101 protein-coding genes, 1 tRNA gene and 1 other RNA gene (1 of these 103 only partly in view) are annotated in these 114,087 nt (G+C 71.3%); 53 read left to right on the top strand and 50 right to left on the bottom strand.

Annotated elements, in window-relative coordinates; all coding sequences use genetic code 11:
• The 5 genes from IEQ44_RS11460 to IEQ44_RS11440 form a co-directional block, all read left to right on the top strand.
• Nucleotides 1-280 carry the 3' end of an AMP-binding protein gene (locus IEQ44_RS11460; RefSeq protein ID WP_193638594.1) on the top strand. The gene continues 1,304 nt to the left of window position 1, outside the view, so only the last 280 of its 1,584 coding nucleotides appear in the window; the start codon falls outside the window, past its left edge; its stop codon occupies nt 278-280.
• A 40-nt stretch (nt 281-320) separates the two neighbouring features.
• Entirely contained in the window at nt 321-791 is a 471-nt protein-coding gene (locus tag IEQ44_RS11455) for a peroxiredoxin (protein WP_193638593.1), read from the top strand.
• 186 nt (nt 792-977) lie between these two features.
• Nucleotides 978-1,049: transfer RNA gene (locus tag IEQ44_RS11450), tRNA-Val, on the top strand.
• Nucleotides 1,050-1,168: 119 nt separating this feature from the next.
• Entirely contained in the window at nt 1,169-1,459 is a 291-nt protein-coding gene (locus tag IEQ44_RS11445) for a hypothetical protein (protein ID WP_193638592.1), read from the top strand.
• Nucleotides 1,460-1,461: 2 nt separating this feature from the next.
• Nucleotides 1,462-2,319: a serine/threonine-protein kinase gene (locus IEQ44_RS11440; protein ID WP_193638591.1), complete on the top strand. Its 858-nt coding sequence runs from the start codon at nt 1,462-1,464 to the stop codon at nt 2,317-2,319.
• A 45-nt stretch (nt 2,320-2,364) separates the two neighbouring features.
• On the opposite strand, the gene IEQ44_RS11435 is transcribed toward IEQ44_RS11440, so the two are convergent.
• From IEQ44_RS11435 to IEQ44_RS11425, 3 genes are read right to left on the bottom strand one after another with little or no spacing between them, the layout of a single operon-like run.
• A complete protein-coding gene (locus tag IEQ44_RS11435) occupies nt 2,365-3,033 on the bottom strand; it encodes a response regulator transcription factor (RefSeq protein ID WP_193638590.1) in 669 nt (222 codons plus the stop codon).
• A complete protein-coding gene (locus IEQ44_RS11430; protein ID WP_193638589.1) occupies nt 3,018-4,517 on the bottom strand; it encodes a sensor histidine kinase in 1,500 nt (499 codons plus the stop codon). Before IEQ44_RS11430 ends, IEQ44_RS11435 begins: the two co-directional genes overlap by 16 nt.
• Nucleotides 4,518-4,519: 2 nt before the next feature.
• On the bottom strand, nt 4,520-4,816 hold the full coding sequence (locus IEQ44_RS11425; protein ID WP_193638588.1) for a hypothetical protein: 297 nt from the start codon (nt 4,814-4,816) through the stop codon (nt 4,520-4,522).
• A gap of 97 nt (nt 4,817-4,913) precedes the next feature.
• Here IEQ44_RS11425 and IEQ44_RS11420 point away from each other — a divergent pair, with 97 nt between their 5' ends.
• Nucleotides 4,914-6,038, top strand: a complete 1,125-nt coding sequence (locus tag IEQ44_RS11420; protein WP_193638587.1) for a Nif3-like dinuclear metal center hexameric protein — start codon at nt 4,914-4,916, stop codon at nt 6,036-6,038.
• A gap of 51 nt (nt 6,039-6,089) precedes the next feature.
• Nucleotides 6,090-6,809, top strand: coding sequence for a zinc ribbon domain-containing protein (locus tag IEQ44_RS11415; protein WP_227487334.1), 720 nt, complete (start codon nt 6,090-6,092; stop codon nt 6,807-6,809).
• A gap of 53 nt (nt 6,810-6,862) precedes the next feature.
• Here the strand turns inward: IEQ44_RS11415 and yaaA are convergent, their stop codons facing one another.
• Complete coding sequence (gene yaaA, locus IEQ44_RS11410; protein WP_193638586.1) at nt 6,863-7,642, bottom strand: peroxide stress protein YaaA; 780 nt, start codon at nt 7,640-7,642, stop codon at nt 6,863-6,865.
• Between the two features lie 124 nt (nt 7,643-7,766).
• Between yaaA and IEQ44_RS11405 the strand changes: the two genes are divergently transcribed.
• The 4 genes from IEQ44_RS11405 to IEQ44_RS11390 all read left to right on the top strand — a co-directional run bounded on the left by IEQ44_RS11405 (nt 7,767) and on the right by IEQ44_RS11390 (nt 11,516).
• Nucleotides 7,767-8,336, top strand: a complete 570-nt coding sequence (locus IEQ44_RS11405) for an NADPH-dependent FMN reductase (protein ID WP_193638585.1) — start codon at nt 7,767-7,769, stop codon at nt 8,334-8,336.
• A gap of 73 nt (nt 8,337-8,409) precedes the next feature.
• Nucleotides 8,410-9,858: an RNB domain-containing ribonuclease gene (locus IEQ44_RS11400; RefSeq protein ID WP_193638584.1), complete on the top strand. Its 1,449-nt coding sequence runs from the start codon at nt 8,410-8,412 to the stop codon at nt 9,856-9,858.
• Nucleotides 9,859-9,922: 64 nt separating this feature from the next.
• Nucleotides 9,923-10,945 carry an NAD(P)-dependent alcohol dehydrogenase gene (locus IEQ44_RS11395; protein ID WP_193638583.1) on the top strand — a complete coding sequence of 341 codons (1,023 nt, stop codon included), beginning with the start codon at nt 9,923-9,925 and terminating at the stop codon, nt 10,943-10,945.
• A gap of 94 nt (nt 10,946-11,039) precedes the next feature.
• A complete protein-coding gene (locus IEQ44_RS11390; protein WP_193638582.1) occupies nt 11,040-11,516 on the top strand; it encodes a hypothetical protein in 477 nt (158 codons plus the stop codon).
• Here IEQ44_RS11390 and arfB read toward each other — a convergent pair whose 3' ends face one another.
• Nucleotides 11,517-11,918 carry an alternative ribosome rescue aminoacyl-tRNA hydrolase ArfB gene (gene arfB / locus IEQ44_RS11385; RefSeq protein ID WP_193638581.1) on the bottom strand — a complete coding sequence of 134 codons (402 nt, stop codon included), beginning with the start codon at nt 11,916-11,918 and terminating at the stop codon, nt 11,517-11,519. It abuts the gene before it with no gap.
• A 201-nt stretch (nt 11,919-12,119) separates the two neighbouring features.
• On the opposite strand from arfB, the gene IEQ44_RS11380 reads away from it, so the two are divergent.
• Together IEQ44_RS11380 and IEQ44_RS11375 are read left to right on the top strand one after the other, a co-directional pair.
• Complete coding sequence (locus IEQ44_RS11380; RefSeq protein WP_193638580.1) at nt 12,120-12,716, top strand: malonic semialdehyde reductase; 597 nt, start codon at nt 12,120-12,122, stop codon at nt 12,714-12,716.
• Nucleotides 12,717-12,777: 61 nt separating this feature from the next.
• Complete coding sequence (locus IEQ44_RS11375; protein ID WP_193638579.1) at nt 12,778-13,014, top strand: DUF3099 domain-containing protein; 237 nt, start codon at nt 12,778-12,780, stop codon at nt 13,012-13,014.
• A gap of 22 nt (nt 13,015-13,036) precedes the next feature.
• On the opposite strand, the gene IEQ44_RS11370 is transcribed toward IEQ44_RS11375, so the two are convergent.
• Complete coding sequence (locus IEQ44_RS11370; RefSeq protein ID WP_227487333.1) at nt 13,037-13,654, bottom strand: zinc metalloprotease; 618 nt, start codon at nt 13,652-13,654, stop codon at nt 13,037-13,039.
• A gap of 175 nt (nt 13,655-13,829) precedes the next feature.
• Here IEQ44_RS11370 and IEQ44_RS11365 point away from each other — a divergent pair, with 175 nt between their 5' ends.
• A complete protein-coding gene (locus tag IEQ44_RS11365; RefSeq protein ID WP_193638577.1) occupies nt 13,830-14,267 on the top strand; it encodes an Hsp20/alpha crystallin family protein in 438 nt (145 codons plus the stop codon).
• 106 nt (nt 14,268-14,373) lie between these two features.
• Nucleotides 14,374-14,706 (top strand): hypothetical protein, encoded by a 333-nt coding sequence (locus IEQ44_RS11360; RefSeq protein ID WP_193638576.1) that lies wholly within the window; start codon nt 14,374-14,376, stop codon nt 14,704-14,706.
• 19 nt (nt 14,707-14,725) lie between these two features.
• On the opposite strand, the gene IEQ44_RS11355 is transcribed toward IEQ44_RS11360, so the two are convergent.
• The gene (locus tag IEQ44_RS11355; protein WP_193638575.1) at nt 14,726-15,457 is read right to left on the bottom strand and encodes a dienelactone hydrolase family protein; all 732 of its coding nucleotides are present in this window, start codon (nt 15,455-15,457) and stop codon (nt 14,726-14,728) included.
• Between the two features lie 83 nt (nt 15,458-15,540).
• Entirely contained in the window at nt 15,541-15,675 is a 135-nt protein-coding gene (locus IEQ44_RS17705) for a hypothetical protein (RefSeq protein WP_264674470.1), read from the bottom strand.
• Between the two features lie 183 nt (nt 15,676-15,858).
• On the opposite strand from IEQ44_RS17705, the gene IEQ44_RS11350 reads away from it, so the two are divergent.
• From IEQ44_RS11350 to hrpB, 3 genes are all read left to right on the top strand, one after another.
• The gene (locus tag IEQ44_RS11350; RefSeq protein WP_193638574.1) at nt 15,859-16,071 is read left to right on the top strand and encodes a hypothetical protein; all 213 of its coding nucleotides are present in this window, start codon (nt 15,859-15,861) and stop codon (nt 16,069-16,071) included.
• 271 nt (nt 16,072-16,342) lie between these two features.
• The gene (locus tag IEQ44_RS11345; RefSeq protein ID WP_193638573.1) at nt 16,343-17,224 is read left to right on the top strand and encodes a nuclease-related domain-containing protein; all 882 of its coding nucleotides are present in this window, start codon (nt 16,343-16,345) and stop codon (nt 17,222-17,224) included.
• Between the two features lie 104 nt (nt 17,225-17,328).
• Entirely contained in the window at nt 17,329-19,857 is a 2,529-nt protein-coding gene (gene hrpB, locus IEQ44_RS11340; protein WP_438861849.1) for an ATP-dependent helicase HrpB, read from the top strand.
• A 13-nt stretch (nt 19,858-19,870) separates the two neighbouring features.
• On the opposite strand, the gene IEQ44_RS11335 is transcribed toward hrpB, so the two are convergent.
• Nucleotides 19,871-21,031 carry a sterol desaturase family protein gene (locus IEQ44_RS11335; RefSeq protein ID WP_193638572.1) on the bottom strand — a complete coding sequence of 387 codons (1,161 nt, stop codon included), beginning with the start codon at nt 21,029-21,031 and terminating at the stop codon, nt 19,871-19,873.
• Between the two features lie 172 nt (nt 21,032-21,203).
• Nucleotides 21,204-21,592: RNase P RNA component class A (rnpB, locus tag IEQ44_RS11330), an RNA gene on the bottom strand.
• Between the two features lie 202 nt (nt 21,593-21,794).
• Between rnpB and IEQ44_RS11325 the strand changes: the two genes are divergently transcribed.
• The 4 genes from IEQ44_RS11325 to IEQ44_RS11310 are packed head-to-tail and all read left to right on the top strand — an operon-like array spanning nt 21,795 to nt 26,375.
• Nucleotides 21,795-22,910 (top strand): polyprenyl synthetase family protein, encoded by a 1,116-nt coding sequence (locus tag IEQ44_RS11325; protein WP_193638571.1) that lies wholly within the window; start codon nt 21,795-21,797, stop codon nt 22,908-22,910.
• Nucleotides 22,907-23,812, top strand: a complete 906-nt coding sequence (locus IEQ44_RS11320; protein WP_193638570.1) for a phytoene/squalene synthase family protein — start codon at nt 22,907-22,909, stop codon at nt 23,810-23,812. Before IEQ44_RS11325 ends, IEQ44_RS11320 begins: the two co-directional genes overlap by 4 nt.
• Nucleotides 23,809-25,449 carry a phytoene desaturase family protein gene (crtI, locus tag IEQ44_RS11315; protein WP_193638569.1) on the top strand — a complete coding sequence of 547 codons (1,641 nt, stop codon included), beginning with the start codon at nt 23,809-23,811 and terminating at the stop codon, nt 25,447-25,449. Before IEQ44_RS11320 ends, crtI (IEQ44_RS11315) begins: the two co-directional genes overlap by 4 nt.
• Nucleotides 25,446-26,375 carry a prenyltransferase gene (locus IEQ44_RS11310; protein ID WP_193638568.1) on the top strand — a complete coding sequence of 310 codons (930 nt, stop codon included), beginning with the start codon at nt 25,446-25,448 and terminating at the stop codon, nt 26,373-26,375. The genes crtI (IEQ44_RS11315) and IEQ44_RS11310 overlap by 4 nt, the downstream gene beginning before the upstream one ends.
• 92 nt (nt 26,376-26,467) lie before the next feature.
• Here IEQ44_RS11310 and IEQ44_RS11305 read toward each other — a convergent pair whose 3' ends face one another.
• Complete coding sequence (locus IEQ44_RS11305) at nt 26,468-26,671, bottom strand: cold-shock protein (RefSeq protein WP_193638567.1); 204 nt, start codon at nt 26,669-26,671, stop codon at nt 26,468-26,470.
• A gap of 258 nt (nt 26,672-26,929) precedes the next feature.
• Nucleotides 26,930-27,778, bottom strand: coding sequence for a type I methionyl aminopeptidase (gene map / locus IEQ44_RS11300; protein ID WP_193638566.1), 849 nt, complete (start codon nt 27,776-27,778; stop codon nt 26,930-26,932).
• Nucleotides 27,779-27,802: 24 nt separating this feature from the next.
• Here map and IEQ44_RS11295 point away from each other — a divergent pair, with 24 nt between their 5' ends.
• Nucleotides 27,803-28,030, top strand: coding sequence for a hypothetical protein (locus tag IEQ44_RS11295; protein ID WP_193638565.1), 228 nt, complete (start codon nt 27,803-27,805; stop codon nt 28,028-28,030).
• A 13-nt stretch (nt 28,031-28,043) separates the two neighbouring features.
• Here the strand turns inward: IEQ44_RS11295 and panB are convergent, their stop codons facing one another.
• Nucleotides 28,044-28,889 (bottom strand): 3-methyl-2-oxobutanoate hydroxymethyltransferase, encoded by an 846-nt coding sequence (gene panB, locus IEQ44_RS11290; RefSeq protein WP_193638564.1) that lies wholly within the window; start codon nt 28,887-28,889, stop codon nt 28,044-28,046.
• Between the two features lie 138 nt (nt 28,890-29,027).
• On the opposite strand from panB, the gene IEQ44_RS11285 reads away from it, so the two are divergent.
• The 4 genes from IEQ44_RS11285 to IEQ44_RS11270 are packed head-to-tail and all read left to right on the top strand — an operon-like array spanning nt 29,028 to nt 36,367.
• Nucleotides 29,028-31,079 (top strand): NAD(+) synthase, encoded by a 2,052-nt coding sequence (locus IEQ44_RS11285; protein WP_193638563.1) that lies wholly within the window; start codon nt 29,028-29,030, stop codon nt 31,077-31,079.
• A 58-nt stretch (nt 31,080-31,137) separates the two neighbouring features.
• Nucleotides 31,138-32,475, top strand: a complete 1,338-nt coding sequence (gene glnA / locus IEQ44_RS11280) for a type I glutamate--ammonia ligase (RefSeq protein WP_193638562.1) — start codon at nt 31,138-31,140, stop codon at nt 32,473-32,475.
• Between the two features lies 1 nt (nt 32,476).
• The gene (locus tag IEQ44_RS11275; protein WP_193638561.1) at nt 32,477-33,391 is read left to right on the top strand and encodes an MFS transporter; all 915 of its coding nucleotides are present in this window, start codon (nt 32,477-32,479) and stop codon (nt 33,389-33,391) included.
• Between the two features lie 3 nt (nt 33,392-33,394).
• Nucleotides 33,395-36,367 (top strand): bifunctional [glutamine synthetase] adenylyltransferase/[glutamine synthetase]-adenylyl-L-tyrosine phosphorylase, encoded by a 2,973-nt coding sequence (locus IEQ44_RS11270; protein WP_193638560.1) that lies wholly within the window; start codon nt 33,395-33,397, stop codon nt 36,365-36,367.
• 72 nt (nt 36,368-36,439) lie between these two features.
• On the opposite strand, the gene IEQ44_RS11265 is transcribed toward IEQ44_RS11270, so the two are convergent.
• Nucleotides 36,440-37,660, bottom strand: a complete 1,221-nt coding sequence (locus IEQ44_RS11265; protein ID WP_193638559.1) for a TerC family protein — start codon at nt 37,658-37,660, stop codon at nt 36,440-36,442.
• A 272-nt stretch (nt 37,661-37,932) separates the two neighbouring features.
• Here IEQ44_RS11265 and IEQ44_RS11260 point away from each other — a divergent pair, with 272 nt between their 5' ends.
• A complete protein-coding gene (locus tag IEQ44_RS11260) occupies nt 37,933-39,168 on the top strand; it encodes a lipase family protein (RefSeq protein ID WP_319804630.1) in 1,236 nt (411 codons plus the stop codon).
• A 34-nt stretch (nt 39,169-39,202) separates the two neighbouring features.
• Here IEQ44_RS11260 and IEQ44_RS11255 read toward each other — a convergent pair whose 3' ends face one another.
• A complete protein-coding gene (locus IEQ44_RS11255) occupies nt 39,203-39,865 on the bottom strand; it encodes a TetR/AcrR family transcriptional regulator (protein ID WP_193638557.1) in 663 nt (220 codons plus the stop codon).
• Between the two features lie 39 nt (nt 39,866-39,904).
• Entirely contained in the window at nt 39,905-40,897 is a 993-nt protein-coding gene (locus tag IEQ44_RS11250) for a 5'-3' exonuclease (protein ID WP_193638556.1), read from the bottom strand.
• A gap of 130 nt (nt 40,898-41,027) precedes the next feature.
• Between IEQ44_RS11250 and IEQ44_RS11245 the strand changes: the two genes are divergently transcribed.
• The 4 genes from IEQ44_RS11245 to IEQ44_RS11230 are packed head-to-tail and all read left to right on the top strand — an operon-like array spanning nt 41,028 to nt 48,275.
• Nucleotides 41,028-42,554 carry a DUF3375 domain-containing protein gene (locus IEQ44_RS11245; protein WP_193638555.1) on the top strand — a complete coding sequence of 509 codons (1,527 nt, stop codon included), beginning with the start codon at nt 41,028-41,030 and terminating at the stop codon, nt 42,552-42,554.
• A complete protein-coding gene (locus IEQ44_RS11240; RefSeq protein ID WP_319804629.1) occupies nt 42,551-43,324 on the top strand; it encodes a DUF4194 domain-containing protein in 774 nt (257 codons plus the stop codon). The genes IEQ44_RS11245 and IEQ44_RS11240 overlap by 4 nt, the downstream gene beginning before the upstream one ends.
• Nucleotides 43,321-46,776: an ATP-binding protein gene (locus tag IEQ44_RS11235; protein ID WP_193638554.1), complete on the top strand. Its 3,456-nt coding sequence runs from the start codon at nt 43,321-43,323 to the stop codon at nt 46,774-46,776. Before IEQ44_RS11240 ends, IEQ44_RS11235 begins: the two co-directional genes overlap by 4 nt.
• Nucleotides 46,777-46,793: 17 nt before the next feature.
• Nucleotides 46,794-48,275, top strand: coding sequence for a flavin-containing monooxygenase (locus IEQ44_RS11230; RefSeq protein WP_193638553.1), 1,482 nt, complete (start codon nt 46,794-46,796; stop codon nt 48,273-48,275).
• Here the strand turns inward: IEQ44_RS11230 and IEQ44_RS11225 are convergent.
• The 3 genes from IEQ44_RS11225 to IEQ44_RS16995 form a co-directional block, all read right to left on the bottom strand.
• The gene (locus IEQ44_RS11225) at nt 48,206-49,006 is read right to left on the bottom strand and encodes a sulfurtransferase (RefSeq protein WP_319804628.1); all 801 of its coding nucleotides are present in this window, start codon (nt 49,004-49,006) and stop codon (nt 48,206-48,208) included. The genes IEQ44_RS11230 and IEQ44_RS11225 overlap by 70 nt on opposite strands.
• A 37-nt stretch (nt 49,007-49,043) precedes the next feature.
• The gene (locus IEQ44_RS11220) at nt 49,044-49,622 is read right to left on the bottom strand and encodes a C40 family peptidase (protein WP_319804627.1); all 579 of its coding nucleotides are present in this window, start codon (nt 49,620-49,622) and stop codon (nt 49,044-49,046) included.
• A 302-nt stretch (nt 49,623-49,924) separates the two neighbouring features.
• On the bottom strand, nt 49,925-50,116 hold the full coding sequence (locus IEQ44_RS16995) for a hypothetical protein (protein ID WP_227487362.1): 192 nt from the start codon (nt 50,114-50,116) through the stop codon (nt 49,925-49,927).
• Between the two features lie 84 nt (nt 50,117-50,200).
• Between IEQ44_RS16995 and IEQ44_RS11215 the strand changes: the two genes are divergently transcribed.
• Nucleotides 50,201-51,277 carry an asparaginase gene (locus IEQ44_RS11215; protein WP_319804626.1) on the top strand — a complete coding sequence of 359 codons (1,077 nt, stop codon included), beginning with the start codon at nt 50,201-50,203 and terminating at the stop codon, nt 51,275-51,277.
• 2 nt (nt 51,278-51,279) lie between these two features.
• On the opposite strand, the gene IEQ44_RS11210 is transcribed toward IEQ44_RS11215, so the two are convergent.
• A complete protein-coding gene (locus IEQ44_RS11210) occupies nt 51,280-51,747 on the bottom strand; it encodes a DUF421 domain-containing protein (protein WP_193638551.1) in 468 nt (155 codons plus the stop codon).
• Nucleotides 51,732-52,256 (bottom strand): hypothetical protein, encoded by a 525-nt coding sequence (locus tag IEQ44_RS11205; protein ID WP_193638550.1) that lies wholly within the window; start codon nt 52,254-52,256, stop codon nt 51,732-51,734. Before IEQ44_RS11205 ends, IEQ44_RS11210 begins: the two co-directional genes overlap by 16 nt.
• A 94-nt stretch (nt 52,257-52,350) precedes the next feature.
• Between IEQ44_RS11205 and IEQ44_RS11200 the strand changes: the two genes are divergently transcribed.
• The 7 genes from IEQ44_RS11200 to IEQ44_RS11170 all read left to right on the top strand — a co-directional run bounded on the left by IEQ44_RS11200 (nt 52,351) and on the right by IEQ44_RS11170 (nt 57,762).
• Nucleotides 52,351-52,950, top strand: coding sequence for a phosphoribosylanthranilate isomerase (locus IEQ44_RS11200; RefSeq protein ID WP_319804625.1), 600 nt, complete (start codon nt 52,351-52,353; stop codon nt 52,948-52,950).
• 123 nt (nt 52,951-53,073) lie between these two features.
• On the top strand, nt 53,074-53,637 hold the full coding sequence (idi, locus tag IEQ44_RS11195; protein WP_193638548.1) for an isopentenyl-diphosphate Delta-isomerase: 564 nt from the start codon (nt 53,074-53,076) through the stop codon (nt 53,635-53,637).
• Nucleotides 53,638-53,642: 5 nt separating this feature from the next.
• Nucleotides 53,643-54,545 carry a phytoene/squalene synthase family protein gene (locus tag IEQ44_RS11190; protein WP_193638547.1) on the top strand — a complete coding sequence of 301 codons (903 nt, stop codon included), beginning with the start codon at nt 53,643-53,645 and terminating at the stop codon, nt 54,543-54,545.
• Between the two features lie 37 nt (nt 54,546-54,582).
• Entirely contained in the window at nt 54,583-56,208 is a 1,626-nt protein-coding gene (gene crtI / locus IEQ44_RS11185) for a phytoene desaturase family protein (RefSeq protein WP_193638546.1), read from the top strand.
• Nucleotides 56,205-56,546: a lycopene cyclase domain-containing protein gene (locus tag IEQ44_RS11180; RefSeq protein ID WP_193638545.1), complete on the top strand. Its 342-nt coding sequence runs from the start codon at nt 56,205-56,207 to the stop codon at nt 56,544-56,546. Before crtI (IEQ44_RS11185) ends, IEQ44_RS11180 begins: the two co-directional genes overlap by 4 nt.
• Nucleotides 56,543-56,857 (top strand): lycopene cyclase domain-containing protein, encoded by a 315-nt coding sequence (locus IEQ44_RS11175; RefSeq protein ID WP_193638544.1) that lies wholly within the window; start codon nt 56,543-56,545, stop codon nt 56,855-56,857. The genes IEQ44_RS11180 and IEQ44_RS11175 overlap by 4 nt, the downstream gene beginning before the upstream one ends.
• Entirely contained in the window at nt 56,854-57,762 is a 909-nt protein-coding gene (locus tag IEQ44_RS11170) for a prenyltransferase (RefSeq protein WP_193638543.1), read from the top strand. The genes IEQ44_RS11175 and IEQ44_RS11170 overlap by 4 nt, the downstream gene beginning before the upstream one ends.
• Here the strand turns inward: IEQ44_RS11170 and IEQ44_RS11165 are convergent.
• From IEQ44_RS11165 to IEQ44_RS11140, 6 genes are all read right to left on the bottom strand, one after another.
• On the bottom strand, nt 57,755-58,483 hold the full coding sequence (locus IEQ44_RS11165; protein ID WP_193638542.1) for a glycosyltransferase family 2 protein: 729 nt from the start codon (nt 58,481-58,483) through the stop codon (nt 57,755-57,757). The two genes, IEQ44_RS11170 and IEQ44_RS11165, sit on opposite strands and share 8 nt — an antisense overlap.
• Before the next feature lie 4 nt (nt 58,484-58,487).
• Entirely contained in the window at nt 58,488-59,030 is a 543-nt protein-coding gene (locus IEQ44_RS11160; protein WP_193638541.1) for a DUF2238 domain-containing protein, read from the bottom strand.
• Nucleotides 59,021-59,650 (bottom strand): DNA-3-methyladenine glycosylase, encoded by a 630-nt coding sequence (locus IEQ44_RS11155; RefSeq protein ID WP_193638610.1) that lies wholly within the window; start codon nt 59,648-59,650, stop codon nt 59,021-59,023. Before IEQ44_RS11155 ends, IEQ44_RS11160 begins: the two co-directional genes overlap by 10 nt.
• Nucleotides 59,651-59,724: 74 nt before the next feature.
• Nucleotides 59,725-59,895 carry a hypothetical protein gene (locus IEQ44_RS11150; RefSeq protein ID WP_193638540.1) on the bottom strand — a complete coding sequence of 57 codons (171 nt, stop codon included), beginning with the start codon at nt 59,893-59,895 and terminating at the stop codon, nt 59,725-59,727.
• Between the two features lie 37 nt (nt 59,896-59,932).
• A complete protein-coding gene (locus IEQ44_RS11145; RefSeq protein ID WP_193638539.1) occupies nt 59,933-60,130 on the bottom strand; it encodes a hypothetical protein in 198 nt (65 codons plus the stop codon).
• A 15-nt stretch (nt 60,131-60,145) separates the two neighbouring features.
• Entirely contained in the window at nt 60,146-60,673 is a 528-nt protein-coding gene (locus IEQ44_RS11140; protein WP_193638538.1) for a Dps family protein, read from the bottom strand.
• Nucleotides 60,674-60,747: 74 nt separating this feature from the next.
• Between IEQ44_RS11140 and IEQ44_RS11135 the strand changes: the two genes are divergently transcribed.
• Nucleotides 60,748-61,107, top strand: a complete 360-nt coding sequence (locus IEQ44_RS11135; RefSeq protein WP_193638537.1) for a hypothetical protein — start codon at nt 60,748-60,750, stop codon at nt 61,105-61,107.
• Between the two features lie 34 nt (nt 61,108-61,141).
• Here IEQ44_RS11135 and IEQ44_RS11130 read toward each other — a convergent pair whose 3' ends face one another.
• Together IEQ44_RS11130 and IEQ44_RS11125 are read right to left on the bottom strand one after the other, a co-directional pair.
• Nucleotides 61,142-61,612, bottom strand: a complete 471-nt coding sequence (locus IEQ44_RS11130) for a DUF6328 family protein (protein WP_193638536.1) — start codon at nt 61,610-61,612, stop codon at nt 61,142-61,144.
• A 71-nt stretch (nt 61,613-61,683) separates the two neighbouring features.
• A complete protein-coding gene (locus tag IEQ44_RS11125; protein WP_227487330.1) occupies nt 61,684-62,463 on the bottom strand; it encodes an isocitrate lyase/PEP mutase family protein in 780 nt (259 codons plus the stop codon).
• Between the two features lie 47 nt (nt 62,464-62,510).
• Between IEQ44_RS11125 and IEQ44_RS11120 the strand changes: the two genes are divergently transcribed.
• On the top strand, nt 62,511-63,017 hold the full coding sequence (locus IEQ44_RS11120) for a DUF3253 domain-containing protein (RefSeq protein ID WP_193638535.1): 507 nt from the start codon (nt 62,511-62,513) through the stop codon (nt 63,015-63,017).
• Between the two features lie 47 nt (nt 63,018-63,064).
• On the opposite strand, the gene IEQ44_RS11115 is transcribed toward IEQ44_RS11120, so the two are convergent.
• The 3 genes from IEQ44_RS11115 to IEQ44_RS11100 are packed head-to-tail and all read right to left on the bottom strand — an operon-like array spanning nt 63,065 to nt 67,314.
• Nucleotides 63,065-63,463, bottom strand: coding sequence for a four-helix bundle copper-binding protein (locus IEQ44_RS11115; protein WP_227487329.1), 399 nt, complete (start codon nt 63,461-63,463; stop codon nt 63,065-63,067).
• Nucleotides 63,464-63,523: 60 nt separating this feature from the next.
• Nucleotides 63,524-65,803 (bottom strand): SDR family NAD(P)-dependent oxidoreductase, encoded by a 2,280-nt coding sequence (locus tag IEQ44_RS16990; RefSeq protein WP_227487328.1) that lies wholly within the window; start codon nt 65,801-65,803, stop codon nt 63,524-63,526.
• Nucleotides 65,800-67,314: a flavin-containing monooxygenase gene (locus tag IEQ44_RS11100; protein WP_319804624.1), complete on the bottom strand. Its 1,515-nt coding sequence runs from the start codon at nt 67,312-67,314 to the stop codon at nt 65,800-65,802. Before IEQ44_RS11100 ends, IEQ44_RS16990 begins: the two co-directional genes overlap by 4 nt.
• 117 nt (nt 67,315-67,431) lie before the next feature.
• Between IEQ44_RS11100 and IEQ44_RS11095 the strand changes: the two genes are divergently transcribed.
• Nucleotides 67,432-68,682: a PucR family transcriptional regulator gene (locus IEQ44_RS11095; RefSeq protein ID WP_319804623.1), complete on the top strand. Its 1,251-nt coding sequence runs from the start codon at nt 67,432-67,434 to the stop codon at nt 68,680-68,682.
• A gap of 3 nt (nt 68,683-68,685) precedes the next feature.
• The gene (locus tag IEQ44_RS11090; protein ID WP_193638531.1) at nt 68,686-69,615 is read left to right on the top strand and encodes an amino acid kinase family protein; all 930 of its coding nucleotides are present in this window, start codon (nt 68,686-68,688) and stop codon (nt 69,613-69,615) included.
• A gap of 13 nt (nt 69,616-69,628) precedes the next feature.
• Here the strand turns inward: IEQ44_RS11090 and IEQ44_RS11085 are convergent, their stop codons facing one another.
• Nucleotides 69,629-71,281 carry a peptide chain release factor 3 gene (locus IEQ44_RS11085; RefSeq protein ID WP_193638530.1) on the bottom strand — a complete coding sequence of 551 codons (1,653 nt, stop codon included), beginning with the start codon at nt 71,279-71,281 and terminating at the stop codon, nt 69,629-69,631.
• Between IEQ44_RS11085 and IEQ44_RS11080 the strand changes: the two genes are divergently transcribed.
• Nucleotides 71,276-71,830 carry a DUF488 domain-containing protein gene (locus IEQ44_RS11080; RefSeq protein ID WP_319804622.1) on the top strand — a complete coding sequence of 185 codons (555 nt, stop codon included), beginning with the start codon at nt 71,276-71,278 and terminating at the stop codon, nt 71,828-71,830. The two genes, IEQ44_RS11085 and IEQ44_RS11080, sit on opposite strands and share 6 nt — an antisense overlap.
• A gap of 24 nt (nt 71,831-71,854) precedes the next feature.
• Here IEQ44_RS11080 and IEQ44_RS11075 read toward each other — a convergent pair whose 3' ends face one another.
• Nucleotides 71,855-73,231 (bottom strand): HNH endonuclease signature motif containing protein, encoded by a 1,377-nt coding sequence (locus IEQ44_RS11075; RefSeq protein WP_193638529.1) that lies wholly within the window; start codon nt 73,229-73,231, stop codon nt 71,855-71,857.
• Between the two features lie 271 nt (nt 73,232-73,502).
• Between IEQ44_RS11075 and IEQ44_RS11070 the strand changes: the two genes are divergently transcribed.
• The 5 genes from IEQ44_RS11070 to IEQ44_RS11050 all read left to right on the top strand — a co-directional run bounded on the left by IEQ44_RS11070 (nt 73,503) and on the right by IEQ44_RS11050 (nt 82,850).
• A complete protein-coding gene (locus IEQ44_RS11070) occupies nt 73,503-75,677 on the top strand; it encodes a glutamine synthetase III family protein (RefSeq protein ID WP_193638528.1) in 2,175 nt (724 codons plus the stop codon).
• 167 nt (nt 75,678-75,844) lie between these two features.
• Nucleotides 75,845-79,327, top strand: coding sequence for a bifunctional proline dehydrogenase/L-glutamate gamma-semialdehyde dehydrogenase (locus IEQ44_RS11065; RefSeq protein WP_193638527.1), 3,483 nt, complete (start codon nt 75,845-75,847; stop codon nt 79,325-79,327).
• 50 nt (nt 79,328-79,377) lie between these two features.
• Nucleotides 79,378-81,309: a heavy metal translocating P-type ATPase gene (locus IEQ44_RS11060; protein WP_319804621.1), complete on the top strand. Its 1,932-nt coding sequence runs from the start codon at nt 79,378-79,380 to the stop codon at nt 81,307-81,309.
• A 47-nt stretch (nt 81,310-81,356) separates the two neighbouring features.
• On the top strand, nt 81,357-82,346 hold the full coding sequence (locus IEQ44_RS11055; RefSeq protein WP_193638526.1) for a hypothetical protein: 990 nt from the start codon (nt 81,357-81,359) through the stop codon (nt 82,344-82,346).
• Between the two features lie 108 nt (nt 82,347-82,454).
• Nucleotides 82,455-82,850, top strand: coding sequence for a CBS domain-containing protein (locus IEQ44_RS11050; protein ID WP_193638525.1), 396 nt, complete (start codon nt 82,455-82,457; stop codon nt 82,848-82,850).
• Here IEQ44_RS11050 and IEQ44_RS11045 read toward each other — a convergent pair whose 3' ends face one another.
• Both IEQ44_RS11045 and IEQ44_RS11040 read right to left on the bottom strand, forming a co-directional pair.
• On the bottom strand, nt 82,851-84,836 hold the full coding sequence (locus IEQ44_RS11045; RefSeq protein WP_193638524.1) for a heavy metal translocating P-type ATPase: 1,986 nt from the start codon (nt 84,834-84,836) through the stop codon (nt 82,851-82,853). It lies immediately after the preceding gene.
• Nucleotides 84,837-84,928: 92 nt separating this feature from the next.
• A complete protein-coding gene (locus tag IEQ44_RS11040) occupies nt 84,929-85,168 on the bottom strand; it encodes a heavy-metal-associated domain-containing protein (protein WP_193638523.1) in 240 nt (79 codons plus the stop codon).
• Nucleotides 85,169-85,333: 165 nt separating this feature from the next.
• Between IEQ44_RS11040 and IEQ44_RS11035 the strand changes: the two genes are divergently transcribed.
• Nucleotides 85,334-86,113, top strand: a complete 780-nt coding sequence (locus tag IEQ44_RS11035; protein WP_193638522.1) for a Crp/Fnr family transcriptional regulator — start codon at nt 85,334-85,336, stop codon at nt 86,111-86,113.
• Nucleotides 86,114-86,123: 10 nt separating this feature from the next.
• Here the strand turns inward: IEQ44_RS11035 and IEQ44_RS11030 are convergent, their stop codons facing one another.
• The 6 genes from IEQ44_RS11030 to IEQ44_RS11005 all read right to left on the bottom strand — a co-directional run bounded on the left by IEQ44_RS11030 (nt 86,124) and on the right by IEQ44_RS11005 (nt 90,746).
• A complete protein-coding gene (locus IEQ44_RS11030; protein ID WP_193638521.1) occupies nt 86,124-86,927 on the bottom strand; it encodes a hypothetical protein in 804 nt (267 codons plus the stop codon).
• 5 nt (nt 86,928-86,932) lie between these two features.
• Nucleotides 86,933-87,247, bottom strand: a complete 315-nt coding sequence (locus IEQ44_RS11025) for a hypothetical protein (RefSeq protein WP_227487327.1) — start codon at nt 87,245-87,247, stop codon at nt 86,933-86,935.
• On the bottom strand, nt 87,244-88,497 hold the full coding sequence (locus IEQ44_RS11020; RefSeq protein ID WP_227487326.1) for a hypothetical protein: 1,254 nt from the start codon (nt 88,495-88,497) through the stop codon (nt 87,244-87,246). The genes IEQ44_RS11025 and IEQ44_RS11020 overlap by 4 nt, the downstream gene beginning before the upstream one ends.
• Nucleotides 88,498-88,522: 25 nt before the next feature.
• The gene (locus tag IEQ44_RS11015) at nt 88,523-89,743 is read right to left on the bottom strand and encodes an SHOCT domain-containing protein (RefSeq protein ID WP_193638520.1); all 1,221 of its coding nucleotides are present in this window, start codon (nt 89,741-89,743) and stop codon (nt 88,523-88,525) included.
• Between the two features lie 121 nt (nt 89,744-89,864).
• On the bottom strand, nt 89,865-90,542 hold the full coding sequence (locus IEQ44_RS17935) for a ComEA family DNA-binding protein (protein WP_193638519.1): 678 nt from the start codon (nt 90,540-90,542) through the stop codon (nt 89,865-89,867).
• A gap of 9 nt (nt 90,543-90,551) precedes the next feature.
• Nucleotides 90,552-90,746 carry a hypothetical protein gene (locus IEQ44_RS11005; protein ID WP_193638518.1) on the bottom strand — a complete coding sequence of 65 codons (195 nt, stop codon included), beginning with the start codon at nt 90,744-90,746 and terminating at the stop codon, nt 90,552-90,554.
• On the opposite strand from IEQ44_RS11005, the gene IEQ44_RS11000 reads away from it, so the two are divergent.
• Both IEQ44_RS11000 and IEQ44_RS10995 read left to right on the top strand, forming a co-directional pair.
• Nucleotides 90,745-94,146: a lamin tail domain-containing protein gene (locus IEQ44_RS11000; RefSeq protein WP_193638517.1), complete on the top strand. Its 3,402-nt coding sequence runs from the start codon at nt 90,745-90,747 to the stop codon at nt 94,144-94,146. The genes IEQ44_RS11005 and IEQ44_RS11000 overlap by 2 nt on opposite strands.
• A 16-nt stretch (nt 94,147-94,162) precedes the next feature.
• Entirely contained in the window at nt 94,163-94,690 is a 528-nt protein-coding gene (locus IEQ44_RS10995) for a YjbQ family protein (protein WP_319804620.1), read from the top strand.
• Between the two features lie 6 nt (nt 94,691-94,696).
• Here the strand turns inward: IEQ44_RS10995 and IEQ44_RS10990 are convergent, their stop codons facing one another.
• From IEQ44_RS10990 to IEQ44_RS10955, 8 genes are all read right to left on the bottom strand, one after another.
• Complete coding sequence (locus IEQ44_RS10990; RefSeq protein ID WP_193638516.1) at nt 94,697-95,977, bottom strand: ComEC/Rec2 family competence protein; 1,281 nt, start codon at nt 95,975-95,977, stop codon at nt 94,697-94,699.
• Nucleotides 95,974-98,067, bottom strand: a complete 2,094-nt coding sequence (locus IEQ44_RS10985) for a DEAD/DEAH box helicase (RefSeq protein ID WP_193638515.1) — start codon at nt 98,065-98,067, stop codon at nt 95,974-95,976. The genes IEQ44_RS10990 and IEQ44_RS10985 overlap by 4 nt, the downstream gene beginning before the upstream one ends.
• Complete coding sequence (brxD, locus tag IEQ44_RS10980) at nt 98,067-99,380, bottom strand: BREX system ATP-binding protein BrxD (RefSeq protein ID WP_193638514.1); 1,314 nt, start codon at nt 99,378-99,380, stop codon at nt 98,067-98,069. Before brxD ends, IEQ44_RS10985 begins: the two co-directional genes overlap by 1 nt.
• Nucleotides 99,381-99,394: 14 nt before the next feature.
• On the bottom strand, nt 99,395-102,100 hold the full coding sequence (pglZ, locus tag IEQ44_RS10975; RefSeq protein WP_193638513.1) for a BREX-2 system phosphatase PglZ: 2,706 nt from the start codon (nt 102,098-102,100) through the stop codon (nt 99,395-99,397).
• 4 nt (nt 102,101-102,104) lie between these two features.
• Nucleotides 102,105-105,821, bottom strand: coding sequence for a DUF6079 family protein (locus IEQ44_RS10970; RefSeq protein WP_193638512.1), 3,717 nt, complete (start codon nt 105,819-105,821; stop codon nt 102,105-102,107).
• Between the two features lie 16 nt (nt 105,822-105,837).
• Complete coding sequence (gene pglX / locus IEQ44_RS10965; RefSeq protein WP_193638511.1) at nt 105,838-109,443, bottom strand: BREX-2 system adenine-specific DNA-methyltransferase PglX; 3,606 nt, start codon at nt 109,441-109,443, stop codon at nt 105,838-105,840.
• Nucleotides 109,440-113,564, bottom strand: a complete 4,125-nt coding sequence (pglW, locus tag IEQ44_RS10960; protein WP_227487324.1) for a BREX system serine/threonine kinase PglW — start codon at nt 113,562-113,564, stop codon at nt 109,440-109,442. The genes pglX and pglW overlap by 4 nt, the downstream gene beginning before the upstream one ends.
• A gap of 118 nt (nt 113,565-113,682) precedes the next feature.
• Nucleotides 113,683-113,994: a hypothetical protein gene (locus IEQ44_RS10955; RefSeq protein ID WP_193638509.1), complete on the bottom strand. Its 312-nt coding sequence runs from the start codon at nt 113,992-113,994 to the stop codon at nt 113,683-113,685.
• Nucleotides 113,995-114,087 lie beyond the last annotated feature (93 nt).

The raw sequence follows: 114,087 nt of genomic DNA, 5'->3' as shown, positions 1-114,087 counted from the left end.
CGAGAACGTCTTCCCGCGAGAGGTCGAGGACTGCCTGGTGCGCCACGACGCCGTGCTCGAGGCCGCGGCGGTCGGCGTCGAGGACCCCGAGTTCGGCAAGCGGTTGCGTGCCTTCGTGGTCGTCTCCGACCCTGCGGCGGCTGACGAGAAGGTGCTCAAGGACTGGGTCCGCGCCAACCTGGCCCGCTACAAGGTGCCGCGCGAGATCGTCTTCCTCGAGGAGCTCCCGCGCAACGCGACGGGCAAGATCCTCAAGCGCACGCTCGCCGAGCAGCCCTGAGTCCCTCCCGGGAGGGGGCCGGTGCGAGGATGGGCCCATCATGACGGGACTCATCAGTGGCGGACCGGCCCCCGACTTCACCCTGCGCGACCAGTTCGGCCAGGACGTCACCCTCTCCGACTTCCGGGGACGCAAGGCGGTCGCCCTGCTCTTCTACCCGTTCGCGTTCTCGGGCGTCTGCACCGGCGAGATGGCGGGCGTACGCGACCGGCTCGACGAGTTCATGACCTTCGACACCGAGGTGCTCGCCATCTCCTGCGACCCGGTCTACGCCCTCCGGGCCTTCGCGGACTCCGACGGGCTCAACTTCCCGCTGCTCTCCGACTTCTGGCCCCACGGCGAGGTGTCCACGGCGTACGAGGTCTTCGACGAGGCCCACGGTCGGCCGCGACGCTCGTCCTACGTCATCGACAAGCAGGGGCGCGTCCGCTGGAGCGTCCACAACGCCATGCCGCAGGGGCGCGACCTGGACGAGCACCTGCGTCAGCTCCGCGCCGCGGCCGAGGACTGACTGCACTGACGGCGTCGTCAGCGCGTTGGCGGCGTTGGCGGGGCGAAAGTAAAATGTTCACGTTGTTCGGGACATTCCCGGGACGCCGCCACCCGACATGTCCTAGGCTGAAGCCGTTGAACCGCTGGTGACCCGAGACGCCAGCGGTTCAACTCATTTCTGGTCGGCTACGCTGTGGCCCGTCCTGCGTCGGTAGCTCAGCGGTAGAGCACTCGGTTTACACCCGAGCGGTCGGCGGTTCGAAACCGTCCCGACGCACCCCGTGACCTCGATGAGAGGCCTCTCACCGCGTCCTCACGTCCGGCTCATCGCAGGCGCCCAGAGTGGTGGCATCACCACGAGGCCCCGGCCTCCCGCTGCCCCTCGAAGGAGCCCCCATGACCCGCAAGCTCACCGTCCTCGTCGCCCTCACCCTCGCGGGCCTCGTCACCATCGGTGTCGTCTCCGCCCAGGCCGTCGACCTCACCGGCGACGATGCCGCGAAGCGGGACGAGGACACCGCCGAGGTCGTGCTGGTCGACGACGCCGATGACGACGACACCAACGACCGCACCCGCGACGACGTCACCAACGACGACACCCGTGACAACACCCGCGGCGACGTCACCAACGACGACACCCGCGACGACACCCGCGGCGACGTCACCAACGACAACACCCGCGGCTGACCATGGCCCACGGTGACGGCTGGGACCTGGCGTTCGGAGACCACCTCACCCCCGAGCTGACCGTGATGCGGCGGCTCGGGGGCGGGTCGTCCTACGAGGCGTGGCTCGCCTTCGACGAGATCACCTGGTCGCCCGTGGTGGCCAAGGTGCTGCGACCCCACCTCGTCGACGACGCCCGCAGCCTCGCCGCCCTGGAGCGGGAGGCCCTGGCGCTCGCCACGGTCAACCACCCGGTGGTGGTCCGCGGGCTGCGTCACACGGTGGAGGGTCCCCGTCCGCACCTGGTCATGGAGCAGGCCGACGGCCCCCGTCTCTCCACGCTGCTGCGCCGCCACGGCCCCCTGCAGGAGCAGCAGTACCTGCCGCTGGCGCTCGACCTGGCCTCGGTGCTGCACTACCTGCGCCACGTGGGGTGGGTGCACCTCGACGTGAAGCCGAGCAACGTGATCATGGGCGCCCCGGCACGGCTCATCGACCTCTCGGTGGCGCGGCCGGTTGCCGAGGCCGCGGCGCTGCGTACGCCCATCGGCACCGACGCCTACATGGCGCCCGAGCAGTGCGACCCCGAGCGCCTCGGGGGCCCCACCCCCGCCAGCGACGTCTGGGCCTTGGGAGCGACCCTGCACGAGGCGGTCACGGGGGAGCGGGCCTTCTCCGGCACCGCCGACCAGCCGCACCCCCAGCTCGTGCGCCGCGCGCCGGCGCTGGGCCGTCGGGTGCCGGCCGAGGTGCGCGAGGTCGTCGCCTCCACGCTCGACCCCGACCCCGCCGCGCGCCCGTCGCCGTCGGAGGTCTCGGAGACGCTCCAGCCGGTGCTGGAGCGCCAGCCGGCCGCGCGGCTGACCTACAAGGTGCGCTGAGCGCAGCGCCCCACGGCCCGGGCGGACCCTCGACGCCGGAGCCGTTCAGGCGTTGAAGCGGTAGCCCATCCCGCGCACGGTCGTGATCGCGGTGGCGCCGAACTTCTTGCGCAGGTAGCCGACGTAGACGTCGACCACGTTGGAGCCGGGGTCGAAGTCGAGCCCCCAGACGTGGTCGAGCAGCTGCTCGCGCGAGAGGACGTGGCCGGCGTTGAGCATGAAGATCTCGGCCAGCATGAACTCGCGGGCCGACAGGTCCACCTCTCGCCCGGCGACGGTGGCCCGGCGGGTGCGCAGGTCGAGGTGGACCCCGCCGGCGTCGAGGGAGGACTGGGCGTCGGAGGGCGCCGCCTGCCCCTGGCGCAGGCGTACGCGCACCCGGGCGAGCAGCTCGGCGAACCGGAAGGGCTTGGCCATGTAGTCGTCGGCGCCGCCCTCGAGGGCGGCGACGGTGTCGGTCACCGAGTCGCGCGCGGTCAGCACGATCACCGGGACGTTCGACCCCTGGGAGCGCAACTGGTCGAGCACCTCGAAGCCGTCCATGCCGGGCAGCCCGATGTCGAGGACGACCAGGTCGTGCAGGCCGGACAGCGCTTCGTCGAGCCCGCTGGGGCCGTCGGTACGCACCGTGGTGACGTGGCCCTCGGCCGCGAGGCCCTTCGCCACGAACGCGGCGATGCGCTCCTCGTCCTCGACGATCAGGATGCTGGCCACGACATGCCCTCCTGGGGGAGATGGGGAAACTCGACCGCCACCGTGGCTCCGCCGCCGGGGGTGTCGTCGATGACGACGCGCCCGCCGTGGGCCTGCGCGATCGCGTCGACGATCGACAGACCCAGGCCGAATCCTTCGTCACCGGAGCGCACCTCAGCGCGTCCGAACCGTTCGAGCACCACCGTACGTGCCTCGGGCGCGATGCCGTCGCCGGTGTCGCGGACCCAGAGCCGCACGGACCCCTCGGAGACCGAGGATCCCAAGGCGACGACGTCGCCGGGGTCGGTGTGCTTGACGGCGTTGTCCACGAGCTGGAGCAGCGCCTGGGTCAGGCGTTGTGCGTCGGCCTCGACCCGGGAGGTCGCGACCTCGTCGAGCTGCCAGGTGCGGTCGGCGGTGCGTTCGGCCTTGGCCAGCACCGTCGTGGTCAGCTCGTCCAGGTCGACAGGGGCCCGGGTGACGAAGTCGGGCCGGCGGGTCTTCGCCAGCATGATCAGGTCCTCGACGAGCCGGCCCATCCGGTCGACCTCGTCGAGCAGGAGGTCCCGGGTGGCGGCCACGTCGGCGGGGTCGCCGCTGTCGAGCAGCTCGAGGTGGCCGCGCAGGATGGTCAGCGGGGTCCGCAGCTCGTGGCCGGCGTCGTCGAGGAAACGGCGCTGGCCGGTGATCGTCGCCTCCAGCCGCTCGAGCATCGCGTTGACGGTGCGGCTGAGCTCGGTGAGGTCGTCGTTGCCGGTCTCGGGCACGCGGCGGCTCAGGTCGGTGCCGGAGATCTCGCGCGCCGTGTCCGAGAGCTCGCGCAGCGGCGCGAGCAGACGACGACCCTGCCACGCCGCCAGTCCGGTGATCAGCAGCACGGAGAGCAGGGCGACCACGGCGAAGGTGCGCAGCAGGTCGCGCAGGCCCTGACGCTCCTGAGCGAAGTAGGAGGCCACCACGAGCGCCGCGTCGCCCTCGCTGGCCGCCCCCACGACGGGTTGCACGGTGACCAGGACCTCGCCGTGGTCGGCCGTGTCGATGCGTCGGGAGCCACCCGTGGTGAGGAGGCCCTCGACGGCCTCGGAGAACTCCGGCAGGCTGACCAGGCCCGGTCCGGGGGACTGGAGGCTGCGCAGCTCCGGCCCGCCGTTGAACCAGCCCACCAGCATCTCGTGGGGAGCAGCGACGTTGCGCTGCATGTAGGTGCGCAGCAGGGGCTCGGCGCTGGCGAACGGACGGTTGGTCGTCGGGTCGACACCCTCCTGCACGAGCTGGCGCAGCTCGGCAACCTCCTGGTTGGCCTCGTCGACGACGGCAGCGTCGCGCCGGGCGGACTCGACCACCTGGATCACCACGCCGACCGTGACCATGGCCAGGGTGGTGAGCAGGGCGACCGTGAGGGTGAGCCGAGTACGCACCGAGACACCCGACCGGTGGGGTCGAGTGTCGTCAGGGGCGGCGGCCGGCAGGACGCTGGTGCGCTCGACCGCGGGCAGGTCACTCACGCTCAGTCGTCATCGTCATCGTCGTCGTCCCAGTCGTCGTCGTCCTGCTCGACGTAGCGCGGCTCGACGACCTCCGGCTCGTCGTCATCGCCGCCGTCCTGGCCGGGGGACGGCTTCGGCTTCTTCGTCCGCGGAGGCTTCGACGGCTCCGGCGAGGGCGTCGGCTCGGCCGCCTGCTCCAGGATGATGGGCTGGTGGTCCGCGGGCGCAGGGTCGGCGGCCATCACCGTGCCCAGGACGTACGCCGCCAGGGGCAGCGCGAGGGCCAGCGCGAGGGCGACCTGGACGAACCTGCTCATGACGACAGCATCCTGCCCCATCGTGGGAGGTGGGTGAGAGCACGATGAGAGCCCTCTCATGCACGGCCACCCGCTCCGGTCTGGCTAGGCTCGCGCCATGCCCCTGCTCGGTGACGTCGTGAAGCTGCTGCACACCTGGTATCCCCCCGCGACCGCGGAGTCGTGGGACGCGGTCGGTCTGGTGCACGGAGACCCGGCCGCCGAGGTCAACCGGGTGATGTTCGCCGTCGACCCGACCGAGGCGGTGGCTGCCGAGGCCGCGGAGTGGGGCGCCGACCTCCTCGTGGTGCACCACCCCCTCTTCCTCAAGGCCGTGCACGGGTTCGCGGCCACGACCCCCAAGGGCCGCACGCTGCACACCCTGGCGAGTGCCGGGTGCGCGCTGCTGACGGCCCACACCAACGCCGACCAGGCGGTCGGGGGCGTCTCGGAGGCGATGGCCACCGCGCTGGGCCTGCGCGACCTGCGTCCGTTGGTGCCGGCGCCCACCTCCGCGCTCGACAAGATCACGACCTACGTGCCGCAGGCGCAGGCGGAGTCGGTCCGCGCGGCGCTGGCCGAGGCGGGGGCCGGGCACATCGGGGACTACGACTGCTGCTCCTTCTCCACGCCGGGTGAGGGACGTTTCTGCCCCCTGGAGGGCGCCACCCCCACGATCGGGCAGGTGGGCCGCCCCGAGGTGGTCGAGGAGGTGCGCGTCGAGGCGGTGCTGCCGCGGGGCCGGCGGGCCGCCGTCGTGGCTGCGTTGCTGGCCGCCCACCCCTACGAGGAGCCGGCCCACGACGTCGTGGAGGTCGCCGACCCCGGCTCCACCGTGACCGGAACCGGACGCGTCGGCGACGTCGAGCCGACGACGCTGGGCGAGTTCGCGCGTACGGTCGCCGCGGCGCTGCCGACGACCGCCGGGGGAGTACGTGTCGCCGGCGACGCCGACCGTCCGGTGCGGCGGGTCGCGCTCGTCGGCGGGGCCGGCGACTTCCTGCTCGACTCCGTCGCGGGCAGCGACGTCGACGTCTACGTGACCTCCGACCTGCGGCACCACCCGGCCGCGGAGTTCGTCGAGAAGGGCGGCCCGGCGCTGGTGGACGTGGCCCACTGGGCGGCGGAGTGGACGTGGCTGCCCGTCGTCGAACGGCGCCTGGGCGAGGCGCTGGGCGCTACGGTGGAGACCCGCGTGAGCACGCTGCGCACCGATCCGTGGACAATGCTGATGACGGGCTGAACGCCCGCGTCTACCTAGGAGCCTGAGCTGAAAGCCGATCCCACCGACCAGTTGACCCTGCTCGACCTCCAGGAGATCGACTCCAAGGTCGTGCAGCTGCGTCACCGTCGGGCCACCCTGCCCCAGCTGAAGGAGCTCGCGACCCTCGAGGGCGAGCGGTCGGGCATCCTCGACCGCGTACGCGACGCGCGCATCGTCGTCGACGACCTCACCGTCGAGCAGACCAAGGCCGAGGCCGACGTCGAGCAGGTCAGGGTGCGTCGTGTCCGTGACCGCGAGCGCATGGACTCCGGACAGATCTCCAACCCCAAGGACCTCCAGCGCATGACGCACGAGCTGGAGTCGCTGGAGCGCCGCGTGAGCACGCTCGAGGACGCCGAGCTCGAGATCATGGAGAAGCTCGAGGAGGCCCAGGCCGTGCTCACCCGCGCCGAGCAGGAGCTCGCCGGCGTCGACCAGCGCGTCGCCGACCTCGAGGCGGAGCGTGACGCCCAGTGGACCGAGATCGACGCCGAGCTCGAGCAGGTCTCCGCCACCCGTGCCCCCGTGGCCGAGCGCGTGCCCGCCGACCTGCTCGCCCTCTACGAGCGCCTCCGCGAGAGCAAGGGTGGCATGGGCGCGGCCCTGCTCCGGGCCCGTGAGTGCGGCGGCTGCCGACTCACCCTCGACCACTCCGAGCTCGCGCGGGTGAAGGCTGCGCCCGCCGACGAGGTCGTGCGCTGCGAGGAGTGCAGCCGGATCCTGGTGCGCACCTCCGAGTCGGGGCTCTGAGGCCCAGCCCCAGCTCCGGTCCTGAGGCCCGTCCCTGAGACCCGGTCCCGGGCTCAGACCTCGGTGACGACGACGTCGAGCTCGGTGCCGCGCGCCCCGGGCTCGCCGACCTCGACGTGCCACCCGAGGTCGCGCAGCGCCTCGGCGAGGGCTGCCGGCGTCCGTGGCGTGGCCCCGGCCTCGAGGAGCGCCCGGACGATCCGTCCCTTGGTGGCCTTGTTGAAGTGGGAGACCACTTTGCGCTTCCCGGCGTGCTCGTGGAGCACGCGCACGCCGGCCACCCGGCCTGCGTCGGCCGGCGCGGGGCGCCAGAGGTTGGCGTACATGCCCGAACGCAGGTCGACCAGCAGCCCGCCGCCCACGCGCTCGGCCACCGCCTCGCCCAGCACCGGGCGCCACTGGGCGGCCAGCCCGCCCAGGCCGGGCAGGGTGGCGTCTCCGGAGAGCCGGTAGGCGGGAATCCGGTCGGCGGGGGAGAGCAGTCCGAAGAGGGCCGAGGCGACCGCGACCCGGCTCGTCGCCCGTCGCTTCGCGGCGCTCGAAAGGCTCGCGGCGTCGAGCGCGTCGTAGAGCACCCCGGTGTAGACGGCGTCGGCGCGCGCTGTGGGGGCGACGAGCAGGTCGGCGTTGCGCTCCACCAGGTCGAGCTGCTTCGGCCCCAGGCCGAGGGTCTCGGCGGCCTTGGTGGGGTCGTCGCGGCAGAGGTCGACGAGGTGGGAGAGGACGCGCGCGCGGGTCTCGGTCAGGGTGGGGAACGAGAGCGCAGCCAGGTCGAGGGCCTTGCCGCGCCGCGGCGCGGTCTTCCCCTCGCTGGGGGGCAGCAGGATCAGCACCGGGCAAGCCTAGGCGGCGCCGTCCTGGCGCTCTCACCACGCCTCTGCCACGGTGGAGGGGCACGGGACGTACGTCCGTCGCGGCAACAATCAGGCCAGCCAGCCCCCAGACCGAGGAGTCCCCATGAGCACCTACCAGGTCGGCTACTTCGTCGGCAGCCTCTCGTCGACCTCCATCAACCGCACGCTGAGCAAGGCGTTGATGCGGCTCGCGCCCGACGACCTGGAGTTCACCGAGATCCCGATCAAGGACCTGCCGCACTACAGCCCCGACTTCGACTCCGACTACCCGCCCGAGGGCCTGGCGCTCAAGCAGGCCATCGCCGACTCCCAGGCCGTGCTGTTCGTGACCCCGGAGTACAACCGGTCGATCCCCGGCGTGCTCAAGAACGCCATCGACTGGGCCTCGAGGCCTTGGGGACAGAACTCCTTCGACCACGTGCCCGCGGGAGTCATCGGGGCCTCGCCCGGCGGGATCGGCACGGCAGTGGCCCAGCAGGGCCTGCGGGGTGTGCTGAGCTTCTGCAACGCCCGACAGATGACCTCGCCCGAGGCCTACATCCAGTTCAAGCCGGACGTCTTCTCCGACGACGGAGAGGTCTCCGACCCCGAGACCGCCGACTTCCTGCGCACCTACATGCAGGAGTTCCGCGACCACGTCGAGCGCGTGCTCACCGTGCTGCCGCGCCGCTGACGCCGGTTGCGGCGCTCGGGGAGCCGACGCTCGGAGAGCCGACGGGTGTGGACCTGCTGGCTAGGGTGCGCCCATGGCCAGCCCACGCTTCGTCCGACTGCGACCCCGTGAGAGCTTCGCCGGGGAGCAGGCCCTGCGCGACGGGATCGTCGCCATCCAGCGCGAGCTCGAGATCTCCGAGGAGTTCGGGCCCGAGGTGCTGGCGGCGGCCGAGGAGGCGGCTCGTTCTCCCCGGCTGCCCGAGCTCGACCGCACCGACCTGGAGTTCCTGACGATCGACCCTCCGGGCGCCCGCGACCTCGACCAGGCCCTGCACATCGAGCGCAACGCCGAGGGCTACCGGGTCCACTACGCCATCGCCGACGTGGCCGCCTTCGTCGCCCCCGGCGACCCTGTCGACGTCGAGGCCAACAGACGTGGTCAGACGCTCTACGGCGCGGACTCGTCGGTGCCCCTGCACCCACCGCGGATCTCCGCCGACGCCGGGTCGCTGCTGCCCGACGCGGTGCGCCCCAGCTTGCTGTGGACGATCGACCTCGACGCCGCCGGGGAGCGTACGCACGCCCGGGTGGAGCGCGCGCTGGTGCGCTCCCGGGCGCAGTGGACCTACGCCGACGCGCAGGCCGCCCTCGACGACGGCACCGCTGGGGAGACCCTGCGCCTGCTCGCCGAGGTGGGGCCGAGGCGCCTCGCGCTGGAGGCCGCGCGCGGCGGCGTCAGCCTGCCGCTGCCGGAGCAGGAGATCGTGGTCTCCGACCACTCCTGGCACCTCGAGTTCCGCTCGCTGACCCCGGTGGAGGAGTGGAACGCCCAGATCTCCCTGCTGACCGGCATGGCAGCCGCGGCGATGATGGTCGAGGCAAAGGTGGGCCTGCTGCGCACGCTGCCCCCGGCGCAGGAGCGCGACGTCGAGCGGCTGCGCCGGATCGCGCACGGCCTCCGCGTCGACTGGCCGGCGGGGATGGGTTATCCCGAGTTCGTACGCTCCCTCGACCCCGCGCAACCGCGGCACGCGGCGATGGTGGTGGCCTGCACCCGGCTCTTCCGTGGCAGCGGCTACGAGGGGTTTGCCGGCACCCTGCCCGAGCACACCGGACACGCAGCCGTGGCCAGCGACTACGCCCACGTCACGGCTCCGCTGCGGCGGCTGGTCGACCGCTACGCCGGGGAGATCTGCGTGGCTCTCTGTGCCGGGCACGACGTGCCGGGCTGGGTGCTGGACAAGCTGGAGTCGGTGCCCCAGGTGATGCGCGAGACCGGCACCTTGGCCGGGCGCTACGAACGAGCCGTGCTCGACCTCACCGAGGCCGTGCTGCTGCAGGACCGCGTGGGGGAGACCTTCACCGCCACGGTCCTCGAAGTCGACGAGAAGAAGCCCGGACGCGGCGAGATCACCATCCCCGACCCGGCGATCGAGGCCCGGATCGACGGCGAACGTGCCCTCCCGCTCGGCGACGAGGTCACGGTGCGACTCGCCGAGGCCGACGTTGCTGAGCGTCTGGTCAGGTTCGAGTTGGCGTGAGCCTCTTGCGGGGCGCAGGCGCGCCTGTTTGAGTGGCGGCCCCCCCTTCTCATCAGGAGTCGCCATGAAGGCCATCCAGTACACCGCGTTCGGGACGAGGCCCAAGGTCGTCGAGGTCGATCGCCCGAGTCCGGGGCCCGGGCAGGTGCTGCTGCGGATCACCGCCTCGGGCCTGTGCCACTCCGACGAGTTCGTGATGAGCATGCCGGAGGAGGGGTACCCCTACCCGATGCCGATGACCCTGGGCCACGAGCCGGCCGGGATCGTCGAGGAGTTGGGCGAGGGTGCGGTCGGGGTCTCGGTCGGCGACGCCGTCATCGTCTACGGCTGCTGGGGTTGCGGGGTGTGCGAGACGTGCGCCGACGGCAGCGAGAACCTCTGCCTGACCGGCATGGTCTCGCCCGGCCTGGGCGTGGACGGTGCGATGGCCGAGTACATGGTCGTCGACAGCGTCCGCCACCTCGTGCCGATCGGTGACCTCGACCCGGTGCGTGCGGCGTCGCTGACCGATGCGGCGCTGACGCCCTACCAGGCGATCAAGAAGGTGCTCCCACGGTTGGTGGGCGGCTCGACGACGGTGGTGATCGGCGCCGGCGGCCTGGGCCACGTGGCGATCCAGCTGCTGCGCGAGCTCACCCCGACCCGGGTCGTCGCCCTCGACATCGGTCAGGAGAAGCTCGACTTCGCCAAGGAGAACGGCGCCCACGAGGCGCTCACCTCCGACGCCTCCGCTGCCGCCACGATCAAGGAGCTGACCGGTGGTCGTGGCGCCACCGTCGTGCTCGACTTCGTCGGCGCCGACGTGACCGGGGAGCTGGCCGTGGCCTGTGCCGGGGTCGGCTCCGCGATCGTGGTCGTCGGCGCCGGGCTCGGTGGCGTGAAGGTCGGGCTGACCTCCGCCCCCTACGACATCAGCGTGCAGACGTCGCTGTGGGGCCGGCGCAAGGAGCTCCTGGAGCTCGTCGAGATGGCGAAGCGGGGACAGATCAAGATCCACACCACGACCTACTCGATCGACGACGGCGAGAAGGCCTACGACGACATGCACGCCGGCCGGATCACCGGGCGGGCCGTCGTCGTGCCCTGACCGCCGGAGCCCGTGGGCCCCGGGGTGTGAAGGGTCCGTGAGGGTTCGGTGCAGGGCGGCACCGAGGGCGTACGCCCGCCCTAGCGTCGGCGTCATGACCTCACTGCCGCCCCACCCCACCACCGTCGCCGACCACCGGACCGAGCGGCACCGCAGGAGGTGGCGGTGGGCGCTCGTCCTGACCGCCGTCCTCGCGGTGCTGGCGGTCGTGGCCGGGGTGCGCGCCCTGCTGCCGCCGGACCCGGAGGAGTGGTTCGCCGACCACCGCGCCGACTACGACGCGGCGGCCGCGTGGGCGCTGGAGCGGGGCTGCTGCACGAGCTACTACGGATTGCGGCTGCCGGAGTCGCTCCAGCACCTCTCGGAGACCGGCAAGGTGAGCGGGGAGGCGCCCTGGGAGGGCAGCAGCGAGGAGCGCGCGCTCTTCTTCCCGCAGTGGCTCGGGATCCCCGACGACGCCGGCGGCTACTGGTACTCGCCCAGCTCCAGCCCGGCGGGCCTGGACATGTACGGCATGTCCTGCCGGAGCCCCACGTCGCTCGGCGACGGGTGGTGGATGTGTGGGCTGTGATCAGTCCGCACTCGGGCGGCCTCGCAGCCGCTTCGTCTGACCGCGGGCCTTCTTCTGGTCCAGACGCCGGCGCTGGGAGCCCTTCGACGGCTTGGTCGCCACCCGCTTGCGTGGCGGCGGCGCGAGGGCACGCTCGAGGATCGCGGCGAGCCGCTCCTCCGCGGCGCTCCGGTTGCGGGCCTGGGAGCGGTGCTCGGAGGCTGTGACCGTGACCGTCGGCCCGAGACGGTCCAGCAGCCGCTGGCGCAGGTGCTCGGGGAAGGCCTGGGAGCTCGCCACGTCGAAGGTCAGCTGGACCCGGGTGTCGCTGGTGTTGACATGCTGCCCACCCGGCCCGGACGAGCGGGAGAAGCGCCAGGCCAGCTCGGAGTCGGTGACGACGTGACCGCTGACGACGATCACGGCACCGACCGCCGGTGCGCCGCACGAGGAGCCATCGTGAGAGCGTACCGACACTCCGTCGGAAGGCGCCCACGTCAGCCGCGACAACGAGCCTGCGACTCAGCCACCCACCCGGCGCACGGCAGACCCGTCGCGTCGTGCGGTGAGGGACCTCACGTCACGCCCGGGAAGCACGGTGGTCGCCAAGTTGTTTAAACCGCTATGACTGACGCTCTCGTGCTCTCGACCGAAGCCCAGGACCTGCTCTTCCGGGAGGCCCGCACCGCCAACGCCTTCACCGACGAGCCGGTGAGCGACGAGCAGGTCGCCGCCATCTACGACCTGGTGAAGTTCGGTCCCACCGCGATGAACACGCAGCCGCTGCGCGTCGTGCTGGTCCGCAGCGACGACGCCCGTCAGAAGCTGCTCAAGCACATGAGCGGCAACAACCGGGACAAGACCGAGTCGGCCCCGCTCGTGGCGATCCTCGCTGCCGACACCAACTTCCACGAGACCCTCCCGCGGACCTTTCCCCACTTCCCGGGTGCCAAGGACTTCTTCGCCGACGACGTCGCCCGCGAGCACGCGGCGCGCTTCAACGCCGGGCTCCAGATCGGCTACTTCATCGTGGGTGTGCGGGCCGCTGGCCTGGCCGCCGGTCCGATGACCGGGTTCGACGCCGCAGGCGTCGACGCCGACCTCCTGGAGGGCACCGGACTCAAGTCCGTCGTCGTGGTCAACGTCGGCCACCCCGCCGAGAACGCCTGGTTCGACCGCCTGCCGCGCCTCGAGCGCGCCGAGGCCGTCATCACCCTCTGACCCCCTTCTGGCAGACGCGTTTCGCGTGGTCCCGTGAGGTCGGCGGTGGCAGGCTGGAGGGGTGACCCCCGACGACCGACGCTTCCGGGTCAGTGACGTCCGCGAGGCCCAGAGCGACCGGCTGCGACGCCGGCGCCGGTGGTACTTCGCGCTCATGGGCACCTGCGTCGTGCTGGTCGTCCTGGCGTGGAACGTGGTGCGCCTCTGGTCGACCGACGTCGCGGTCTGGATGTCGGTCGTGGCGGCGGTGCTGCCGCCGGTGGCGGTGATCATCGCCAACTGGGGTGAGGACCGCTGACGCACGCGGTCCGGGCCGCCGTTCAGCAGTCGAGGTTGCCGAGCCTGGCCATTCCTTCGCGGTCGCCGGGGCCGTAGGTCCACCGCTGCAACGAGTCCTCGTGCATCAGCTCGTTGGGGTCGTCCACGTGGCCGAGGCCCACGAGGTGACCCAGTTCGTGGTCGACGACGGCCTGGGCCATCGGAAGGTCGGCGGGGCCCAGGGAGTCGAAGTAGTCCCGGTCGAGCGCCACGGTGCCGGTGACGTAGCGCATCTGCCCGGGCTGCCCCCACGAGACACTGCCGGCGAGACCGGCGATGTCGCCCGCCAGCTCCGGCACCTCGTCGAGGGTCGCCCACGCGATCAGCACCGGGCTCCGCCGCGGGCTCACGGTGTCGAAGGAGGGGCGTCGTCCGGTGGTGCCGACCCGCTCGAACCGCAGCCCAGTGGCGGCGCTGACCCGCGCCAGCCCGGTGTCCACCAAGGCGTCGTGCTGAGCCGGCGCGCCGTCCGGGTTGATCTCGACCTCGATCACCCGGCAGGGGTCGTAGCCCACGGGGTCGTCGCTGCCGCGCTGGGTCTGCATGAAGGCGTACGTCCCCACGCCCTCCGCGACGGCCGGAGGTGCGGGGACCGGTCCGTCGGGTGGAGCACGCCCCATTGTGACCCGGCCGCCCGCCCTCGAGCCGGACGACCCGCGCATGCTGCCGTGACCGGCGTACGCACCCTCCCGCGGGCGGCTTGAAAACCGTCGGGGGAGTGCTACAACGGAAATGGAAGTGTTCACAAGGCCCGAGGGTCTGGTGGCCCTCGTGATGAGACGTCAGGAGGACATCATGCTGCTCCGTTCTGCTGATCCGTTCCGTGATCTCGACCGCCTCGCCCAGCAGGTGCTGGGCACCACAAACCGTCCTGTGGTGATGCCCATGGACGCGTGGCGCGAGGGGGAGAGGTTCGTCATCGAGTTCGACCTGCCGGGGGTCTCGAAGGAGTCCATCGACCTGGACGTCGAACGCAACGTCCTCACCATCCGCGCCGAGCGGGTGGCGCGCAACGGTGACTGGGAGCCGTTGGCCACCGAGCGTCCGGTCGGTGCCTTCAGCCGCCAGTTGGTGCTGGGGGACAACCTCGACCTCGACGCGATCGAGGCGTCCTACGCCGACGGCGTGCTGCGGCTCGTCGTGCCGGTCGCGGAGAAGGCCAAGCCGCGCAAGATCCCGATCAGCGTCGAGCAGGACGACGGCGGCGGCGACCGCCGGGAGATCATGGCCTGACGGCACACCGTCACCCGTCGCGGCGGCCGCTCGCGCCTCGTACGCGGGCGGTCGCCGCGATCCTGCTGCCCGTGGCGGCTGGTTGTGCCATGCTCCCCTTGTGTCCTTGCCCTCCTCCCCGGCCCAGCCGACGTCACGGCGGGCCGCGCGTGTGCTGGGGTCGGTGGCTGCCCTGGCACTGATGGCCTACTGGGCGTTCTTCTCGTTCGTCATGCTGATGGTCCGGTGCGGCGACACCTGCTCCAACGACGCTGAGGCCGCGCACTGGCGCTACACCGCGCAGTTCGTCCTGGCGGCCGCATCCTGCCTGGCGGGGGTGGTGGGTGTCGCGCTGGGCTTCGCGCCGCGCTTCCGTCGCGCAGCCCTCGGCTTCGGCGCGGTCGCGCTGGCCGGTGCGCTCGCGTGGGTGCTCTGGGTGATCGGCTTCGGGGCGTTCTGAGGACCGGCGCTCCTGCGCGTCAGGAGCGAAGCTTGTCCGCGAAGAACTCGAGGACGCGCTCGACCCCGGCCTCCTGCCGGTGCTCGGTCAAGGTCGAGTGCTGGCGCCCGGGGAACTCGACGGCGATGAAGTTGTCGCCGAGCTCGCGACGCAGGGTGGCGAACCGGCTCCCGACCGCCATGTCGTCCTCGTAGCGCAGGCCGAGGATCTGGCACCCGCCGTCGACCTTGCGGCGGACCGAGTCGAGGTCCTCGGGGCTGAGCCCGAGGTCCGCGCGTCGGGCGCTGCCCAGCGGGAGCGGCACCGAGGGTTGCGCCACGACGGGCGCGGCGACGGGGGCGTTGGCGAGCATCGCGAGGGCGTACCCACCCGTCAGGCACATGCCGACGGCGCCCACTCCCGGGCCGCCCAGCTCCTCGTGCAGCGAGCGGGCCAGCGACCTCAACCAGAGGGTGACCGGGGCGGTCCGGTGAAGCGCGAAGAGGGTGAACTCCCGGCTCACGCAGACCTGGGCGAAGCTGCGCGCGACCTCGGCGGGCGCGAAGGGGGCGCCCGGGCGTCCGAAGAGCGAGGGCAGGACGACGGTGAACCCGCGACGCACCACGTCTTCGGCGAAGGCGAGCACCCTCGGCGTGATGCCGGGGACCTCGTGGATGACGATGACGCCAGGACCCTCGCCCTTGCGGTAGGTGGGGTGCGTGACGCCGTCATGGACGTGCTCGCCGAGGGTCCACGTGTCGAGGGAGGCCATGTGGTCACCCTAGGGAGGGACGGCGGTGGGCACTAGGGGAGGAGGGCCCGGGAGGCGTGGTCGACCCGGCAGCCGCGATGCAGTCACTCGGTGAGCCGTGACACCCGCGCCCGCTCGGCCCGGTGCTCATCCGCTTCGAGGATCCCGTGTGTCACCGCCTTGCGCACGACGACGTAGAAGACAAAGAGACCCAGAACTCCGAACACCAATTCCAGCATGGAAGGACGGTATACACGCACGGGGACTCCGGTTGGCTAACGGTGAACTGGTTCCCCAGACACCGCACCACTCTCCCGCTTGAGGACGCTGCGACCCGGGTGCACCACTACGGGCGTGAATCTCCGCAGTAGACACGGGGCAAAGGAGCCGCTCGGTCGGCGACTGGCTGCCACCATGTGGCTATGACTGCCAAGAAGGACGCCGCCCCACCTACGTGGGCGTTCGCGTACGCACTGGGCGGCACGGTCCTGCTCGCCATCGCCGGGCTGCTCTTCGCCAACCTTCACGAGTCAACTGAAGTCTTCATGGTGCTCACGGTTGTCTTCGCCGCACCCGGCGCGTTCCTGTTGATCGCGGGTGCCGTCGCGCGCGGCATCGAGATCACCCGCGGCTGAAGCGGCCCCTCGGCGATCGGGCTGCTCCGCGCATCGGTTTCAGTCCGACCTAGTCCGTTCCGCCGCGTGAGGGGGCGGCTTCGTCGGCCTCGCGTCAACGATGGACGAGGGAGCCGGTGACTTTCGCGGTTCCGCCTCGCGCCCGCGACTGCGTACCTGAGGATCGGCTTGGTACCCCGATTCTCTAGGACGCCATGAACCCCCTCTTCGTCTCCGCAGGCACCTCCCACACGGTGAGAGCCCGGATCTCGGTTCTCGCAGGAGCGCGAGCATGACGGTCGAACTCACGCCGTGGAAGCGTTTTGGCCACGACCGTCTCTATGTCACCGTCGATGACCGCAAGGTCGGCTATCGCGACTTGGCCACCGGCAAGGACCACCCCGAAGACCCGGGGGACGGTGCGCTGCTGGCAGCGGCCATTGACGGTGGCCTGGGAGAGACCGGGTCGACCTCTGCTGTCGTCGAACCGAATGTGCCAGTCGCGACTCCGCGACCCGTCGAGGAGACCTGGAGCGATCTCGCGACCAATCTCCCTGGCCAGGCTGCACGCGAGCAGGCGAAGGAGGAGTGGCGAACCCGTCGGGAGGAGAAGCCGGTGCGGGCCGTCCTGGGGCGGCTGTTGAACGTCCACACCGACGAACGAGCGTGGCGTATCGGTGCCGACGGCGAGGAAGCCGTCGGAGCTCAGCTGGAGAAGCTCGCCCGCAAGGACCCGCGGTGGCGCGTGCTGCACGCCGTCCCGGTGGGGGATCGTGGTTCCGACATCGATCACTTGGCCATCGGTCCGGCAGGCGTCTTCACGATCAACACCAAGCACCACCCGAGGGCGAAGATCTGGGTGGGGAAGGACCAGCTCCGAGTCAACGGCCACGTCCAGCCCTACATCCGCAACAGCCGGTTCGAGGCTCGGCGGGCCGCCCAGCTGCTGTCCGCCGCCTGCGGCTTCGACGTCCGCGCCGACGCCCTGCTCGTCTTCTTCGCCGTCGAGGAGATCACCGTCAAGACCGCACCCGGCGAGAAGGAGGGGAGCAGCGTCCACGTGAAGTACCGCAGACAAGCGATGCGGTGGCTGAGGAAGCAGCCCACCGCCCTGACCGACGAGCAGATCGAGAAGATCTACGAGCAGGCCCGGCGCTCCTCCACCTGGACGTGACCCACCAGCCCTGCCTCGGAGGGACGCCCTCGTCCGGTCTCTCCGAGGTCGCGTTCGAGCCGCACCCCGTCCGGCGCTCTCGCCGGGTCGGGCAGACTTCAGGCGTGTCCGACCCGCTGCGCCGCCTGCTCGCGTCACCGCCCGACCTCCCGGTCACCGCGGGCCTGGCCGCGCTCGGTGAGGCGCTGAGTACGCACGGGGTCGCCGTGGTCCACGCCCCTCCCGGCACCGGCAAGACGACCTTGGTGCCTCCCGCGGTCGCCGAGGTGGTCGAGGGGCGTGTCGTCGTCACGCAACCCAGCCGGATCGCGGCCCGCGCGGCGGCGCGTCGCCTGGCGCAGCTCCTGGGTGAGCCGGTGGGGGAGACGGTTGGCTACTCCGTGCGCGGCGACCGGCGCGTCAGCCGACGCACGCGCGTCGAGGTCGTCACGACCGGCCTCCTGCTCCGCCGCATCCAGCAGGACCCCGACCTCGCGGGCGTCGGCGCCGTCGTGCTCGACGAGGTCCACGAACGCCACCTCGACGCCGACCTGACGCTGGCGCTGCTCGTCGACATCCGCACCAATCTGCGCGACGACCTCGCCCTGGTGGCGATGTCGGCCACCATCGAGGCCGAACGGACCGCCGCACTGCTCGCCCACGAGCGCGCCGTGCCACAGGGGGCCAGTGCCCCGGTCATCAGCGTGCCGGGCGCCCTGCACCCGGTCGAGACACTCTGGTGCCCGCTGCCGCCGGGAAAGCGCCGCACCGATGACCGGGGCATCACGCCCGCCTTCCACGACCACGTCGCCGCGACCGTCCGCCGGGCTCTCGCCGAGCATGAGGGCGACGTCCTGGTCTTCGTGCCGGGCGTCGCCGAGGTGGAGGCGACCGTACGCCGCCTGGCCGGCGTGGACGCGGACGTCCACGCCCTGCACGGGCGGTTGCCCGGGGCCGACCAGGACCGTGCGCTCACCGAGGGGCCACGGCGTCGGGTCATCGTCTCGACGGCGGTCGCCGAGTCGTCGCTGACCGTGCCCGGCGTGCGGGTCGTCGTCGACGCCGGCTTCTCCCGCGAGCCACGCACCGACCACCGGCGAGGACTGGCGTCCCTGGTGACGGTCGCGGTGAGCCGGGCGTCGGCCGAGCAGCGGGCCGGCCGCGCCGGACGCCTCGGACCGGGGGTCGTGCTGCGTTGCTGGTCCGAGGCCGAGCACGCCCACCTCGCCGCCCACCCCGAGCCGGAGATCGCCACCGCCGACCTCACCGCCTTCGCGCTGGAGGTGGCCTGCTGGGGCAGCGACGACGTCAGCGACCTGGCGCTGCTCGACCAGCCGCCGGCGCACGCCCTGGCCGCCGCCCGCGAGGTGCTCGTCGAGCTGGGCGCCATCACCGACGACGGTCGGGCGACACCGCGTGGCCGGATGATCGCCGCCGTGCCGACCGACCCGCGGCTCGCGCGTGCCCTGATCGACGGCACGGAGCTCGTCGGCAGCCGGCGCGCCGCCGAGGTGGTGGCGATGCTGAGCGAGGACGTACGCGCGCCGGGCGGTGACCTCGTCGCCGCGCTGCGGTCGCTGCGGTCGGGACACCGGGCGGGCGCGTGGCGCAGCCAGGTCGCCCGTCTGCAGAGTGTGGCGCCGCAGCACGACGCGCGGGGGTCGCTGACCGACGACGTCGCCGTCGGCCTGGTGGTGGCGCTGGCGCACCCGGACCGGATCGCCCGCAAGCGCCCTGGGGCGTCGAACTACCTGATGACGTCAGGCACGGGCGCCGCGTTCGACCCGCGCGACCCCTCGCCGCTGGCGGGGCAGGAGTGGCTCGCGGTCGCCGACGCGGACCGTCGGGCTGGGCAGCGCGAGGCGCGGATCCGGGGTGCGGCGCCACTCACGGAGGACCTGGCGCTGGAGGCTGCGGGACCGTTGTGGACCGAGACCGACGAGGTGACGTGGACCGAGGGTCGGGTGCGGGCGCGGCGACGGACGTTGCTGGGCGCGATCGAGCTCGCCTCGGTGCCGTTGGCCGACCCGCCCGTGGAGGCCGTGACGGCCGCGATCCGGGACGCGCTGACGCGGGAAGGCATCGGCCTGCTCACGTGGTCGGAGTCGGCCACCGCCCTGCGCGCCCGACTCGACTTCCTGCACCGCGCGCTCGGCGACCCGTGGCCGGACGTCAGCGACGCGGCCCTCACGGAGAGGCTCGAGGAGTGGCTGGGGCCGCAGCTGGCCCGGGTCCGCTCGGCCGAGCACCTGCGCCGCATCGACGTCACCGCAGCGCTCCGCGCGCTCCTGCCCTGGCCCGAGGCCGGCAGGCTCGACGAGCTGGCGCCTGAGCGGGTCGAGGTGCCCAGTGGGTCGACCGTGCGGATCGACTACACCTCCGAGCAGCCGGTGCTGGCGGTGCGGCTGCAGGAGGTCTTCGGGTGGACGAACGTGCCGGCGCTCGCCGGCGGGAAGGTCCCGCTGCTGCTCCACCTACTGTCACCCGCTCGCCGACCGGCGGCGGTCACGGCCGACCTCGACTCCTTCTGGGACAACGGCTACCCGGGGGTGCGCGCCGACCTGCGCGGTCGCTACCCCAAGCACGCGTGGCCCGAGGATCCGCGCACGGCGCCGGCCACGCGGCGTACGAACGCAGGCCGGTCCCGCGGGTGAACGTGGAGCAGGTCTAGGCCACGCCCGCCATCGGCTCGGTGTCTGTCGCCGGGGCCAGCTCCGCCCGACGGTCGTGGGCCCATCCCGGGCCGCGCAGCAGGAAGGAGAACCGGTCACGCCACGTCGGGGCGATCGCGACGTCCTTCGCCATGTCGCGCCACTCGTGGGTGGCGATGGTGACCGGGTTGAAGGAGTCAAGGTTCGTGGTGAGGCCGTAGCGCACCCGCTCGTCCTCGGGCTCGAAGGTGCCGAACAGCTTGTCCCAGAGGATGAGGATCGAGCCGTGGTTGATGTCGAGGTACTGGCGCTGGCTGCCGTGGTGGGCGCGGTGGTGGCTCGGGGTGTTGAGGATCTTCTCGAGCCAGCCGATGGAGCGCACCGCCTCGGTGTGAATCCAGAACTGGTAGATGAGGTTGATCGCGCGCGCGTCCTCGATGTACTTCGGCGGGATGCCGGCGAGGGCGAGGAGTCCGTAGGGCACGGTGATGGTCCAGCCCTCGGCGACCGGCTGCCGCAGGGCCGTCGAGAGGTTGTAGCGCTCGCTGCTGTGGTGGACCACGTGCATGGCCCACAACCAGCGCGACTCGTGGGAGAGGCGGTGATTCCAGTAGTAGATGAAGTCCCAGCCGGCGATCGCGAGCAGGTAGGTGGCCGCTCCGCTCCGCATCGAGAAGGGTGAGCGCTGCGCCAGGCGCGTCGCCGAGGCCTCGGTGGCCCACACGGAGGCGGCGGCGACTGCGGTGGAGGCCACGGCGGCGACGGCCGAGGCGGAGGTGAGCAGGCCCAGGGCCTCGGCGCGGGAGCGTACGACCACGGGCGCGGGCTCGTCGTCAGGAAGCGTGCCGGCCTCGGGCAGGACGCCTCCGTGCTCGCGTCGGCGGCGCAGGACGTCGCCCACGGTCGTCACCACTCCGGCTGCGGCGCCGAGGGCGGGAAGGGCCGTGCCGGCCCTGGTCGTGCCGGGGGAGAGGCGGCGCACGATCGGCCCGGTGACGAAGGGGGCGATGAGGCTGCCGACGCCCATCGTCAGGCTGGCGATGGTGTCGTTGAGCTCGTAGTCACCGGGGCGCACCGTGCCGGGCTCCGCAGGGTGGCGGCGCTGCCACCAGAACTCGGCACCCATGGCCCCGACGAAGGCGGGGATGGCCAGAACGGTCAGATCGGGACGCGCCATGCTGGGCCCTCCTGCGGGGTCGGAGACGACTGACCCTACGGTCGACTGGGACGGTCCGCACCACTTTGCCGCCGGAGAATCGTCCAGCTCTTGCGTCATCGGAGGGTTCCGGTCACCTGGTGGCTGCAATCCTCCGATGACGCAAGGGCTGGCGCAGCGTGAGGGGGTGAAGCGAACGGGCCGGCCTGTAAGCCGGGTTCTGTCCCACCGAGGTGGGGGCGACCATCCATCTACGACGCCGGTTGCCCGACGCCTCCTGCGGTCTACCCGTGCACTCGGGCGGGCCGCCCTCGATCGTGCACGCACCACTCGCAAGCGAGTGGCTTCTTGACCTTGCTCCAGGTGGGGTTTACCTAGCTGGTCCGGTCGCCCGGACCACTGGTGGTCTCTTGCACCACCGTTTCACCCTTGCCGCTCCCGGAGGAGTGGCGGTCTGTTCTCTGTGGCACTGTCCCGCGGGTTGCCCCGGGTGGGCGTTACCCACCACCTTGCCCTGTGGAGCCCGGACTTTCCTCGGCACCCTCGGTCTCCCTCGGATGACGCGATCGCCCGGCCGGCCCGTTCGCCCGCCCAGTCTAGGCCGTCGTGGACGAGCCCGGAGACGCCTGGTCGACCCGGACGACCCGGCCTGAGGGTGCACCCGCGGAGAAACCTTGGTCAAACCTTGGTCAAACCTTTGACATACCTTGTACGTCCGCCCTAGTGTCCTCGTCATACCCCGGCGCTGGCCGGCGCTCACCACCCGCTCACCCAAGGAGCCGAGATGTCGTTCAGTCACAGTTGTCCCCGCGGAGTCCAGGACCAGATCGACCAGCTGGTCGCCCCCCGGCGCGGTCTGGGTGGCCTGCCCCTCGACCGTTCGATGCTGGGTATCGCCCTGCGCCTCGGCACCGAAGGGGGCAAGCGCTTCCGTCCCTGGCTGTTCACGGCGACCCACGAGCAGGTGCGGGCGACGCACGGCCGCGGGACCGCCGCTGGCCACCACACCCTGGACCGGGTCGCGGCCGCTCTGGAGCTGCTGCACACGGCCTTCGTCGCCCACGACGACGTCATCGATCACGACGACACCCGTCGTGGGCGCGTCAGCGTGCCCGGCTGGTTCAAGGAGTCGACCACCTCGGCATCGGAGACCTACCCCCGTGCCGGGGGCATCCTGGTCGGTGACCTGGCCCTGGCCGCGGCGGTGCGCGGCATCGCCACGTGTGGTGCCGACGTCAGGACGACCGAGACGCTGCTGGACCTGCTCGACGTCGCCCTGCACGACTCGGCCATCGGTGAGTTCGCGGACGTACGCTTCTCCCTGGGCACCGCCTCCGCGACCCTCGACGACGCCCTCTCGGTGGCGGAGCTGAAGACTGCTGCCTACTCCTTCGTGCTGCCGATGCAGGCCGCCGCGGTGCTGGCGGGGGCTCCGACCTCCGTGGTGGAGAAGGTGGGGGACGTCGGCCGCTCGCTCGGCATCGCCTTCCAGATGCGCGACGACCTCCTCGGCGCCTTCGCTCCGGCCGACGTTGTCGGCAAGGACCCTGACGGCGACCTGCGCGAGGGCAAGCGCACGGTCCTGGTCGTCCACGCCTCCACCACTCCGCAGTGGCGGCGCATCGAGGCTCACCTCGGTGACCCCGACCTCACGCCCGCCCAGGCCGACGAGGTGCGCCGGGCCCTCGTGGAGGCCGGGTCGGTGGCCCACGTGGAGCGGATCATCGCCCGCCACGTGCGCATCGCCCGCCGCCACGCAGAGGAGCTGGGACTCACCGCTGACGTGGTCGACCCGCTCATCGACTCGTGGGGCCTGGACCGCCTCGGGGCCCTCACCGCTCCGAGCCGGGCTGTCACGGATGTCAGCGGCCCCGCTCCGGTCACCGCGGACGTCGCGTGAGCGCCGTCGCCGAGGCCGGTGTCCCCGCGGCCAGGCGTGACGCCCTCCAGCCCCACGAGCTCTACGACGAGGTCGCCGAGGCCGCGGCCGGTGTCGTGATCCGGCGCTACTCCACGTCGTTCGGGCTGGCCTCGCGCCTGCTCGGCCGCGAGGTGCGTACGCACGTGCGCAACGTCTACGCGCTGGTGCGGGTGGCCGACGAGATCGTCGACGCCCCGCGGCCCGACGGCGACGCGGGCGTTCGTGCCCACCTCCTCGACGAGCTGCACGCCGAGGTGGTGCGCGCGGTCGGGGTCGGGCACAGCGCCAACCTGGTCGTGCACGCCTTCGCCCGCACGGCACGTACTGCCGGCATCGGCACCGACCTCATCGGCCCGTTCTTCGAGTCCATGCGGATGGACCTCGAACGGGTGGAGCACGACGCCACCAGCTTCGCCCGCTACGTGCACGGGTCGGCGGAGGTCGTGGGTCTCATGTGCCTGCGGATCTTCCTGCTCGAGTGCCGTGACGCCGACTCCCGCTACCAGCGACTCGCGCCCGGGGCCGCCCGGCTGGGCGCGGCCTTCCAGAAGGTCAACTTCCTGCGAGACCTCGCCACTGACGTCGACGACCTGGGCCGCACCTACTTCCCCGGACTCGACGTGGAGACGTTCGACGTGGCCGCCCGTGACCGCCTGCTCGACGACATCGACGCCGACCTGGCAGTCGCGGCAGTGGCGATCCCGCAGCTGCCCGCCAGCAGCCGTCGCGCCGTGCGCGCGGCCCACTCGCTCTACTCCGAGCTCTCCCGACGCCTGCGCCGCACCTCGCCGGCCTCCATCCGGTCGCACCGCGTCCGGGTGCCGGCCCCCCGCAAGGCGCAGCTGGTCGCGCTCGTGCTCGCCCAGGGGATGGGCAGGTGAGCGCCCGGGGTCGTGTCGTCGTCGTGGGCGGCGGAGTGGCCGGACTTGCCACGTCGGCGCTCCTCGCGGCCGACGGCTGGGAGGTCGAGCTGCTCGAGCAGCGCGAGGAACTGGGCGGGCGGGCCGGTTCCTGGAGCAAGGACGGCTTTCGCTTCGACACCGGCCCCTCGTGGTACCTCATGCCCGAAGTCTTCGACCACTTCTACCGCCTCCTGGGCACGTCGGCCGAGCACGAGCTCGACCTGAGGGTGCTCGATCCCGGTTACCGGGTCTACTTCGAGGGGGAGGCGACCCCGCTCGAGACCCGGGTCCGGCGTACGGACAACCGTGAGGTCTTCGAGCGTGTCGAGCCGGGCGCCGGCGCAGCGCTCGACGCCTACCTCGACCAGGCCGACGAGACCTACCGCCTGGCCGTGGACCACTTCCTCTACACGAGCTTCCAACGCCTCGACGACCTGCTCCACCGCGACGTGCTGCGCCGAGCCCCTCAGCTGGTGACGTTGCTGCTGCGCAGCCTGCGTCGCCACGTGGAGTCCTCCTTCAGCGATCGTCGTCTGCGCCAGGTGCTCGGCTACCCGGCCGTCTTCCTGGGGGGTTCACCGGAGCGGATCCCGGCGCTCTACAGCCTGATGAGCCGGATGGACCTCGACGACGGCGTGCTCTACCCGCAGGGTGGTTTCTCCGCCTTCGTCGACACGCTCGTGGCCCTCGCCGAGGCGCACGGGGTGACCATCCGCACCGGCGCGACGGTGACGTCGGTCGACACCGTGCCCCTGCCGCGTACGCGTCGTTGGTCGCGGCGTCGCGCCGAGGTCTGCGGCGTCGCCTACCGCACGGTCGACGGCACGGAGCACCGCACCCGCGCCGACGTGGTCGTGGGAGCGGCCGACCTGCACTACATGGAGACGCGCCTGCTCCCCAAGGACCTCCAGACCTACCCGGAGTCGTGGTGGCGTCGGCGTGACCCCGGGCCCGGCGCGGTGCTGCTCTACCTCGGCGTCGAGGGCGGCCTGCCCGAGCTGGCGCACCACACGATGTTCTTCACCGAGGACTGGGAGACGAACTTCAACGGTGTCCTGGGCGATGCCCGCGGACGGGGCAAGTACGTGCCCGACCCGGCGTCGTCGTACGTCTGCCGGCCGAGTGCCACCGACCCGTCGGTGGCGCCTGACGGCAGCGAGAACGTCTTCGTGCTGGTCCCGGTGCCGGCCGACGTGGAGCTCGGACGCGGCGGCCTCGACGGTGCCGGCGACCCGGCCGTCGAGAAGGTGGCGGACGCAGCGATCGCCCAGCTGGCCTCGTGGGCCGGTATCCCCGACCTGGCCGAGCGCATCGTGGTGCGCCGCACGGTGGGGCCGGGCGACTTCGCTGCCGACCTGAACGCCTGGTCGGGCACCATGCTCGGCCCCGGCCACCGCCTGTCACAGAGCGCCTTCTTCCGCGCCACCAATGCGTCGCGCCGGGTCGAGGGACTGCTCTACGCCGGCGGCAGCACCATGCCGGGGATCGGTCTGCCCATGTGCCTGATCAGCGCCGAGCTCGTGCTCAAGCGGCTGCGCGGCGACCGCCGTGGTGGGATGGTGACCACCCCGCTGCCCGGGGCCCGCACGCTTGCCGGAGCGGGAGCGGCACGATGAGCGCCGTGGGGGTGCCCGTCGGACTCGACCCCACCCCGGCGACCCGTGCCCTCCGCTCCCTGGCGGCGGTGCTCGGGTCGTCACGCCCGTTGTCGTGGGTCAACACCGCCTTCCCGTTCGGCGCCGCCTACCTGCTGGTCGGGGGAGGGCTCGACGTCGCCTTCTGGGTGGGCGTGCTCTTCTTCCTCGTGCCCTACAACGTGGCGATGTATGGCATCAACGACGTCTTCGACCACGAGTCCGACCTGCGCAACCCGCGCAAGGGCGGCGCTGAGGGCGTGGTGCTCGACCGTGCCGACCACCGCACCACGCTGTGGGCGGCTGCGTTGACGTCGGCGCCCTTCCTGGCCGGGTTGCTGCTCCTCGGCGGTCCCACGTCGGCCCTGGTGCTCGCGGTCAGCGTCGGCGCGGTGGTGGCCTACTCGGCGCCAGGACTGCGCTTCAAGGAGCAGCCCTTCCTCGACTCGATCACCTCGAGCACCCACTTCGTCAGTCCCGCGGTCCTGGGGTTGGTGCTCGCCGCTGACCGTGGGGCGACCGTCGCCTGGGACGGCGCCGTGACGGCCTACCTCGTGGCGTTCTTCCTGTGGGGCATGGGTTCGCACGCCTTCGGGGCCGTGCAGGACGTGCGGGCCGATCGGGAGGGTGGCCTTGCCTCGGTCGGCACCGTGCTGGGGGCGCGCGCGACCGTCTGGTTCGCGCTCCACTGCTACCTCGCCGCTGCCGTGGCCCTGGTGATGCTTCCGGGACGCGACTCCTGGTCGGCCCTGCTCGTGCTGCCGTACGTCCTCAACCTGGTGCCGCACCTCGCCGTCACCGACGCCGCCTGCGAGACGGCGAACGCCGGCTGGCGGCGCTTCCTGGTGCTCAACTTCGTCACCGGCTTCGTCGTCACCCAGTGGATGCTGGTGACCGCCCTCGTGTGACGTCCCGCTGTGCGCCTGGAAGGCGCTCAGAAATACGCCTTGAAATGCGCGAAGGGCGCCGACCGCAGTGCGGTCGGCGCCCTTCGGGTGAATCAGAGAGCGCGGACGTTCTCAGCCTGGGGACCCTTGGGGCCCTGGGCGAGGTCGAACTCGACCTTCTGGTTCTCGTCGAGCGACTTGTAGCCCTGCGTCTGGATCGCGGAGAAGTGGACGAACACGTCCTCGCCGCCACCGTCCTGCGCGATGAAGCCGAAGCCCTTGTCAGCGTTGAACCACTTGACAGTTCCCTGAGCCATGATGTGTTTCCTTTGATTCCGGTGCCGGGAACACCGTGTCCCCGTCGTGCTGAAGACATCCAACTGAGCTGAATTCCAGCGAACCGAAAACCAGGAGTTACGACATACGCCGCGACTACTTCGCGCGGCCAGGACGGCGGACCGTCCCTTCAACGTCAGCGACGCTACGCCATCGGCGGCGAAAACCACAACCGTCGAGCGTCCCGCGTGTCTGGGGCGGCGGCTCTCCCGCGCGCTGACCGCGCGGTGACCTGGGGTTCAGGGGTGGGTCAGGACCTCGGCGCCGTCGGAGGTGACCAGCAGCGTGTGCTCGAACTGGGCGGAACGCTTGCGGTCCTTGGTGACCACGGTCCAGCCGTCGGGCCACATCTCCCACTCGTGCGTCCCGAGATTGAGCATCGGCTCGATGGTGAACGTCATGCCCACCTCGATCGTCTCGGTGTAGAAGGTCTGGTCGTAGTGGGGGATCACCAGGCCGGAGTGGAAGGACGTGCCGATGCCGTGGCCGGTGAAGTCACGGACCACGCCGTAGCCGAAACGCTTGGCGTAGGACTCGATGACCCGGCCGATCACGGTGATGCTCCGACCGGGCTTGACCGCCTTGATGGCTCGGTCGAGCGACTCCTTGGTGCGCTCGACGAGCAGGCGTGACTCCTCGTCGACGTCGCCGGCCAGGTAGGTCGCGTTCGTGTCGCCGTGCACACCGCCGATGAAGGCCGTGATGTCGATGTTGACGATGTCGCCGTCCTCGATCACCCGGGCGTCGGGGATGCCGTGGCAGATGACCTCGTTGACGCTGCTGCACAACGACTTGGGGAAGCCGCGGTAGCCGAGCGTCGAGGGGTAGGCGCCGTGGTCGCAGAGGAACTCGTGGCCGATCCGGTCCAGCTCGTCGGTGGTGACTCCCGGCGCGACGTGGGAGCCCACCAGCTCGCGCGCCTGCGCCGCCAGGCGCCCGGCCACCCGCATCTTCTCGATCGTCTCGGCGTCCTTGACCTCGCGACCCTCGAACTTGGCCGGCGCCGGACGGTCCACGTACTCCGGGCGGGGGATCGACGAGGGCACCGGACGGCGGGGCGAGATGGCGGCAGCGGCTACGGGAGTCACGGGTTCGAGTGTAGTTTCGCGAGCATGAGCCACACGGAGCCGGAGTACTGGTACTGCCTGAAGCACCACGCCGTCGAGCCGCGTGAGGGGTGCAAGAACGCCGACCGGCTGGGCCCCTACCCGTCGTCGGCCGACGCCGCGCGGGCCCTGGAGCGGGTCGAGGAGCGCAACGAGGCCTGGGACAACGACCCGGCCTGGAACGACCCCGACGACGAGGACCCGCGCGGCGACGAGGACGTCGACCGCTCCTGACCTCTCGCGAGGGTCAGAAGGAGTGCTCCTCGCCCGGGAACGTACGGGCCTTGACGTCGTCGCGGTAGGCGCGGGCGCCGTCGAGCAGCACCTGGTGCACGTCGGCGTACTGCTTGACGAAGCGCGCCATCTTGCCGGTGCGCAGCCCGAAGGCGTCCTGCCAGACCAGGACCTGGCCGTCGCAGCCGTTGCCGGCGCCGATGCCGATGGTGGGAATGGTGAGCTCGGTGGAGATCCAGCGGGCGACGTCGGCCGGCACCATCTCCATGACGACCGCGAACGCGCCCGCCTCCTGCACCGCGTGGGCGTCGGCGACCACCCGGTCGGCGGCGTCGCCGCGGCCCTGGACGCGGTAACCGCCCAGGGTGTGCTCGCTCTGCGGGGTGAAGCCGATGTGGGCCACCACCGGAATGCCGCCCTGCACGCACTTCGAGATCACCGGGGCCATCTCGACACCGCCCTCCAGCTTCACGCAGTGGGCGCCGCCCTCCTTCATGAAGCGGACCGCGGTGAGGTAGCCCTGCTCCGGTGAGGCCTGGTAGGACCCGAACGGCAGGTCGCCCACGACCATCGCCCGACGCGCCGACCGGGCGACCGCCCGGGTGAGGGGCAGCAGCTCGTCGACGGTGACGGGCAGCGACGTCTCGTTGCCGAGGACGTTGTTGGAGGCGCTGTCGCCCACCAGCAGCATGTCGATCCCGGCCTCGTCGAAGGTCGCGGCGGTGAACATGTCGTAGGCGGTCAGCATCGTGATCGGCTCCCCGCGCTCCTTCATCTCGCGCAGGTGGTGCGTACGCACCTTGCGGACGGGGGCGGCCGGGGTCGCGCCCGAGCCGTAGGGGGCGGTCTCTTCGGACATGGGCTCTCCTCGTGCATCTCGCGGCTCCCGGATGGAGTCCACGGACACGACCAGCCTAGACGCGGCGCGCCCGGCTGGCGCGCCCTGTGGCGGTGCTCACGCCCGAGCCCGGTCTTGCCCCACCCCTAGACTCGCAGCGTGGACTTCTACTCGGCCTACGCCCACGGCTTCGTCCGCGTCGCTGCCTGCACCGTTCCGGTGTCGGTGGCCGACCCCGAGGCCAACGTCACCACCCTCGTCGAGCAGGTGCGCGCCTGCCACGAGGACGGCGTCGGTGTCGCCGTCTTCCCGGAGCTGGCCGTCAGCGGCTACTCGATCGACGACCTCTTCCTGCAGCAGACCTTGCTCGAAGCCGTGGAGGCCCAGCTGCAGCGGTTGGTCGCCGACACGGCCGACCTCATGCCGGTCGTCGTGGTCGGTGCCCCGTTGCGTCACGGTGGCCGGCTCTACAACTGCGCGGTGGTCCTCCACCGGGGTCGGGTGCTCGGCGTGGCACCGAAGTCGCACGTGCCGACCTACGGCGAGTTCTACGAGCGCCGTCACTTCGCTCCCGGTGACGACCAGCGTGGCGCCTCGATCCGTCTCGGTGGCGCCGAGGTGCCGTTCGGCCCGGACCTGATCTTCGCCGCGACCGACCAGCCGGCCCTGCGGCTGCACGTCGAGATCTGCGAGGACATGTGGGTGCCGGTGCCGCCCAGCGCCGAGGCCGCCCTGGCCGGCGCCACGGTGCTCGCCAACCTGTCGGGCAGTCCGATCACCATCGCCCGTGCCGAGGAGCGCCGCCGCCTCGTCGACGCCGCCAGCGCGCGGTGCTGCGCCGCGTACGTCTACGCGGCCTCGGGCCAGGGGGAGTCGACCACGGACCTGTCGTGGGACGGCCAGACGATGATCTACGAGGTCGGCGAGCTGCTCGCCGAGGGCGAACGTTTCCCGCAGCACGCGGTGCGCACCGTCGCCGACGTGGACGTCGACCGGATCAACCACGAGCGCTTCCGGCTCAACACCTTCGACGACAACCGTCGCGGCACCTCGACCGGTCCCGGCCGCGAGGGGCGCAGCTTCCGCACCGTCGAGTTCACCCTCGACCCGCCGGCAGGCGACATCGGCCTGCGGCGCAAGGTCGACCGCTTCCCGTTCGTGCCCGACGACCCGGCCCGGCTGGCCCTGGACTGCTTCGAGGGCTACAACATCCAGGTCAACGGTCTCGAGAAGCGCATCCAGTCGATCGGGTCGCCCAAGGCGGTGATCGGCGTGAGCGGCGGTCTCGACTCCACCCACGCGCTGGTCGTGATCGCCAAGGCGATGGACCGGCTGGGGCGTCCGCGCAGCGACGTGCTGGCCTACACGATGCCGGGATTCGCCACCGGTGACACCTCCAAGTCGCTGGCGACGCGCCTCGCGCACAGCCTGGGGGTCACCTTCGAGGAGATCGACATCCGTCCGGCCGCGGAGCAGATGCTCGCCGACCTCGGCCACCCCTACTCCCGGGGCGAGAAGGTCTACGACGTCACCTTCGAGAACGTGCAGGCAGGCCTGCGCTACGACTACCTCTTCCGCCTGGCCAACCACAACGGTGGTCTGGTCGTCGGCACCGGCGACCTGTCGGAGCTCGCTCTCGGCTGGTGCACCTACGGGGTGGGCGACCAGATGTCGCACTACAACGTCAACGCCGGGGTGCCCAAGACGCTGGTGCAGCACCTGATCCGGTGGGTCGCCGACTCCGGCGAGTTCGACGAGGAGACCAGCCAGATCCTCCACGAGGTGCTCGACCAGGAGATCACCCCCGAGCTGATCCCCGACGTCGAGGGCGTGAAGCCGCAGGCGACGCAGGACACCGTCGGCCCCTACAACCTGCAGGACTTCACCCTCTTCCACCTGGTGCGCCGAGGCCAGCGGCCCAGCAAGGTCGCCTTCCTGGCCCTGCACGCGTGGCGCGACGCCGAGGTGGGGGAGTGGCCGCCCGGCTACCCCGCCGACGACCGTCCGGCCTACGACCTCGCCCAGGTGCGCTTCTGGCTCGAGGTCTTCATCCGGCGCTTCTTCGCCAACCAGTTCAAGCGCAGCGCGCTGCCCAACGGGCCCAAGGTGAGCGCCGGCGGCACCATGTCGCCGCGCGGCGACTGGCGCATGCCGTCGGACGCGAGCCCCGCTGCCTGGCTCACCGAGATGGAGCGGATCCCGCAGGACTGAGCCCGGCTTTGGGGGGAAGTGCACGTGGCGCGACGCGGCGTGCGCCATAGTTGCTCCCATGGGCAAGCAGGAAGACTTCGTACTCCGCGCTCTCGAGGAGCGTGACGTCCGGTTCGTACGTCTGTGGTTCACCGACGTGCTCGGCTTCCTGAAGTCGGTGGCCATCGCGCCGGCGGAGCTGGAGAGCGCCTTCGGGGAGGGCATCGGGTTCGACGGGTCCGCGATCGAGGGCTTCGCCCGGGTGCAGGAGGCCGACATGCTGGCCAAGCCTGACCCGTCGACGTTCCAGATCCTCCCGTGGCGTGGCGACTCGCCGGCCACGGCGCGGATGTTCTGCGACATCGCGATGCCCGACGGCAGCCCTTCGTACGCCGACCCCCGCCACGTGCTCAAGCGGACCCTCGCCAAGGCGGCCGACAAGGGGTTCAGCTTCTACACCCACCCCGAGATCGAGTTCTACCTCTTCAAGGACACCCCGCAGCGGGGCGTGGAGCCGGTGCCGGTCGACCAGAGCGGATACTTCGACCACACCGCCCAGTCGTCGGGCGCCGACTTCCGCCGCGAGGCGATCACGATGCTGGAGACGATGGGCATCTCGGTGGAGTTCAGCCACCACGAGGCAGGACCGGGCCAGCAGGAGATCGACCTCCGCTACGCCGACGCGCTCACCACAGCCGACAACATCATGACCTTCCGCACGGTGATCCGTGAGGTCGCGCTGGGCCAGGGCGTCTGGGCCTCCTTCATGCCCAAGCCCTTCACCCAGCACCCGGGGTCGGGGATGCACACCCACCTCTCGCTCTTCGAGGGTGACCGCAACGCGTTCTTCGAGGCCGGCTCGCAGTACCAGCTCTCCACCACCGGTCGGCAGTTCATCGCGGGCCTGCTGACCCACGCCGCGGAGATCACCGCGGTCACCAACCAGTGGGTCAACTCCTACAAGCGCCTCATCGGCGGCGGCGAGGCGCCCACCTACATCTCGTGGGGCCACAACAACCGCTCCGCCATGATCCGCGTCCCGATGTACAAGCCCGGCAAGGGGCAATCGACGCGGATCGAGCTCCGCTCGCTCGACGCGGCCTGCAACCCCTACCTCGCCTTCGCGGTGACCCTCGCAGCCGGCATGAAGGGGATCGAGGAGGGCTACGAGCTGCCGCGTGAGGCCGAGGACGACGTCTGGTCGCTGACCGAGCGTGAGCGCCGCAGCCTGGGCATCCAGTCGTTGCCCCGCACGCTCTTCGAGGCCATCAACATCGCCGAGAGCTCCGAGCTCGTGGCCGAGACGCTGGGGGAGCACGTCTTCGACTTCTTCCTCCGCAACAAGCGCGCGGAGTGGGACGACTACCGGGGTCAGGTCTCCGTCTTCGAGCGGGACCAGATGCTGCCGGTGATCTGACATGACACGCTTCGAGAGCACGCAGGGCACGCGCCGCAAGGGGGGCGCGCGCCGCGCCGGGTTCCGCGCCGGGCCGGACGCCGACCCGGGGCAGGGGTACGACCGTGAGCTCGAGGCCGGGCACCACGCCCACGGAGAGCTCGACTCGACTCCCGTGCACCGGGGCCCGGTGCTCGACGAACGCAAGCGTCCCGTCTCGGTGCGGCGCAACAGCAAGCTGGGCCGGGAGGTCCGTGTCGACCCGACCCGGGTCAGCGGCCCCATCCGCGTCGTCCTGGAGCCCATGCTCTGGCTCGCCTTCCTCAGCGGACTGGCCTGGGTGCTGGTCGCCCTCGACCCGGGCGTGCGTGACACCGGCGAGGGGGAGGTGCTCTACGAGCACACGCTGCCGATGGCCATCATCGTCTCGGCGATCCTGCTCATCTCGACCATCAGCGCGTTGATGTGGTTGCCCGTCTCCACCTCGGCGACCCGGGCCCGGACCGCCTTCGCGGGGCTCGGCATGCTCGCCTCGGGCTGGCTCTTCGCAAAGCTTCGCCCCGTCGACACCCAGGACCTGCTGGGCATGTCGTGGCTCTCCATCGGGATCGGGGTCCTGCTCGTCGCGATCTGCGCCGTGCCGTGGCCGACGGCCCGCGCCCTCGTGCCGCGTCGGCCCACCGGCCCCGAGCGCCTCGCCCTCGGGTTCCTGCTGCTGTCGGCGCTGCTGGTGGGGTGGTTGGCGTGGGAGGCCGCCCAGGTCGGCCTGGTCGACATGGACGGAAGCGACCGGAGCGGATGGGACCAGGTGTTCCCGTTGCTCGGCCTCTTCGTCATCCTGCTCGGCAGCGCCCGCTTCCTGCTGCGCCGGCCCGACCGCTCCGAACGCGTCGCGTTGATCCCCCGTGCGGAGCTGCGGCCCGACGACCAGTACTGACCGATGCGCACGCCACCCAGCGCCACATACCTGGTCCGGGTCGGGTTCGAGGACCTCGAGTCAGCCAGGACGGGGGTCGAGGCCCTGGGCGCCGCCCGGGAGACGGTCGTCGGCGCGCTCGGCTTCGTCGCCGATCCCGACCTCGCGCTGCGCACCCTGCACGACCTCGCTGACGCCGTCGACGACCCCGACGCCTTCTGGACGGTGATGGCCGAGGACGCCGCCACCACCGCGCGCCTCGTCCACGTGCTCGGTGCGAGTCGCGCCCTCGGTGAGCACCTCGTGCGGCACCCCGAGCACTGGGTGGCGCTCTGCGACGACGACCTCTCGTGCACCCGTGCCACCGCCTGGGGCATGCGGGCGAGCCTGCTCGAGAGTGTGGGGGCCGACCCGGAGGCGGACCAGCCGGTGGCCACGGCGCCCGACGCCGAGGCGGTGGACGCCCTGCGGGTGCGCTACCGACGGCTCCTGCTGCCCCTCGTCGCGCGCGACCTGTGCCACGGTGAACGGGTCGACGACGTCGCCGCGGAGCTCTCCGACCTGGCGGCCGGCACGCTCGAGGCAGCCCTCGCGGTGGCCCGCGCGCGCGTCGGGGACGAGGCGTCGAGCGCCCGTCTGGCAGTGGTCGCGATGGGCAAGTGCGGCGGCCACGAGCTCAACTACGTCTCCGACGTCGACGTGATCTTCGTGCACGAGGGCGCCGACGGGGTCGACGACCACGACGCCACCCGGGCGGCCACCCAGCTGGCGGCGCAGATGATGCAGGTCTGCTCCGAGCACACCGCAGAGGGCACCATCTGGCCGGTCGACGCCGGCCTGAGGCCCGAGGGCAACCAGGGTCCGTTGGTGCGAACGCTTGCCAGCCACGAGGGCTACTACGAGCGGTGGGCGAAGACCTGGGAGTTCCAGGCGCTGCTGAAGGCCCGCCCGGTCGCCGGTGACCTCGACCTGGGAGCCCGCTTCGTCGAGATGGTGAGGCCGCTGGTCTGGTCGGTGGCCGAGCGCGAGGGCTTCGTCTCCGACGTCCGCGCGATGCGACGGCGGGTGGTCGACCACATCCCGACGAAGGAGGCGCCTCGCCAGCTGAAACTGGGGGCCGGGGGACTGCGCGACGTCGAGTTCGCCGTCCAGCTACTGCAGCTCGTGCACGGTCGGGCCGACGAGTCGGTGCGCGCACCCACGACGCTCAGCGCGTTGGCCACCCTGACCAGGGGCGGCTACGTGGGCCGCGAGGACGGCGAGGCGCTGCACGAGGCGTACGCCTTCCTTCGCTCGCTCGAGCACCGCATTCAGCTGCACCAGCTGCGCCGCACCCACGTCGTGCCCGACGACGACTCCGCGCTCCGCCGCCTCGGGCGTTCCATGGGCTTCTACCGCAACCCGGCGGCGACCCTGGAGAAGGAATGGCACCGACGACGTCGGCTCGTGCGGAGGCTGCACGAGAAGATCTTCTACCGTCCGCTGCTCGAAGCCGTCGCCCGCATCCCTGGACCGGACGCCCGGCTCACTCTTGCCCAGGCCGAGGACCGGCTCAGCGCCCTGGGCTACGCCGACCCGCGCGCCGCGCTGCGTCACCTCGAGGCACTGACGGCGGGCGTCTCCCGCAGCGCGCGGATCCAGCGGACCCTGCTGCCGGTGATGCTGGAGTGGTTCGCCGACTCCCCGGACCCGGACGCCGGCCTCTTTGGCTTTCGACGGATCAGTGAGGCGCTGGGGGACACCCCGTGGTACCTGCGCGCCCTGCGCGACGAGGGTCAGGTCGCGGAGCGACTTGCGCGCCTGCTCTCGACCTCACGCTTCGCCACCGACCTGCTCGAGCGTGAGCCCGAGGGGGTCAAGATCCTCGGTCAGGACCTCACCCCGCTTTCCCAGGAGGCACTCAGCGAGGAGATGATGGCCACCGTGCAGCGGCGCGCCGACGCCGCCGACGCGGTGCGGGGTGTGCGCGGCATCCGCCGGCGTGAGCTCTTTCGCATCGCGGTGGGCGAGCTCTTCGGCGAGACCGACGTGGAGCAGGCCGGGCAGGCGCTCACCTCCATGACCGACGCGACCCTGGAGGCCACCCTCCAGGCCGCCCTGCGCGACCGCGCGCGGGCGGAGGGGTTCGACACGCCTCCGGTGCGGATGGCGCTCATCGCGATGGGTCGCTACGGCGGGTGCGAGCTCTCCTACGCCAGCGATGCCGACGTGATGTTCGTGCACGAGGTGGTGGAGGGCGCCGACGTGCAGACCGCCTCCGCCTTCGCGATGGCGATCGCCAACGACGTACGCAGCCTGCTGGCCGCCCCCGGCTCGGATCCGGTACTGGAGGTTGACGCCGACCTCCGGCCCGAGGGACGCCAGGGACCGCTCACGCGCACGCTGGAGTCCTACGCCGCCTACTACGCGAAGTGGTCGGCGGTCTGGGAGGCGCAGGCGTTGCTGCGAGCCGAAGCGGTCGTGGGTGACGAGGGGCTCAGGCAGCGGTTCACCGCGCTCATCGACCCGTTGCGCTACCCCGCGGAGGGTTTGGCCGGGGACGAGGTCGTGGAGGTGCGGCGGATCAAGGCCCGGGTCGACACCGAGCGGCTGCCCCGGGGAGCCGACCAGCACACGCACTTCAAGCTGGGGCGGGGCGGGCTGACCGACATCGAGTGGACGGTGCAGTTGCTGCAGATGCAGTGGGCGGGGCGGGTGCCGGCCCTGCGCCACCCGGCCACGTTGCCCGCACTGACCGCGGCGGTGGAGGCCGACCTCGTCGCCGAGGAGGACGCGTCCGTACTCGCCGCGGCGTGGCGGTTGGTCAGCCGGATGCGCAACGCCGCGACGTTGGTGCGCGGCAAGGGCGCAGACGCGATGCCCGGCGACCCGGTCGAGCGGGCCTGCATGGCCAGTCTGCTCGGCTACGACGTCGGCGACACCGACCGCATGGTCAACGACTACCTGCGCACCACGCGGCGCGCCCACGCCGTCGTCGACCGCATCTTCTGGGGCTGAGCGGCCGAAGGGTCGAGCCGGCCGCGCCCAGTACGCCCTCAGTACCGGTACGCCCTCAGTACCGGTACGCCCTCAGTGCTGGGTGTGGGTGGGCGGCGGCACCTCGCCGCGGGAGAGCGCCTCGGAGTGGGCGACGCGGGCGCGGTCGATGAGCGTCATGAGCTTCTCGTCCTCGAGCGCGGGAGCCCGGTACTTCTCGTCGAGCTGCATCATCTGCTCGTGCCCGTGGACGAGGGCCTGGTAGAGGCGCTCGCGCTCGACCGGGTCGGCCGTGTGCTGCTCGTCGAGGTAGGCCACGGCGGTGCGGCGCGCGTTGGCCACCACGGAGTGGGCCTTGCCGGCGGGGCTGACCAGCGACGCCAGGACGGTGACGAGCAGGACGCCCAGGATCACGCTCAGGGAGACGCCGATGCTGACCTCGACGACCGGCACGTGCTCGCCGTCGTTGATGAACGGCAGGTTGTTCTCGTGCAGCGCGTGCAGGATGAGCTTGACGCCGATGAACGCGAGGATCGCGGCGAGGCCGTAGGAGAGGTAGATCAGGCGGTCGAGCAGGCCGTCGATGAGGAAGAAGAGCTGGCGCAGGCCCATGAGTGAGAACGCCGTCGCGGTGAACACGATGAAGGTGTTCTGGGTGAGCCCGAAGATCGCGGGGATCGAGTCGAGCGCGAAGAGGATGTCGGTGCCACCGATGGCCACCATCACGAGCAGCATCGGGGTCATGACCCGCTTGCCGTTCTCCATGGTGAAGAGCTTGTCGCCGTCGTAGCGGTCGGAGGTGTGGAAGAGCTTCTTGGCAGCCCGGATGATGAAGTTGTTGGCAGCGTCGTCGTCCTCGTCCTCGCCCTTGAGCAGGTTGCCAGCGGTGAGCAGCAGGATCAGGCCGAAGAGGTAGAAGATCCACGAGAACTCCTTGATCAGCGCCGCGCCCAACAGGATGAAGCCGGTGCGGGCGATGAGGGCGAAGACGATGCCGAAGAGCAGCACCTTCTGCTGGTCCTCGCGAGGCACCCGGAAGCTCGCCATGATGATGAGGAAGACGAAGAGGTTGTCGACGCTCAGAGCCTTCTCGGTGATGTAGCCGGCGAAGTACTCCGAGCCCATCTGGCCGCCGCCGAACCACAGCAAGCCGAGCCCGAAGACGATGGCGATGCCGACGTAGATCGCCGACCAGATCGCTGCCTCGCGCAACGTCGGCACGTGCGCCTGGCGCACGTGGAAGAAGAAGTCGAAGGCGAGCAGTCCGATGATGCCGACGATCGTCAGGCCCCATACGAGAGGGCTCACGTCCATGTACTTCTCCTGGTGATTCGAGTGGCAGTGCGAAGGCGCAACCCGAAGGCGCAGCGCGCGCAGGTGCAACGCAAGGGGGCGGTGCCCGAGGGGGCGGTGACCAGTTTGTCACGCACCCCCGAATGCCCCGCCGGGCGGGAGTCAGGTCGTCCGTCCCAGATTCGGAGAAGCCCGTTGTGCGTGACGTGGCTCACATGCTTCGGTGGACTGGCCGCCTCGGGAGTGGTTTCGTGACGCCGTCCGGGCTCCCGACGCGGGAGGGAGAAGCACCCGTGAGATCACACCTGTCCGCGCGCCCCCGCGCGCGCACCCTGCTGGCCGCCGCCGTGGCGGCCGTCGTCGTCCCGTTCACGACGGTGCCGACGGCCTCGGCCGAGGAGCCCCGTCCGGCCTTCTACGAAGCTCCGGCCACCCTGCCGAGCACCAACGGCGCGGTCATCCGCACCGAGAAGCTCAGCTTCCTGCTCGACCCGGCCGACCTGGCCGCCACCCAGTACGACGCCCACCGCGTCCTCTACCGCAGCACCAACCGCACCGGGAAGGCCATCGCGGTCTCGGGTTCGGTCATCGTGCCCAAGGCCAAGTGGCGCGGCCCGGGCTCTCGGCCGGTCCTCGGCTACGCCCCCGGCACCCAGGGCGTCGGTGACTCCTGTGCCCCGTCGCGCGTCTTCAGCGAGCTCTTCGAGTACGAGAGCATCTTCATGGCGGGCCTGCTCAAGCGTGGCTACGCGATCGCCATGACCGACTATGAGGGTCTCGGCACCGCCGGGATGCACACCTACATGGACCGGCTCTCCCAGGGTCGGGCCCTGATCGACGGAGTCCGTGCGGCGCAGCGCATGCCCAGCACCGGTCTCTCGCCCGCCAGCCCGGTCGGCTTCGTGGGCTACTCCCAGGGGGGTGCCGGCGCCGCCTCCGCCGCCGAGCTCGCCGGCTCCTACGGCAAGGAGCTCAAGGTCAAGGGCACTGCCGCCGGGGCGACACCCGCCGACCTGCGGGCCCTGCCCGGGGCCATCGACGGCAGCCTCTACGCCCTCTTCGGATGGTTCGCGATCGCCGGTCTCACCGCCAGCTACGACATCGACATGACGCCTCAGCTCAACGCCAAGGGGCTTCAGATGTACGAGCAGATCAAGGACGACTGCGTCTTCGACCTCTTCGGCGCGGCCTTCACGAAGTCGGGGGACTACACCGCCGACGGAGCGGACCTGGCCGAGCTGATCACGCGCGAACCCTTCAGGTCGATGATCGCCGACCAGAGGATCGGCACCATCAGGCCCAACGCCCCCGTGCTGGTCTCGCACAGCCTGTTGGACGACGTGGTCCCCCACCGCGTGGGCAAGCAGCTGGCCAAGGACTGGTGCGCCAAGGGTGCCTCGGTCCGGTTCAGCACCAACGCCACCCCGCTGCACGTGGGCGGCATGCTCAACCACGCCGCCGAGATGTACGCCTTCTTCGAGGCGCGGTTCGGCGGGGTGCCGGCCGTCTCGTCCTGCTGGCGTCTCTGAGGCGAGAGCCAGCCGACGGACCCGGCCGGCCGCCCTACGCGGTCGGCCGGGTCGCGCCGGCGCAGAGCAGGCACAGGCGCACGACGCGGGCGACGACCACGTCGTCCGACTCGTCAGCGCGCACCCGCAGCCGGCTGCAGGTGTCGCAGAGCGCCATCACCGCACGGGCGGTTCCCTCGGCCTCGGCCGGGTCGCCGAGCGCTGCGCAGAGGGAGACCAGGTAGGAACGGTAGGACTCCACCGCCGCCGTGAGCTCGGCCATCTGGGCGTCCTCGAGCACGTCGGTCATGCCCAGCCCGAAGTAGGCGGCGTCCCAGGCCAGTGACATGTCACCGCGCTCGAGTCGCCAGCGCACGTGACGCGTCACCACGTCGACGAGCTCCTCGCGCGGGCCCCGGTCGGTCGCGACCGGCGCGACCACGCAGACCAGGAAGTCGTCCAGGATGTCGAGCAGGCCGTCCATGAGCACCTGGCGCTTGCCCAACGGGAAGTGGCCGTAGATGCTCGCCGCCTGCATCCCCACCGCGGCGGCGATCTCGCGCATCGACGTGCCGCCGTAGCCCTTGCGGGCGAAGAGCGTCATCGCCTCGGTGGCCAGCCGCTGCCGCGTGGAGCCCTTCACCGGGTCGGTCAGGGCGCGGACCTGGGAGGTGAAGTGCGCGCGCCGGGCGTGGGTCTCCGGATGCGTGGCCTTCATGGGGTGAGCCTAGTGGGGGACAGGAAGCCCCGACGGGTCTCACCAGATGGTGGCGCGCGACGCTGGCACCGCGGTGAGCACGCGAACGGCCAGGTCGGTGGTGCCCGCCACGCCCAGGTGGCCCACGACGTGCTCCACCCGCGCCATCTCCAGCGGCAACAGGCCCGGTGTGCCGGGCACGTCGGGGGTGAGCCCGAGGTCGAGGTCGTCCTGCCCGGACATCACGGCCATGTTGAACTCGAACCTTTCCCGCGCACCGGGTGCGGCCAGCTTGCGGACCAGGCCGGCTCCGATGCGCCGTCCACCCGTCTCGGCGGCCCATCCGTCCAGGACGGCCACCAGGTTCGCGCCGCCGCAGTGGTCGATGTCGCTCCACACCGCGTCCATCGAGCCCATCAGCTCCAGGAGCAGCGGGGCGGTCTTCTCGCCGATGCCCGGCACGCCGGGCAGGTTGTCGGAGGCGTCGCCGCGCAGGGCGGCGAACTCGAGGTAGTGCTTCGCTGCCACTCCGTACATCAGGCGCAGGCTGCGAGGAGTGAGCAGCGGCGAGGCATGGATGCCGCCGTTGATCAACCGCAGCACCCGCGTGCGGTCGCTGATGTGGGCGAAGGAGTCGCGGTCGGAGGTGATGATCACGCAGTCCCAGTCGTGGGTGAGGGCCCACGTGGCGGCGGAGGCATTGACGTCGTCGGCCTCCAGCCCCGGCGGGGTCAGGGTGGCCAGCCCCAACGCGTCGAGCAGGGCGCCGGCCCTGTCGAGCTGCTCCACCAGGGCGGGGTCCTTCTCCGCGCGTCCCGCCTTGTAGTCGGGGTAGAACGAGGCACGCACCGAGGAGGTGCGGTCGTCGAGCCCGAAGATCACCGCGTCGGGGGCGAAACGGTCGATCGCCTCGATGATCTGGCGCAGCATGCCGTGCAGGGCCCAGGCCGGACGCCCCGACCGGTCCCGGTGCCGCGTGTGGGCCCGGGCGTGGTGGTTGCGGTGCAGGAGGGACGGGGCGTCGACGGCGAGCAGCAGTCGTCGCGGTGTCATCGGCTCCTCCACGGCTGCGATGATTCCACAGGCTGCGTGACGCCTGTTCGACGTCGGGGGACCTGCTCTGAGAGGCTGTGCCACGGCGCGTCGGTCGAGGTGGGCCGCGCGTCAGGAGGCACGGGAGCACATGAGTCAGATCGCAGGTGAGTGGGCCAAGGTCAACGGGGCCTTCGACCAACCCACCCTCACGCTGCTTCACCAGCGTCAGGCACCCGTGGTCATCACGCTCTTCCGGGCTGCGTTCGGGCGCGACAACACGCCCGTGCCCACGGCCAGGCTGCACGCCCAGGTCGAGGAGCACCTCGCGACTCTCGGGTCGTCGGACGACCTCGGGGGCGTCGAGGTGCCGACCGGCAGTGGTCGCGAGCTGTGCCACCGCTGGATGCGCGGCCAGTGGCTGGTGCGCTCCCTGGACGAGCGCGGCCACGAGGTCTACACCCTCACCTCGCACGCCCAGCAGGCCCTCGAGCTGGTCAAGACGCTCACCCGCGACCGGGCGACGCTCAGCGAGCACCGCATCGCCACGATCGTCGGCACGGTGCGCCGCTTCAACGCGGAGGCCAACCCGGACCGTACGACCCGGGTCACCCTGCTCAACGAGGAGATCGCCCGACTCCAGGCCGAGCGCGACCGCCTGGTCGACGGGGCCGAGATGGTCTCGGCGACCGAGGACTGGATGAGCGAGGGATTCACCGAGCTGATCTCCCTCGTCTCGGCGCTCCCCAGCGACTTCGCCCGGGTGGAGGAGCGGTTCGCGCAGATCCGCGCCGAGATCCTGGCCGCCTTCCGCGCCGAGGACAGACCGGCGGGCGAGGTGGTCGACGCCTACCTGGAGCGGGCCGACCGGCTGATGACCTCCACGCCCGAGGGACGTGCCTTCGAGGGCGCCTTCGGCCTGCTGCGCGACGACGCGCTGGTCGCCCAGCTGCGCGAGGACCTCAACGCGCTGCTGGAGCACCCGCTCGCCGACCGCATCCTCGGCGACGTCGACCGGTCGGAGCTGCGGGGCACGGTCAAGCTGGTGCGCGACGGGCTCGACCGCGTCCTGACCCAGCGTTCGCGGGTGACCGCGACGCTCAAGGACTACATCGTCTCCCACGACGCTGCCCGTGACCGGGAGCTCGAGCAGACGCTGCGCCACCTCGAGGCCGAGCTGACCACCTGGATGGGCGCCACCGGTCCTCGCGCCACCCTCGACGTCCCGTTGCTGCCGGCGCGTGCCGGCGTCGAGCACCTGCGCGAGAAGTTCTACGATCCTGCCGACGACGTCCTGCCCGAGCGCATCGAGCGCGACCCGGTGCCCGACGCCCCCAGCGTCGCGCTCGCCTCGCTGATGGCGCAGGGTGGTCCTCAGCTGCAGCTGCTGCGGCGCAGGCTCGACGAGGCGCTGGCCGGGCGTACGACCGCGTCGGCCGCCACGCTGGGCGAGTTCTTCGACGGGTTGGAGCCCTCCTTGCGGCGTCCTGTGGAGATCTTCGGCCTGTTGCACCTGGCTGCCGACCGGTCCTGGGCCGCGGACGCCGACGAGCCCCGCGAGCCGGGCGTCCAGGACACCGAGACCTACACCGCCGTACGCCCCGACGGCACGGCCCGCACGTTCACCGTGCCGCGCCTGGCGTTGCCCGACACCCACGAGAGCGAGACCTCGCAGTGAGCGACCTCGACATGACCGACCTCGACCCGTCCGACCTCGGGTCCACGGGTGCCGAGCTGGACCGCGGCGGCCACGACACCGCGTCAGTCTCGGTGTTCGAGGGCGACGAGGGCACCCTCGACTTCGCCCAGCGACGGGCGCTGGTCACCCTCCTGAAGCAGCGGTTCATCAGCGCCAGGACGCACCCGCGCGACTGGGAGGTGCTCGTCGACCACGAGCAGCTGCTGCGTTCGCGACTCAACGACGTCTTCCTCGACCTGCTGGTCGACCGCGAGCGTGAGGTGGCGTGGAAGCGGCAGGCCTCCTCCGAGACCGGTGGCCGCTTCCCGACGTTGCTCCACGACGTGCCGTGGTCGCGCGAGGAGACGATCCTCCTGGTGCACCTGCGCGACCGGCTGCGCGCAGGTCAGGCCGGCGGGGACGCCCGGGTCTTCGTCGACCGCGAGGACCTGGTGGCACACGTGGCCTCGTTCCGGCCGTTGCACGCGACCGACGGGGCCGGCGACGAGAAGCGGGCCCGCAACGCGGTGGCCAGCATCGTCAAGACCGGTCTGCTCATCGGCGCGGTCGGTGACGAGAGGTACGAGGTCAGCGGAGCCGTGGAGCCCCTGCTCCCGCTCGAGCTGTTGCAGGAGCTGCTGGAGGCCTTGCGCCGCTCGAACGCGGTCGAACCCCCTCCGGAGCGGGTGGAGGACCTCTTCGGCGAGCCAGCCGTCGAGGTCGTCGAGGGTGAGGAGCCGGCGAGCGACGAGGAAGGGGAGTGGGCATGAGCAACGACGTGCTGGAGGGCGCGGACGGGCTCTTCGACGCCGCCGTGGTCACCACCCCCAGCGACGACACGATGCAGTGGCGCGCTGCGCTGCTGCAGCTGGTCAACTGGGGTGGCTTCAGCGGACTGACCACGGTGCCGCTGCGCGGGGACACCACCATGATCTCGGGGGCCTCGGGAGCCGGGAAGAGCACGATCCTCGACGCCTACACCGCGCTGATGATGCCGTCGGACACGAAGTTCAACGGGGCCTCCAACGACGCCGTCTCCGGGCGGGCCCGCAGCGTCGGCCAGCGCAACCTGCTCTCCTACCTGCGTGGGGCCGTCGACGTGGTCGACGACCCGCGCACCGGTCGTCCGGTGGAGAAGCTGCTGCGTGGGCGCGGCAGCGACACCTGGGGTGCGGTGGCGATGACCTTCGTCAACGACCAGGGCGGACGCTTCACGGCGCTGCGCACCTACTACGTCCCGCGCCGTGCGACACGGTCGGCGGACGTGCAGATGCAGCTCGTCACGCACGAGGAGGCCCTGAGCCTGGAGGCGCTCGAGGCAGCCGTTCCGGAGCGCTTCCACGCCAACACCCTCAAGAAGCTCTTCCCGGGCATCCGGGTGCACCGCACCTACGCGGAGTTCGCCGCCGTGCTGCACGCCCGGCTGGGCATCGGGGCCAACTCCGACGGCGCCAGGGCGCTGCGCCTGCTGGCGCGGATCCAGGCCGGCAACCAGGTGCGTTCGGTCGACGAGCTCTACAAGGAGATGGTGCTCGAACGCCCCGCGACCTACGCCGCGGCCGACCGCGCGATCGCCCACTTCGACGACCTCGACGCCGCGCACTCGGCGATGCGCACCGAGGAGGCCAAGCTCGACCTGCTCGCGCCGATCACCGACCTGGACCAGCGCAGGGAGTCGGCTCGACGACGCCTCGCCGAGCTCGACGCCTTCGGCGTGACGCGCGTTGGCGACACCCCGTTGCGCACCTGGCTGCTGCGCACCCACCTGCGCCTGCTGGAGCGGGCGGTCGCGGAGAACCGCGACGCCCGGCGCTCCACCGCCGACGCCTTCGCGGCGGCCACCTCTGCCGAGGCAGCGCTGGTCGGCGACCTCGAGGCCGCCAAGGAGGCGCACCGCGCGGCCGGGGGCTCGACGTTGCAGTCGCTCGCCCTCGCCCTGGAGCAGGAACAGGTCGTCCGTCAGGACCGGGTGGGCCGGCGGGCCACCCTGCAGCAGCGACTGGTGCCGCTGCTCACCGTCACCGACCCCGGTCACGACACCGTCGAGGGCGTCGACGTCGGCGAGGCGTTGGAGTCGCCCGAGCTCTTCGCCGAGCTCCAGTCACGTGCCCGGGCATGGTTGGAGGGCTGGCAGGACCAGCACGCGGAGCTCAAGGCTGCCCGCGACGCCGCCCGCGACCGTCGCTACCCGATCAACGTGCGCCAGTCCGAGCTGCGCCAGGAGCGCGCCTCGCTGGAGCACCGAGCGGGCCGGATGCCGGTGCGGATGCACGAGATGCGAGCCGAGGTGGCGCGGGCCAGCGGGCTCTCCGTCGAGGAGCTGCCCTTTGTCGCCGAGCTCATCGACGTGGCTCCCGAGGAGTCGCGCTGGCGGCTGGCGGTGGAGACCGTGCTCGGCTCGTCGGCGCGCACCATGCTGGTGCCCCTCGAGCGGCTGGAGGAGTTCTCCGCCGCGATCGACGGGCTGCAGATGCGCGGTCGGCTCCACTTCGAGGGCGCCGAGACGGGGCTGCCCGATGCTGGCCCGTTGGACCCCGAGCGGGTGGCCGGCAAGCTCGTCTACAAGGAGTCGCCCTTCTCCGGCTGGGTCCAGGCGCACGTGAGTGACCCGGCCCGCAACGCGCTGTGCGTCGAGGCTCCTGAGGAGCTGGCCGGGGGCGAGGGGCTGCGGGTCACCCGCGCCGGGCAGACCCGTCAGGGACGGCGCGGCGCCCACGGTCTCGGTGACCTGCGCAACGTGATCGGTTTCTCCAACGACGACGCCCTCGGCGAGGTCGACGAGGAGCTGGCCGCGCTCGAGGCCGAGCTGGTGGCCATCGACGGGGAGGTCGCCGAGCTGGACCGACGCACCAGCGTCCTGGACCAGCGCCGTGCCGCCTACGAGGCCATCGCGGCGGCCCGCCACGACGACCTCGACGTCGGGGGCAGCGAGCGACGCATCGCCGACCTCGAGCGGCGCCGGGAGGAGATCCTCGGCGCCGACGACCAGCTGCAGGCCCTCCAGGGCCAGATCGAGGGGCTGGAGGCAGCCCTGGAGCAGACCCGCAAGCAGCGTTACGACCTGGAGCGCCGCCAGCGTGAGCTCGCTGCCGCGCATGCCGAGCACGTGGACTCCGAGGATCTCGTCAAGGACCGGTTGGAGGCTTTGGAGCGCAGCGGGTCCGGCGCGCTCGACCCCGATCGGGAGGCGGCACTGAGCGCCGAGTTCGCGGCCGCGGTGGCCCCGGCGGACCCTGACGACCTCGACCGCTTCGCGGAGCACTCCCAGCGCCTCCAGGAACGGTTGCGCGACGCGGTGGGTGACGCCGAGGCAGAGGTCCGCCGGGTCGAGGAGGAGCTCACCGCGACCTTCCGGATGTACAAGCTGCAGTGGGACTCGCCGAACCTGGGCACCACCGCCGACTCCTACCCCGACTACGCCCGCATCCTCGACGAGATCTGCGGCACCGGCCTGGCCGGCCGCCGCGACGAGTGGCGCCGTCGGCTGACCGAGTGGAGCGGCCAGGACCTCGTGCCCCTGGTCGGCGCGATGGCCTCCTCGATCGAGGAGATCGAGGACCGTCTCGAGCCCGTCAACGCCATCCTGCGGCGCCTGGAGTTCGGCGGGGAGGGCGACCGGCTGCGGATCCGCCTGCGCCGCCTCACCCCCGCGCACGTCCAGGCCTTCCTCAAGGACCTGCGTACGCTCGCCGGCGGCGGCACCGCGGAGCTCGACGAGGCCGGTCTCGAGCGGCGTTTCGCCGACCTGAGCCGCTTCATGAACCAGCTGCGCCGCACCGCCGACGTCGAGGGCGCCAGCGACCGGGACCGACTGCTCGACGTGCGTCGCCACGTGGAGATCAGCGCCGAGCGCTACGACCACGCCACCGGCGAGCTGCGCGCCACCTACCGCACGCTGGGGGAGAAGAGCGGTGGAGAGAGCCAGGAGCTCGTGGCCTTCATCGTCGGCTCGGCGCTGCGTTTCCGTCTCGGCGACGAGATGCGCTCCCGGCCGCGGTTCGCGCCGGTCTTCCTCGACGAAGGGTTCGTCAAGGCCGACTCGGAGTTCGCCGGTCGCGCGGTGCAGGCCTGGAAGGGCCTCGGCTTCCAGCTGATCGTCGGTGTCCCGCTCGACAAGGTGACCGGACTCGAGCCCCACGTGGACGACCTGCTCGCGATCACCAAGAATCCGCAGAGCCACCGGTCGTGGATCACCCCGATCCGTGACGAGGACAGGTCCTGACGCGAGAGGGTGGGGTCATGACAACCGACGTGCGCGAGGTCGACGTGCTGGTCGTGGGAGCTGGGCTCTCCGGCATCGGGGTCGCCCGACACCTGGTGGTCGACCGTCCGGGCACGACGTTCGTGGTGCTGGAGGCCCGGGACGCGATCGGTGGCACCTGGGACCTCTTCCGCTACCCCGGCATCCGGTCGGACTCCGACCTGCACACGTTCGGCTACGAGTTCAAGCCGTGGACCGACGACGACGCGATCGCCGACGGCCCCCGGATCCTCGACTACCTCCACGAGGTCGTCGCCGAGCACGACCTCGCCCGCCACGTCCGCCTGGGCCACCGGGTGGTCGCCGCCGACTTCGACGCCGACGCCGCCCGGTGGGCCGTCACGGTCGAGGTCGACGGGGGAGAGCTGCAGGAGTGGAGTGCCCGGTGGCTCTTCAGCGCCGGCGGCTACTACCGCTACGACCGTGGCCACTCCCCGGACTTCCCGGGCCTGGAGCAGTTCACCGGCCGGGTGGTGCACCCGCAGGTCTGGCCCGACGACCTCGACGTCTCCGGACAGCAGGTGGTCATCATCGGCAGTGGCGCCACCGCGATCACCCTCGTGCCCGCCCTGGCCACGGGGCCCACGGCGGCCGCGCACGTCACCATGCTGCAGCGCACCCCGACGTACGTGATGCCTCTCCCGCGCCGTGACCGGCTGGCCAACGCCGCGCGTCGGGTGCTGCCAGAGCGCGCCGCGTACGCCCTCACCCGCACGAAGAACATCGCCAAGGGCCAGTGGGTCTGGAACCTGAGCCGCAGCCGGCCGCAGGTGCTGCGTCGGGTCATCCGCGCCGCGATGGCGAAGCAGCTGCCCGAGGGGTACGACCTCGACACCCACTTCAACCCGCCCTACGACCCGTGGGACCAGCGGCTCTGCGCCGACCCCGACGGCCACTTCTTCCGGGCGATCCGCGACGGTCGCGCCAGCGTCGTGACCGACACCGTGGAGTCCTTCACGCCGCACGGGATCCGGTTGGCGTCGGGGCGTGAGCTGCCCGCCGCCCTGGTGGTGACCGCCACCGGGCTGGAGGTGCAGCTGATGGGCGGCATCGACCTCAGCGTCGACGGCAAGCCGGTGCACTGGCCCGACCACGTCGTCTACCGCGGTCTGATGGTCTCCGGGGTGCCCAACTTCGCCTTCGCGATGGGCTACACCAACCAGTCGTGGACGCTGCGCCTGAGCTTGGTCTGCGACTGGTTCACCCGGCTGCTGGCGCACATGGAGGCCGAGGGGCTCGACGGGGCGGTGCCGGAGTGGGACCCCGGCGCCGAGACCGCGCCGGCGTTGGACTTCCAGGCCGGGTACGTCCAGAGGGCGGCCGCCGACCTGCCCCGCCAGGGCGTCGAGGCGCCGTGGAAGGTGTCGATGGACTACTACGCCGACCGGCGTCAGCTGCGCCGCGGACCGCTGCTCGACGACGCGCTGACGCTCTGGCGTGGCTCCCGCCGCGTCTCCTGACCCCAGACAGCGAGCGTCGGCGTGAGTGCCTCGCGCTCGTCGAAGACGAAGCAGTCGCCGGTGAAGTGCTCGCCGCCGACCTCCTCGAAGTACTTCAGGATGCCGCCCTCGAGCTGGAGCACGTCGTCCAGGCCCAGCTCCTGCATGTGGAGCGCGGCCTTCTCGCACCGGATGCCGCCGGTGCAGAAGCTGACCACGGTCCTTCCGGCCAGGTCGTCACGGTGTGCCGCGACGGCCGCTGGGAACTCGGTGAACTTCTCGATCCGCCAGTCGATCGCCCCCGTGAAGGTGCCGTAGTCGACCTCGAACGCGTTGCGGGTGTCGAGCAGCACCACCTCACGCCCACGGTCGTCGTGGCCCTGGTCGAGCCACCGCTTGAGGGTGCGGGCATCCACCGACGGGGCCCGACCCTCGTGGGGACGGATGGTCGGGTGGTCCATCCGGATGATCTCGGACTTGAGCTTGACGAGCATCTTGCGGAAGGGCTGGGTGGGCGACCACGACTCCTTCGCCTCGAGCGCGGCGAACCGCGGGTCCTGGCGCAACGCGTCGAGCCACCCGCGCAACCCGGCGGCGTCACCGGCGAGGAAGAGGTTGATGCCCTCCGGCGCCAGCAGCACCGTGCCCCTCAGATCGGCGGCCTGCGCGCGCTCGAGCAGCGTCGTACGCAGCGTCTCCCGGTCGTCGATCGGCGTGAACAGGTAGGCCGAGACGTTGAGGACTTCTTCCACGGCGCCGGAGTCTAGGCCTGCGCCGAGGGGTGAGGGGTCACACCCGGCCGTAGAAGACGCTGGAGGTCCAGATCTTCGCCTTGCCCACCGGCACGCCCGGCCTCGAGGCATGGAAGACCTTGCCCTTCCCGGCGTAGAGGCCCACGTGGTAGACGCTGCCCCCGTTGTGGAAGAAGACGAGGTCGCCACGACGGGGCTTCTTGACCCGCTTCGCGGCCCGGGCCTGGGCGCTCGAGGTGCGGGGCAGCTTCTTGCCGGCCTTCTTGTAGGCCCAGCTGGTGAGGCCCGAGCAGTCGAAGGCGTTCGGACCGGTGGCGCCGTAGCGGTAGGGCTTGCCGGCGCGGGTGCGTGCCTTGGCCAGCGCGCGGCGCGCGAGCGGCTTCTTCTTCTTGATCTTGTGGCTCAGCACCGCGCCCTGCTGGACGTGCACCAGCTGACCCACCGTGGGGGTGGCGGCCGGGGCGGGCGCCGCCTGGACGGGCGTCGCGAGGGCAGAAGCCATCAGGAAGGTCACCAGGAACGTGACGACCATCGAGATGCGAAGGGTCAGTCGGGCGCTCGTCTGGGCGCCACGAACCGACGACAGGGTCTGTCGCATGGTGGAGTTCTCCGGCACGCGCCTGCGGCTGATGACCTGTCGGATTCGGGCTTGCCGTGCCCGGGCGATCTCTCGCCTTCACCCCGAGCCGTCCCCGTAGGACGGCAGTGCAGCTGGGTCAGCCGTGCTCGACACCACTCGATTCTTGCGTCTCGAGTCACCCCGGCGACGTGTCGAGCCTCGGCGCGGTCCGGGTGGCCCCGCCGTGGGGCGCGAGGACTTCGGCAGGTGAGTGCCTGCCCTCCACAGTGAGGGAGCCCGGGGGTCGAATGCACATCGGCGCGGGTGTGGAGTCCGCCACACCCGCGCCCGGACCCGGGTCAGCCGACGTCGCTGGTCTCCTCCGGCAGCTCCTCGTCGGCGTCGATGATCTCGGGGTAGTCGGCCTGCGCCTCCGGGTCCACGTCCGGGTGGTGGGCCTGCTCCTCCTCGTCCGGGTCGTGGTGGGCGGGAGCCTCCGGCTCCGCCATCAACGCCTCGGCCTCGGAGTGCTCGGGAAACTGCTCGCTCATCTCTGCTCCTCGTTCGCCGCGGATGGGTCCGACGTTCGTACCCTTGCGCCGGTGGCGTCAACCCCGGGTGTGCACACTGGATCGGTGAGTCCGACGCCCCCCGCCGATCCCGCCCGCTCCGCTGCCCGCCCTGAAGGCCGGCCCGTCGTGGCTCTGTTCGCGCTCGGCGGCACCGTGGCCAGCGCCCCCGCCACGGACGGCGGCGCCGGCACTGGCAGCGGCAGCACCGGTGCCGAGGTCGGTGTGGCGCCCCGTGTGGCAGCTGCCGACCTCGTCGCTGCCATGCCCCAGCTCTCCGACCTGGCGCAGGTGCAGGTCACCCAGGTGCGGCAGGTGCCGTCCTGCGAGGTCACCCTGGACGACGTGGTCGACCTCGTGTCCCGGCTCCGTGCGGCGGTGAGCGACGGCGCCCGGGGCCTCGTGGTCACCCAGGGCACCGACACCCTGGAGGAGACGGCGTTCGCGCTCGACCTGCTCTGGCCGGGCCCGGAGCCGGTCGTGGTGACCGGGGCGATGCGCCCTGCCTCGGCGCCCGGAGCAGACGGGCCGGCTCACCTCGTGGCTGCCACCCGGCTCGCCGCGGGTCCGGAGGCCCAGGGCGCCGGCGTCCTGGTCTGCCTGGGCGACGAGATCCACGCGGCTCGTCACGTGCGCAAGACCCACACGTCCGCGCCGTCGGCGTTCACCTCGCCGGGGCGGGGGCCCCTCGGCTGGTTCAGCGAGGGACGTCCCGTGCTCGCCTCCCTGCCTCCGCGGTTGCCGGAGCTGGACGTGGAGACCGGTACGCCCCTACCAGCCGTGGCGGTCCTCCGCATCGGCGTGGGGGAGGACCCGCGACTGCTGGAGGCGGTCGCCGACCTCGGCTACGACGGCGTCGTGGTCGAGGCTCTCGGTGGAGGCCACGTGCCGCAGGCGCTGCTGCCCGCCCTCGACGCCCTCGTACGCCGGGTGCCGGTGCTGTTGGCCTCCCGCACGGGCGCCGGTCGGGTGCTCGAGCAGACCTACGGCTACCCGGGTGGCGACATCGACCTGGTCGCGCGCGGCCTCGTGCCCGTCGGCACGCTGGACGCCCCCAAGGCCCGGGTCCTCCTCACCCTCGCGCTCGCCGCCGGGTTCCGCGGCGACGACCTCGCCGACCTCGTACGCCGCGTCGGCGGCTGAGGTCAGAGGTCCGGGTTCTCCTTCGTGAAGAACGAGAACTGTCCGTCGGGCTCCAGCACCGCCCACTCGATCTCGTCCAGGCTGCGGTGACCCTCCGCGCGCGCCGCCTCCCTGAGGTCGTCGACGGTGACGCGCTCCAGTCGCAACGCCTCGTGCAGGATCCGCCCGTGACTGATCAAAGGCGTGGGGATGCCCTCGAAGAACGCCCGCCGTCGCGGCCACCGCCACGAGGCCCACGACGCCGCGATCGTGAGGAGCGCGAAGACGGAGACGGCGGTGACCGCCGCTGTGAGCGAGGTGTCCTCGGCCAGCACCGACTCGGTCACGAGGTCACCCAGCACCACCACGAGGACGAGGTCGAAGGCCGACATCTGGCTCATCTCCCGCTTGCCCACGACGCGCATGAGGAGCCACAGGAAGGCGAAGACCGCTGCGGAGTGCAGCACCACCCCGATCACGGCAGCACCCACGTCGTCAGGTCGAGCTCGGCCGCCGGGCTGCGCTCCCCGGCGGGGGCGATGCCCACGGGCGTGTCGACGGGCCCGACCCGGGGATGGGTGGGCACCCGTCCGCTGAGCACCACGGTCTTGCCCGGGTGCTCGTCGAAGGTCAGCAGCCATGCGTCGGCGGTGGTCGACTCGGAGGTCGGCACGGGGGTGACCACCTCGATGCCGAGCTCCTCGACCCACCCCAGGCCCAGCAGCAGCGTGTAGCCGTCACCGGTGCGCGCGGGCCTGGGCGTGACGGAGACGGTCAGGTCCGTGCCGGCCCGCACCACCCGGGGGTGACTGACCTCCAGCTCGCCCCACGACGTCGCGCTCCGCTCCTGCGCCGTGCGGGGCCCGTAGAGACCGGTGACCGCACCCACGACCACCAGCAGGAGTGCCGAGGCGCCGATCCGGCGCCAGGCCCGTGCCCGCCTGGCCCGCCTCACGAGGTGGTCGACCTCCTCGGGGCGTCGGGCCAACGTCTCACTCACCGTTCCTCCTCATCGAGCTGCCGCTTGTCTCGACCCTCCTGACCCGTTACCCCGTTGCCTCGCTGGGCACGCCTGCGAGTATTGAGGCGTGTACGTGAAGATCTGTGGCCTCCGCACCGCCGAGCACGCGCAGGTCGCCGTCGAGGCGGGCGCCGACGCCGTCGGCGTGGTGATGAACCGCACCAGCGTGCGTCGGGCGAGCGAGGACGAGGCGCGCACGGTCGTCGACACGGTCTCCGGACGTCTCGACGCGGTGCTCGTCGTCAACGACCTGCCGGCTCTCGAGGCCGCACGCACGGCCGTACGCCTGGGCTTCGACGTGCTGCAGCTGCACGGTGCCGCCTACGGGCCGGACGACTTCGCGGCTGCGCTGGCGGTGCTCCCGCGGGTGTGGCGCGCCACGTCGCTCGACCTCGACCCGCCTCTCGAGGTGGGGGCCCACGGCGAGGAGGTGCTGCTGCTCGACGCGCCCCGACCCGGGTCAGGGGAGCGGTGGGACCTCTCTGCGCTGGCGATGCGCGCACCGAAGGGCCGGTGGATGGTGGCCGGGGGGCTTGCGCCCGGCAACGTCGCCGAAGCGGTGCAGGTGGTGCAGCCGTGGGGTGTGGACGTCTCCAGTGGTGTCGAGGTGGCGCCCGGCCAGAAGGACTCCGACCTGATGCGCAGCTTCGTGTCACGCGCTCGGCGCGCCTGAGGCTGGGCGGGACTGGTACGTTCCCCGCAACGGACTCGCAACGGACTCGCAACGGACTCGCAACGGACCCGCACGGGGGCTCCGGACGACGACGGCCTCCGGGCCAGGACGCGAAGGAGTGACGTGGACCACGGCGACGACGAGGACCTGGTGGTCCTGCTCGACGAGGCTCGACGACCCGTCGGTACCGCTCCGCGCGAGGGCGTGCACGGCACCGACACCCCCCTGCACCTGGCTTTCTCGTGCTGGTTGCTGGACGCCGACGGACGGATCCTCGTGACCCGCCGGGCCCTGGGCAAGCGCTCGTGGCCGGGCGTCTGGACGAACTCCTTCTGCGGGCACCCCCGCCCGGGCGAGGCACTCGAGGACGCTGTCGTGCGTCACGGTCGGCGCGAGCTCGGGGTGGAGGTCGCCGACGTCCGCCCCCTGCTGCCCGACTTCACCTACCGTGCCGTCGACGCCTCGGGCGTCGTCGAGCACGAGTTCTGCCCGGTCTTCGTGGCGCGCGCCGTCTCCACTGTCACGCCGGCACCCGACGAGGTGGCCGAGCACCACTGGATCACCCTGGACGACTACCGCGCCTCCCTCGCCACCGCCCCCTGGGCCCTGAGCCCCTGGATGGTCGAGCAGGCCAGACAGATCGACGCCGCTGACCTCTGGTCGCGGGTGGCACCGGGCGAGGGGTGAGCCACGTGTCGCACGGATGGCCCTCGCCGCGCCACCGGCAACGCCACGCGCCCACCGCTCCGCACGAGCTCTACGACCAGGTGGCCGAGGGCGCGGCCGACATCGTGATCCGCCGCTACTCGACGTCCTTCGGCATCGCCTCGCGGTTGCTCGCCGAACCGGTGCGCACCCACGTCCGCAACATCTACGCGCTGGTCCGGGTGGCTGACGAGATCGTGGACGCTCCCCGCCCCGAAGGGTCTCCCGTCGAGCAGGCGCGCCTCCTCGACGAGCTCGAGGCCCAGGTGGCCGAGGCGTTGCGCACCGGCCACAGCGCCAACCTGGTGGTGCATGCGTTCGCCCGCACCGCCCGTCACTGCGGCATCGAGATGGACCTGGTCGCTCCGTTCTTCGCCTCGATGCGCATGGACCTCGACTGCCCCGCGCACGACGAGGAGACCTTTGCCGCCTACGTCTACGGCTCGGCGGAGGTCGTCGGCCTCATGTGCCTGCGCACCTTCGTGATGGAGCTGGACGACCCGCAGGCGGCCTACGAGGAGATGTACGCGGGAGCGCGGGCGCTCGGCGCCGGCTTCCAGAAGGTCAACTTCCTGCGGGATCTCGCCGCCGACGTCGACACGTTGGGCCGCTGCTACTTCCCGGGCGTCGACGTGGAGTCGTTCGACCAGGAGACGAGGGACCGGTTGCTCGACGACATCGACGCCGACCTCGCGACCGCCGCCTCCGTCGTGCCGCAGCTGCCGGTCAACAGCCGCCGTGCGGTCAGGGCCGCGCACGCGCTCTTCGCCGAGCTCGCCCGCGAGCTGCGACGCACCCCGCCGGCGGTGATCCGCCGCCAGCGTGTCCGGGTCACGGGAGCGCGCAAGGCCCGGGTCCTGGCGCTGGCGATGGCCCGGCGGGACGCATGAGCACCGTCCGGAGCGACGCATGACCACAGACCGACGCATGACCACAGACCGATGCCCCCGACGGGTGGTCGTGGTCGGTGGGGGCGTCGCCGGTCTGGCGACCGCGGCCCTGCTGGCCGCCGACGGCCACGACGTCGAGCTGCTCGAGCGCGGCGACCAGCTCGGTGGGCGTGCCGGGTCCTGGGAGCGTGACGGCTTCCGCTTCGACACCGGCCCGTCGTGGTACCTGATGCCCGACGTCTTCGAGCACTTCTTCTCCCTGCTCGGCACCTCGGCCGGCGAGCAGCTCGACCTGCGCACTCTCGACCCGGGCTACCGGGTCTTCCACGAGGGCGCTGCCGACGTCCTCGACGTGCGGCAGGAGCGGGCCGCCAACGTGGCCCTCTTCGAGTCGGTGGAGCCGGGCGCCGGAGCGGCGCTGGAGCGCTACCTGGACTCCGCCCGGGAGGCGTACGACCTGGCCGTCGAGCACTTCCTCTACACCAGCTTCGAGTCCCCGCGGTCGCTGCTGGCGCCCGACGTGCTGCGCCGTGCACCGCGCCTGGGTGAGCTGCTGCTCCGCAGCCTGGAGTCGTTCGTGGCCCGGCGCTTCACCGACCGCCGGCTGCGCCAGGTGCTCGGCTACCCGGCCGTCTTCCTGGGGTCCTCGCCCGCGAAGGTGCCCGCGCTCTACCACCTGATGAGCAGCATGGACCTCGACGACGGGGTGCTCTACCCGCAGGGCGGCTTCACCACGCTGGTCGACTCGCTGGCGGGGCTGGCCCGGGCGGCCGGGGCACGCCTGACCACGGGGGCCGACGTGACAGCGGTCGAGACCCGGCCGCGGGGCGGAGGCGTACGCGTCTCCCGACGCCGCGCAGAGGTCACGGGCGTCACCTACCGCGACGCCGCCGGTGAGCGGCGCGTGGTGGAGGCCGACGTGGTGGTCGGGGCCTGCGACCTGCACCACCTGGAGACGCGGCTGCTGCCCGTCGACCTGCAGACCTACCCGGAGTCGTGGTGGCACCGACGGGACCCGGGCCCGGGTGCGGTCCTCGTCCACCTGGGCGTGCGCGGCGAGCTGCCCGAGCTGCTGCACCACTCGCTCTTCTTCACCGCGGACTGGACCCGCAACTTCGGCGACATCTTCTCCGGCCGGGTGCCAGACCCGGCGTCGGCCTACGTCTGCCGCCCCTCGGCCACCGACCCGTCCGTGGCCCCGGGGGGCGACGAGAACCTCTTCTTCCTGGTGCCCGTGCCGGCCGACGTCCAGCTGGGCCGCGGCGGTGTCGACGGCGCGGGCGACCCGGCCGTCGAGGCGGTGGCCGACGCCGCCATCGCCCAGGTCGCCGAGTGGGCCGGAGTGCCGGGCCTGGCCGAGCGCGTGGTGGTGCGCCGGACGGTCGGGCCCGGCGACTTCGCCGCCGACCTCAACGCCTGGTCCGGAGGCGTGCTGGGGCCCGGGCACACCCTGACCCAGAGCGCGTTCTTCCGCGCCGGCAACCGCTCGGCGAAGGTCGAGGGTCTCTACTACGCCGGCTCCAGCACGATCCCCGGCATCGGCCTGCCGATGTGCCTGATCAGCGCGGAGCTGGCGCTGAAGCGACTGCGCGGCGACCGCAGCACCGGCCGGGTGGACACGCCGCTGGCCGCTTGCGACGGATCCGCGCGAGGTGGCGCGTGAGCTGGCTCTACCTCGCTGCGATCGTCGCCTCCGGCTGCTGCATGGCGCTGGTCGACCACCGTTGGAAGCTCTTCGCCTTCGACCGCCCCCGGGTGGCGGCCACGGCGGTGGCCGTCGGCTTCGTGCTCTTTCTCGCCTGGGACCTCGTCGCCATCGAGCTCGCGGTCTACTCCAAGGGTGAGTCGCCCGGCATGAGCGGCATCGACGTCGCGCCCGAGCTGCCCCTCGAGGAGCTCTTCTTCATCACCTTCCTGAGCTACATCACCGGTGTCTTCCACGGTGCCTTCTCCCGACTGCTCGCCCGGTCGCCGGGAGCGTCGGCGGGGGGTGCACGGTGACCTACCTGGGCCTCGCCGCGTGCTTCGTCGCGGCCTGCGTACCGCTCTTCGCCGTCGCGGTGTGGCGACGCCGACCGGACCGCCGCTGGTGGGCCTCCACCGGGCTGACGTTGCTGGCCCTGGTGGTGCTGACCGCCGTCTTCGACACCGCGATGATCGCCGCCGACCTCTTCCGCTTCGACGAGTCGCGGCTGGCCGGCATCTTCGTGGGCCTGGCGCCGATCGAGGACTTCGCGTGGCCGGTCGCCGCGGTGCTGGTGGTTCCGGCAGTGGCCCTGTTGATGACCCGCGACAAGGAGGACCGGCCGTGACCACCGAGGCGCACACCGGGTCGACGACCTGGGCGACGACGCGCACGGTGCTGGGCTCCTCGCGACCGTTGTCGTGGGTCAACACCGCCTTCCCCTTCGGGGCGGCCTACCTCCTCGCCGGTGGCGGCACCGACGTCGCCTTCTGGGTGGGCTGTCTCTTCTTCCTGGTGCCCTACAACCTGCTGATGTACGGCATCAACGACGTCTTCGACTACGAGTCCGACCTGCGCAACCCTCGCAAGGGGGGTGTCGAGGGGGTCGTTCTCGACCGCACCCTCCACCGCGCCACGCTCTGGTCGGCGGTGCTGACGCCGGTGCCCTTCGTGGTGGCGTTGCTGGCCTGGGGCTCACCGCTGGCCGCCGGCGTGCTGGCGGGCAGCCTCTTCGCGGTGGTGGCCTACTCAGCCCCGGTGCTGCGCTTCAAGGAGCGGCCCTTCCTCGACTCGGTGACCTCCAGCACCCACTTTGTCTCCCCGGCGCTCTACGGCCTCGTGCTCGCCGACGTCCGCTCCGGCGAGGTCGCCTGGGACCTGGCGGTCTGGGCGGCGCTCGGGGGCTTCTTCCTGTGGGGCATGGGTTCGCACGCCTTCGGGGCGGTGCAGGACGTGCGCGCCGATCGGGAGGCCGGGATCGGCTCCGTCGGCACGGTGATGGGGGCGCGGGTGACGACGTGGTTAGCCGCCGCCTGCTACCTCGCCGGGGGAGCGGCGCTGCTGGTGCTGCCGTGGCCCGGGTGGCTGACGGCCTTCTTGGTGCTGCCGTACGTCGCCAACGTCGCGCCCTACCTGTCGATCACCGATGCCGACTGCGAGCGCGCCAACGACGGCTGGCGCCGCTTCCTCTGGCTCAACTTCCTGACCGGCTTCCTGGTGACCCAGGTCCTGATCCTGCACGCCCTCACCTGAGGCGATGCTGCCAGCGTTCCCAGGGCGGGCTGACGGTCCAGTTGAGGCGCAGGGTGGTGACCGCGCGTGCCATCCGGCGGCGCAGCTGCTGCGTGCCGACCAGCGAGCGGCCGGAGACGCCGACGCGCAGCGTACGCAGGTAGCGCACGCGGGCCCGCGGGCCGAGGACGAACGCCAGGTCCATGTCGTCGTGCACGTCGTCGTCGCGGTGCACGAGCGGACTCACTCGCTCCCACGCGGTGCGGCGCAGACCCATGGAGGAGCCCCACAGGGGAGTGTTGGCCAGCGCCAGCCAGGTCAGCACGAAGTACGCCCCCAGGTAGACCAGGCCCGCCAGACCACGCAGCGGCCAGGGCACGTCGTAAAAGCGTCCCGGTCCGGTCACGGCGTCGACGCCGTCGTCGGCGAGGGCAGCCGCCACCTGCGCCACCCAGTCCGGCCCGGGGCGGGAGTCGGCGTCCAGGCGTGCGATGACCTCACCCCGTGCCGCGTCGTAGCCGGTCGCGGCGGCGTGGGGGATCCCGGGGCGGGGCTCGGTGACCACCCGGGCGCCCGCGGCGTGGGCCACGACCGCCGAGTCGTCGGTCGAGCCGTTGTCGACCACCACCACCTCGAGCGGGGGGTGGCTCTGCTCGGCGAGCAACGCCAGGCAGACCTCGAGCTCGCGGGCGTCGTCACGCACCGGGATCACCACCGAGATCGACGGCAGGTCGGTCGTCATGGGCTCACACGTCGCCCCGGTGCAGGCTGACGGCCACCACGCCCGCGGCGAGCACCGCGCCGACGCACCCGGCCAGCAGGTCGCTGACGGTGTCGGTGTAGCCGACCTGGACACGGTCGTCGACGAAGGTGTGGCCCAGCCACTCGCCGATCTCCCAGAGCGCTGCGAGGGCGATCGCCGAGGTGGTGGCCACCACGCCCAGCGTGGTCGCGGCGCGACGACGCGCGGCGCTCGGGTCGAGGACACCCACCCGGTCGACGAGCACGGCCACAGCGGCGCCGATGAGGCCGGTCACGAACGCGTGCACGACGAGGTCGAGCCAGTCGATGCGTTCGTAGTAGTCGAGGAGGGCCGCCCAACCCGCGCCCACCAGGGCAGCGCAGAAGAGCGCATCGAACCACGCCGGGAACCCCCACCCGCGGGGCACCATGCAACCGCCCAGCACGAGGAGCATCAGCGCGAAGCCCACCCAGCCGTCGGTCACGGACGCTGCGACCACGCTGCCGGCGGCGAGCAGGCGCAGCGCGTCCGGCGCGATCAGCGGCATGCCGGGAGGGTATCCGACCCCGACGCACCGACGGGGACGGCCCGGGGCGAGCGACGGTAGGCCGAGACCGACGGCTCGCCGGCCACCCACCACCGCCACGGCACGTCGGCGGCCAGGGTCACCCCGACGCGCGGTCCGGAGGTCACCTCACTGGGCGGGGACGGTGCCGGCGCGAGCAGGAGCCGGGGGCCGTCCAGCGGGGTGCCGTCGTCCTCTCCTGTCAGCCCCAGGGCCCGGGCGAGGTTGCCCGGCCCCCGGGCCAGGGCCCGCTCGGCGACATCCGCACCCCGTCGCGAGCGGGCCAGGTCCTGGCCGTCGACGACCTGTCCCGCTCGCAGGAGGACGGCGCTGGCGACACCGTCGGGGCCGGTGACGACGTTGAGGCACCAATGGATCCCGTGCGAGCGGTAGACGTAGGCGTGGCCCGCTGGACCGAACATCACCGCGTTGCGCCGCGTGGAACCGCGGAACGCGTGGGAGGCGGGGTCGTCAGCCCCCTCGTACGCCTCCACCTCGGTGAGCGCGACGGTCACCTCGCCGTCGGGCGTACGGCTCGTCAGCAGGCACCCGAGCAGTTCGGGGGCGACCGCGACGGAGCGTCGAGTCAGGTCCAAGGGCATGGTGGCTCCGGGTCGAGGGGTGGTCGGGGACGGCAACGGCGCCCGACCGGGTGGTCGGGCGCCGTAGCGAGGCATCAGTAGTTGGCCGGCGGGTCGCTGGCCGGGAAGGACTGCTCGCTCTCCTGGTCGGCCTTGTCCTCCTTGGGCGACGTGTGGGGCGTCTCGGCGGCGCCCTTGTCGTCGTCCTGGGGGTCGCCGCCGACGGGAGCCTCGTGGTCGGGCTGGCTCTGCTGCTCTTCGGTCATGACGTCTCCTCGGTGCTGAGTGCCCGGTCGCGCGGGCTCACGGTGTGGTCTCGGACGTGTGGGTCGGACAGTCGGGGTTGGTGCAGACCCGGATGTCCACGGTGTCGTCGGCGCCGCCGACGACGTGGCCGGGGCCGACGGGGTGATCACCCGAGTCGGGTGCCGGGGGAGTGGTCCTCGCCCGCAGCTCCACCTCGGCCCCGCACTCCGCGCAGGGCCTGGAGTCGGAGTACACCGTCGGCTCCCCGCGTCACTTGCTGGTTGAGATGTTGCCGCCCTGGTCCTCCAGGTGGGCCCGGACGAACCAGTGGAAGAGCTCGAGGTCACTGGCCTGGCTGATGAGGAGGTCCTCGGTGATCGGGTCGAGGTCGCCGACCTCCTCGACCGCGTCGCGGTGCGAGCTGATCACGCCCTGGTAGACCACGTCGAGCGCAGCGAGGTGCTCCTGCGTGCCGGCGCGCAGGACGGAGTAGTCGTCCCACTCGCGGGCCTTCACCAGCGCACCCGGCGTGCCGTTGGGCGCGCCACCGAGGGTGGCGATGCGCTCGGCGGTGTCGTCGGCCATGGCGCGGACCTGGTCGACCTGCGGGTCGATCATCTCGTGCACCGCGATGAAGTGCGGACCGACGACGTTCCAGTGCACGTGCTTCAGCGTGAGCTGGAGGTCGTTGAGCGCGTGGAGGCGCATCTGGAGGATCTCGATCAGGCGGCTGGCGCTTGCGTCGTCCAGGCCGGGGATCGTGTACGGAAGCTTCTTCTGTGTCTTCTTAGCAGCCATGGCCTCTCGTTACCCGGTCCGAACCCGGGCTAACCGCCTCGGCTCTCAGTTCGCCTCCCGCTACGATGTCGAACATGCGTTCGACGCGTGATGCCTCGCAGCTCCCGCTCTGGGAGGACGACCCGGTGCGGGTGCTGCCTCCCGAGCGCCGCGCAGGCCGGGCACCGCAGCTCGACGGTGCCGTCGTGGTCGACGGACGGGAGTTCGCCAGCCGCGGCTGGGGGCCGGGCACCGTGCTGCTCACCCAGCCCGTCAGGCGAGCGGCCCGCGGGGAGATGGTGGTCGTGCGTGACGGCGACCGGGTGCTGGTGGGGGTGCTGGGTCTCGACGTCGGCCGACGAGCACTCTTCACCGACCACGGCGCCACGTGGCTTGCCGAGGGCGCGAGGGTCACCGGTGTGGTGGTCGCAGCGGAGCCCCCGCTGGCCTTCTGAGGCCACACGCGCTCTGTCAAGGACGTGTGGCCGGTCACTCCACCGGCCAGCGCTTGCGGAGCTTCACCGGCACCACCCACCACAGCAGCGCGAAGACGACCAGGGCCGTGCCCGCCGTCAGGGCGGCGGTGCCGACGCCGAGCACGACGTCGAAGACCAGGAAGAGCACGCCCGACAAGGTGAGGGCGAGCAGGCTGAGGCCGGCGATCACGCACTTGTTGCCGGCCTCGACGGTCCACAGCTTGGCGCCGCGGCGGAAGAGCATCCGGTGGAAGGCTGCCGGCGCCATGACCAAGGCGGTGGTGGCTGCGGCTCCCGAGAGCACGGCCAGGTAGACGCCGACCTGAAGGTCGTTCAGCTCGCCGAACCGCTGGGTGAAGGGCACCGTGAGCAGGAATCCGGTGAGGATCTGCACGCCGGTCTGGATGACCCGCACCTCCTGGATCAACTCGTTCCAGTTGAGGGAGAGCCGGTCGTAGTCGTCGGGATCAGGCAGGTCGGGCACGGCAGGGTCATGCCCCGAAGTGGGCTGCCTGAACCCTCGGAGGGGATGCTCGGTGCGGGGTCACGGCACGGTCAGCGCCAGCGCGCCAACCACTCGCCGGAGACCTTGGCCAGCGCCATCTGCCAGGTCGGGCCGAAGCTGATCCGGCCCGCGCCCGCACGGCGATACATCTCCAGGTCGTCGACGTCGGGTCGGGCGATCGCGTTGACCGGAAGCGGCAGCTCGCGGCAGAGCCGGGTCAGGGTCTCCTCGTCGTGGAAGCTGACCGGGTAGAGGGCGCTCGCCCCGGCCTCGGCGCAGAGCTGCATCCGGGAAATGGCGTCCTCCACCCGGGTGGCCTCGTCGCCGTGCTGGCCCTTGAACCAGTCGGTGCGGGCGTTGATGACCACCGGGACCCCGGCGGCGTCGGCGGCGGTGCGCAACCCCTGGACGTACGCCGCGTGCTCCTCGGCGCTGCGCAGCCGCCCGCCCTCGGAGTGGACGGTGTCCTCGATGTTGAGGCCCACGGCGCCGACGGCCAGCAGGCCCTGCACCAGGGCGGCCGGCTCGAGGCCGTAGCCGGCCTCCACGTCGACCGAGACGGGCACGTCGACGGCACCGGTGATCTGGGCGACGCGGGTGGTCACCTCGTCGAACGTCATGCCTTCGCCGTCGGGGCGACCGATGGAGTCGGCCATCGGGTGGCTGCCGACGGTGAGCCCCTCGAACCCGGCGTCGACGGCGACCTGGGCCGACCAGGCGTCCCAGACCGTGGGCAGCACGACGGGGTCACCGGGGCGGTGCGCCGCGGCCAGCTGCTCGGCCAGGCGGGAGAGGTGGGACATGTCAGGGGCAGTGGTGGAGTCGGTCATCCAGCCACCGTAGCCCCGCCGTGGTGGCCCATGGCTAGGGTGGCGAGGTGCCGGATTCTGCGGAGGTCGAGCGTACGGAGGACGGCCGTCACGTGGTCGTCGACGGCCGCCGGTGGCGCGCCTCCGACCCCGCCATCCCGGAGGCGCTGCGACAGGAGCTCGTCGACGAGCTGATGTCGGCCCGGCGCGCCGTGCGGACCACGGACGAGCAGGCCAAGGTGGCCGCGCGTGGTCGGGTGCAGGACGCCAAGGTTGCGCTGGGCGAGCGGGGTCACCCGTGGTGGGAAGCGCCGACCGACGAGGCGCGCACCGTCCGGATCACCGCGACCATCCGGGCCCTGCTGCGCAAGCGCGACGGCAAGTCGATCTGTCCCAGTGACGTCGCCCGGGTGGTCGGGGGCGAGGCGTGGCGCGAGGAGATGCCGCGGGTGAGGGCCGTCGCCGGAGACCTCGCGGCGCGGGGTGAGCTCACGGTGACGCAGAAGGGTCACACCGTGACGGTCGACGCCGGCGGGCCCATCAGGCTCGCTCGCGGACCTGGCTTCGACGCCTGACCAGCGAGCCCAAGTTCTTCGGTCTCACGGCGTCACAGGTCACGACCTCACAGGGTGGCGAGCAGCTCCCGGCACGCCTGGGCGCAGTGTCGGCAGGCCTCGGCGCAGACCTTGCAGTGCTCGTGCATCTCGGCGTGCTCGGCGCACTCGTCGGCGCAGGTCTCGCAGATGCTGATGCAGGCCTCCAGCACCGCCTTCACGATGTCGACGTTCCATGCGCTCTGGCGCGACAGGATCCGGGTGGTGGCGGCGCAGATGTCCGCGCAGTCCAGGTCGGTGCGTATGCAGCGGCGCATCTCCGCCACCATGTCCTCGGCCAGACAGGCGTCGGCACACGCCGTGCAGGTCTGGGCGCAGACGGACGCTGCTCGGACCGCCGCCGAGAGGAGTACCGGGTCGACCCCCACCGGTTCGGGGTGGCTGGTCGTCATGGCGTGGACAGACATGTTCAACTCCTGGGGGAAACGGCTCGCTGGACCCCGTTCTTCTACCCGGCGACGGCGGCTTCATGCGCGGGCGTTGCGTGCTCCGCCCCACGCGCCCAGCAGGCCGCCCACGGTCGCGGTGACGACAGGTAGGAACACGGGATCCATCCCGAGGTCCGTGGCGTCCGGCCAGCCGGTCAGGGCTCGCACGGCCAGGATCGCGACGCCGAAGACGAGACCCCCCAGGAGTGCCGGCCCCACAGCGGCGCGCGCGCCCATCTTCACGACGCCCACGGGTGTCAGCACGACGGCAAGCACCTGCACCATCCAGTACGCCGGACCGGCCCACCCCAGTGCCAACCCGGCGAGGACGCCCAGCACGACCGGGCCGGCAAGCAGCGCACCCAACGACTGACGTGGTTGCACCGGGCCCGGCAGTCGCACCGACAGTGGTGAGCGGGGGGTACGCATGGTGCGCGTGGAAGAGGAGGTGCTGGCGGGGCGGTCGCTGTCGAGTTGCTGCATGGTCGCTCCTGGCGTGGCCCGCGCCGCGAGGCGGGGGTAGACGGTGGGTAGGAGACGCTTCAGGCGCCAGTAGCGCCGGGCGTCGCGAGAGGGGAAGACGTAGAGGGTGCCGCGGTCGTGCTCGTCCAGGGCGGTCCGGGCGACGTCGGCAGCGGTGGTGCCGAGCGCGGCGGCTCGTTCCCGTACGTAGGCCGCCGAGGTCTCGTCCATCAGCTCGCCGTCGACGATCCCGGTCTCCACGAACGTGGGACAGACCACCGAGACGGCCAGTTCGTCGTCCCCCGGCTCGCCCCGGGCGAACTCGGCGGCCAACGTCTCGGAGAGTGCGAGCGCACCTGCCTTGCCGACGTTGTAGGCACCCATCCCCGGCGAGGCGGTGTAGCCAGCGGCGCTCACGACATTGATCACGCCGCGAGGACCGCCCGTGCGTCGCAGCAGGGGCACGAAGATCTCACAGCCGAGCACCACGCCCCACAGGTTCACCTCGGTGGCCCGTCGCCAGGTGTGCACGGGAGTCTCGCCCACCCGACGGCCTGCTGTCCCCACGCCGGCGTTGTTCACGACGAGCGTCGGTGCACCGAACCAACCGACACAGACATCGGCGAGGGCCCGAACGGAGTGCTCCGAGGTGACGTCGACCTGCACCGCGATGGCACGACCGCCCCGCCCGCGCACCTCCTCAGCCGTCGCCTCGGCGGCTGAGGCGTCGGTGTCGGCGCAGACGACTCGGCCACCTCGGGCGGCCAACTCCAGGGCGATCTCGCGACCGATCCCGCTGCCGGCACCGGTGACCACCGCCCGGGCGCCCCAGGTCCGACGCCCGGTCGCTTCCCGGTCCGTGTGCACCGGCTGGGCCAGCCCGCTGATCGAGCTCAACAGCGTGGGCACGTCGGGCTCCTCGCCCCGTACGTGTGCCCCGATCACCTGCCCCAAGGGCTCGGCCACGCTCGGGGAGAGGTGATGACCCAGACCTGGCACGACCAGCAGCCGGGCTCCCGGCACTGCCTCAGCCGTTGCCCGGCCACCACTCGGATCGACGACGAGGTCGCGGTCGCCGTGCACGACGAGGGTGGGCACCGTGATGCGCCGCAGGTCGTCGGTGCGGTCCCCTGAGGCCGCGATGGCCTGGATCTGACGCAGGGCCGCCTCGGGTCCGTGGGCCACTGCGCGGTCCCAGGTCTCGCAGCCCAAGATCCTCTCGGCCGCGGCGTCGACGCCGAACCGGGAGCCGGCCATGTGCCGGATGAACTGGACGTGACGCAGCACCGACTCACCACGATCGCGCGGAGGTCGCTGGAGCATCAGCCGGCGCGTCGACGGGTCCATGCCACCGACGTCCCGAGCACCGGTGGTCGACCAGAGCGACGTCAGGCTCAGCGCGCGGCCGGGGTGGTGGGCCGCGAGGCACTGCGCCACCATGCCGCCCATCGACATCCCCACCACGTGGGCTGCGGGCACCTGCAGGTGGTCGAGCACCGCCACCACGTCGTCGGCCATGTCCTCGAGGGCGTACGCATCATCCCGCGCGCGCCCACGCACTTGTTGCCAGAGGCTGGGGGGAGGCCGGTCCCCGGGCGTACTGCGCCCGGCGTCGCGGTTGTCGAGTCGCACGACTCGCAGCCCTTGGTCGACCAGGGCGTCGAGGAAACCGTCGGGCCAGCTGAGCAGGTCCTGGAGCAGCCCGGCCACCAGCACGACGACTGGGCCCTCGTTCCAGCCCTCCACGCGGTAACAGATCCGCCGGCCGTCCGGGGTGGGTGCGTAGCGGTCGTCCGGGTGCTGTCCGGCCACCGAGCTCTGCCCGGCGGTGAGCGGGGATGTCTCGATGGCGCTCATCGGGCCACCTCCACGAGGCGGGTTGCGACGCGGGGCTCGGCAGGCGGCGCGGCGGAGAAGTGCAGGTGACGATCGACCAACGGCTGCTCGTCGAGTAGTCGCCGGTCCTGACGGAAGCCTGTGACGCCGGCCCACGGGTAGGCCTCGCCCTGATCCGGCATGCGGCCTTGCGCACGCCGGACGTACCCAGCAGCGAACTCCGTCGGGCGTCGTGGCGTGTCCGGGTCGGGCAACGGCCGCACGACCGCGTGGCCACTGGCGTCCATGTGCTCGAGGAGGCGGCAGACGAACTCACAGACCAGGTCAACCTTCAGCGTCCAGGACGCGTTGGTGTACCCGAGCGCGAAGGCAAAGTTCGGTACGCCGCTGAGCATGGCCCCGCGGTAGGTGAGCAGCTGGCCGGGATCGACGGTTACCCCGTCGACGCGTAGGTCGACCCCGCCCACGAACTGCAACTCCAGTCCGGTCGCGGTGACGATCACGTCGGCGTCGAGGTGCGTGCCGGAGGCCAACCGCACCCCGGTGCGGGTGAAACGATCGACGTGGTCGGTGACCACGGCGGCCCTGTCGCTCGAGAGCGCCCGGAAGAGGTCGCCGTCGGGAACGAGGCACAACCGTTGGTCCCACGGGTCGTAGGGTGGATTGAAGTGGATGTCGACGTCCAGTGCCGACGGGAGGGCTCGCCGGGCTTCGGCGCGAAGGCGGCGGCGTGTGCCCTCGGGGTCACGCCTCGCTCTCTCCCACATCCAGTGCGCGTAGGCGATGTTGCGTCGACGCACTGCCGCCAAGCCGCGTCGCTCACCCAGCAGGCGGCGGATCCACAGGGCGCTGGTGTCCACCTGTGGCAGGGAGGTGACGTACGTCGGGGTGCGCTGCAGCATCGTGACGTGGCTGGCCGCTTCGGGTCCTCTGACCAAGGCCGGCACGAGCGTCACGGCGGTGGCTCCGCTCCCGATGACCACGACCCGTTTGCCCGAGTGGGTGAAGTCCTCGGGCCAGAGTTGGGGATGCACCACCTCACCCGCGAAGTCGTCGCGGCCCACGAAGACGGGATCGTGGCCCTGGTCGTGGCGGTAGTAGCCGGCAGCGCTGAAGAGCCATCGGGCGTGGAACGTCCGGGACGTGGTCGGACCCTCCTGCGGGTTCCCCACGGCAACATCCACCCGCCACCGCGCGGTGGCCGAGTCCCAGTCGGCGCTCACGACGCGGTGGTGCAGCCGCACGTGGGCGTCGGCGCCCGTCTCGGCCGCGGTCTCGCGCAGGTAGTCGAGAATGTCGCTGCCGGCTGCCATCGACTCCCGCCGGCGCCACGGACGCCAGCCGTAGCCGAGGGTGTACATGTCGGAGTCGGACCGGACGCCGGGGTAGCGGAACACGTCCCAGGTGCCACCCGTGGCGCCTCGTGCCTCGAGGATCGCGAAGGTCCGCCGAGGGTGGTGCACCCGCAACCACCGCCCCATGCCGAGACCCGAGAGTCCGGCCCCCACGACGAGCACGTCGAGCTCTTCCACGGTGGTCTCCTTTGGTGTGCCACATCTGCGCACGGAGCTCATCTCTCGTGCCAGGGCCACAGTGGCGTGCCATGGCACGTGAGCAACAGGTCCAAATGCACACACCTGGGGTGGCTCGTGGTGCAAGGTGTGCGCATGATGGGTGAGTGGCCGGTCGTCGACGACCGCGTGAAGGAGTTGTTCCGTCTGGGGGCTGAGTTCGCCCTGGCGCAACCGAACGAGTTGCTGGCGTCGATGACCGACGCCACCCTCAGCGGCATCGCTGCCTCATCGGTCTCACTCGACCGTGACCTCGTCGCGGCGGCGTCGGTGGCCAACGCCGCCAACCTGCGCCAGTGGGCGGCCGCCAACGTGCACCGACCCGCCGAGCGGGTGCGTGCCGAGCTGAGCGACGACGCGCTCCTGCTTACCCGGGACCTCGTGCGCCGAGGGCTGGAGACGTTCGCCGTCGACGCCTTCCGGGCGGCTCAGTCGGTGGCGTGGCGGATGTGGATGTTCGGCTGTTTCCAGTTGACCTCTGACGTGCGTGAGCTGCACCCGCTCCTCGACGTTTCGTCAGTCTCCATCTCGACTTTCATCGGCGACCTCCAGAAGGAGACGCTCCGGGCTGTGGAGGAGGAGCGCGATGCGTTGACGCGGGGTTCCGATGCCGAGCGGTTGGCTGCGGTGGTTCAGCTTCTCGAGGGAGTGCCCGGCCCCCGGGAGCGTGCGGAGCGGCGGTTGGGCCACAGCCTGCTGGGTCCCCACACCGCGGTCGTGCTGTGGACCGAGCAGGAGCACGCGGGGGCGGGCAGTGCGACCGTCCTGGCGGCCGCCGCCGACGCGGTGGCGCGTGCGGCGGGCGTCACCCGCCGGCTCGTGGTCCGCCCCTCTGCGGCGACGTGGTGGCTGTGGTTGCCGACGGCATGGTCGCCGCATGCCAGCGCGCTCGACCTGGCGTCTGCCGACTGGCCCGGAGTGCGGATCGCGGTCGGCCGACCGGGCAAGGGCGTCGACGGTTTTCGTAGGAGCCACGTGGACGCGACGGCCACGCAACGCTTGGCCGGCCGCATGGTCGACTGCCCAGTGCTGACTCGGCACACCGACGTGCACCTCTTGGGTCTGCTGGCAGGCGACCCGGATCGGGCACAGGAATTCGTCCGCGCGACGCTCGGACGTTTCGCCGACGCTTCGGACGAGGACCACGAGATGCTGCGGGTCTGGCTGCGCCACCAGTGCAACACCTCGGCCACGGCTGGTGCCCTCTTCGCCCACCGCAACAGTGTCCTGCGGCGCCTGGCCAGGGCCGATGCCATGATGCCGCGGCCGGTGGCGGAGCAGGTGGTCGAGGTCGGGGTGGCGCTGCAGCTGCTGAGACTGCGAGGGTGAGCCATGAGAATCGTGGTGGCGCTCGGAGGCAACGCTCTGCTGCGTCGTGGGGAGCCGGTGGAGCCGGAGATCCAACGTCGTCGGCTCCGTCCCGTCGCGTGGGCGATCGCCGCGCTGGCTGCCGACCACGAGGTGTTGCTGGTGCATGGCAACGGACCGCAGGTGGGACTGCTGGCGATGGAGAGTGGCGCCGACCCGGCCGTGAGTCGCCCCTACCCGTTGGGTGACCTGGTGGCAGAGACCCAGGGGCTGATCGGGTCGTGGATCCAGCAGGCGTTGCTCGACCACGGCTGCGACGCGGTGGCGTTGGTGACGCAGGTGGTGGTCGATGGTGACGACCCGACGTTCGACGACCCGCGCAAGCCGATCGGTCGGGTCGTCAACGAGGGGACCGCGCGTGCCTTGGCAGCGGATCGGGGTTGGGCGGTGAGGCCCGACGGTGCCGGGTGGCGCCGGGTGGTGCCGTCGCCCACTCCGGTCGACGTGCTGCACGTCCCGGCGGCTCGACGTCTGGCGAGCGACGGCTACGTCGTGGTGCTGGGCGGGGGCGGCGGGGTGCCGCTGCTGCGACACGGGGACACGGGCCATGGGGACACGCGTGAGTTCTACGAGCCCGTCGAGGTGGTCGTCGACAAGGACCTCGTCGCGGCCATCGTGGCCGACCGCGTCGAGGCCGACGCCCTGGTCGTCCTGACCGACGTCGATGGCGTGATGGCCGACTTCGGTACGCCCTCAGCGCGGCTGCTGGAACGTCTCTCGGTCGCGGAGGCCGAGGTGCTGGAGCTGGAGGCCGGCTCGATGGCACCCAAGGTGGAGGCCTGTGCCGACTTCGTGCGTGGCGCCCCCGGTCGCCGAGCAGTCATCGCTGCTCTTGAGCGGTTGACGGACGCGGTGGCCGGCGTTGCTGGCACGCAGTTCGTGCCAGGGCGCTGACGTCCCGGCGCTGCTACGCGCCGCCCGCCGGCAACGCCTCGAGCGTGATCTCGGGGTTGTCCCGGGCGGTGGCGTTGGCACGCCAGTTGTCGGTGAAGAGCACGACGTGGGTGCCGTCGCTGCGCTGCAGCACCTCGCAGCCACGCATCCCCTTGAGGGCCTCGGCGCCCGCGGGGTCGGTGAGGCGAGCCACCTGGTAGTCGAGCCGGGCGAAGCGGACGGGCGAGTTGAACTCGTTGACCATCCGGTCCTCGACGACCTCGAACTGCAGCGGCCCCACCGCGGCGAGGACGGGGTTCTGGTCGCCGCGGAGGTCGGAACGCAGGACCTGGACGACGCCTTCCTGGTCGAGCTGCTCGATGCCCTTGCGGAACTGCTTGAAGCGACCGATGTCGCCGGCGCTCACCGTCATGAAGTGCTCGGGCGCGAAGGACGGCACCTTGGGGTACTCAATCTTGGGGCCGGTGAAGATCGTGTCGCCGACCCGGAGCGCGTTGGCGTTGACGAGGCCGATGATGTCACCGGGGTAGGCGTGCTCGACCGACGTCGTCTCCCGGCCGAAGACGGTCTGGGCGAACTTGGTCGCGAACGGGCGTCCCGTGCCGGCGTGGGTCACCACCATGCCGCGCTCGAACTCGCCGGAGACGATGCGGGCGTACGCGAGCCGGTCGCGGTGGGCGCTGTTCATACCTGACTGGACCTTGAAGACGAAGGCGCTGAAGTCGTCGGTGGGCTGACGCACCGTGCCGTCGACTCCCTCCGTGGGCCCGGGGGCCGGGGCGAGCTCGAGCAGCAGGTCGAGCAGCTGGCCGACACCGAAGTTGAGCAGGGCGGAGGCGAACATCACGGGGGTGGTCTCCCCGGCCAGGAACCGTTCCTGGTCGTGGTCGGCGTCGTCGAGCGCCAGCAGCTCGTGCTCCTCCACCGCCTGCTCCCAGACAAGGCGGTCATCGTCGCTGACGTCGTCGGCGCCCAGCCGCTGCTCGGGGGCAATGGTGGCGCCACCGGCAGTCCGGGTGTACTTGATGAACTCCTCGTTGCGCCGGTCGAGGACTCCGCGGAAGTCGCCCGCCTCGCCGACGGGCCAGGTCAGGGGAGTGGGCCGGATCTTGATCTGCCGCTCGATCATGTCCATGAGCTCGAGCGGCGAGAGGCCCGGGCGGTCCCACTTGTTGATCACGGTGATGACCGGGATGCCGCGCAGCGCACACACCCGGAAGAGCTTGAGGGTCTGGGGCTCGAGGCCCTTTCCGGCGTCGACCAGCATCACGGCCGAGTCCACGGCGGAGAGCACGCGGTAGGTGTCTTCGGAGAAGTCGCTGTGACCGGGGGTGTCGACGAGGTTGATCACGTGGTCGCGGTAGTCGAACTGGAGCGCGGCGGAGGTGATGGAGATTCCGCGCGCCTTCTCCATCGACATCCAGTCGGAGACGGTCGCCTTCCGGTCGCCCTTGCCGTGCACCGCACCGGCCTCGTTGATGGCCCGCGCGTGGAGTGCGAGCGCCTCGGTGGTGGTGGACTTACCGGCGTCCGGGTGGCTGATGACGGCGAACGTACGGCGGGGGCGGGTGTCGAGCACCGCACGACGATAGCGCCGCGGAGCTCGATCCCGGGCCTCGGCGTCGGTGTGAACTCGCGCGCCCGGGGGCAGGAGAGACGGGTGCATCGAGTGCTGACTGCTGGTCACGGGACTGCGGGTCGAGAAGGCCTGACCGCTCTCTTCCTCGGGGCCGGCGTGGGTCGGGTCGTGGACGTACGCCGTTTCCCAGGCAGTCGACGCAACGCCGACGTTGGTTCGGAGGCAATGGCTGGGTGGCTTGCTGCTGCTGGCGTCGACTACGTCTGGGAGCCGCGACTGGGCGGGCGCAGGCGCTTGCCGAAAGGTCCCGACGTGGATCCTGACGCCGACGCCTGGTGGCGCGTGGAGGCGTTCCGCGCCTACGCCGCCCACACGCGCAGCGAGGAGTTCGCGCAGGGCCTGCGTGCCGTGCTCTCCGCGCCACCACCGCAGCGGGCGGCGCGGCAGGCCACGTTGTTGATGTGCAGCGAGTCGGTCTGGTGGCGCTGCCACAGACGGCTGATCTCCGATGTCCTGACCCTGGTGCACGGGACGCAGGTCCTCCACCTGGCGCACGACGGCAGGACCTCGGTGCATGAACCCTCCGAGGGCGCGGTGGTTGAGCACGGCCACGTTCGCTATCCGGCCAGCAGCTGATCGCCTGAGAAACGGATGCATGTCCTACCTCCGTCGGTGGAAGCGGTAGTCGCCGGAGGCGAGTCGGGTCATGTCGTAGGTGTCGTCGTGGGCGCGGTGGTGGTGCTTCGAGCAGAGCAGCAGTGCGTTGTCGAGATCGGTCATTCCTCCGTGTGACCAGGGCATGAGGTGGTGGGCTTCGGTCCAGGTGCCGGGGATCGTGCATCCCTCGGCGCGGCAGGTCTTGTCCCGTAGCAGCAGGGCCCGTCGTTGGGCTTTGGTGAACAACCGGGCGCCGCGGCCGAGGTCCAGGACCTCGGAGGCGGTGCCGAGCACGGCGGGGATGATCCGGGCGTTGCACGCGAGCCGGCGGGCCTGGGCGGCGGTGAGGGTGTCGAACCCGTCCCCGGGGGTGCCGTTGTCCAGCGACGCGACCCCGAGACCGGTCTTCAACGCGTCGAAGCTGATGGTGACGGTGACGTTGGTGGCGTCCCCGCCATGGAGCGGCAGCCGGGTCGGGTCGAGGGTCTCCAGCAGTTGTCCGAACGCTTCGGCGAGCCGACGCGGGTGGTTGACCACGAGCCCGGTGCCCTGCTGCCCGGTTCCCTGCTTCTCGGTGTCGCTTTGAGCATCGGTGGTACGGCGGACCGCGCCGTCGGACAGCCGCGGGTTCGTGAAGGCGTGCAGGTAGGTCGACAACCGTGCTGCGACCGCATCCGGGATGACACCGGAGATGCGAGTGAGTCCGTCGCCCAGGGCCCGCATCTTCAGGCGTTGCTTCTCAGCGGCGTGCTTCTCGGCCTCTTCGAGCTTGCGGCGTTCTTCGTCCTCGAACCGTTGTGGGTCGACCAGCTCCAGGATCCGGCGCCCGAGCTTGGCCAGGTCGGCCGGGTCGTGGGCCTCGGCGAGTCGCACGAGCTCGGCCTCCGCGAGCGCCGCGACCTCGGGCTCGATGCCGTCCGGTAGCTCACCCAACGCGCCAGCGATCACGCGCGCCTGAGCCACGTTGACCCGTGCCTCCCGCAGCCCGGCTGCCAGCACCGGCAGCTCTTCCAGCGCGACCGCGAGCTTCAGGTCGGTCGCGGCGTCGGCGCGGCGTACATGGGTGTGGTGGGCCAGCCACGGCGCAACCGAGTGGAACCCCTGGGCCTCGGCCACGTCCTGCGAGGACGCCATCAGCCGCAACCGCAGCTCCGTCAATTGGCTCTCCAGGGCCGCCGAGCGCTTCAGGGCCTCGGCCTTCTCCTCGGTGCTCATGAAGATCGGGTTCACCTCGGCCAACGACTTCAGCTCGGCCTCGATCACCGCACACGCAGCCAACACTCGCGACACCCGACCCACCCCCAGCACGCCTCGACGACACCGCCCCACAGCGGTCTGCACGTCGTTGCTCCTGGAGGCCCGGACACCCCGGACGATCACGTCACCCTCGCAACTGGCGCCACCGTCTCCGGATCCCCCACGCGAGCGGGAGCCGGTGTCCTGAGTGACGACCTACGCCCAACGTAGTCGAACGCCAGTTCGAACGCAAGGGCCCCGGGTGTCCGTCTTTCGTTCACGGGTATCCGCTCGGTCAGTCACACCTGCACAAACTTCTTCGACGTTTACACGGCTGAAACACAAGGTGCGTTTCCGGCTAACAGGAGATTCCTAGGCTCGCCGCCATCGAACATCGACGATTGCGAGCTGGAACATGACTGCCAACGAAGTGCGAAGCCAGGCCATCACCGAGGTGCTCAACCGTCCCGCTGCCGGGACCGAGGAGATCACGCCGCTCTGCGACACCTGGGCCACCGACGTCTTCAACCTGGCCAAGATGGAGGAGGCGCTCTCCAAGAACGCCTTCAAGGCCGTCAAGAAGACCGTCCAGACCGGTGAACCGCTCGACCCCGCGACCGCCGACATCGTCGCCGCGGCGATGAAGGACTGGGCGATGAGCAAGGGCGCCAAGTTCTTCTCCCATGTCTTCTTCCCGCTCACCAACATCACCGCGGAGAAGCACGACGGCTTCATCATCACCAACGGTGACGGCCACGCGATCACCGAGTTCACCGGCAGCCTGCTCATCAAGGGCGAGCCCGACGGCTCCTCCTTCCCCAACGGCAGCCTGCGCATGACCAACGCCGCGCGTGGCTACACCGCGTGGGACCCGACGAGCCCCGCCTACATCAAGCGCACCGCCAACGGCGCGACGCTCATGATCCCCAGTGTCTTCATGTCCTGGACCGGTGAGTCGCTCGACAAGAAGATCCCCCTGCTGCGCTCCAACGCTGCCATGGACGCCGCCGCGCGCCGGGTGCTGACGCTCATGGGAGAGACCGACATCGCCCCGCTCAACGCCAGCTGTGGCCCCGAGCAGGAGTACTTCCTCGTCGACGAGCACCTCGCGACGCGTCGCCCCGACCTCCTGCTCGCCGGGCGTACGCTCTTTGGCGCGCCGCCGGCGAAGGGCCAGGAGTTCGACGACCACTACTTCGGCGCCATCCCCGAGCGGGTCCAGAACTTCATGCAAGACGTGGAGGACAAGCTCTACCGCCTCGGCATCCCGGCCAAGACCCACCACAACGAGGTGGCGCCCGGCCAGTTCGAGATCGCGCCCTACCACGAGACCGCCAACATCGCGGCCGACCACCAGCAGATCGTGATGACCACGCTCAAGGCCACGGCTGCCGAGCACGGCTTCCTCTGCCTGCTCCACGAGAAGCCGTTCGCCGGCCTCAACGGCTCGGGCAAGCACGTCAACTGGTCGGTGGGCAACGAGACCCAGGGCAACCTGCTCGACCCCGGCACCTCGCCCGAGCACAACCTCAACTTCCTGCTCTTCTGCGGCGCCGTGATCCGCGGCGTCCACAAGTTCGGCCCGCTGCTGCGTGCCGTGATCGCGACCGCCTCCAACGACCATCGCCTCGGCGCCAACGAGGCCCCGCCGGCCATCCTCTCGGTCTACCTGGGTGACCAGCTCGAGGCCGTCTTCGAAAACATCAAGAACGGCAAGATCTCCGTCTCCAGTGACGGTGGCGAGATGGACCTCGGCCTGTCGCAGATCCTCAACTTCAAGCGCGACCCGGGCGACCGCAACCGCACCTCGCCCTTCGCGTTCACGGGCAACCGCTTCGAGTTCCGTGCCGTCGGCTCCTCGCAGTCGGTCTCGGGGCCGCTCGTCGCGATGAACACGATGCTGGCCGAGTCCCTCAACTGGATCGCTGACCAGCTGGAGGTCCAGCTGGGTCAGGGCAAGACGCACGCCGAGGCGGTTGCCGTCGTGCTCAAGGAACTGATGGAGGTCCACGGTTCCGCGGTCTTCGGTGGCGACGGGTACTCCTCGGAGTGGCACGAGGCGGCGGTCGCTGAGCGTGGCCTGCGCAACCTGCCCACCAGCGCCGACGCCCTGCCCGTCTTCACCGAGCCCGACGTGGTCGAGCTCTTCGAGTCGACCGGGGTGCTCTCGGCCGTCGAGCTCAACTCGCGCTACGAGGTCTACTCCGAGCAGTACATCAACTCGATCGCGGTGGAGGCCAAGCTCGTCATCGACCTGGCGAAGACGGTCATCTACCCGGCCGCGTTGAAGTACGCCTCCGAGCTCGCCACGACGTTCACGGCGGTGGAGTCGCTGGGTGCGTCGTTCGACGCCACCCAGGTGAAGGTCATCGCCGAGAACGCCAACCTCCTGCTGGCCACGGTCGGCGAGCTCTCGGCCGAGCTGGAGCGCCACGACTTCGCCGACACCAAGGCTCACATGGAGCACTGCGCGACGGTGATCCGTCCGCTCATGGAGAAGGCGCGTGGGTACGCCGACACGCTCGAGACCGAGGTCGACGACGCCGCTTGGCCGCTGCCGAAGTATCGCGAGCTGCTCTTCATCAAGTGACGCTGCCACGCTCGGGGTCCTGACCTCGTGCCTCGCCGCCGGCCCATCGGGTCGGCGGCGAGGTGCGTTGAACGCCCGAATCGCCCTTCCGTCCTGGTGTGTGACGCGTGACACTCGAGGGAAAGCGTGAGCGATCCGGATGCCCACGAGGAGAGGACGCAAGCAGCGTGGACGACGAGCTCCGACAACTCGCCCCCGAGGCAATCGCCCTGGTGCGGAAATGGTTGGACGTGAGCCGCGGCGAACCGGTCGATCCCGCGGCACAGCGCCTGGCCGACGTGCTCAAGGACCCCCACGGACTCGCCTTCACCGTCGGCTTCGTCGACGGAGTCATCCGGCCTGAGGATGCGGTCGCCGCTGCTCGCAACCTCGCCACACTCGTCCCGCTCACCCCCCGATTCCTGCCCCGGCCGCTGCGCACCGCTGTGCGGGCCGGCGCCGTGGTTGGCCGGGTCCTGCCGTGGGTCGTCGTCCCTGCCGCCCGGCTGGCGCTGCGTCGCATGGTGCGCCACCTCGTCATCGACGCCTCCGACCGCCGGCTCGCCTCGGCGATCCGTCGGATCAGGGCCGGGCAGCCCGGGGTCCGCCTCAACGTCAACCTGCTCGGCGAGGCGATCCTGGGGGAGCAGGAGGCGGCTCGGCGCATGGCTGGCACCCGGCGCCTCCTGGCTCGCGACGACGTCGACTACGTCTCGATCAAGGTCTCCTCGACGGTCGCCCCCCACAGCCCGTGGTCCTTCGACCAGGCGGTCGCCGACGCGGTCGAGGCCCTCCTGCCGCTTTATCGCGAGGCGCAGGGTGCGCCTGGCGGCGCCAAGTTCATCAACCTCGACATGGAGGAGTATAAGGACCTCGACCTCACCCTCGCCGTCTTCCGCACCCTCCTCGACCGCCCGGAGCTCCGTGACCTCGAGGCCGGCATCGTGCTGCAGGCCTACCTGCCCGACGCGTACGCCGTCATGGTCGAGCTGCAGGAGTGGGCGGCCGCACGCGTTGCTGCCGGGGGAGCGCCGATCAAGGTCCGGGTGGTGAAGGGCGCCAACCTGCCGATGGAGAGGGTTGACGCCGAGCTGCACGGCTGGCCACTCGCCACCTGGGCCACCAAGCAGGAGACCGATGCCTCCTACAAGGCCGTCCTCGACTACGCGCTGCGACCCGAGCACACGCACGCGGTGCGCGTCGGGGTCGCCGGACACAACCTCTTCGACGTCGCGCTGGCGTGGCTCCTGGCCCAGCGCCGCGGCTGCGCCGAGGGTGTCGACGTCGAGATGCTGCTCGGCATGGCGACGGCGCAGGCAGCGGCCGTACGCCAGGACGTCGGTTCGCTCCTGCTCTACACGCCGGTGGTGCACCCACGCGAGTTCGACGTCGCCATCGCCTACCTGGTCCGACGCCTCGAGGAGGGAGCGTCCCAGGACAACTTCATGTCCGCGGTCTTCGACCTTGACCACTCGCAGGAACTGTTCGAGCGCGAGCGCGACCGGTTCCTCGCCTCCCTCGACCTGGTGCCCGACTCGCCCCCGCCACCGCACCGCACGCAGGACCGCACGCAGGCCTCAACGCCCGCGCGACGCGACACGTTCGTCAACACGCCGGACACCGACACCTCCGTTGCGGCCAACCGGGCGTGGGGAGCCGACATCCGCGCCCGGATGGCCGACTCCGACCTGGGGGTGCGCACCGCCGAGGAGGGTGTCGTCACCACCGCCGAGGAGCTCGACGCCGTGATGACCCGCGCCGTGGCGGCCGGGCAGGTGTGGCGCGACCTCGGTGCCGACCGTCGCGCCGAGATCCTGCACGCCGCCGGCGACGCCCTCCAGTCCCGTCGCGCCGAGCTGCTCGAGGTGATGGGATCGGAGTGCGGCAAGGTGCTCGAGCAGGGTGACCCCGAGGTCAGCGAGGCCGTCGACTTCGCGCACTACTACGCCGAGGCCGGCCGGCAGCTCGAGACGGTCGAGGGAGCGGACTTCGTGCCCGCCCGGCTCACGGTGGTGACTCCGCCCTGGAATTTTCCGGTCGCCATCCCCGCCGGCTCCACCCTCTCTGCTCTGGCGGCTGGATCGCCCGTCGTCATTAAGCCCGCCGGGCCGGCGAGGCGCAGCGGTGCCGTGATGGTCGAGGCGTTGTGGGCCGCGCTCGACGACGCCGGGGTGACTCGCGACGTCCTGCAGTACGTCCAGGTCAGCGAGCGCGACCTCGGGTCCCAGCTCATCGCCCATCCCAGTGTCGACCGCGTCATCCTCACCGGCGCCTACGAGACCGCCGAGCTCTTCCGTTCCATGCGACGCGACCTGCCGCTGCTCGCCGAGACCAGCGGCAAGAACGCGATCGTCGTGACGCCCAGCGCCGACCTCGACCTGGCCGCGAAGGACGTCGCCCTCTCCGCCTTCGGCCACGCCGGGCAGAAGTGCTCCGCCGCGTCCCTGGTCGTGCTCGTCGGCACGGTGGCCACCTCGGAGCGCTTCCGCCGGCAGCTGGTCGACGCCGTCTCCTCGATGACGGTCGGTCGCCCGTGGGAGGAGACCGCCCAGGTCGGGCCGCTCATCGGGCCCGCGGAAGGCAAGCTGCTGCGGGCGCTCACCACTCTCGGGCCGGGGGAGAGGTGGGTGTTGGAGCCGCGGCGCCTCGACCCCTCCGGTGACCTGTGGAGCCCCGGCGTGCGCGAGGGCGTACGCCCCGGGTCGGAGTTCCACCGGGTCGAGTACTTCGGGCCCGTGCTCGGCATCATGACCGCCGAGACCCTCGACGAGGCCATCGACCTCGTCAACCAGGTCGACTTCGGCCTCACCTCCGGACTGCACTCCCTCGACGACGACGAGATCGCCACCTGGCTGGCGCGCGTCGAGGCCGGCAACCTCTACGTCAACCGCGGCATCACCGGTGCCATCGTGCAGCGCCAGCCCTTCGGCGGCTGGAAGCGGTCGTCCGTGGGCCCGGGCGCCAAGGCCGGTGGACCCCACTACCTCGTCGGTCTGGGGTCGTGGGCCGACCGCCCGGTCGAGGCGCAGGAACCCACGGACCCGGTGAGCCGTACGGCGCTTGTCGCCGCCCGGGCGGCGGGCGCCAGTGAGGCAGACCTGGGCTGGCTGGCCGGGGCGCTGCACACCGACGTGGTGGCGTGGGCCGAGGAGTTCGGCGTCGTACGCGACCGCACCGGCCTGACGGCCGAGCACAACGCGCTGCGTCACCACCCGGTGCCCGTCACGCTGCGCTTCGAGGGCACCCGGGTCGTCGAGCTCGTACGCCTCGTGGCCGCTGGCGCACGGGCCGGGTCGCCGATGACGGTGAGCGTGGCCGCGGCGCTGCCCGCCTCCGTGCAGGCACACCTGCGTGCGGTGGGTGCCGACCTCCGCCACGACGACCGGGAGGGGTGGCGGGCGTGCGCCCGCGAGCTGGCCGAGCAGGGTGGTCGCATCCGTCTCGTCGCGGATTCCGCCGACCGGGCAGAGCTGGCAGCCGATCTGGCCGAGGCGACCGACGGGTCACCGGCCCTGGCTGTCTTCGCCGGTGAGGTCGTCTCTGCGGGCCGGGTCGAGCTGCTGACCTTCCTGCGTGAGCAGGCCGTCTCGATCACCGCCCACCGCTTCGGCACGCCCCGCACCCACCCGATTCCTCCGGCCGTGCCTCACGTGGCCGTCCGTCGCCGGTAGCGTCAGCCACGGCGTGGCGAGCGACCACGTCAGTCGTGAGGAGTGCCCCCGTGCCAGGAGCGTACGTACGTGGCTACGGCATCAATGCGGCCACCGGCCGGCGGGGCCGGGGCGTGCCTGAGGTCTCTGCTGCCTACCGGTTCCAGCGGGCACTGACAATCCTCGCGGTCCTGGGCCTGGTGGCCGGGGTCGCGCTGTGGGCCCTCGGCCAACCGACCGCCCTGGCTGCGGTCGCCGTCGTCGTCCTCGGCGTGGTGATCGTCGCGACCGCCGTCGACATGGTCCGCGACCTCATGTCGGGCCACTGGGGCCTGGACATCCTGGCGCTGGTCGCCATGGGCGCGACGCTGGCGGTCGAGGAGTACGTCGCGGGGCTGATCATCGCGGTCATGCTCACCGGGGGCGAGGCGTTGGAGGCCTGGGCCGGGCGCCGCGCCAGCCGGGCGCTGGACACCCTGCTCAACCGGGCGCCGGTCTTCGCGCAACGCATCGACCCCGGCACCGGCCACGTCGTGCAGGTCCCGGTGGCGGAGGTGGAGGTCGGCGACGAGCTGCTGGTGCGCTCCTCGGAGATCCTGCCCGTCGACGGTGTGCTGCTCTCGCCTCGCGCCTCGATCGACGAGTCGTCGGTCACCGGCGAACCGCTGCCGGTTTCGTACGCCGCTGGTGCCGCTCTGCTGTCGGGCACCACGAACGGCACCGAGACCTTCACGATGAGGGCCACGCGGACCGCGCAGGAGTCGCAGTACGCGACGATCGTGCAGCTGGTCGAGGAGGCCGTGGGGTCCCGGGCGCCGATGATCCGGTTGGCCGACCGCTACGCCGTCCCCTTCACCGCGGTGTCGTTGGCCATCGCCGGGCTGGCCTGGTGGCTCAGCGGCGACCCGGTGCGGTTCGCCGAGGTGCTCGTCGTCGCCACTCCCTGCCCGCTGCTCATCGCGGCGCCGATCGCCTTCCTCGGCGGCATGAGCTCGGCGGCCCGGATCAACGTCATCATCAAGGAGGGCGGCACCCTCGAGACCCTGTCGCGGGTGCGGTCGGCAGCCTTCGACAAGACGGGCACCCTGACCCAGGGCAAGCCTGTCGTCGCCACGGTCCACCCCGGGGCGTGCTCGGAAGAGGAGACGCTGCTGCTGGCCGCCGCCGCGGAGCAGCACTCGGTGCACGTCTTCGCCCAACCGATCATCGACGCGGTCCGGCGGGCGGGGCAGGAGCTGCCGCACGTCGCCTCGGCCGAGGAGGTCGCCACCAACGGCGTACGCGCCACCCTGACCGACGGCAGGCAGGTCCGCGTCGGCAAGCCCGCCTTCGTCGAGGAGGTCGTGGGACGGGTGGAGCGGCCCACGCTCACCGCGGGGGAGACGGCCGTCTACGTCGCCCTCGACGACCAGCTCGCGGGTGTGGTCGTGCTGTCGGACCCGGTGCGCCCGCACGCAGCGCAGACGGTGGCGCGGATGCGTACGGCCGGGGTCACCCAGTTCGTGCTCGTCACCGGTGACGTCACCTCGACGGCCGATTCGGTGGCCGGCGAGGTGGGCATCGCTGGGGGCTCCGACAGCGTGCACGCCGAGACCACGCCGCAGGGCAAGGTCGAGATCGTGCGTGCGTTGCGTCCGCGTCCGGTGTTGATGGTCGGTGACGGGATCAACGACGCGCCGGTGCTCGCCGCTGCCGATGTCGGGATCGCTCTGGCGGGGCGTGGCGCGACGGCGGCCAGTGAGTCGGCCTCTGCCGTCGTCACCTCCGACGACGTGGGGCGGGTGGCCGACGTGATGGAGGTGTCGCGCCGCACCGTGTCGATCGCCCTGCAGTCGATCTGGCTGGGCATCGTGATCTCGATCGGACTCATGCTCGTGGCGGCCTTCGGCCACCTGCCGGCGGTGGCGGGAGCGCTGCTGCAGGAGGTCGTCGACCTGGTGGCCATCGCCTCGGCGTTGCGAGCGCTGGCGCTGCACCGGCGGTTCAGCCGCGAGCGAGCCTGAGTAGGCGAGCCCATGACAGCGGAGCACGCATCCTCCACGCTGGGGCGATGAAGACCTCACGCCTGTTCGTCGGACCTGTCGGACTCGGCGCCCTGGCGGCCGTGCTGGTGGGGTGCGCCGGCGCCGACCACTCGGCCGACGCCGATCGGCTGCGCAGCGACCTGGCGGCGCTGCCCGGCGTGGCGCAGGTCAAGCTCGACTACGCCGGTCCGATCGTGCTGGATTCGGCGAAGGTCGCGATCGAGGTCGAGATGACGGAAGAGGCCGAGACGTCCGACGCCGTCGCGGTGGTCGTGCGGGCCTACGAGGCGTTCTCCAGCACCCATGACCAGGAGGAGGGAGACGTGACCGTCCGCCTCGGTGACGACGTCGTCCACCTGCGCAGCTTCAAGCCGGACGCGGAGGTCACTGCGGTCGAGGAGGCCCTGGACCGGGCCGCAGAGGTCTTGCCGGAGGGGGTCGTGAGCGCTGATGTCAACACCCAGGACGTCACCAACTGGCCCCACGTCGAGACCACCTTCACGGTGACCCCGATGCCCGCGCGCCCCGGCGACGGGGCCGAGCGGGTGCTGGAGACGTTGACGCGTCTCGAGCAGGAGCACGGCGACATCGAGAGGGCCGGATGGCGGGTCGAGACGCGTCGTGCGCCCCGGTGGTCGTTGGGCGCCACCACCGGCTTCCCGGGGCCGAAGGACCGCCGGCTCTTCCGCCAGCTGGGCGACTCCGCAGCGCCGGGGGCGGGAGTCCAGGTCATCGAGGACTTCGTCGCGGTGGAGCTGCCCCGCGGCACTGACCCCCAGCGTGCCTCGGCGATGGCCGAGCAGCACCTCGCGCTGCTGGGCGGTGCGAGGAAGGCCTTCTACGACGTCAACGGCCGCCGCAGTTACCACGCGATGATGTCCGCCGGTGACTGCTACTTCTCGACCAGCGCCGTGGGGCGCCGTCTCCTCGACGACTTCGGGCAGCAGTGCCGCGAGGTGAACGACGACGCCGACCCCGGCGACACCGACCCCGGCGACACCGACGAGGCCGGCTGACGCTTGCTCGGAGGGGCTCCTCCGGGTCGCCGAGGTCACAGTCGGAACGAGCGACTTACCGAGGTCGCGGTGGGACGATGAAGGCACGACTCAAGGAGGTCGAACGCCATGTCTGCATCAGACGTCACGGTCAAGTCCCTCATGAAGTGGCCGGTGGCCGTGGTCGCCGAGTCCACGTCCCTGCGGCAGGTCGCCGAGGCGCTCGTCGCCGACGAAGTGGGTGCGCTCGCGGTCATGGAGGGCAGTCACCTCATCGGAGTGATCGCGGAGCGCGACGTGGTCCGCCAGGTCGCCGCCGGCGCGGACCCCGAGCACAAGCGTGCCGGCGACATGATGAGCACGCAGCCCGTCACGGTCACCCCCGAGGACACCGTGGAGCACGCCGCCGCGCTGATGCGCGAAGCCGCGGTGCGCCACCTGCCGGTGGTCGACCGGGCCGAGGTCGTCGGGTTCGTCTCGATCCGCGACGTCCTCGAGGCCCAGGCCGAGTCCACCTGCTGCTGATCAGCGCACCGGCTCCAGCGTCAGCTCGGCGGCCTCACCCACGGGTGCGGTCGTCGGGCGCGCGGGGCGTCGGCGGCGCAGGAGCCGCATCGCGTTGGCGATCACCAGCAGCACCGACGCCTCGTGCACCAGCATCCCGATCGCCATGGTGACGCCTCCGGCGAAGACCCCGGCGACCAGCGCCACCACGGTGACCAGGGCGATGGCGATGTTCTGACGCATCACCGCCACGGTCGACCGGGAGAGGTCGATGGCCTGCGGCAGTGCGAGCAGGTCGTCGCGCATGAGCGCGATGTCGGCGGTCTCGATGGCGACACCGGTGCCGGCGACACCCATCGACACCCCGATGTCGGCGGCGGCCAGGGCGGGGGCGTCGTTGACGCCGTCGCCGACCATGGCCACGGTGTGACCCTCGGCCTGCAGCTGGCGCACGACGGTGAGCTTGTCCTCGGGCAGCAGGTTGGCGCGTACGTCGTCGAGGCCGACGGCGGCTGCCACGGCGTCGGCGACCAGCTGGGTGTCGCCGGTGAGCATGACGACCTTGTCCACCCCGGCGGCGTGCAGCCGACTGACCATCTCGGCTGCGTCATCGCGCAACCGGTCGGCGACGGCCACGACACCGATCACGCGGCCGTCCAGGGCGACGACCATGGGCGTACGCCCCTGGGCGGCGAGCCGGTCGGCCTCGGCGCCAGCGCCCGCGTCGTCGGTGACGCCTGCGGCGGCGAGCAGCGGCAGGTTGCCGACGGCGACGCGGTGACCGTCGACGACGGCGACGATGCCCTTGCCGACGACCGGTTCGGTGGTCTCGGGCAGCCCGGCGACGTCCAGGCCCTCGGCGCGGGCGGCCTCGATGATCGGGCGGGCGAGGGGGTGCTCGGAGCCGGCTTCGGCGCGGGCAGCCCACCGCAGGACGTCGGCGCGGCCCAGCGCAGGATCCAGCACGCTCACGTCGGTCAGCTGAGGTGCGCCCTCGGTGAGGGTGCCGGTCTTGTCGAGCGCGACGGCGCTGATCTTGGCGCTGGTCTCGAGGTGTTCGCCGCCCTTGACGAGGATGCCGTCCTTGGCGCCGCGGCCGATGCCGGCGACCAGGGCGACGGGGATGGAGATCACCAGTGCACCGGGGCAGCCGATGACCAGCAGGGTCAGGGCGAGCACGACGTCACCGGTGACCAGACCGGTGACCAGGGCCAGGGCCATGACGCCGGGGGTGTACCAGGCGGAGAACTTCTCCAGGAACGACTGCGTCCTGGCCTTGGCGTCCTGGGCCTCCTCGACGCGGTGGATGATCCGGGCCAACGTGGTGTCCGCACCGATCCCGGTGGCGCGCACCTGCAGGAATCCGCCGGCGGAGATGGTGCCGGCGAACACCTGGTCGCCGGCCGACTTCTCGACCGGGATCGACTCTCCGGTCACCGATGCCTGGTCGAGTGCACCGGTGCCGTCGACGACGACGCCGTCGACGGGCACCTTGGCGCCGTTCTTGACGAGCACGATCTCGTCGGGGGTGACCTGGGCGGCCGGCACCTCGACCTGGTGGCCGTCGCGCATCACGACGGCCACGTCGGGGGCGACCGCGACCAGCTCGGCCAGCGCCGACCGGGTGCGGTCCATGGTGCGGGCCTCGAGGGCGTGGCCCACGGCAAAGAGGAAGGTGACCGCCGCGGCCTCCCAGTACTCACCGATCACGATGGCGCCGGAGGCGGCGATGGACACCAGGAGGTCGATGGAGATGTTCTTGACCTGCAGGGCCCGCACGGCGCTGAGGAGGATGGGCACTCCTGCCACGACGGCCGCGACGACCATGAGCAGGTCGGAGGCCATCAGGGCGGTGGAGGCCTCGGAGGGGAGGCCGACCTCGGCGTGCCCGCCCGAGAACGGGTTGACGCCTTGGGCGAAGGAGAGGGCGGCCGCGACGGCAATGAGCAGTCCGGCCACGGCCGGGGTGGACCACGGGCCGCGCAGCCAGTGGGTGAGGGGATTCATGGTGACGCCTTTCGAGGGGTGGTGAAGACGCTCAGGGATGGACTCGGGCCTGGAGACTCGGTGGACGAGTCGGAGCCCGCTCAGAAGGCAGCTCAGAAGGCGGAGGGTGCGGCCTTGTAGCCGGCCTTGGCGATCGCGGCGACGATGGCGTCGGTGCTGGCGCGCGAGGGGTCGTGGTCGACCTCGACGCGTCCGGAGGCGAACTTGACGCTGACCGCCTCGACGCCGTCGAGCCGGCCGACCTGCTTCTCGATCTTGCCGACGCAGGAGGGGCAGGAGAAGCCCTCGGCGCGGAAGACGGTGTGCACGGAGCTGGAGCTGGTGGTGTTCATGATGACCTTCCTTCGGGTGGTTTCTGAGGGGGTCTCCCTCAGTGCTTCCAACGTAGGAAGATCCGGCGTCCGGTCACATGACGGCCGTCAATCAACGGTCATGAGTTTTCTGTGGGGTTAGGGTCGGGCGGACGGAGCCGAGAAGGGGCCGAGAAGGAGGCGTGGATGGTGTCGCAGCGCGCGGAGGTGTCCTCCCCGAGCGCCGGTCACCGGCGCTCGATCCCGCTCGAGGAGATCACCCTCCCGCACGAGTGTCCGCGCCCGGTGCGGCTGCACGTGTTGTCCCGGGCGCCCTACTTTGTCGACCTCACCGAGCCGGAGCTCGACGCCGTCGACGCGTTGATGCGTACGTCCACCTACGCGGAGGGCGAGACGATCTTCCTGGCAGGCGACGTGGCTGATGCGTTGTACGTCGTCGCGGAGGGCCGCGTGAAGGTGTCGCAGTCCACGGCGGACGGCACGGAGACGGTCACCGACATCCTGGTGCCCGGCGAGGTGTGCGGCGCCGTGGGCGCGTCGGGGGAGCCGGAGCACCGGCAGAGCGCCACCGCGCTGGTCAACAGCTGTGTGCTGCGGATCGGGCAGGCCGACTTCCGCAAGGTGCTGGCCCGCGACGCCCGGGTCGGGTTGCGAGTGCTGGACGACGTGGCGGACCGGTTGGCGCGGGCGCAGGCCGACGTGGGGGAGACCACCGAGACCGTGGCGCAACGGGTCGCCTCGGTGCTGCTGCGTCTCGCGGACAAGCTCGGCAAGGACCGTGGCGCCGACGGCATCCTGCTGGAGGTGCCGCTGTCTCGGGCTGACCTGGCCGGGTTGGCGCGGTCGACACCGGAGTCGGTGTCGCGGGTGATGAGTCGGTGGAAGCGTGCGGGGATCGTCGACTCGGGGCGCCGGTGGACGGCCCTGCTGGATCGCGATGCCTTGGAGCAGGAGGCCTGGAGCTGACGGTTGGGCGTCAGCCCAACCGAGGTGGCTCCATGCCGCGGGTGATCTCTCGGGTCGCGTGCAGCGCGTCGTCGAGGGCGGCGGGGTCACCGTCGGGCGCCATCTGCAAGTCGCCGGCGTCGAGGTGACGTTGGGTCGCGGCCTCGAGCTCACGCTCGGCCTCGGCCAGCGCGACGGCCTTGGCAGCGGTCCGGTAGACCCACTGGCGTGAGGCGGCGTGCTCCTCGGTGTCGCGGTGGCCGGGTCGCGCCTCGGCGCGGGCCAACGTCATCACCAGCGCCTGCATCCGGGCCTCGTTGATGCTCAGCGCGGCTCGGGCCTGCGAGGCGTGGTCGAGCGCCTCGAGCTCGGTGCGTACCCGGACCCAGTCGCCCCAGGCGTCGGCGAGCCCCCCGCTGAGTGAGAGGTGGCGCTCCTCGGTGAGGCGGGAGAGCAGGCGTGAGTCGTGCGCGGCGAGGCCGAGGAGGGGCAGCACCAGTGCGGCGACGGTCAACTGGGCCGCCATCGGGTTGACGGCGATGGCGAGCAGGACGACCGCGGGGATCAGCAGCACGGCCAGGGCGAGCCGCCGGTTGACCTCCCGGTGACGCGCCTGCAGCGCCTCGTAGCGCGCCGGGGTCACCGACGGGTGGGGGAGGGCGACCTCCTTGCGCCGTGACTGCTGGTAGCGGCGTAGCGCCGCCTCCTCCGGCGTCGCGGGCACCCCGAGGCCGCGGGTCTGCTGCAGCCAGGCCCGCAGCTCCGCCGAGTCGCGCACCCACTTCTCCACGCGTCGCCCGAAGGCGGTCACCTGGGGGTGGTGCTCGGCTGCCATGCGTTTCAGTGTAGGCGCTGCACCCTCTTGCGGTGCTTGGTGACGTTGTTGCCCTTGACCTCGCTGCGGTCAGTGCCCTTGACGGTGTCGATCTTGCGGCCCTGACCGGTGACGGGCTGGGCCTTGATCAGCGTCTCCTTCTCGAAGGAGTGGGACTTGTCGGTGTTGCGGTAGTAGCGGAAGAGGCCCCAGTAGACCGCGCCGGCGCCAACCGGCCCGGCCAGCAGCAGCGCCCACGGACTGTCGGAGTCGGTCGACAGGGGGAGCAGGTGCGTCATCAGCGTGAGAGCGGTGTCGATCGTCAGCGGTGTCATGGTCACGAGACCCCCAGGATGGCCAGCGCGATGCCCTCGAGCACCGTGCCGGTGGTGAGTGCCGCGAGAGCGAGGCGCGGGTGCGAGACCGGGACGCTGCCCATCGTCTCCCCGGTACGCCCGTTGACGGCGATGTAGTGGACCATCGCCTTGCCCGCGCTCTGGTGGTAGTAGGAGTAGAGCCAGACCGGCAGGTACATCGAGACCCACCGGGTGCCGTGCACCTCCAGCCGCTCGGACTCCCAGCGCACGCCACGGTCGTACCGCTTGGTCGAAGCCTGCACCTCGGAACGCGTGATCGACATCAGCTGGTGCTCGAGAGCCGGCACCAGGGCGGAGACGTCGCTGTCGCGGCGCTCCGAGGTGTAGCCCACGAGGTAGTGGGCGTTCCACTGCACCGCGTTCTTCGTATCGAAGGGCAGGATCGTGTTGATCACGTTGTTGGTGTTGACGAAGGCGTTCATGGAGGCCCGCTCGCTGGAGGACTCCAAGGTCAGGTCGTCGACGGTGAAGTCGACGCGGCGCTCGACCCGATACACGTCGGCGTCGTAGACCGTCCGTTTGTTGTCGCCCGAGCCGCGGGTGTAGCGCCGGGTTTCGATCTCGCCGACGCCCTGCACGGAACCGCTGGCACGGCTGTCGACCACCATGTAGGGCAGGTAGACGCCGACGACGTTCTCCGGGGTGAACTCCTTGACGAAGCGGCGGTGGGCGAACAACCGCCGCTTGCCCGCGAACTCCTTGATGTGGGCCACGGCCTGGTCGCGGGTGACGCTGAAGGGCAGCACCGCGTCGGGCACGGCACCGTTGGGCACCTGCTCGTTGACGGTGAGGACGTGGCGGCACCAGTGGCAGCGCGACGAGGTCGCCTCGGCGACGTTGACCACCACGTCGGAGCCGCACCCGGAGCACTTCAAGGTGAGCATGCCGGCGTCGGCGGTGATGTCGGAGGCACCCGAGGAGATCACCGTGCCGGTGAGGTCGTCGAGAGCGACGTCGCCGGAGACGGTCGGCTCGATGGCCGCTTCGGCCCACTCGTGGCGGCAGAAGAGGCAGATCAACTTGGCGGTCGAGACCCGCAGTTGGATCTCGGTCGAGCCGCACTTGGGGCAACGGTTGACGCCGTCGTCGAGGCGCTCGTTCTGGGTGTCGATGACGGGGTCAGCCGCAGGGGCCTGCTCCCCGACCTGCAGGCCGGGGGCCTGCGGGTCGGGGGAGCGGAGGGGCTCCTGGGGTGCCGCCGGGGTCTCACTCATGGTGTCTCTCCCGTCAGCTGGCGGGTCAGAGACCCAGGGCCTTGGCCTTGGCCGCGTCGTAGTCCTCCTGGGTGATGAGACCGGCGTCGAGCATCTTCTTCGCCTTGGTCAGCATCTCCATCGGGTCCTCGGCCGCAGCAGCGGCCGGGGCGGCGGCAGCCGGGGCTGCAGGGGCCGGCTGCTGGGGAGCCTGCTGCGGCGTCGCCTGGCCGCCGACACCCGGCACGGGCTGCTGGAGGCCACCGATGCCGGCGCCGCCAGCGGCCATGCCCATGCCGATCAGGCCACCCGGTCCGGCGTTCTCTCCGGCCGACTCGAAGCCCGCAGCCACCGAGGCCTGCAGGTTGGAGTTGCCACGGGCACCGGAGAGCGCGTCGGCGCGCTGGACGTTGCGGAGCAGCTCACGGGAGTTCTCGTCGTACTCGATTGCGACGAGAGCGACCTTGACGATCTCCAGGCCACGGCCCGAGGACCACTGGTAGTTCTCCTCGACGGCCGCCGAGAGGCTCTGGGCGAAGCCGACGGAGTCCTGCTGGATCTTGGTGATCCGGTTTCCCTTGGCGGGGTCGTTGGTGTACATCGAGAAGGCCGGCGCGAGCGAGCCGACGACCTCGTTGAAGAGCTGGGAGGCGGCGTCGTTGTCGACGTCGGTGAAGTCGAAGACCTTGCCCGGCTCCAGGTAGGTGGCCGGCACGAACGCCTTGATGAAGAGAATCGGGTCGGCGATGTGCAGCGTGTAGGTGCCGCGGGTGACCGCGCCGACCTGGGCGTTCATGTAGGCGTCGTCCCAGTAGATCTCCGACTGGGTGCCGAAGCGGTTGTTGGGCAGCTCCTTGAGTGCCACGAAGTAGGCGCGCTGCTGCGAGCTGGGGCGGCCGCCGAACTTGAAGCGCTCCCACGAGGTGGTGACGGTGGGGCTGACGATGCCGTTGCCGGCGAAGATCGACTGCGAGTCCTGCGCCTCGGTGTTCCACTCGTAGGCGCCGGCCTCGGCGGCGAAACCGGTGATCGCGCCCTCCTGCATCAGGACCAGGCCGTAGCCCTCCGGCACGACGATCTTGCTGCCGTTGGTGATGACGCCCTCGGAGCCCTTGGAGTTGGAGCCCCGCCCGGCGTTGGTGCCCTGCGGCACGGCCGAGAACAGCGCCGCCGTGGGGGAGAGGCCGCTCGGGACCGTGTAGAAGTCCTTCCACTGGTCGGCCAGAGTGCCCCCGACGGAGCCGATCGCTGCCTGAATGAGTCCCATGACGTGCTCCCCATGTGTCCGGCTGTCACCGTGACTGACTTCACGGTGGACTGACGAGGCACACCCTAGCGGCACTCCACCGGCGGTGGGGCTGGGTACGGATGCTCATTCCTGCCGTGGGTCACAGCAGGACGATGCGGTCGTCGATGCGCTGGAAGGTGTCGAGGTCGAGGCCCGCCAGGGTCATCAGGTCGTCGAGGTGCTGGAAGCGACCCAGGCCCTCCCGCGCCTGCACGACCTGCGCGGCGAGCTCGGGGGAGAGCCCCAGGGCGGCGACGAGGGTCGCGGCCGGCACGTGGTTGACGTCGACGAGACCGCCGTCGTCGAAGTGGCGCGACAGGTCCGGGCGGCCGATGCGCAGCTCGCGGGCCATGTCGGGGTCGCGGTGCACGATCGCGAGGGCCTCGGCGCGCTTCTGCCGCGCGACCTGCACGCCGGCAATGGCGGCCGCGTTGGGGTCGTACGCCTGACGCACCCCCACCGGCGGCGGTGAGGCGGGCAGCGGCCCCGGGCCCCAGTCGACCTCGGGTGCTTTGACGACCGCGTAGACGGTGGATGCGAGGGCGCCCAGCAGGTAGAGGGCGGAGGCGAGGTAGGCCGCCGGGCTGTCGGACTCCGACTCGGGCAGGAGGCCCAGCACGGTGAAGGCCACGATCCAGGAGGCGGCGGAGCCGGCGAACCACGCCCACGCCTGGCGGCTGCCCGTCTTCACCGCGATGGCGAAGGGGCCTGCGGGCGCGAGGCATCCGCAGGTGAGGACCGGTAGGAGCCAGAGCCACACGGGAGTTCGGGAGCGCACGATCGCATCCTAGGGGTGGCGACCGGTCGCGAGCGGTCCCTGACCCGGCCCGGAGCCGGCGAGGAGCCGGTGAGGAGAGCGGTTCGTCGCCCAGGCCTCGCCGCCGCGACACCTCGAGGTCACCTCCCGGTCGCCCGCGTGCCTGACGCTCGGTCCGTCCGGCGTCCCGAGCGCCGGTTGTCCCGAACCCACGTGAGGAACCATGAGACGACTCCACCGTGCCCTGCCTGCGTTGGTGGCAGGCGCCGTCGCCGCCTCCGGCGCGGCCGCACTGCCCGCCCCGGCCACGGCCGCCCCGACCGCTGCGGCGGCCTCCGTCGCGACCGAGCTGAGGATCAACGAGGTCTACTCCGCCGGCGACGACTTCGTCGAGCTGGTCAACACCGGCACGGCGCCGGTCGACCTGACCGACCTGCGCTTCGTCGACGGCGACCCGGACCACGCCCCGGTCCCCTTCGCCACAGCGGGTGCGGTGCTCGCGCCGGGCGCCTTCGTCACCTTCGCGACCGACGCCATCAACGGCGGCAACGGCTACGGACTCGGCAAGGGTGACTCCGCGACGATCCTGACCGCCGACGGCGTCACGGTCATCGACACGGTGACCTGGCCCGCAGGCGAGCACGCCACTCCGTCCTACGGCCGCTGCGCCGACGGCACCGGCGCCTTCGTCATGAACCTCTCCGCCACCCCCGGGGCGGCCAACGACTGCCCGAGCCCCTACGCGGGGATCGTGGTCAACGAGCTGCGCAGCAGTGACGCAGCCGGTGGGGCGGACTTCGTCGAGGTGACCAACACGGGCACGACCGCGGTCGACGCCTCCGGGCTGACGTTCGTCGACGGCGACCCCACCCACGCGCCGCTGCCCTTCGCCGCGCCCGGGACGACGCTGGCGCCCGGCGCCTTCCTCTCCTTCGACACCGAGGACCTCGACGGCGGCCAGGGTTACGGGCTCGGCAAGGGCGACTCCGCCACCCTCCTCGACGGCACCGAGGTCGTCGACACCGTCACGATCCCGGCCGGGGAGCACGCCACGCCGTCGTTGGGACGCTGCCCCGACGGTGTGGGTGGCTTCGTCACCACCATCTCGGCGACCCCCGGCGCGGCCAACGACTGCCCCGCCACCCCGGGCGCCGACGCGATCCGGATCAACGAGGTCAATTCCGACCCCGAGGACTGGTTCGAGCTGACCAACACCGGTGCCAGCGCCGTCGACGTCTCCGGTTGGCGCTACTCCGACTCGACGACCAGCAGCACCCACCCGATCGCCGCGGGCACGGTCGTCCCGGCCGGTGGCTTCCTGCGCATCGCCTCCGCGGTTGGCCTGGGCAAGGGCGACGCCGTGCACCTCTACCTCGCCGACGGGGTCACCGAGGTCGACGCGACCACGTGGCCCGCCGGCGAGCACGCCACCTCGTGGGGTCGCTTGCCCGACGGCACCGGCACCTTCGGCGTGACCTCCCCGACGCCGGGCGCCGCCAACGGCGCGTCGGTGCCGGCCTTCGAGACGAAGGTCGTCGTCAACGAGGTCTCCAACGTGGCCGGCAAGGTCGAGCTGCTCAACACCGGTGCCGCCGCCGAGGACCTCTCCGGCTGGCAGCTGGTCGACGCCACGGGTGACGTCGCCTTCACGGTGCCTGCCGGTACGACCCTGGCCGCGGGCGGCTTCTACGTCGCCGACCCGGTGGTCGGTCTCGGCAGCGTCGACGCGATCGCGATCCGCCACCCCGATGGCGGACGGGTCCCCGGCCACGCGTGGAGCGAGGACGGCATGGAGTCCTACAGCCGCTGCGACGCCTTCGGCACGGTCTCCTACGTGGAGACGCCCACCGCCACGTGGGGTGCGGCGAACGCGTGCCCGACGCTGCAGGCGCAGGCGTGGCTTGGCCCGTCGGAGATCCGCACGGTCGACGCGGTGGACGCCTTCACCGACCTCGACGCCAACGACGAGGGCGACGTCTCCGGCGTCACCTTCGACCCCGCCGACCCGAGCGTCCTGTGGGCCGTGATGAACAAGGGGCGCCTCTTCAAGATGCGCCAGGTGGGGGAGCGGTACGAGACGTTCCCCGAGTGGGACGGCGGCATCCCGGTGCGCTTCACCGACGGTGGCGGAGAGCTCGACGCCGAGGGCGTCACCGTGGGTCCCGACGGTGCGGTCTACCTGACGTCGGAGCGTGACAACGCCCGCGCCAAGAAGATCTCCGACAACCGGGTCGCCCGCTTCGACGTGAGCGGCGTGACTGCGGCGACCACCGAGCTGGTCGCCACCCACGAGTGGGACGTCAACGCCCAGGTGCCGACCGGCACCAACCTGGGCCTGGAGGGCATCACCTACGTGCCCGACTCCTTCCTGGTCGAGTCCGGCTGGACGGTCGACGGCCGGGCCTACGGCGCGGGCGACCACGCCACGCCCGGTCTCTTCGTGACCGCGGTCGAGGGCACCGGCAACCTGCACTTCTTCTCGCTGGCCGCCGGTCAGGTGCCGGTCGAGGTGAAGGTGGAGGCCTCCGGCTTCCCGTATGCGATGGACGTCGCCTTCGACGCCGACCGCGACGTGTTGTGGGCGCTCTGCGACGACACCTGCGGGGGTGTCCACCACGTGCTCACCGTGCAGGACGGCGACTTCGCCGTGACGAGCTCGTACGCCCGTCCCGGCGGCATGCCGAACCTCAACAACGAGGGCATGGCGATCGCGCCGTGGAGCACCGCGGTGGACGGTCGCGTCGAGGTCATCTGGGCCGACGACGGTGACACCGATGGTCACTCGCTGCGTGCGGGTCACCTGACGCTGCCGGCGGTGGAGGGTCCGGAGCCGACCCCGGTTCCGGAGCCGACGCCGACTCCGGAGCCGACAGAGACCCCGGCTCCCACCCCGACGCCGACCCCGACCGAGACCCCGGCTCCCACCCCGACGCCGACCCCGACTGAGACGCCGACGCCTGCTCCGACGCCGGTTCCGACGCCGACGGCAAGCCCGACTCCGACGCCGGGTCCGACACCGACCCCGGCTCCGAGCCCGACTCCGGCCCCGACGCCGGAGACGAAGGTCGACTCCCGCGTCTCGGCCTCCCCGGTGCGGGTCGCCTACGGTCGGGCCGCGAAGGTGGCGGTTCGGGTGACGCCGGCTGCCTCCGGCACGGTCCAGCTGCGTCGCGGCGCCCAGGTCGTGGCCACGGGCACGGTCGCCTCGGGTGTGGCCACGCTCCGGATACCCGCGCGATCCTTCCGCCCGAGCGTCACCCAGCTCGACCTTGCTTACTCCGGTGACGCGACGACTCAAGCGTCCACCGGCACGGTCCGCCTCACGGTGCGCAAGGCCGGGGCGAGGATCGCCAAGGTCGTCGTCGCCAAGAAGAAGGCCGGCGGCGCGAAGGCGACCCGGGTCGTGCGGGTGAAGGTCAGGTCGACGACCGGCGTGCCGGTCACTGGCAGGGTCACGATCCGGATCGGTGCGAAGACCTACCGCGCCCAGGTCACGAAGGGTGTCTCAAAGGTCAAGGTCAAGGCGCCGAAGAAGAAGCGCCGCACCACCACGATCGTGGTCCGCTACCGCGGCTCGAAGACCGTCGCCACGGCAAAGGTCGTGAAGCGGGTGCGCCTGCGCTGAGCCGGCGAGCACCGACGTGCGGACGTCACACGGTCAGGGCGGGGGCCTGCCGTGTGGCGTCCGTGTCGTGTGCGCGGGAGCTCAGGCGAGGCTGCGCGTGGCCCGTGACCTCAACGGCGTCGGCTGCCACGATGGCCGGATGGACTCCCACGTGACGACCTACCGCACCGGTGACGTCGAGCGCGTCCTCGACCTCACCTCGGACGCTGCCGACTGGGTGGCCGGGCGCGGCGACGGCCTGCTGCACGTCTTCGTGCCCCACGCCACCGCCGGGATCGCGATCCTCGAGACCGGCGCCGGCTCCGACGACGACCTGCTCGCCGCCCTGCGCGACCTGCTGCCCGCCGACGACCGGTGGCGCCACCGCCACGGCTCCTTGGGCCACGGCCGCTCCCATGTGATGCCGGCGCTGATCCCGCCGTACGCCAGTGTGCCGGTGCTGGGTGGTCGGCTCGCGCTGGGCACGTGGCAGAGCATCTGCCTGGTCGACCTCAACGTGGACAACGCGGAGCGGGAGGTGCGGTTCTCGTTTGTGGGTGGGTGAGGCGCATCAACCGCCGAACTTGATCGAGCAACTCTCCACTGAGCGAGCCTTCGTGGATGTCGTTACAACGAGAACGGTGCTGCCTTGGTTGGTGGCGGACAGAATGACCTTCTGATGAGGGTGGCCGTAGAGTCCGTCAGCGCTCACAACACAGGTCGGCGGTGACGAAAAGCCGTTGAAGATGTCCTCGTTGTGGTTGTGTCGCGACCCGTGGTGCGGCAGGGTCAGGTATCCGGCATTGACCTTGAGATTGTCGAAGACTCGGTTGAACTCGGCGATCGCTCGCTCGCTCTTCAGGGGCGCGTCCCCCGTCCCGAGCCAGCCGGGCAGCAGCTGCCAGGAACCGACCTCGGGACGCTCCACGTGCTCGTGAATTCCGCGACTCCGAAAAGTGGAGTAGGAAGACGGTGACACGGCCGGTCCTGAGTACAGGCACAGGGAGGTGTCGTTTCGGCTTCCTAGCCCACGTAGTGCGTCGTAGGCCTCACGCAATTGATCCTGATAACTGGTGACCAACTCAAGGACGCAGTTGGGGTCCTGCAAGCAGTCAGCGGTCTCGGGAACGGTGAGTCCAAGTGAGACTCCAAGTTCTTCAACGAAGCGTGGTGCCTGTCGACGAACTCGCTGCAGGACGTAGTACCTAAAGGTCCAGAGGGCGGTGAAATTTTCCGGCTTGTCTGCGGGAGTGCCAGCTAGGTCAACAGAGCACATACCTGGCTTCAGCACTCGGTGAAGGTCCAGGTCGTTACCAGAAAAGGTCGACGCAAGAGTCTGACCAGCCAGTTCCCCGGTCGGCTCAGTCTGGCCTGGGGGCACGACCTCGACTTCCTCGCAAAGGTCTTGGAGAGTCGCTTCTGGGAACGCGACGAGGCGCCGATAGAAGTCTTCGTCCTCGTCATCAGACGCGCTTGTATCAGACTGAACGAGGCTCTTGGTGTAAGCAAGGATCCTTTCTTCGACAGGCAACAAGGGAGCGATCACCCGCGTGAACTGCACTCCTCTGTCCTTCAGCACTGGGAGTCCTGAGACGTGATCCTTGTCGAAGTGGGAGATAAATAGCAGGTCGTGCCTCTTGCCGTGTCTGCCCGTGAACGCATCGACCTCTCGTTCGATCACGCAGCGTTTGCGGTTCGTGCCACAGTCGTAGACGACCCGGAAGAATGGCTCCAGACGACCGTCGACTCGTGCGGCGAACTCTTGTGAATGAAAGAACCCTGCTCCCACCGCCCATTGCGAGTAGGTGACCGACCAGCGTGCTGATCCTCGCCTCAGGAGACGTCGACTCATGGACGTCCCGATTCGGTTCGGTGCTGCAGGGGTTGCTGCACGATCTGTGCGGCCCCCACCCGGTCGGTGAACCGCTCGGCCAGCACCCGCACCGCGTCCTCAGGCGGCAGCGCCGCGGAGAACTTCAGCTCCTCAGCCATCGCAGCCGGGATATCAGGCACCGCATCGGAGACGTCGGCATGGTTGATGGCAGCGGTGTCGTCGAGGTCGCGCAGGATCATCACGTCGTTGTAGGAAGTGCCTTCCGGGCCACCCAAGGCTGAGCGCAGCGTCTCGTTGGCCTTGAGACCGGCCCAGGTCCACAGGTGCACGTCGGGCCCGGTTCGTTCGACGACGAGCCCGGTGTCCGACACCTGGTGGCCCCGTCGCTCGCGGAGAGACGCGAGCCGCTGCTGGGCGCGCTGGGTGAGCGGGACGTCCGGAGTCTCGCCGAGCAGCACGTCGCGTTGGGCGCGCATCAGTTCGAAGGACAGCGCGATGGCCCCGCTCTGCCACCGGACGTCGGCCTTCTGGGAGACCTGGCTGACGTGCACGACGAAGCGCTGCCAGTCGACATGCTCGACGTGCCAGGCGCGCCCGTTCATGAGGATGGCCTTCTCTTCGCCCTTGTCGTCGGGTCGGGGGAGCGCCAGGGGGGAGATGAACCCGATCTCCTTGGTGCCGGCGACCACGCGCAGCTCGCGCTCGGCGGCGAAGGAGGACAGCAGGTCCATGAAGTGCCGGCGGCCGAACGCCTTCTCGGCCGCGGGACCGATCATCAACCGGCCCCCGTCCTCGACGAGGAAGCCGGCCGCCCGCAGGTGCGCGAGTACGCCCTCAGCCGCGGTCATCAGTCCGCTCGCGGCCGCTTCGCCACCCCACCACGACGGCCATGCGGTCGCGTCGAACGAGCTCTCCTGAATCGCGAGGGCCAGCAGCTGTTGGGCGACCAGGTGCTGGGGGTGTGGCGGCGGCAGCACCGGCTCCACGAACCCGCGCCGCCACAGCAGCAGCAGTCCCGCGGCTTCGAGGAAGGCGTCGGAGTCGGTGGCCAGGAAGAGCGTGTTGCGGACCGTCCCGGGTCGGCGTCCGGTCCGGCCGAGGCGTTGGAGGAAGGAGGCCACCGTTCGTGGGGCGTCCACCTGGATCACCCGGTCGAGGTCGCCGATGTCGATGCCGAGCTCGAGGGTGGAGGTGGCGACGATGACGGTGTTCTGCGCTTCGGCGAAGGCCTGTTCGCTGCGGCGACGTTCGTCCGCGGAGAGCGAGGAGTGCGACACGAAGGTCTCGACGCCCATGTCCCGCAACGCTCGGGCGATGTGTTCGCTCTTGCGCCGCGACTCGCAGAAGACCAGCCGTTTCTCGCCGCGGTGGAGGGCGGCGATGACCTTCGCAGCGTTGGCCTCGGACCCGACGAAGTCAAGGGTGACGTCGGGCTGTGCGGCGCCGGGCGGCGCTTCTTCGGTGACGACCCGCAGCTCCCGCGTCGGGTCACCCTGGAGCCACTGCCCGATCTGCTCGGGGTTGCCGACCGTGGCCGAGAGCCCGACCCGCTGGATGTCCCGTCCCGCGAGGCGTTCCAGCCGCGCCAGGACGCCGAGCAGGTGCCATCCGCGGTCGGAGGCGGCAAACGAGTGCAGTTCGTCGATGACGATGGTGCGCAGCTGGCCGAAGAACCGGTTGTGGTCGACGCGTCGCGACACCAGCATCGCCTCGAGCGACTCGGGCGTGGTCAGCAGGATGTCCGGGGGTTCGGCGAGGATGCGGCGTCGTGCACCGTCACCGATGTCGCCGTGCCACAACCCGACCGTACGTCCGAGCCACGCGCCGTACTTCTCGATGCGGGGGTGCAGGTTGTTCAGCAGCGCCCGCAGCGGGGTCACGTAGAGCACGGTGAGGCCGCGCCAGTCCTCCTCGACCATCGAGGAGAGCACCGGGAAGGTGGCGGCCTCGGTCTTGCCGCCCGCCGTGGGCGCGATCAGGATGCAGTCGGCCCCGGAGCGTACGGGCGCGATCGCCGCCTCCTGCAGGGGGCGCAACCGTGGCCACCCGAGGTCGTTGACGACGTGGAACTCGATGGCCGGGTTGAGCGCCGCCTCCGGGGCGACCATCAGACCTCCGGGTCGATCTCGAGGTCGATGTCGTCGGCGCTGCCGACCGGGTCGGGGCGGCGTCCCAACGCCGCCGCCTGGCGTTCGGCCGAGGTGAGCTCGAGGTCGCTGACGGTGAGCGCGTAGTCGCGGCGCGGGTCGAAGTCATCGAACTGGTCGACCCGGTCGAGCACGTCGGCGACCAGCTTCTTGAGGAAGAGTCGCGGCGCCACGCCGGTGCGTCCGCCGAGGTCGCCGGCCACCGCCCCGGCCAGCAGCGCGACGTAGGCGTCGTCGACCACGGCATTGATCCGGTCGGGGTCGGAGGCCCCGAGGGCGTAGATGTCACGGACCCGCAGGCCGAGCTCGACCAGGCTGTCGGGGGTGAAGCCGTGGAGCCGGATCTGCACGGCGCGGGGGTTGTCGAAGCGCGGGTCGTCGAAGTCGGTCTGCAACCGTTGGGCCAGTGGCGCGAGCCGCTGGATGCCCTGTTGACCGTCGTAGAAGGCCGGGGTGCCGGTCATCAGCAGGTAGAGCCCGGGGAAGCGACCCCCGTCGACCTCGTCCATGAGTTGGCGCAGCGCGTTGAGGGAGCGCTCCCTGATGTCGGAGCGGACCCGTTGGAGCGTCTCGACCTCGTCGAGCACGAGCACGAGCCCCTGGTAGTCGGAGTCCCGCAGCACGGTCAGCAGACCCTGCAGGAAGCCGAACGCCTGGAAGTGGTCGATGTCCCCGCGCACCCCGGCGGAGCGCCGGACGGCCGCGGAGACGTGCGGCTGGCCACCGAGCCAGGCGAGCAGCGCGTCGGCCTGGGCGCGGTCCCCCTGCGCTGCGGCGCGTCGGTAGGCCCGCAGCACCTGGGCGAACGCGGGCGCCTGCGCGCTCACCGCTGCCAGGCGCTTCTCCAGCAGCTCCTCGGTGGCTGCGTCGACGTCACCGGCGCCGGCCTCACGTGCGTCACCGTCGAGCACGAAGAACCAGCCGTCGACCACGTCGCGGAAGGAGGGCGAGAGTGAGTCGACGATCCGGCGGTAGACGGTCTCGAGCTTGTGCAGCGGCGTCTCGGACTCGGAGATCTGCACCTCGGCGGTCGCGAAGCCGGCGGCCTTGGCGCGCTCGGTCAGCCACCGCGAGAAGAAGGTCTTGCCGGATCCGTACTCACCGCGCACCGCCTTGAACTGCGCGCCCCCGGCGCCGACCGTGCGGAGCTCCTCGTCGATCGTGGTCTCGAACCGGTCGAGCCCCACGGCCATCACGTCGAGCCCCTGCTGCGGCACGGTCCCGCGGCGCAGGGCATCGACGATCTCCTGACGTCGGCGGGGGCTGATCTGCATCTCGTCTCCTCCCGTCAGATTCCGAACTGGTCGCGCAGCAGCGCCACGTCGAGCTTCACGCTCACCCGGTCCACATCGTCCTCCAGCACGGCGTATCCCTCGACGTTGAGGAGCCGCTTCACCGCTGCGAGGGTCGGCTCGACGTGGTGCACGGGGATGCCGGCCTCACTGGCCAGAGTGTCGCGGTGGGCGCGGTGGCCGCGGGCCAGCAGGGTCCGCACCACGGTGGCGACGACGGTGTCGTCGGGGCGCCGCCGTCCGGCGCGGGCCTTCTGCCCGGCGTACGCGGGGGAGGCCAGCAGAGCGTCGACGAGGTCGCCCGTCGACGACGCGGCCGCGGGGGCTGCGTCGGATTCCTCGGCAGGTGCCACGTCGAAGAGCGCGTCCTGCGACGGGTCGACAACGGCGGGACGAGCCGCCTTCGGCGCACTGGCCTTCCGTGCCGGTGCGCTGACCGTCTCCTCGGGCTCGGTCTGGCGGACCGGCTCGTTCCACCACTCGGGGGCCTGCGGCGGCGCCGGGACCCAGCCCTTGGCGCCGGCCGGCTGGGCGCCGGCGGTGACGAGGCGTTGCAGCACGATGACCGGGATCGTGACCTCGGCCAGGCTGGCGCCGCCGTGGTAGCCGGGGTGGCGGCGCCCGTAGTGGACGCTGGGGTCCCACAGCAGCACGGCTTCGCCGCCGGGGGCGAGCACGCGTGGCCCGCGGACCAGCACCTCGCCGTCGGTGACCTCACCGCTGTCGGGCGTACGCCACCGCGACGTGTCGCCGGGTCGGGCTTCGGTCGCCTGCTCCACGACGTGGCCGTGGTCGGCGGTGAGCACGACCGTACGCCCGGCGGCGCGCGCCGCGGTGAGCAGCGCGCGCAGTGGGGCGAGGCGGTCGAGCGTCCAGGTCATGGCGCTGACGTCCTGCTTGTGCAGGGTGTCGTCGATGGTGTTGAGCACGACCCCGACGACGGGCCGGCCAGCCACGTCGTCGATCGCGGCGGTCACGGAGGCCGGCAGCTGCTCGCCCGCGTCGGAACGCAGGTCGTCCTTGTGGAAGAGCGGGGCACCGGGGAACAGCGTGGCGAACCCCTTCTTCTCCACCGGCCCGGTGCCGGTGGTGAGGGCACCGCTGAGCAGGGAGGCCCGCGAGATCTCGGTCAGGGAGGGCAGCGCCGCGATGGCGCTCATCCGGGTGCCGGTGGCGGGCACCCACTCGACCAGGCCGAGCTCGCCGACGCTCTCGGCGATCTCGGTCGCCACCGCCAGGCTCATGGCGTCGAGCACGATCAGCAGGACGCCGTCCTGGAGGCGCCACGGCTGGACGACCTCCGCCAGGAGCCGCTCCACGGCGACGCTGCCCTCCACGGCGTGGGGTGCGGCGGCGTGGGCGGCGAGTTGCTGGGCGGCCACCTGGTCGCGGGCGTGGCGTCGGGCCGCGACCCGCGCCAGGAGCGCGGCGTAGTGCTGGGCGAGCACCCCGTCGTCGGAGCCGTTCCAGACGGCGTTGACGGCCCGGTCGACCCAGGCGCCGTCGCGCACCTGTCGGTGCAGGGAGTCGTGCAGTGTGGTGCAGGTCGTCTCCGGTGTCTCCAGCCACCGGGTGAGGCGCACGGCCATCCGGGCCGCGGCCAGGGTGGGCGTCTCGTGCTGGGCGAGCGCGTGGGCAGTGACGGTGGCCAGCGCCTGCTCGGCGGCCTCGGAGCCCTGCCCCAACGCCTCCCCGAGGGCGCGCATCCGGGCCGACAGACCAGCGGGCAGCAGGTCGGAGAGCTCGGCGCCCTCGGCCCAGCCCAGGTCGGCGAGCACGGCCTCGGCCTGGGCGAGGGTGTGGCGGGCCTCGACGGCCTGGACGGCGTTGACGGCGAGTCGCTGGCGGACGACCGCGGCGCAGGCCGCGCCGATCCGCGCGCCCGCCTCGACGGTGAGCTGGCGGCCATCCAAGTGGCGTTCGATGAGGATGCCAGTGGCCTGACCGCGGGCCATGCCGGTCGCTGCCGGGTCCCAGAGTGCGGCCATCGCGAGGCCGACGGCCAGCGGGGTGACGGGGCTGGGGTGCGCGCCGGCGCGCAGCGCGAAGCCGACCTCGACGCCGAGGTGTGCCTCGGCCCAGTCGGTCAGCTCGGCCCGCAGCGCCGGGTCGACGCCGCGCCACCGCGCCCGGGCGGCGGGGGAGTCGAGCGTGGTGAGCACCAGGGAGGCGTCGGGTGTCTCCGGCAGGGAGCGGCCGAGCAGGTGGGCCAGCAGGTTGCCCAGGGCGTGCGAGGCGGTGACCTCGACACCCCGGGCCGGCGGCCACCCGCCGGCGGGCGCGTGGCTCAGCAGGGCGGCGGGTGCCCAGGTGCCGACGCGGTGCAGGTCACGCGAGCAGCCGGTGGCGTTGAAAAGGGCCGGCACGGCCTGCCACAGGTCGGGCATCTCGATCCGCCGGCGCCAGGCGCGCAGCAGGACCGCGTCCCCGAGGTCCTGGGTGGTGCGGTCGGTCAGCACGACCAGGTAGTCGTCGGCGGGCAGCTGGGCGTACGCATCGAGCACCGCCAGCTGGGAGGCGCAGGGCCGCACGTGCACGACCCGGTCCTCGACGGTGAGCGTCGGATCGCCGGACCACTGCGGCAGGGCGTGCAGGATCAGCACGCGGGCGTGCGGGTCGTGCTGGCGCACCAGTGCCTTGGCCCGCTGCCGCACGTAGCCGGGTTCTGCGGGCGCGGTGGCGCCCGCCACGGTGGTGATCACGGTGTCACTCCCAGCCCCAGCGCACCCGGAAGGTCTTGCCGGGCTGCTTCTTCGCATACGCCGCCTTCACCTGGGCGGCCACGTCGCGCAGGTCGTCCTCGTCGGTGATCTCCAGCACGACGTCGTCGGGGTGGGTGGGCGCGGTGACGGACGGCGCCACCGGCTGCGCAGGGCCAGGCTGCACCGTGTTCGGCGGCACCGGCCGGTCGATCGGCGGCTGCGGGGCGACAGGCCCGGGCTGCGGTGCCTTCGGCAGCCGGGCCACGATCTCGGCGCGTGCCTGGGCCAGCGCGGGCGCCAACGCGGCGTGCAGCTCCTCCGCGCGGGCGGCGGCGTGCAGGCCGGCGGTGACGGTGCCGTCGGTGTCGAAGGCGTCGATCTGCTCCAACAGGTCCCAGGCAGCGCCACGCAGGGTGGCGACCAGGGTGTGCGCCGAGCCCAGTGACTTCGCGAGCGCCTGGGGTTCCTCGGGCAGGTCGAAGCCGCCGAGGGTCTCGATCACCACGGTGGGGTCGGTGCGCGACACGAGCGCCTCGACGAGGTCCCGGCCGCGGCGTGCGGTGGCGAGGCGCCCGGTGAGCGCAGCCGGGTCGAGGCCGAGCACGGCCGCGTGCTTCTCCAGCTCACGCACGAGGTCGGTCGCGGCGGCGCGCCACTCGGTGGCCTTCTGGCGCACGGCAGCGCCGTGGCGGGCGACGGCCGCGGCGTTCAGGGTGTGTTCGCGGGGGATGCCGAAGACCTTCTCGGCCCGCTCGAGGGCGGCGGCCCACAGGTCGGCGTCGGGGAGGACGGCAGGCACCAGCACCAGGTCGCCGGGCACCGAGGCGACGTCGGGGGTGGCGGCGGGCGCCTGGTGGCGCTGCCACTGCCGGTCGTCGAGAGCGGCCCAGGTCAGGATGACGAGGTTCTCGACCTCGGGCCGCATGCCGTGGGCCGCGAGTTGGGCCCGCAGCGTGGCCACGTCGGGGGAACCACCCGCGTTGGCGGCCCACTGGGTGAACTGGGTCCACCAGCGGAAGTTTTCCTTTTTCACCGCGAGCACATTTTCCCGCAGCTCGCCCAGCCCCAGGGCGGCCACGACGGGTCGTGCCGTGGTGGCCTTGCCGCGTTCGATGCCGTCGAGCCGCCCGCCGTTGTCGATGGCGCGGCGCACCAGGTCGAGGGTGTGGGCGAGGTGGGTGCGGGTGACCTCACGGTCGCTGGGCTCGAACTTCGGGTGGTCGGGATACTGCTGCTCCAACCCCTGGGCCAGCACCTCGTCGAGGCCGCCCTTGAGGTGGGTGGCCTGCGGGGTGCGGGGCCGGAAGCCGGGCAGCAGGCTGACGAAGGTGTCGCCGGCGTCGACCCGGGCGCCGAGGTTGTCGTCGCTGCCGGTCTGCACGGCGTACGCCTGACGCAGCGCGGTGCGCAGCTGCTCGCGCAGGTTCTTGCGCTGGTTGTCGAGCTGCATCCGGGCGGGTTCCCGGTCGGTCATCGGCAGGTGCTCGGAGTTCTGGGCGAACCGGTCGCCGGTCATCAGGTATTCGAGCAGCACCAGCTTGCCCAGGTCGTCCATTCGCTGCGTGGAGAGGTAGTGGGGGATCCAGGCGATGGTGGTGCTCTCGATGCGCTCCTTGGCCTCCGCCATGCGGACCACGTCGTCGTTGGGTCCGTGCTCGGGGGAGTCGTCGAAGGGATAGTCGATGACGACGCGCCAGCGGCCGCCCTCGGCGGTGAGCGCCTGGTCGCTGACGCTGTGCACGTCGCGGATGTTGCCGAAGACCAGGTCGGCCGTGCGCCGGGAGCCGCGCCACACGTGGTGGTGCTGGAACTCGGCCATCAGCCCGCCCTGCACGGTGACGCCGAGCTCCTCGATGAGCAGGTCACGCAGGAGCTTGCGGCGGTTGGCGGTGCTGTCCTCGTTGCGGACGTGCTCCAGCACGGAGTCGTAGTCGACGCCCGAGAGCTGGATGCTGATCAGCGGGTCGGCGCCCGCGCCGATGGTGACCTCACCGAACTCGCTGGTCCACTCCCGCACCCACGCCAGCACCTGCTGGTGCTCCTGGCCGGGCACGAAGGAGACGACGGTGCCGAAGTTGAGCGCGGCGAGCTTGGCGGCGGTCAGGTTCTTCAGCGAGGTGGCCTCGGGCACCAGCTCGGCGACGAGCAGGGTCTTGGCGAGCCGGTCCTCGGTCCGGAAGGGTGCCGTACGCGGCAGCGCGGCGGCCTCCTCCTCGGTCACGGAGTGCTTGTTGAGCAGGTAGGGCCGCATCTTGCGCAGGTAGAAGGTCTCGGCGTGCTGGAAGTGCCGCTTCATGGCGTCGGTCAGCGGCTTCGCGTCACCGAGCACGACCACGTCGAAGAGGTCGCCGACGGGGATGACGTCGCTGACGGTCAACTCGTCGCGGCCGGCGGCCAGCAGCTCACTCATGAGCTTCAGCGCGGTGCGTTCGCGCTGCATCAGCGACGACAGCGCCACCATCGCGTCGACGAGGGCAGGGGAGAAGGGGTAGACCTTCGCGAAGTCGACCTCCCCGGAGCCGGCCTCGTCCTCGAGCAGGTAGCGCCACGCCGCCGGGTTGGCCTTGACCCGGCTGATCGCTGCGGACAGCGAGACGCGGCCCTCGTCGCTCGTGGGCTGGAGGAGCCGCTTGTTGACGATCTCGGGCAGGTCGGTGGCCTGCAGGGTCAGCTTGTCGAACCGGTCCTCCCACCACTGGAACGACTGCCCGAGGGCCACCTGTTCGGCGCCGACGCCGCTGCCGCCGAGGAAGTCCTTGAGCTCGCGCTGGCGGGCGACGAACGAGATGAGCGGCACCGGCAGCACCCCCATCTCGGACTCCACCAGCTTGGCGACCTTGGAGGTCTCGGCCTGGATGAAGGCCATGTCGCCCAGGTGCTGACCGAGCCAGAGCACCAGCTCGTCGAGGAAGAGCACGACGCCGTCGTAGCCGAGCTCCTTGGCGTGGGCGGTCATCGCCCGCAGGCCCTGGGAGATCTCCAACCACTCCCGGGTGGCGACCGAGGACTTGTAGAAGGTCGCCACCAACGCCCGCACCAACCGCTCCCGGTCGGGGTGGTCGGCCGGCTGGGCCGCGGCGGCGTCGTAGGTCTCGGCGCTCCAGCCGGCGGCCCGTTTGCCCCACTTGGAGGCCCCGGCTTCGGCACCGCCGAGGCGGGCGAAGAAGGCGTCGTCGCCCAGGGTGGCGCGCAGGTCGGCGGCGTCCTCGAGGATGCCGTCGGACTTGTGCAGCACCGGCAGCGGCGCGTCCGGGTGCAGCCGGCTGACCGTCTGCTGGTAGCCGGTGAAGAGGGCTTCCTCGAACGACTTCTTGCCGAGCAGGTGGTAGTCGACGGCCAGCAGGTTCTTGTCGAGCACGGGCGCGTACTTCGCCACCGACGCCTGCAGGCCGGGCAGGGCCCGTGCGTCGGGGTTTCCGGTGAGCAGCAGGTGCATCACCGCCATGAAGTGCGACTTACCAGAACCGAACGACCCGTGGATGAAGGTGCCCTTCGAGGAGCTCTGGGTCAGCGCCGCCTGCACCAGCCCCAGTGCCTGGTCGAACGACGCGGCGATCGCCGGGGTGACGACGTAGTCGTCCAGCGTGCGCTGCGCGGCGTCGACACCACGGTGCAGCTGGAGCACGAAGTCGTCGGCGTGCACCTGCTCGGGCACGTCGATGGCGTCCTTGAGCAGGAGCGCGGGATTCGGGGTCACAGGGTGGTCCGCTGAGTCGGTCATTGGGTCTCCACGGTCGTCAGGTGGTGCGGCGGCGGCCACGGGTCGGTGCGGGCGGACGCCACGCGTCGAGGTCGGCGCGGGTGACGCCGACCTGCTGGGCCCAGCTGTCACTCATGGAGCGGATCACGGCGGCGGGACTCTGCCCGAAGCGGGGATCAATCTCGCTGTGCCACTGGTCCAGCCACGGCTGGAGCTCGGCGAGGCCAGCCAGCAGCGGGATGAGCTGCTCGGAGTCGGCGCCCAGCGCCTGCTGCTGGCCGAACTCCCGGGCGAGCGCCTGGGCCTGCTCGGCGTGGTCCCAGCCCGCCCACCCGATGACAGGCGTGCTGTCACCGGTGCGCTGCACCCCGGGATAGGCGATGAACCGCTCCTTGGGCACATCCAGCTTGCCCCGCGCCTGCCAGAAGGAGGTCTTGCGGAAGTCAGTCGGCTTGTACTTCGGCGGCACCGGGATCGTGACCTGCTCCCCGGCGTCCTCGCGCCGTTGGAGCTCCCACACCTCCTGCCAGGTCCGGTACTTCTCGATCCCGGGCTCCTTGTAGCGCAGGGCGGCCAGGTGGGGCACCGGCTCGTCCTTGAGCAGGTCACCGAGCACGGCCGTCAGGTCCACCACGTCGCTGCCCGCCAGCAGGAGCGCGCACTGGCTGAGGAACGCGTCGTGCCGCACCGCGTCCGCCAACTCGGCGATCGAGCGAGGCAGAGGGGCTCCGGTGGCGTCGAACCACAGCTCACGCTGCTCCAGCCGGTCGAGCATCGCGTCGCGCAACGCCTCCCTCAGCAGGGCGTCCCAGCCGGGCGTGGCCCAGCGACGCTTGAACTCGGGTCGCTCCAGCAGACCGATGGCCTTGTCGGAGGCGATCAGGTCGAGGCGGCGCTGCACCAGGTCGCGGTAGTCCGCCGGCCAGGGGTCGGGCAGGTCCGTCCGCGGCGTGGAGCCGTGACGGTCGAACCACGCGGTTTCCTCGCTGCCGTCGGCGACCTTGCGGGCCAGCGCGATCTCGAAGGCCCGCTCACCCAGTGCGAGCTGGCGCTCGTCCTCAGGCCAGGCGCCGGTGTAGGTCAGGTCGTCGTCGACCAGGCCGTAGAGCCGGTAGACCTCCCAGTCGAGTTCCTCCTGCTCGAAGATCATCCGCGCACGTGTCCCGGCCCACTCCGCTCGGCCACGAGCTACGGCCGCCGCCAGGTCCGGCGCGCTGGGGTCACTCAGGAGGGACCGAGGGCTGGTGGTGGTCAGCGCCGTGGCGAGCTCGTCCAGGCGACGTCCCGTGGCGCCAGGCAGGGCGGCCGGCAGCGGGAACTCCTTCAGCTTGGTGCCGGTGAACTCGTAGAAGTCCTCCCACGGCACCTGAGTCTGGCGGGCGCCCTTGGTGTCGACCGTAGAGCCCTTGTTGTGGCTCACCTGCTTGAGCCAGAAGCACGCCGTGGACGAGTTCAGGACGCCCAACAGGTCGAGGTGGTCCTGCTCCGTCGCCGACTCCGGCAACTTGATGACCGGTGCGGAACGGTTGAAGACCTTGCCGCCGCGGTCGAGCACGAAGTGGTTGTGGGTGGCGACGAAGGCGAAGGTGATGGCCCTGGCCGCCCTGACTGACCACCGCGTGAACTGCATGTACTCGGACCAGCGCAACCCAGCATCGGCCATGACACCCTGAAACGTGGAACGCGCGGCCAGGAAGGTCCGCCACTGCCAAAGCGTCTCATCTAGCCGCGTGGTGGGTGAGAGATCAGGTTCGTAGGGGAACACAATGCGTTGCTTGCCCGCGTCCACGTAGTCACGAATGCCATCGCCAACGACGAAGGGCCTCACGTAATCGAAAGCACTCTTTTCACGTGGCAAGGCACGCGGGCGCATGTAAACCTCGTCTGATCCGGCGCGAATCGCGCCGCCAATCCCTACCTCGAGGAGGGCGCCAAGACGCTTGGCGGCTCCTGCCTCCACCCGGCTTGTGACCAGCGATGATGCGCCGCCGGACAAGGACCAGGGATGGGACCGCAGGTCGTTCCGAGCGAGGTCAACCACGCTGACGTGCATGCCCTCCGTGCCGGGACTGTCGACGTGCTCCACGATCTCCCGCCAGACCAGACCACTGTTGGGATCGGAGGGCTGGCCGGGCTCACCGCGGACGCCAAGAATGGCCCGCACGGTCTCTGTCTGGGGACGCCTTCTGCGGCCCACCAAGATGACGGTCGGAGTGCCGTGCCCGGGGATGTAGGCACCTGAGGTGTCGATGACGTGGGTGAGGTCGACCGGGTTGCCGAGGTCGTGCCCGGCGAGCAGGGTCTCGGTCACCTTCTTGCCGAACTCGCGCTTCATGAAGGAGTTGGCGGTGATCTGTCCCGTGTAGCCGGCGGTCTGTCCGGCCTCCCCCTTGAGCAGCAGCTGGAAGAAAAGCTCCATGAATGGCACGGAGAGGGCGTACGTGCCGGAGCACATCTTGTACTGCTCGCGATAGGTCTGGTTGAGCACCTTGTCCTTGACGGTGATGTAGGGCGGGTTGCCCACCACGACGTGGTACTGGCCCGGCTTGAGGATGCCGTGGTAGTCGGAGAGGTCCTCGGTGTCGTACTCGTAGATCTCGTCGTCCTCGTCCAGACCCAGCGAGATCTCGAGCTGCGCTTCGTGGGTGCCCAGCAACGCATCACCCACCGCCAGTCGATAGGCGAAGTCGGGAGCCTCGACCAGCGACCGCGCCCCGACCGCCTTCAGGCCGGCGACGGTGAGGCGGAACCGGGCGATGGCCACGGCGAAGGGGTTGAGGTCGACGCCGTGGATGGAGCCCATCGCGCGTTGCACGCGCTCGCGCACGTCGAGGGCAGGCGCCTCCTGCGCCCAGAGGTCGTTGAGCCGGGCGAAGGCACCGAGCAGGAAGTGGCCGGACCCGCAGGTGGGGTCGATCAGCTTGAGCCCGGTCAACCCGAACTCCTCGACCGCGGGCGTCAGGGTGAGGGCGAGGATGAACTCCTCGACGAAGTCGGGTGTCTGGAGCAGGGCGTAGGTCTTCTTGGCGTGCTCGGAGAGCTCCTGGTAGAGGTCGCCGAGGAAGCGGGTGCCGAGATCGGGGTCGGTGAAGTCGTGCACCAGGTCGCCGTCGGTGTCGGTGGTGCGCCAGAAGGTGACCAGCCGGTCCGCGGCCTCCGCGCTGATCAGGGCCGACCAGACGGGAGAGTGGTCGCGGTCCACCAGTTCGTGGCCGGCCGGCTGGCTGGCGAGCACGGTGAAGGCCTGCTGCAACCAGTCGCGGCGGTTGGCCGAGGGGTCGGCGGTGAAGAAGGCGGTCTCGTGCTCCAACGCCCTGGTCAGCAGCACCCCGGGGCCGGCGATCCACGGCATGGCCACTGGGCGACCGGCGGCGTCGCGGGCGCCGGCCAGCAGGCCGTTGTCCTCGCAGAACCGGATGAACGTGGTTGCCACGATCCACGCCACCGCCGCCTGGTCGACCTCGTTGTCACGCCAGGTCACCCAGGCGTGGCCGGTGCGGCCACGCTCCAGCGCGGTGCGGTGCTGCTCGCGCAGTCGGGCACCCCAGGTGTCGGCCGTGTCGTCGGCCCGCTCACGCAGGTCGGCCTGGAGCAGCTTGAGCTGCGCCTTCAGGTCGGCAAGGAGGGCGGCGGAGTGGATCACGTTGATGCTCCCGTGTCGGTGGGTGAAGCGAAGTCGAGAAGAGCCGGCAGGTCGAGGACGCCCGAGGGGCCGAGTGGCACCGGTTGACCCTCCAGGTGGGGCACGGCCGTGGAGCCGTCGCGCGCCACCAGCAGCCAGCGGGTCGCCGGACGCGGGCTGCCGATGTCGAGCAGCTGTGAAAGGTCCTCCCGCATGCCGTACCGCGCCAACGGGCCGGCGTTGACCACCAGCAGCGGACGCGGGTCGGCCATCGCCTCGGCCCACCGGGGAGCCAATGCCTCCCGCACCAGCGAGGTGAGCTGCTCCCAGTCGTACGAGCCGCGCTGCGCCGCGTCGGCGTCCAGCACGACCTCCCACGGCACCTCCTGCTCCTCGGCCAGCGCCCGCGTGGCGTCGACCACGAGGCGGGAGACGTCGAGCAGCGCCACGTCGTAGGTGGCGACCAACGCAGTGATCGCCTGCTGGTAACGGTGCGGGGCCACGGCCAGGGTCAACGGGGCGTGCTGACGCAGCGAGGTCCGCAGCGTCCGGTCGACCTCACTGGTCGAGACGCCCGTGACGGTGGCGCCGTAGCCGGTGACCGACTGCGAGACGCCCGTGGAGTCGCGGGCAGCGTACTGCGTGCCATTCCAGGCCATGCCCGGCAGAGCCGCCAGCACCAGCGGGTCGAGCTCGGGGTGGCTGGGCACCGTCGCCTCCAGCTCCGGGAAGCGGGAAAACACTCGGCGGCGCACCCACATCTCCGAGATCACCCGGCCGGGGCGCCCGCGCAGGGCGTGGTCGATGGCGTCCGCGACCGGCAGGCTGCGGGGGTAGAGCTCCCCGAACCCGGAGACCGCGGCGGTGACCGACGTGGCCGCCGCAAGCCGCACCAGACGCTCGTCGGTCACGTCGGCGCTGCGCTCCGCACCGGTGGGCAGCAGGGCCCGCAGCTCCGCCCGGGCCCGCGCGGCCGGCACCACGCCGTCGACGACGAGGTCGTCGGCCCGCGCACCCAGCGCCACCGCCAGCTCGGTCAGGGCATCGGCGGACAGGTGGCTGCCCGCGGTCGTGAGCGCGTCGTCCGGTTGGGCGGTCTCCGTCAACGCCACCAGCGGTGTCGCACCCGCGGACGGGCGGCGGATCGTGACCCGGGGCTCGTCCTCGCGTTCCTCGACCTCCACCGCGGCCCGCACCAGCGCCACCGCGTGGTCGCGGCGTGCCGCGCCCTCCAGCTGGGAGCCGAGCCGGCCGGCCAGGGCCAACGCGACCTCGGCCAATGTCATCACCCGGCCCTCGGAGGCGAGGATCGCGACCAGGTCGTCGCGCACGTCACGCACCACGTCCAGTTTGGCCCACCGCTTCACGGCCCGGTTGAGCGCCGAGGTCAGCGCGTCCTGGCTGACACCGCTGCGCTCCGCCGCCTCCGCCACCGTCGGCCACGGCGCCTGGGGGCCGGGGGGCGTGTCGAGGCCGACGAGGGCGCGCAGCGGGGCCTCGTCGGCCCTGGAACTCGACGGCACGGCCAGGACCACCCGCACCACGCCCTCGACGCCGCGACCGGGCGTGACCTCCACCGCGGTCGTCTCGCTCAGGCGGGCCCGCCATTCGCGGATGCGGCGCTGGATCTCCTTGCGGTAGTGCTCACCCAGACCCCGCACGGCGTTGATGCTGCTCGGGGGGATGCCGAGCAGGTCACCCACCGTGAGCACGTCGAGGCGCAGCACACCGGAGAGGGCGCGGGCACTCAGACCCGCGTGGTTCAACGGGGTGGTCAGGGTGGCGGCCGCGGCGGCCGCGTCGTCCCCGTCGGCGCCGTCGCCAGCGGTATCGAGGTCCGCGAAGACCGCGGCCCACGCCTGCGCCATCTCGCCCAGGTCCGAGAAACGGTCACGCGCGTCGGGGGCCAGCGCACGACGGAAGAAGCCGGTCAGCGCGTCGGCGACCGCGTCCTCGAAGCTGGTCGCCATCACCACCGGCGCCTCGTCGACCGACAGCGGACCGTGGCTGCCCTCGGGCCACCACAACGGGTTGCCGGTCGCCATCTCGAAGAGCGTCGCCGCCACCGACCACAACTCCGCAGCACGGTCGTACTGCCGGCGCCCGGAGAGCGCCAGGTAGGGGTCGAGGTAGCCGGGGGTGCCGGAGGTGGTGTTGTCGAGCGGTTCGCGCGCCAGCGACAGGTCGAAGAGCGTCAGGCGCGGCTTGCGGGTGCCCGGGTCAGGGGAGATCGCCAGGTTGGCCGGCTTGATGTCGCGGTGGAACACGCCGCGCTCGTCGAGGTGGGCCACAGCCTCCAGCAGGTCGCGGCCGTAGCCCTCGAGCTGCTCGATGGTCGAGCGGCCCTCGCTGGCGATGCGGGTCGCCAACGTCTCCTTGCCGGCGTCGGAGAGCAGCAGCGCGTGGCGCCCGTCCAGCGGGATCGGGCCGCCGATGAGTCGCACCACCCGCGGGTGGTCGAGCTGGGCCAGCACCTCCGCCTCGACGGTGAGCCGCTGGGCGGCCGCATCGTTGCGGGCCACCTTCAGGATGATCGGACGCGTGTCGTCGCTGTCGTAGTCGACGGCCAGCAGGGCGGTGCCGGTCGAACCCTCGCCGCGCCGCTCCACCACGTCGAACCGGTCCGCGATGACCGAGCCGGCGCGGGCGTCCAACGGGTCCTGGACCGGTTGCGGGTTCCGCTCGTCCGGGCGCAGGTCCTGGGCTGCCTCGTCCAGCTGGGTGAGGAACGCCTCGACCGAGGCGGTGCGCTCGGGTTCGGCGAACGCCGTGGCGCGGCGTACGACGTCGGCGTACTGGTCGGGGATCTCCGGCACGACCGCGCTCGGGTCGAGACCCTCGTCGCGGCCGAAACGGGCCTGCAGCTCCGCCAGCGTGGTGGCCGGCGGCTCCCCGGTGAGGATGAGGTGGGCGAGGGCGCCGAGTCCGTAGACGTCGAGGGGGATGCTGGGCAGCTCCTCGGCGCCGTGCAGCGCCTCGCGGGCCAGGTAGACCCAGTCCTTCTCGTCGACCGCGCCGCGCACGTCGGTCAACCCCGCCGACAACGCAGTGACCTTGGTGCGGGTGCTGGCCTCGCGCTGGCCCGTGTACCAGTCGCGGATGCGGATCCGCGGACCCCGCCCGAGCTCGTCGCGCACCCACACCCGGCTGGGTGCCAGCGCCCGGTGGGCCAGGTGACGGTTGTGGGTGTAGCGCAGCACCTCGCCGATCTGCCGGATCAGCTGGAGCCGGGTGTCGAAGTCGAGGGAGTCGCCGCGCGCCGCGAGGTACTGGTCCAGCGGCTGGGCGTCCGGCCACACGTCGAAGAGCAGCGCCGGACCCGAGTCGGTGACCAGGTAGTCGAGGGGCCTGTCCACACCGTCGTGGTGCAGCGGCTCGGTCAACCGCAGCTCACGCCGGGCGCCCGCCTCGATCCGGGCCCGCTCGTCCGGGGAGCTCTGCGGAGGCACGTCGAAGAGCCGCAGGCGACGCTTGAGGTCCAACGCCGGGTGGGTGACCACGAAGTCCTGCCAGTCCTGTCCGACAGCGACCGGGTCACCGTCGTCGAGGACGTACTGCCCGATGCGACGCTGGCGCGGGGTGGCGACGAAACCGGCCTTCTCGCACGCCTTGCGGGCAGCGGTGGCCGTGGGTCGGTCCACCATGTGGTGCGGGTTGTCGGCCTGGCTGGTCAGGAACGAGCCGAGCGTCGGGAGCCCGCCCGCCAGCTGGTAGCCGTCGAGGGCGAGCACGTGCGTACGCCCCAGGTCGTCCAGCTCGATGGTGGAACCCTGACCGTGCATCACCACCAGAGCGCCCAGGTAAGGGACGGGGGCGTTGGGATGCACCTGCTGCAGCAGGCTCTTGAGTCGCTTCGCCTTGCTGATCGTCAGCTTCAACGGGTTGTCGTAGTGGCGGACCTGCCCGCTGGGCAGAATCTGGTGCCACGACTGCTGGTTGCCGCCTACGGTGCCGTGCCAGCCCTTCAGCTCGACCACGAAGAAGCCCCGCTTGGTCAGCAGGAGCACGTCGACCTCACCGGCGCGGCCGTCGAGGTCGAGGAAGGTGAGGTTGACCCAGGCCCGGGTGAGCCCGTCCTCCGGCAGGAGCTCACGGAACGTGTCGAGCGCCGCCTGCTCGGCCGGCGTTGCCGGCTCGCCCATGACGATCCAGTTCGGAGAATCTGGCTTCATCGGGGCGTGGTTCCTCTGCTGGTCATGGGCGTGCGCCAACCCTATCCAGATGGGACGGGTGGTGTGGGTGGTTCGACGGTGAATCGGCTCAGAGCCGGTCGATCCAGATGTCGTCCTCGCGCTCGTCCCAGAGGGAGCCTGCGTCCTTCTGCGGGGAACTGGCCCCCAGGGCGGTGATCACCCGCAGCGCCTCCTCCGAGGTGAGGTCACGCAAGGCGGTGAGCGGACGCCCCGCGTGTTGCTCGATGAGGGACTGGCGCTCCCGCTGGTCAGCCAGGCCCCGGGCATCCAGTGTCTTGCGGAGCAGGTCGACCTGCCAGTCCGCGACCGGTGTGGGCTTCGGGGTCGGGGGAGTAGGCGGAGTCGTGGGCACGTCGTCGCCGAAGAGAGGAGTGTCCATGGGTTTCTCCTATGTCAAGCGGCGGCTGCGAGTCCAGTCGCAGCGCGGGCTTGGTGGTCGGTGGTGAGGTGGTTGAACACGATCCGGGAGAGG

Source organism: Nocardioides malaquae (assembly GCF_015070385.1).
Lineage (GTDB): Bacteria > Actinomycetota > Actinomycetes > Propionibacteriales > Nocardioidaceae > Nocardioides > Nocardioides malaquae.
The sequence above is the reverse complement of the archived record's forward strand: the minus strand, read 5'-3'. Positions and strand labels throughout refer to the sequence as shown.

Coding starts and splice junctions, on each gene's coding strand:
- IEQ44_RS11455 (WP_193638593.1), top strand. CDS start 321: ATGACGGGACTCATCAGTGGCGGACCGGCCCCCGACTTCACCCTGCGC.
- IEQ44_RS11445 (WP_193638592.1), top strand. CDS start 1,169: ATGACCCGCAAGCTCACCGTCCTCGTCGCCCTCACCCTCGCGGGCCTC.
- IEQ44_RS11440 (WP_193638591.1), top strand. CDS start 1,462: ATGGCCCACGGTGACGGCTGGGACCTGGCGTTCGGAGACCACCTCACC.
- IEQ44_RS11425 (WP_193638588.1), bottom strand. CDS start 4,816: ATGAGCAGGTTCGTCCAGGTCGCCCTCGCGCTGGCCCTCGCGCTGCCC.
- IEQ44_RS11420 (WP_193638587.1), top strand. CDS start 4,914: ATGCCCCTGCTCGGTGACGTCGTGAAGCTGCTGCACACCTGGTATCCC.
- IEQ44_RS11405 (WP_193638585.1), top strand. CDS start 7,767: ATGAGCACCTACCAGGTCGGCTACTTCGTCGGCAGCCTCTCGTCGACC.
- IEQ44_RS11400 (WP_193638584.1), top strand. CDS start 8,410: ATGGCCAGCCCACGCTTCGTCCGACTGCGACCCCGTGAGAGCTTCGCC.
- IEQ44_RS11395 (WP_193638583.1), top strand. CDS start 9,923: ATGAAGGCCATCCAGTACACCGCGTTCGGGACGAGGCCCAAGGTCGTC.
- IEQ44_RS11390 (WP_193638582.1), top strand. CDS start 11,040: ATGACCTCACTGCCGCCCCACCCCACCACCGTCGCCGACCACCGGACC.
- IEQ44_RS11380 (WP_193638580.1), top strand. CDS start 12,120: ATGACTGACGCTCTCGTGCTCTCGACCGAAGCCCAGGACCTGCTCTTC.
- IEQ44_RS11370 (WP_227487333.1), bottom strand. CDS start 13,654: ATGGGGCGTGCTCCACCCGACGGACCGGTCCCCGCACCTCCGGCCGTC.
- IEQ44_RS11365 (WP_193638577.1), top strand. CDS start 13,830: ATGCTGCTCCGTTCTGCTGATCCGTTCCGTGATCTCGACCGCCTCGCC.
- IEQ44_RS11355 (WP_193638575.1), bottom strand. CDS start 15,457: ATGGCCTCCCTCGACACGTGGACCCTCGGCGAGCACGTCCATGACGGC.
- IEQ44_RS17705 (WP_264674470.1), bottom strand. CDS start 15,675: ATGCTGGAATTGGTGTTCGGAGTTCTGGGTCTCTTTGTCTTCTACGTC.
- IEQ44_RS11350 (WP_193638574.1), top strand. CDS start 15,859: ATGACTGCCAAGAAGGACGCCGCCCCACCTACGTGGGCGTTCGCGTAC.
- IEQ44_RS11345 (WP_193638573.1), top strand. CDS start 16,343: ATGACGGTCGAACTCACGCCGTGGAAGCGTTTTGGCCACGACCGTCTC.
- IEQ44_RS11335 (WP_193638572.1), bottom strand. CDS start 21,031: ATGGCGCGTCCCGATCTGACCGTTCTGGCCATCCCCGCCTTCGTCGGG.
- IEQ44_RS11325 (WP_193638571.1), top strand. CDS start 21,795: ATGTCGTTCAGTCACAGTTGTCCCCGCGGAGTCCAGGACCAGATCGAC.
- IEQ44_RS11310 (WP_193638568.1), top strand. CDS start 25,446: ATGAGCGCCGTGGGGGTGCCCGTCGGACTCGACCCCACCCCGGCGACC.
- IEQ44_RS11305 (WP_193638567.1), bottom strand. CDS start 26,671: ATGGCTCAGGGAACTGTCAAGTGGTTCAACGCTGACAAGGGCTTCGGC.
- IEQ44_RS11295 (WP_193638565.1), top strand. CDS start 27,803: ATGAGCCACACGGAGCCGGAGTACTGGTACTGCCTGAAGCACCACGCC.
- panB (WP_193638564.1), bottom strand. CDS start 28,889: ATGTCCGAAGAGACCGCCCCCTACGGCTCGGGCGCGACCCCGGCCGCC.
- glnA (WP_193638562.1), top strand. CDS start 31,138: ATGGGCAAGCAGGAAGACTTCGTACTCCGCGCTCTCGAGGAGCGTGAC.
- IEQ44_RS11275 (WP_193638561.1), top strand. CDS start 32,477: ATGACACGCTTCGAGAGCACGCAGGGCACGCGCCGCAAGGGGGGCGCG.
- IEQ44_RS11270 (WP_193638560.1), top strand. CDS start 33,395: ATGCGCACGCCACCCAGCGCCACATACCTGGTCCGGGTCGGGTTCGAG.
- IEQ44_RS11265 (WP_193638559.1), bottom strand. CDS start 37,660: ATGGACGTGAGCCCTCTCGTATGGGGCCTGACGATCGTCGGCATCATC.
- IEQ44_RS11255 (WP_193638557.1), bottom strand. CDS start 39,865: ATGAAGGCCACGCATCCGGAGACCCACGCCCGGCGCGCGCACTTCACC.
- IEQ44_RS11250 (WP_193638556.1), bottom strand. CDS start 40,897: ATGACACCGCGACGACTGCTGCTCGCCGTCGACGCCCCGTCCCTCCTG.
- IEQ44_RS11245 (WP_193638555.1), top strand. CDS start 41,028: ATGAGTCAGATCGCAGGTGAGTGGGCCAAGGTCAACGGGGCCTTCGAC.
- IEQ44_RS11235 (WP_193638554.1), top strand. CDS start 43,321: ATGAGCAACGACGTGCTGGAGGGCGCGGACGGGCTCTTCGACGCCGCC.
- IEQ44_RS11230 (WP_193638553.1), top strand. CDS start 46,794: ATGACAACCGACGTGCGCGAGGTCGACGTGCTGGTCGTGGGAGCTGGG.
- IEQ44_RS16995 (WP_227487362.1), bottom strand. CDS start 50,116: ATGAGCGAGCAGTTTCCCGAGCACTCCGAGGCCGAGGCGTTGATGGCG.
- crtI (WP_193638546.1), top strand. CDS start 54,583: ATGACCACAGACCGATGCCCCCGACGGGTGGTCGTGGTCGGTGGGGGC.
- IEQ44_RS11165 (WP_193638542.1), bottom strand. CDS start 58,483: ATGACGACCGACCTGCCGTCGATCTCGGTGGTGATCCCGGTGCGTGAC.
- IEQ44_RS11160 (WP_193638541.1), bottom strand. CDS start 59,030: ATGCCGCTGATCGCGCCGGACGCGCTGCGCCTGCTCGCCGCCGGCAGC.
- IEQ44_RS11155 (WP_193638610.1), bottom strand. CDS start 59,650: ATGCCCTTGGACCTGACTCGACGCTCCGTCGCGGTCGCCCCCGAACTG.
- IEQ44_RS11150 (WP_193638540.1), bottom strand. CDS start 59,895: ATGACCGAAGAGCAGCAGAGCCAGCCCGACCACGAGGCTCCCGTCGGC.
- IEQ44_RS11140 (WP_193638538.1), bottom strand. CDS start 60,673: ATGGCTGCTAAGAAGACACAGAAGAAGCTTCCGTACACGATCCCCGGC.
- IEQ44_RS11135 (WP_193638537.1), top strand. CDS start 60,748: ATGCGTTCGACGCGTGATGCCTCGCAGCTCCCGCTCTGGGAGGACGAC.
- IEQ44_RS11125 (WP_227487330.1), bottom strand. CDS start 62,463: ATGACCGACTCCACCACTGCCCCTGACATGTCCCACCTCTCCCGCCTG.
- IEQ44_RS11115 (WP_227487329.1), bottom strand. CDS start 63,463: ATGTCTGTCCACGCCATGACGACCAGCCACCCCGAACCGGTGGGGGTC.
- IEQ44_RS16990 (WP_227487328.1), bottom strand. CDS start 65,803: ATGAGCGCCATCGAGACATCCCCGCTCACCGCCGGGCAGAGCTCGGTG.
- IEQ44_RS11090 (WP_193638531.1), top strand. CDS start 68,686: ATGAGAATCGTGGTGGCGCTCGGAGGCAACGCTCTGCTGCGTCGTGGG.
- IEQ44_RS11085 (WP_193638530.1), bottom strand. CDS start 71,281: ATGCACCCGTCTCTCCTGCCCCCGGGCGCGCGAGTTCACACCGACGCC.
- IEQ44_RS11070 (WP_193638528.1), top strand. CDS start 73,503: ATGACTGCCAACGAAGTGCGAAGCCAGGCCATCACCGAGGTGCTCAAC.
- IEQ44_RS11055 (WP_193638526.1), top strand. CDS start 81,357: ATGAAGACCTCACGCCTGTTCGTCGGACCTGTCGGACTCGGCGCCCTG.
- IEQ44_RS11050 (WP_193638525.1), top strand. CDS start 82,455: ATGTCTGCATCAGACGTCACGGTCAAGTCCCTCATGAAGTGGCCGGTG.
- IEQ44_RS11045 (WP_193638524.1), bottom strand. CDS start 84,836: ATGAATCCCCTCACCCACTGGCTGCGCGGCCCGTGGTCCACCCCGGCC.
- IEQ44_RS11040 (WP_193638523.1), bottom strand. CDS start 85,168: ATGAACACCACCAGCTCCAGCTCCGTGCACACCGTCTTCCGCGCCGAG.
- IEQ44_RS11035 (WP_193638522.1), top strand. CDS start 85,334: ATGGTGTCGCAGCGCGCGGAGGTGTCCTCCCCGAGCGCCGGTCACCGG.
- IEQ44_RS11030 (WP_193638521.1), bottom strand. CDS start 86,927: ATGGCAGCCGAGCACCACCCCCAGGTGACCGCCTTCGGGCGACGCGTG.
- IEQ44_RS11020 (WP_227487326.1), bottom strand. CDS start 88,497: ATGAGTGAGACCCCGGCGGCACCCCAGGAGCCCCTCCGCTCCCCCGAC.
- IEQ44_RS11015 (WP_193638520.1), bottom strand. CDS start 89,743: ATGGGACTCATTCAGGCAGCGATCGGCTCCGTCGGGGGCACTCTGGCC.
- IEQ44_RS11000 (WP_193638517.1), top strand. CDS start 90,745: ATGAGACGACTCCACCGTGCCCTGCCTGCGTTGGTGGCAGGCGCCGTC.
- IEQ44_RS11005 (WP_193638518.1), bottom strand. CDS start 90,746: ATGGTTCCTCACGTGGGTTCGGGACAACCGGCGCTCGGGACGCCGGAC.
- IEQ44_RS10990 (WP_193638516.1), bottom strand. CDS start 95,977: ATGAGTCGACGTCTCCTGAGGCGAGGATCAGCACGCTGGTCGGTCACC.
- IEQ44_RS10985 (WP_193638515.1), bottom strand. CDS start 98,067: ATGGTCGCCCCGGAGGCGGCGCTCAACCCGGCCATCGAGTTCCACGTC.
- brxD (WP_193638514.1), bottom strand. CDS start 99,380: ATGCAGATCAGCCCCCGCCGACGTCAGGAGATCGTCGATGCCCTGCGC.
- IEQ44_RS10970 (WP_193638512.1), bottom strand. CDS start 105,821: ATGACCGACTCAGCGGACCACCCTGTGACCCCGAATCCCGCGCTCCTG.
- pglW (WP_227487324.1), bottom strand. CDS start 113,564: ATGGGCGAGCCGGCAACGCCGGCCGAGCAGGCGGCGCTCGACACGTTC.
- IEQ44_RS10955 (WP_193638509.1), bottom strand. CDS start 113,994: ATGGACACTCCTCTCTTCGGCGACGACGTGCCCACGACTCCGCCTACT.